117 protein-coding genes, 5 tRNA genes, 3 rRNA genes and 3 pseudogenes (2 of these 128 cut by a window edge) are annotated in these 109223 nt (G+C 51.6%); 54 read left to right on the top strand and 74 right to left on the bottom strand.

Annotation, left to right across the window (positions count from 1 at the left end; translation table 11 throughout):
- On the bottom strand, window positions 1-68 hold the 5' portion of the coding sequence (rodA, locus tag AKG35_RS09140; protein WP_011131075.1) for a rod shape-determining protein RodA. The gene continues 1216 nt to the left of window position 1, outside the view; only the first 68 of its 1284 coding nucleotides appear in the window; it begins with the start codon at window positions 66-68; its stop codon lies off the left edge, out of view.
- Window positions 69-70: 2 nt separating this feature from the next.
- Window positions 71-1147 (bottom strand): Mrp/NBP35 family ATP-binding protein, encoded by a 1077-nt coding sequence (locus tag AKG35_RS09135; protein WP_011131074.1) that lies wholly within the window; start codon window positions 1145-1147, stop codon window positions 71-73.
- 157 nt (window positions 1148-1304) lie between these two features.
- Here AKG35_RS09135 and hemF point away from each other — a divergent pair, with 157 nt between their 5' ends.
- On the top strand, window positions 1305-2354 hold the full coding sequence (hemF, locus tag AKG35_RS09130) for an oxygen-dependent coproporphyrinogen oxidase (protein ID WP_011131073.1): 1050 nt from the start codon (window positions 1305-1307) through the stop codon (window positions 2352-2354).
- Here the strand turns inward: hemF and AKG35_RS09125 are convergent.
- The 3 genes from AKG35_RS09125 to AKG35_RS13560 all read right to left on the bottom strand — a co-directional run bounded on the left by AKG35_RS09125 (window position 2281) and on the right by AKG35_RS13560 (window position 4160).
- Window positions 2281-3111: an N-acetylmuramoyl-L-alanine amidase gene (locus AKG35_RS09125; protein ID WP_236069585.1), complete on the bottom strand. Its 831-nt coding sequence runs from the start codon at window positions 3109-3111 to the stop codon at window positions 2281-2283. The genes hemF and AKG35_RS09125 overlap by 74 nt on opposite strands.
- A gap of 60 nt (window positions 3112-3171) precedes the next feature.
- Window positions 3172-3726: a cofactor assembly of complex C subunit B gene (locus AKG35_RS09120; protein ID WP_011131071.1), complete on the bottom strand. Its 555-nt coding sequence runs from the start codon at window positions 3724-3726 to the stop codon at window positions 3172-3174.
- Between the two features lie 173 nt (window positions 3727-3899).
- A complete protein-coding gene (locus tag AKG35_RS13560; protein ID WP_052646189.1) occupies window positions 3900-4160 on the bottom strand; it encodes a hypothetical protein in 261 nt (86 codons plus the stop codon).
- A 100-nt stretch (window positions 4161-4260) separates the two neighbouring features.
- Between AKG35_RS13560 and AKG35_RS09110 the strand changes: the two genes are divergently transcribed.
- Entirely contained in the window at window positions 4261-4905 is a 645-nt protein-coding gene (locus tag AKG35_RS09110) for a ribonuclease D (RefSeq protein ID WP_011131070.1), read from the top strand.
- 15 nt (window positions 4906-4920) lie between these two features.
- Here AKG35_RS09110 and AKG35_RS09105 read toward each other — a convergent pair whose 3' ends face one another.
- Window positions 4921-5190 (bottom strand): hypothetical protein, encoded by a 270-nt coding sequence (locus AKG35_RS09105; protein WP_011131069.1) that lies wholly within the window; start codon window positions 5188-5190, stop codon window positions 4921-4923.
- A gap of 40 nt (window positions 5191-5230) precedes the next feature.
- Complete coding sequence (locus tag AKG35_RS09100) at window positions 5231-6478, bottom strand: lipid-A-disaccharide synthase-related protein (protein WP_041385197.1); 1248 nt, start codon at window positions 6476-6478, stop codon at window positions 5231-5233.
- Window positions 6479-6532: 54 nt separating this feature from the next.
- Between AKG35_RS09100 and AKG35_RS09095 the strand changes: the two genes are divergently transcribed.
- A tRNA-Cys gene (locus AKG35_RS09095) sits at window positions 6533-6603 on the top strand.
- A 127-nt stretch (window positions 6604-6730) separates the two neighbouring features.
- Here the strand turns inward: AKG35_RS09095 and AKG35_RS09090 are convergent.
- Together AKG35_RS09090 and AKG35_RS13555 are read right to left on the bottom strand one after the other, a co-directional pair.
- Window positions 6731-6997 (bottom strand): hypothetical protein, encoded by a 267-nt coding sequence (locus AKG35_RS09090; protein ID WP_011131067.1) that lies wholly within the window; start codon window positions 6995-6997, stop codon window positions 6731-6733.
- Window positions 6998-7767: 770 nt separating this feature from the next.
- The gene (locus tag AKG35_RS13555) at window positions 7768-8100 is read right to left on the bottom strand and encodes a recombinase family protein (protein ID WP_011131066.1); all 333 of its coding nucleotides are present in this window, start codon (window positions 8098-8100) and stop codon (window positions 7768-7770) included.
- A 70-nt stretch (window positions 8101-8170) separates the two neighbouring features.
- Here AKG35_RS13555 and AKG35_RS13245 point away from each other — a divergent pair, with 70 nt between their 5' ends.
- The 5 genes from AKG35_RS13245 (at window position 8171) to AKG35_RS09065 (ending at window position 10312) form a co-directional block, all read left to right on the top strand.
- Complete coding sequence (locus AKG35_RS13245) at window positions 8171-8362, top strand: hypothetical protein (RefSeq protein ID WP_041384646.1); 192 nt, start codon at window positions 8171-8173, stop codon at window positions 8360-8362.
- Between the two features lie 155 nt (window positions 8363-8517).
- Window positions 8518-8679 (top strand): hypothetical protein, encoded by a 162-nt coding sequence (locus tag AKG35_RS13015; protein ID WP_155724717.1) that lies wholly within the window; start codon window positions 8518-8520, stop codon window positions 8677-8679.
- Window positions 8680-8946: a hypothetical protein gene (locus AKG35_RS09075; RefSeq protein WP_011131064.1), complete on the top strand. Its 267-nt coding sequence runs from the start codon at window positions 8680-8682 to the stop codon at window positions 8944-8946.
- A 283-nt stretch (window positions 8947-9229) separates the two neighbouring features.
- On the top strand, window positions 9230-9496 hold the full coding sequence (locus tag AKG35_RS09070; RefSeq protein ID WP_041384644.1) for a hypothetical protein: 267 nt from the start codon (window positions 9230-9232) through the stop codon (window positions 9494-9496).
- 198 nt (window positions 9497-9694) lie between these two features.
- Window positions 9695-10312 (top strand): tetratricopeptide repeat protein, encoded by a 618-nt coding sequence (locus AKG35_RS09065; protein ID WP_011131062.1) that lies wholly within the window; start codon window positions 9695-9697, stop codon window positions 10310-10312.
- Window positions 10313-10743: 431 nt separating this feature from the next.
- Here the strand turns inward: AKG35_RS09065 and AKG35_RS09060 are convergent, their stop codons facing one another.
- From AKG35_RS09060 to purM, 4 genes are all read right to left on the bottom strand, one after another.
- The gene (locus tag AKG35_RS09060; RefSeq protein WP_011131061.1) at window positions 10744-11238 is read right to left on the bottom strand and encodes a hypothetical protein; all 495 of its coding nucleotides are present in this window, start codon (window positions 11236-11238) and stop codon (window positions 10744-10746) included.
- A gap of 4 nt (window positions 11239-11242) precedes the next feature.
- Window positions 11243-11458, bottom strand: a complete 216-nt coding sequence (locus AKG35_RS12440; protein ID WP_071818087.1) for a hypothetical protein — start codon at window positions 11456-11458, stop codon at window positions 11243-11245.
- A gap of 142 nt (window positions 11459-11600) precedes the next feature.
- On the bottom strand, window positions 11601-12239 hold the full coding sequence (locus AKG35_RS09055) for a hypothetical protein (protein WP_011131059.1): 639 nt from the start codon (window positions 12237-12239) through the stop codon (window positions 11601-11603).
- A 170-nt stretch (window positions 12240-12409) separates the two neighbouring features.
- The gene (gene purM / locus AKG35_RS09050) at window positions 12410-13447 is read right to left on the bottom strand and encodes a phosphoribosylformylglycinamidine cyclo-ligase (protein ID WP_011131058.1); all 1038 of its coding nucleotides are present in this window, start codon (window positions 13445-13447) and stop codon (window positions 12410-12412) included.
- Between the two features lie 318 nt (window positions 13448-13765).
- Here purM and AKG35_RS09045 point away from each other — a divergent pair, with 318 nt between their 5' ends.
- Both AKG35_RS09045 and AKG35_RS09040 read left to right on the top strand, forming a co-directional pair.
- Entirely contained in the window at window positions 13766-14365 is a 600-nt protein-coding gene (locus tag AKG35_RS09045) for a septal ring lytic transglycosylase RlpA family protein (RefSeq protein ID WP_011131057.1), read from the top strand.
- Complete coding sequence (locus AKG35_RS09040) at window positions 14362-15912, top strand: bifunctional pantoate--beta-alanine ligase/(d)CMP kinase (RefSeq protein WP_071818086.1); 1551 nt, start codon at window positions 14362-14364, stop codon at window positions 15910-15912. Before AKG35_RS09045 ends, AKG35_RS09040 begins: the two co-directional genes overlap by 4 nt.
- Here the strand turns inward: AKG35_RS09040 and AKG35_RS09035 are convergent.
- The 3 genes from AKG35_RS09035 to AKG35_RS09025 form a co-directional block, all read right to left on the bottom strand.
- A complete protein-coding gene (locus tag AKG35_RS09035; RefSeq protein WP_011131055.1) occupies window positions 15896-16375 on the bottom strand; it encodes a low molecular weight protein-tyrosine-phosphatase in 480 nt (159 codons plus the stop codon). The genes AKG35_RS09040 and AKG35_RS09035 overlap by 17 nt on opposite strands.
- Window positions 16376-16576: 201 nt before the next feature.
- Window positions 16577-17350, bottom strand: a complete 774-nt coding sequence (locus AKG35_RS09030) for a phycoerythrobilin:ferredoxin oxidoreductase (RefSeq protein ID WP_011131054.1) — start codon at window positions 17348-17350, stop codon at window positions 16577-16579.
- The gene (locus AKG35_RS09025) at window positions 17347-18096 is read right to left on the bottom strand and encodes a 15,16-dihydrobiliverdin:ferredoxin oxidoreductase (RefSeq protein WP_011131053.1); all 750 of its coding nucleotides are present in this window, start codon (window positions 18094-18096) and stop codon (window positions 17347-17349) included. Before AKG35_RS09025 ends, AKG35_RS09030 begins: the two co-directional genes overlap by 4 nt.
- 97 nt (window positions 18097-18193) lie before the next feature.
- Here AKG35_RS09025 and AKG35_RS13670 point away from each other — a divergent pair, with 97 nt between their 5' ends.
- The gene (locus AKG35_RS13670; protein ID WP_268869573.1) at window positions 18194-18328 is read left to right on the top strand and encodes a hypothetical protein; all 135 of its coding nucleotides are present in this window, start codon (window positions 18194-18196) and stop codon (window positions 18326-18328) included.
- Here the strand turns inward: AKG35_RS13670 and AKG35_RS09020 are convergent.
- The 3 genes from AKG35_RS09020 to AKG35_RS13665 all read right to left on the bottom strand — a co-directional run bounded on the left by AKG35_RS09020 (window position 18325) and on the right by AKG35_RS13665 (window position 19690).
- The gene (locus AKG35_RS09020; protein WP_011131052.1) at window positions 18325-19044 is read right to left on the bottom strand and encodes a heme oxygenase (biliverdin-producing); all 720 of its coding nucleotides are present in this window, start codon (window positions 19042-19044) and stop codon (window positions 18325-18327) included. The genes AKG35_RS13670 and AKG35_RS09020 overlap by 4 nt on opposite strands.
- 112 nt (window positions 19045-19156) lie before the next feature.
- Window positions 19157-19363, bottom strand: coding sequence for a hypothetical protein (locus AKG35_RS09015; RefSeq protein ID WP_041384640.1), 207 nt, complete (start codon window positions 19361-19363; stop codon window positions 19157-19159).
- A gap of 192 nt (window positions 19364-19555) precedes the next feature.
- Window positions 19556-19690 carry a hypothetical protein gene (locus AKG35_RS13665; protein WP_268869572.1) on the bottom strand — a complete coding sequence of 45 codons (135 nt, stop codon included), beginning with the start codon at window positions 19688-19690 and terminating at the stop codon, window positions 19556-19558.
- A 152-nt stretch (window positions 19691-19842) separates the two neighbouring features.
- Between AKG35_RS13665 and AKG35_RS09005 the strand changes: the two genes are divergently transcribed.
- The 3 genes from AKG35_RS09005 (at window position 19843) to AKG35_RS08995 (ending at window position 21717) form a co-directional block, all read left to right on the top strand.
- Entirely contained in the window at window positions 19843-20388 is a 546-nt protein-coding gene (locus AKG35_RS09005; protein WP_011131050.1) for a bleomycin hydrolase, read from the top strand.
- 56 nt (window positions 20389-20444) lie between these two features.
- Window positions 20445-20912: a bleomycin hydrolase gene (locus AKG35_RS09000; RefSeq protein WP_011131049.1), complete on the top strand. Its 468-nt coding sequence runs from the start codon at window positions 20445-20447 to the stop codon at window positions 20910-20912.
- Window positions 20913-21081: 169 nt separating this feature from the next.
- Complete coding sequence (locus AKG35_RS08995) at window positions 21082-21717, top strand: HEAT repeat domain-containing protein (protein WP_011131048.1); 636 nt, start codon at window positions 21082-21084, stop codon at window positions 21715-21717.
- Between the two features lie 3 nt (window positions 21718-21720).
- Here the strand turns inward: AKG35_RS08995 and AKG35_RS08990 are convergent, their stop codons facing one another.
- Complete coding sequence (locus AKG35_RS08990; protein WP_011131047.1) at window positions 21721-22641, bottom strand: HEAT repeat domain-containing protein; 921 nt, start codon at window positions 22639-22641, stop codon at window positions 21721-21723.
- A gap of 1781 nt (window positions 22642-24422) precedes the next feature.
- Between AKG35_RS08990 and AKG35_RS08985 the strand changes: the two genes are divergently transcribed.
- The gene (locus tag AKG35_RS08985) at window positions 24423-25772 is read left to right on the top strand and encodes a HEAT repeat domain-containing protein (RefSeq protein WP_011131046.1); all 1350 of its coding nucleotides are present in this window, start codon (window positions 24423-24425) and stop codon (window positions 25770-25772) included.
- 319 nt (window positions 25773-26091) lie between these two features.
- Here AKG35_RS08985 and AKG35_RS08980 read toward each other — a convergent pair whose 3' ends face one another.
- Genes AKG35_RS08980 through AKG35_RS08970 form a run of 3 tightly spaced genes read right to left on the bottom strand, consistent with a single transcriptional unit; the run spans window position 26092 to window position 27435 of the window.
- Window positions 26092-26706 carry a chromophore lyase CpcT/CpeT gene (locus tag AKG35_RS08980; RefSeq protein WP_041384638.1) on the bottom strand — a complete coding sequence of 205 codons (615 nt, stop codon included), beginning with the start codon at window positions 26704-26706 and terminating at the stop codon, window positions 26092-26094.
- A gap of 17 nt (window positions 26707-26723) precedes the next feature.
- A complete protein-coding gene (locus tag AKG35_RS08975) occupies window positions 26724-27257 on the bottom strand; it encodes a phycobiliprotein lyase (protein ID WP_011131044.1) in 534 nt (177 codons plus the stop codon).
- Window positions 27247-27435, bottom strand: a complete 189-nt coding sequence (locus AKG35_RS08970) for a hypothetical protein (protein WP_041384636.1) — start codon at window positions 27433-27435, stop codon at window positions 27247-27249. Before AKG35_RS08970 ends, AKG35_RS08975 begins: the two co-directional genes overlap by 11 nt.
- 527 nt (window positions 27436-27962) lie before the next feature.
- On the opposite strand from AKG35_RS08970, the gene AKG35_RS08960 reads away from it, so the two are divergent.
- On the top strand, window positions 27963-28433 hold the full coding sequence (locus AKG35_RS08960; RefSeq protein ID WP_011131042.1) for a hypothetical protein: 471 nt from the start codon (window positions 27963-27965) through the stop codon (window positions 28431-28433).
- Between the two features lie 8 nt (window positions 28434-28441).
- On the opposite strand, the gene AKG35_RS08955 is transcribed toward AKG35_RS08960, so the two are convergent.
- The 11 genes from AKG35_RS08955 to psbB form a co-directional block, all read right to left on the bottom strand.
- On the bottom strand, window positions 28442-28696 hold the full coding sequence (locus tag AKG35_RS08955; protein WP_011131041.1) for a hypothetical protein: 255 nt from the start codon (window positions 28694-28696) through the stop codon (window positions 28442-28444).
- A 10-nt stretch (window positions 28697-28706) separates the two neighbouring features.
- Window positions 28707-28779, bottom strand: a tRNA-Phe gene (locus AKG35_RS08950).
- Window positions 28780-29479: 700 nt separating this feature from the next.
- Entirely contained in the window at window positions 29480-30142 is a 663-nt protein-coding gene (locus AKG35_RS08940) for a ComF family protein (protein ID WP_011131040.1), read from the bottom strand.
- An 81-nt stretch (window positions 30143-30223) separates the two neighbouring features.
- Window positions 30224-30499 (bottom strand): DUF2470 domain-containing protein, encoded by a 276-nt coding sequence (locus tag AKG35_RS08935; protein WP_011131039.1) that lies wholly within the window; start codon window positions 30497-30499, stop codon window positions 30224-30226.
- A 189-nt stretch (window positions 30500-30688) separates the two neighbouring features.
- Window positions 30689-31972 carry an FGGY-family carbohydrate kinase gene (locus tag AKG35_RS08930; protein WP_011131038.1) on the bottom strand — a complete coding sequence of 428 codons (1284 nt, stop codon included), beginning with the start codon at window positions 31970-31972 and terminating at the stop codon, window positions 30689-30691.
- 7 nt (window positions 31973-31979) lie between these two features.
- Complete coding sequence (gene metK / locus AKG35_RS08925; RefSeq protein WP_011131037.1) at window positions 31980-33239, bottom strand: methionine adenosyltransferase; 1260 nt, start codon at window positions 33237-33239, stop codon at window positions 31980-31982.
- A gap of 43 nt (window positions 33240-33282) precedes the next feature.
- Window positions 33283-34059: an HAD family hydrolase gene (locus tag AKG35_RS08920; protein ID WP_011131036.1), complete on the bottom strand. Its 777-nt coding sequence runs from the start codon at window positions 34057-34059 to the stop codon at window positions 33283-33285.
- Window positions 34060-34075: 16 nt separating this feature from the next.
- On the bottom strand, window positions 34076-35179 hold the full coding sequence (locus AKG35_RS08915; RefSeq protein WP_011131035.1) for a 30S ribosomal protein S1: 1104 nt from the start codon (window positions 35177-35179) through the stop codon (window positions 34076-34078).
- 101 nt (window positions 35180-35280) lie between these two features.
- Window positions 35281-35757 (bottom strand): transcriptional regulator NrdR, encoded by a 477-nt coding sequence (gene nrdR / locus AKG35_RS08910; RefSeq protein ID WP_011131034.1) that lies wholly within the window; start codon window positions 35755-35757, stop codon window positions 35281-35283.
- A gap of 212 nt (window positions 35758-35969) precedes the next feature.
- Window positions 35970-36077: a photosystem II reaction center protein T gene (locus AKG35_RS08905; protein ID WP_011131033.1), complete on the bottom strand. Its 108-nt coding sequence runs from the start codon at window positions 36075-36077 to the stop codon at window positions 35970-35972.
- 51 nt (window positions 36078-36128) lie between these two features.
- Complete coding sequence (psbB, locus tag AKG35_RS08900) at window positions 36129-37661, bottom strand: photosystem II chlorophyll-binding protein CP47 (RefSeq protein WP_011131032.1); 1533 nt, start codon at window positions 37659-37661, stop codon at window positions 36129-36131.
- Window positions 37662-37912: 251 nt separating this feature from the next.
- Here psbB and AKG35_RS08895 point away from each other — a divergent pair, with 251 nt between their 5' ends.
- On the top strand, window positions 37913-38275 hold the full coding sequence (locus tag AKG35_RS08895) for a 2Fe-2S iron-sulfur cluster-binding protein (RefSeq protein WP_041384630.1): 363 nt from the start codon (window positions 37913-37915) through the stop codon (window positions 38273-38275).
- A gap of 155 nt (window positions 38276-38430) precedes the next feature.
- Entirely contained in the window at window positions 38431-38535 is a 105-nt protein-coding gene (gene psbM, locus AKG35_RS12435) for a photosystem II reaction center protein PsbM (protein WP_011131030.1), read from the top strand.
- A gap of 86 nt (window positions 38536-38621) precedes the next feature.
- Here the strand turns inward: psbM and AKG35_RS13660 are convergent, their stop codons facing one another.
- Window positions 38622-38750: a hypothetical protein gene (locus AKG35_RS13660; RefSeq protein WP_268869571.1), complete on the bottom strand. Its 129-nt coding sequence runs from the start codon at window positions 38748-38750 to the stop codon at window positions 38622-38624.
- Between the two features lie 311 nt (window positions 38751-39061).
- Between AKG35_RS13660 and AKG35_RS08890 the strand changes: the two genes are divergently transcribed.
- The 4 genes from AKG35_RS08890 (at window position 39062) to AKG35_RS08875 (ending at window position 42158) form a co-directional block, all read left to right on the top strand.
- A complete protein-coding gene (locus AKG35_RS08890) occupies window positions 39062-39517 on the top strand; it encodes an acyl-CoA thioesterase (protein ID WP_011131029.1) in 456 nt (151 codons plus the stop codon).
- A 90-nt stretch (window positions 39518-39607) separates the two neighbouring features.
- Window positions 39608-40666 carry a DNA processing protein DprA gene (locus tag AKG35_RS08885; protein ID WP_011131028.1) on the top strand — a complete coding sequence of 353 codons (1059 nt, stop codon included), beginning with the start codon at window positions 39608-39610 and terminating at the stop codon, window positions 40664-40666.
- Between the two features lie 9 nt (window positions 40667-40675).
- The gene (gene prmC / locus AKG35_RS08880) at window positions 40676-41596 is read left to right on the top strand and encodes a peptide chain release factor N(5)-glutamine methyltransferase (protein WP_011131027.1); all 921 of its coding nucleotides are present in this window, start codon (window positions 40676-40678) and stop codon (window positions 41594-41596) included.
- Window positions 41568-42158 carry an L-threonylcarbamoyladenylate synthase gene (locus AKG35_RS08875; RefSeq protein ID WP_011131026.1) on the top strand — a complete coding sequence of 197 codons (591 nt, stop codon included), beginning with the start codon at window positions 41568-41570 and terminating at the stop codon, window positions 42156-42158. Before prmC ends, AKG35_RS08875 begins: the two co-directional genes overlap by 29 nt.
- A gap of 2048 nt (window positions 42159-44206) precedes the next feature.
- On the opposite strand, the gene AKG35_RS08860 is transcribed toward AKG35_RS08875, so the two are convergent.
- Window positions 44207-44503, bottom strand: coding sequence for a hypothetical protein (locus AKG35_RS08860; RefSeq protein WP_011131024.1), 297 nt, complete (start codon window positions 44501-44503; stop codon window positions 44207-44209).
- Between the two features lie 482 nt (window positions 44504-44985).
- Here AKG35_RS08860 and AKG35_RS13350 point away from each other — a divergent pair, with 482 nt between their 5' ends.
- Window positions 44986-45159: a hypothetical protein gene (locus AKG35_RS13350; RefSeq protein WP_011131023.1), complete on the top strand. Its 174-nt coding sequence runs from the start codon at window positions 44986-44988 to the stop codon at window positions 45157-45159.
- Window positions 45160-45282: 123 nt separating this feature from the next.
- Here AKG35_RS13350 and AKG35_RS08855 read toward each other — a convergent pair.
- From AKG35_RS08855 to ctpZ, 7 genes are all read right to left on the bottom strand, one after another.
- Window positions 45283-45354: transfer RNA gene (locus AKG35_RS08855), tRNA-Thr, on the bottom strand.
- Window positions 45345-45632, bottom strand: coding sequence for a response regulator transcription factor (locus tag AKG35_RS12430; RefSeq protein ID WP_011131022.1), 288 nt, complete (start codon window positions 45630-45632; stop codon window positions 45345-45347). The genes AKG35_RS08855 and AKG35_RS12430 overlap by 10 nt, the downstream gene beginning before the upstream one ends.
- Before the next feature lie 44 nt (window positions 45633-45676).
- Window positions 45677-46033: a cell division topological specificity factor MinE gene (minE, locus tag AKG35_RS08850; protein ID WP_011131021.1), complete on the bottom strand. Its 357-nt coding sequence runs from the start codon at window positions 46031-46033 to the stop codon at window positions 45677-45679.
- A 4-nt stretch (window positions 46034-46037) separates the two neighbouring features.
- Window positions 46038-46853, bottom strand: coding sequence for a septum site-determining protein MinD (gene minD, locus AKG35_RS08845; protein WP_011131020.1), 816 nt, complete (start codon window positions 46851-46853; stop codon window positions 46038-46040).
- A 153-nt stretch (window positions 46854-47006) separates the two neighbouring features.
- A complete protein-coding gene (minC, locus tag AKG35_RS08840) occupies window positions 47007-47684 on the bottom strand; it encodes a septum site-determining protein MinC (protein WP_011131019.1) in 678 nt (225 codons plus the stop codon).
- A 35-nt stretch (window positions 47685-47719) separates the two neighbouring features.
- Complete coding sequence (locus AKG35_RS08835) at window positions 47720-48961, bottom strand: HD domain-containing protein (RefSeq protein ID WP_011131018.1); 1242 nt, start codon at window positions 48959-48961, stop codon at window positions 47720-47722.
- The gene (gene ctpZ / locus AKG35_RS08830; RefSeq protein WP_011131017.1) at window positions 48958-50298 is read right to left on the bottom strand and encodes a carboxyl-terminal processing protease CtpZ; all 1341 of its coding nucleotides are present in this window, start codon (window positions 50296-50298) and stop codon (window positions 48958-48960) included. The genes AKG35_RS08835 and ctpZ overlap by 4 nt, the downstream gene beginning before the upstream one ends.
- 59 nt (window positions 50299-50357) lie before the next feature.
- Here ctpZ and petB point away from each other — a divergent pair, with 59 nt between their 5' ends.
- The gene (petB, locus tag AKG35_RS08825; protein WP_011131016.1) at window positions 50358-51014 is read left to right on the top strand and encodes a cytochrome b6; all 657 of its coding nucleotides are present in this window, start codon (window positions 50358-50360) and stop codon (window positions 51012-51014) included.
- A 90-nt stretch (window positions 51015-51104) separates the two neighbouring features.
- Window positions 51105-51587, top strand: coding sequence for a cytochrome b6-f complex subunit IV (gene petD / locus AKG35_RS08820; protein WP_011131015.1), 483 nt, complete (start codon window positions 51105-51107; stop codon window positions 51585-51587).
- A 40-nt stretch (window positions 51588-51627) separates the two neighbouring features.
- Here the strand turns inward: petD and AKG35_RS08815 are convergent, their stop codons facing one another.
- Window positions 51628-53115, bottom strand: a complete 1488-nt coding sequence (locus tag AKG35_RS08815) for a glycoside hydrolase 100 family protein (protein ID WP_011131014.1) — start codon at window positions 53113-53115, stop codon at window positions 51628-51630.
- A 694-nt stretch (window positions 53116-53809) separates the two neighbouring features.
- Here AKG35_RS08815 and AKG35_RS08810 point away from each other — a divergent pair.
- The 8 genes from AKG35_RS08810 to AKG35_RS08770 all read left to right on the top strand — a co-directional run bounded on the left by AKG35_RS08810 (window position 53810) and on the right by AKG35_RS08770 (window position 61002).
- A 16S ribosomal RNA gene (locus AKG35_RS08810) occupies window positions 53810-55294 on the top strand.
- Window positions 55295-55476: 182 nt separating this feature from the next.
- Window positions 55477-55550 (top strand) — tRNA-Ile (locus AKG35_RS08805).
- Window positions 55551-55559: 9 nt separating this feature from the next.
- Window positions 55560-55632, top strand: a tRNA-Ala gene (locus AKG35_RS08800).
- 491 nt (window positions 55633-56123) lie between these two features.
- Window positions 56124-59000 (top strand): 23S ribosomal RNA (locus AKG35_RS08790).
- Between the two features lie 107 nt (window positions 59001-59107).
- Window positions 59108-59224: ribosomal RNA gene (gene rrf / locus AKG35_RS08785) — 5S ribosomal RNA — on the top strand.
- The 16S, 23S and 5S rRNA genes sit together here with 2 tRNA genes alongside, the layout of an rRNA operon.
- Before the next feature lie 178 nt (window positions 59225-59402).
- Window positions 59403-60347: a YihY/virulence factor BrkB family protein gene (locus AKG35_RS08780; RefSeq protein WP_011131013.1), complete on the top strand. Its 945-nt coding sequence runs from the start codon at window positions 59403-59405 to the stop codon at window positions 60345-60347.
- A gap of 60 nt (window positions 60348-60407) precedes the next feature.
- Window positions 60408-60644 carry a hypothetical protein gene (locus tag AKG35_RS08775; RefSeq protein WP_011131012.1) on the top strand — a complete coding sequence of 79 codons (237 nt, stop codon included), beginning with the start codon at window positions 60408-60410 and terminating at the stop codon, window positions 60642-60644.
- Window position 60645: 1 nt separating this feature from the next.
- On the top strand, window positions 60646-61002 hold the full coding sequence (locus AKG35_RS08770) for a hypothetical protein (protein WP_011131011.1): 357 nt from the start codon (window positions 60646-60648) through the stop codon (window positions 61000-61002).
- A 105-nt stretch (window positions 61003-61107) separates the two neighbouring features.
- On the opposite strand, the gene AKG35_RS08765 is transcribed toward AKG35_RS08770, so the two are convergent.
- The 9 genes from AKG35_RS08765 to AKG35_RS08720 form a co-directional block, all read right to left on the bottom strand.
- Window positions 61108-61467: a DUF2834 domain-containing protein gene (locus tag AKG35_RS08765; RefSeq protein WP_011131010.1), complete on the bottom strand. Its 360-nt coding sequence runs from the start codon at window positions 61465-61467 to the stop codon at window positions 61108-61110.
- A 564-nt stretch (window positions 61468-62031) separates the two neighbouring features.
- Entirely contained in the window at window positions 62032-62268 is a 237-nt protein-coding gene (locus AKG35_RS13235) for a hypothetical protein (protein WP_041384620.1), read from the bottom strand.
- Window positions 62269-62738: 470 nt separating this feature from the next.
- Window positions 62739-63071 (bottom strand): exodeoxyribonuclease VII small subunit, encoded by a 333-nt coding sequence (xseB, locus tag AKG35_RS08750; RefSeq protein WP_011131009.1) that lies wholly within the window; start codon window positions 63069-63071, stop codon window positions 62739-62741.
- Complete coding sequence (xseA, locus tag AKG35_RS08745; RefSeq protein ID WP_011131008.1) at window positions 63068-64225, bottom strand: exodeoxyribonuclease VII large subunit; 1158 nt, start codon at window positions 64223-64225, stop codon at window positions 63068-63070. Before xseA ends, xseB begins: the two co-directional genes overlap by 4 nt.
- Window positions 64215-64400: a hypothetical protein gene (locus AKG35_RS13345; protein WP_041384619.1), complete on the bottom strand. Its 186-nt coding sequence runs from the start codon at window positions 64398-64400 to the stop codon at window positions 64215-64217. Before AKG35_RS13345 ends, xseA begins: the two co-directional genes overlap by 11 nt.
- A 116-nt stretch (window positions 64401-64516) precedes the next feature.
- Window positions 64517-64663: a high light inducible protein gene (locus AKG35_RS08735; protein WP_041385192.1), complete on the bottom strand. Its 147-nt coding sequence runs from the start codon at window positions 64661-64663 to the stop codon at window positions 64517-64519.
- Window positions 64664-64768: 105 nt separating this feature from the next.
- A complete protein-coding gene (gene hrpB, locus AKG35_RS08730; protein ID WP_041384618.1) occupies window positions 64769-67330 on the bottom strand; it encodes an ATP-dependent helicase HrpB in 2562 nt (853 codons plus the stop codon).
- A gap of 212 nt (window positions 67331-67542) precedes the next feature.
- Window positions 67543-67926, bottom strand: coding sequence for a hypothetical protein (locus tag AKG35_RS08725; protein ID WP_011131005.1), 384 nt, complete (start codon window positions 67924-67926; stop codon window positions 67543-67545).
- Between the two features lie 56 nt (window positions 67927-67982).
- Window positions 67983-68258, bottom strand: coding sequence for a DUF2973 domain-containing protein (locus AKG35_RS08720; protein ID WP_011131004.1), 276 nt, complete (start codon window positions 68256-68258; stop codon window positions 67983-67985).
- 330 nt (window positions 68259-68588) lie between these two features.
- Here AKG35_RS08720 and AKG35_RS08715 point away from each other — a divergent pair, with 330 nt between their 5' ends.
- Entirely contained in the window at window positions 68589-69776 is a 1188-nt protein-coding gene (locus AKG35_RS08715) for a trypsin-like peptidase domain-containing protein (protein ID WP_011131003.1), read from the top strand.
- Between the two features lie 125 nt (window positions 69777-69901).
- On the opposite strand, the gene AKG35_RS12425 is transcribed toward AKG35_RS08715, so the two are convergent.
- Together AKG35_RS12425 and AKG35_RS08710 are read right to left on the bottom strand one after the other, a co-directional pair.
- Window positions 69902-70090 carry a hypothetical protein gene (locus AKG35_RS12425; protein ID WP_071818085.1) on the bottom strand — a complete coding sequence of 63 codons (189 nt, stop codon included), beginning with the start codon at window positions 70088-70090 and terminating at the stop codon, window positions 69902-69904.
- A gap of 116 nt (window positions 70091-70206) precedes the next feature.
- On the bottom strand, window positions 70207-71931 hold the full coding sequence (locus tag AKG35_RS08710; RefSeq protein WP_011131002.1) for an ABC transporter ATP-binding protein: 1725 nt from the start codon (window positions 71929-71931) through the stop codon (window positions 70207-70209).
- 79 nt (window positions 71932-72010) lie between these two features.
- Between AKG35_RS08710 and AKG35_RS08705 the strand changes: the two genes are divergently transcribed.
- Entirely contained in the window at window positions 72011-72205 is a 195-nt protein-coding gene (locus AKG35_RS08705; RefSeq protein WP_011131001.1) for a hypothetical protein, read from the top strand.
- Here the strand turns inward: AKG35_RS08705 and AKG35_RS08700 are convergent.
- On the bottom strand, window positions 72183-72413 hold the full coding sequence (locus AKG35_RS08700; RefSeq protein WP_011131000.1) for a hypothetical protein: 231 nt from the start codon (window positions 72411-72413) through the stop codon (window positions 72183-72185). The genes AKG35_RS08705 and AKG35_RS08700 overlap by 23 nt on opposite strands.
- Before the next feature lie 61 nt (window positions 72414-72474).
- Window positions 72475-72852 (bottom strand): hypothetical protein, encoded by a 378-nt coding sequence (locus AKG35_RS08695; RefSeq protein WP_011130999.1) that lies wholly within the window; start codon window positions 72850-72852, stop codon window positions 72475-72477.
- 208 nt (window positions 72853-73060) lie between these two features.
- Here AKG35_RS08695 and AKG35_RS08690 point away from each other — a divergent pair, with 208 nt between their 5' ends.
- Window positions 73061-73360: a ribbon-helix-helix domain-containing protein gene (locus tag AKG35_RS08690; RefSeq protein WP_011130998.1), complete on the top strand. Its 300-nt coding sequence runs from the start codon at window positions 73061-73063 to the stop codon at window positions 73358-73360.
- Between the two features lie 42 nt (window positions 73361-73402).
- On the opposite strand, the gene AKG35_RS08685 is transcribed toward AKG35_RS08690, so the two are convergent.
- The 6 genes from AKG35_RS08685 to AKG35_RS08660 all read right to left on the bottom strand — a co-directional run bounded on the left by AKG35_RS08685 (window position 73403) and on the right by AKG35_RS08660 (window position 81451).
- Window positions 73403-74542 (bottom strand): anhydro-N-acetylmuramic acid kinase, encoded by a 1140-nt coding sequence (locus AKG35_RS08685; protein ID WP_011130997.1) that lies wholly within the window; start codon window positions 74540-74542, stop codon window positions 73403-73405.
- A 5-nt stretch (window positions 74543-74547) separates the two neighbouring features.
- Window positions 74548-75252 (bottom strand): potassium channel family protein, encoded by a 705-nt coding sequence (locus tag AKG35_RS08680; RefSeq protein WP_011130996.1) that lies wholly within the window; start codon window positions 75250-75252, stop codon window positions 74548-74550.
- 24 nt (window positions 75253-75276) lie between these two features.
- Window positions 75277-76680 (bottom strand): TrkH family potassium uptake protein, encoded by a 1404-nt coding sequence (locus AKG35_RS08675; RefSeq protein ID WP_011130995.1) that lies wholly within the window; start codon window positions 76678-76680, stop codon window positions 75277-75279.
- Between the two features lie 105 nt (window positions 76681-76785).
- Window positions 76786-78606, bottom strand: a complete 1821-nt coding sequence (locus AKG35_RS08670) for an SLC13 family permease (RefSeq protein ID WP_011130994.1) — start codon at window positions 78604-78606, stop codon at window positions 76786-76788.
- Between the two features lie 2 nt (window positions 78607-78608).
- Window positions 78609-80285, bottom strand: coding sequence for a GTPase HflX (gene hflX, locus AKG35_RS08665; protein WP_011130993.1), 1677 nt, complete (start codon window positions 80283-80285; stop codon window positions 78609-78611).
- Window positions 80282-81451 (bottom strand): NAD(P)/FAD-dependent oxidoreductase, encoded by a 1170-nt coding sequence (locus AKG35_RS08660; RefSeq protein WP_011130992.1) that lies wholly within the window; start codon window positions 81449-81451, stop codon window positions 80282-80284. The genes hflX and AKG35_RS08660 overlap by 4 nt, the downstream gene beginning before the upstream one ends.
- A gap of 72 nt (window positions 81452-81523) precedes the next feature.
- Between AKG35_RS08660 and AKG35_RS08655 the strand changes: the two genes are divergently transcribed.
- Together AKG35_RS08655 and AKG35_RS08650 are read left to right on the top strand one after the other, a co-directional pair.
- Entirely contained in the window at window positions 81524-82324 is an 801-nt protein-coding gene (locus AKG35_RS08655) for a phosphoadenylyl-sulfate reductase (RefSeq protein WP_011130991.1), read from the top strand.
- On the top strand, window positions 82282-83037 hold the full coding sequence (locus tag AKG35_RS08650; RefSeq protein WP_011130990.1) for a type III pantothenate kinase: 756 nt from the start codon (window positions 82282-82284) through the stop codon (window positions 83035-83037). Before AKG35_RS08655 ends, AKG35_RS08650 begins: the two co-directional genes overlap by 43 nt.
- Here AKG35_RS08650 and bcp read toward each other — a convergent pair.
- Window positions 83015-83482: a thioredoxin-dependent thiol peroxidase gene (gene bcp, locus AKG35_RS08645; protein ID WP_011130989.1), complete on the bottom strand. Its 468-nt coding sequence runs from the start codon at window positions 83480-83482 to the stop codon at window positions 83015-83017. The two genes, AKG35_RS08650 and bcp, sit on opposite strands and share 23 nt — an antisense overlap.
- 2 nt (window positions 83483-83484) lie before the next feature.
- On the opposite strand from bcp, the gene AKG35_RS08640 reads away from it, so the two are divergent.
- The 3 genes from AKG35_RS08640 to AKG35_RS08630 all read left to right on the top strand — a co-directional run bounded on the left by AKG35_RS08640 (window position 83485) and on the right by AKG35_RS08630 (window position 85546).
- Window positions 83485-84138, top strand: a complete 654-nt coding sequence (locus AKG35_RS08640) for a 4'-phosphopantetheinyl transferase family protein (protein ID WP_011130988.1) — start codon at window positions 83485-83487, stop codon at window positions 84136-84138.
- A gap of 29 nt (window positions 84139-84167) precedes the next feature.
- On the top strand, window positions 84168-84662 hold the full coding sequence (locus tag AKG35_RS08635; protein WP_236069584.1) for a thymidylate synthase: 495 nt from the start codon (window positions 84168-84170) through the stop codon (window positions 84660-84662).
- A 176-nt stretch (window positions 84663-84838) separates the two neighbouring features.
- Window positions 84839-85546, top strand: a complete 708-nt coding sequence (locus tag AKG35_RS08630) for a hypothetical protein (protein ID WP_011130986.1) — start codon at window positions 84839-84841, stop codon at window positions 85544-85546.
- An 83-nt stretch (window positions 85547-85629) separates the two neighbouring features.
- On the opposite strand, the gene AKG35_RS08625 is transcribed toward AKG35_RS08630, so the two are convergent.
- On the bottom strand, window positions 85630-87837 hold the full coding sequence (locus AKG35_RS08625; protein WP_011130985.1) for an AAA family ATPase: 2208 nt from the start codon (window positions 87835-87837) through the stop codon (window positions 85630-85632).
- Window positions 87838-87888: 51 nt separating this feature from the next.
- Here AKG35_RS08625 and AKG35_RS08620 point away from each other — a divergent pair, with 51 nt between their 5' ends.
- From AKG35_RS08620 to AKG35_RS08610, 3 genes are read left to right on the top strand one after another with little or no spacing between them, the layout of a single operon-like run.
- Window positions 87889-89016: an efflux RND transporter periplasmic adaptor subunit gene (locus AKG35_RS08620; protein WP_011130984.1), complete on the top strand. Its 1128-nt coding sequence runs from the start codon at window positions 87889-87891 to the stop codon at window positions 89014-89016.
- A 9-nt stretch (window positions 89017-89025) separates the two neighbouring features.
- The gene (locus AKG35_RS08615) at window positions 89026-92463 is read left to right on the top strand and encodes an efflux RND transporter permease subunit (RefSeq protein WP_011130983.1); all 3438 of its coding nucleotides are present in this window, start codon (window positions 89026-89028) and stop codon (window positions 92461-92463) included.
- A gap of 4 nt (window positions 92464-92467) precedes the next feature.
- Window positions 92468-92752, top strand: a complete 285-nt coding sequence (locus AKG35_RS08610; RefSeq protein WP_041384615.1) for a hypothetical protein — start codon at window positions 92468-92470, stop codon at window positions 92750-92752.
- Between the two features lie 2 nt (window positions 92753-92754).
- Here the strand turns inward: AKG35_RS08610 and AKG35_RS08605 are convergent, their stop codons facing one another.
- On the bottom strand, window positions 92755-94413 hold the full coding sequence (locus AKG35_RS08605; RefSeq protein ID WP_041385190.1) for an alpha-D-glucose phosphate-specific phosphoglucomutase: 1659 nt from the start codon (window positions 94411-94413) through the stop codon (window positions 92755-92757).
- A 113-nt stretch (window positions 94414-94526) separates the two neighbouring features.
- Between AKG35_RS08605 and AKG35_RS08600 the strand changes: the two genes are divergently transcribed.
- Window positions 94527-94901 carry a hypothetical protein gene (locus AKG35_RS08600; RefSeq protein ID WP_011130980.1) on the top strand — a complete coding sequence of 125 codons (375 nt, stop codon included), beginning with the start codon at window positions 94527-94529 and terminating at the stop codon, window positions 94899-94901.
- Between the two features lie 161 nt (window positions 94902-95062).
- Here the strand turns inward: AKG35_RS08600 and AKG35_RS08595 are convergent, their stop codons facing one another.
- Window positions 95063-95470: a hypothetical protein gene (locus AKG35_RS08595; protein ID WP_011130979.1), complete on the bottom strand. Its 408-nt coding sequence runs from the start codon at window positions 95468-95470 to the stop codon at window positions 95063-95065.
- 124 nt (window positions 95471-95594) lie between these two features.
- Between AKG35_RS08595 and AKG35_RS08590 the strand changes: the two are divergent.
- Window positions 95595-96080, top strand: a pseudogene (locus tag AKG35_RS08590) (hypothetical protein); the annotation flags it as partial.
- Between the two features lie 231 nt (window positions 96081-96311).
- On the opposite strand, the gene AKG35_RS08585 reads toward AKG35_RS08590, so the two are convergent.
- Window positions 96312-96590: a Nif11-like leader peptide family natural product precursor gene (locus tag AKG35_RS08585; protein ID WP_080502882.1), complete on the bottom strand. Its 279-nt coding sequence runs from the start codon at window positions 96588-96590 to the stop codon at window positions 96312-96314.
- Between the two features lie 60 nt (window positions 96591-96650).
- Between AKG35_RS08585 and AKG35_RS08580 the strand changes: the two are divergent.
- Window positions 96651-96932, top strand: a pseudogene (locus tag AKG35_RS08580) (DNA-3-methyladenine glycosylase); the annotation flags it as partial.
- A 67-nt stretch (window positions 96933-96999) separates the two neighbouring features.
- On the opposite strand, the gene AKG35_RS08575 reads toward AKG35_RS08580, so the two are convergent.
- The 3 genes from AKG35_RS08575 to AKG35_RS08570 form a co-directional block, all read right to left on the bottom strand.
- Window positions 97000-97221 (bottom strand): hypothetical protein, encoded by a 222-nt coding sequence (locus tag AKG35_RS08575; protein ID WP_041384614.1) that lies wholly within the window; start codon window positions 97219-97221, stop codon window positions 97000-97002.
- Window positions 97222-97322: 101 nt separating this feature from the next.
- Window positions 97323-97499 (bottom strand): hypothetical protein, encoded by a 177-nt coding sequence (locus AKG35_RS13340; RefSeq protein ID WP_011824978.1) that lies wholly within the window; start codon window positions 97497-97499, stop codon window positions 97323-97325.
- Window positions 97500-97515: 16 nt separating this feature from the next.
- Window positions 97516-98613, bottom strand: a complete 1098-nt coding sequence (locus AKG35_RS08570) for a DUF4912 domain-containing protein (RefSeq protein ID WP_011130975.1) — start codon at window positions 98611-98613, stop codon at window positions 97516-97518.
- A 300-nt stretch (window positions 98614-98913) separates the two neighbouring features.
- Between AKG35_RS08570 and AKG35_RS13010 the strand changes: the two genes are divergently transcribed.
- Entirely contained in the window at window positions 98914-99057 is a 144-nt protein-coding gene (locus AKG35_RS13010) for a hypothetical protein (RefSeq protein WP_157859870.1), read from the top strand.
- Between the two features lie 67 nt (window positions 99058-99124).
- On the opposite strand, the gene sufR is transcribed toward AKG35_RS13010, so the two are convergent.
- On the bottom strand, window positions 99125-99772 hold the full coding sequence (gene sufR, locus AKG35_RS08565; RefSeq protein WP_011130974.1) for an iron-sulfur cluster biosynthesis transcriptional regulator SufR: 648 nt from the start codon (window positions 99770-99772) through the stop codon (window positions 99125-99127).
- A 374-nt stretch (window positions 99773-100146) separates the two neighbouring features.
- On the opposite strand from sufR, the gene sufB reads away from it, so the two are divergent.
- Genes sufB through AKG35_RS08540 form a run of 4 tightly spaced genes read left to right on the top strand, consistent with a single transcriptional unit; the run spans window position 100147 to window position 104989 of the window.
- Complete coding sequence (gene sufB / locus AKG35_RS08555; protein WP_011130973.1) at window positions 100147-101589, top strand: Fe-S cluster assembly protein SufB; 1443 nt, start codon at window positions 100147-100149, stop codon at window positions 101587-101589.
- A 49-nt stretch (window positions 101590-101638) separates the two neighbouring features.
- Window positions 101639-102427: a Fe-S cluster assembly ATPase SufC gene (gene sufC, locus AKG35_RS08550; protein WP_011130972.1), complete on the top strand. Its 789-nt coding sequence runs from the start codon at window positions 101639-101641 to the stop codon at window positions 102425-102427.
- Complete coding sequence (locus AKG35_RS08545) at window positions 102427-103677, top strand: SufB/SufD family protein (protein WP_011130971.1); 1251 nt, start codon at window positions 102427-102429, stop codon at window positions 103675-103677. Before sufC ends, AKG35_RS08545 begins: the two co-directional genes overlap by 1 nt.
- Before the next feature lie 7 nt (window positions 103678-103684).
- Window positions 103685-104989 (top strand): SufS family cysteine desulfurase, encoded by a 1305-nt coding sequence (locus AKG35_RS08540; RefSeq protein ID WP_011130970.1) that lies wholly within the window; start codon window positions 103685-103687, stop codon window positions 104987-104989.
- Here the strand turns inward: AKG35_RS08540 and AKG35_RS08535 are convergent.
- Window positions 104986-106944 carry a S9 family peptidase gene (locus AKG35_RS08535; RefSeq protein ID WP_011130969.1) on the bottom strand — a complete coding sequence of 653 codons (1959 nt, stop codon included), beginning with the start codon at window positions 106942-106944 and terminating at the stop codon, window positions 104986-104988. The genes AKG35_RS08540 and AKG35_RS08535 overlap by 4 nt on opposite strands.
- A gap of 66 nt (window positions 106945-107010) precedes the next feature.
- On the opposite strand from AKG35_RS08535, the gene def reads away from it, so the two are divergent.
- Together def and AKG35_RS08525 are read left to right on the top strand one after the other, a co-directional pair.
- Window positions 107011-107616, top strand: a complete 606-nt coding sequence (def, locus tag AKG35_RS08530) for a peptide deformylase (RefSeq protein WP_011130968.1) — start codon at window positions 107011-107013, stop codon at window positions 107614-107616.
- A 267-nt stretch (window positions 107617-107883) separates the two neighbouring features.
- The gene (locus AKG35_RS08525) at window positions 107884-108597 is read left to right on the top strand and encodes a DUF3747 domain-containing protein (protein WP_011130967.1); all 714 of its coding nucleotides are present in this window, start codon (window positions 107884-107886) and stop codon (window positions 108595-108597) included.
- 518 nt (window positions 108598-109115) lie between these two features.
- On the opposite strand, the pseudogene AKG35_RS08515 reads toward AKG35_RS08525, so the two are convergent.
- A pseudogene (locus AKG35_RS08515) lies at window positions 109116-109223 on the bottom strand (YifB family Mg chelatase-like AAA ATPase); it runs 1452 nt beyond the window's last position.

Here is a 109223-nt window from a genome sequence, read left to right as displayed (position 1 = left end):
CTACGTAGATGCCCCTTAGAACGGAAGGACTTGCCACCATTGCGTCGCCGCCTCTGGCTTGAAAGCATGGTCAGCTGGCCTTGGAGGCGCAATCCAGAACTTGTTTGGCTAATTGCTTGAAGGCTTTGGCACTCACTGATTCGGGTCGGCTATGAACGATGGGGCTACCTTCATTACCCCCCTCTTGCACAGGCATTTCCATAGGGATTTGTGCCAGCAGAGGGACATTGTTTTCCATCGCCAGCTGCTCTCCCCCTCCAGAGCCGAATAGGGCGTAACGACGCTCTGGTTGATCGGGAGGTACGAAGGCGGTCATGTTTTCGACCACGCCGAGCACGTTGATGCCCATTTGCTTGAACATTGCCAGTCCTCGGCGAGCATCCTGCAGTGAAACTTTCTGGGGGGTGGTGACAATCACCACCCCCGCAATGGGAACTGCCTGCGCTAGTGACAACTGTGCATCGCCAGTGCCTGGAGGTAGATCGACCACCAAAACATCTCGCTCCCCCCAGTAGGCCTGATACAGGAATTGGCGGATAATCCCGTTCAGCATCGGGCCGCGCCAGATCACTGGTTGGTTCTCCTCGATTAGCAGACCCATCGACACCATGGCTATCCCATGACTTTCGATCGGGATGATGCATTGCTCAGCACCGTTGCCGCTCACCTCAGGCGTGCGATCAGCGACTCCAAGCATGGTTGGAGTATTTGGTCCATAGATATCGGCATCGAGCAGTCCCACGCTTAGGCCCTCCTGGGCTAGTGCGCAGGCCAGATTGACGGCCACGGTGCTTTTGCCAACACCCCCTTTACCACTGCTTACGGCGACAATCTGCTGAACCCCTTGGATGGCCTGGGGCTCGGCAGATTGTCCATGGCCAGCCTGGCCTATAGGCCCCTGGCTGGCAGTCTCCCCAATTTCAATCTGCACCTCACTGATGCCGTTGAGCTCTAGTAAGGCTTGTCGAGCTTCTTGTGCCAATCGATCCCTTTGGCTTTGGGCAAATCCAGGCAAGGTGAGGCGGATGACGGCGCGAGGAGGAATGACACGGACTTGGTCAATCCAGCCCATTTCCAGAGCCGAGCGGCCGCTGCCTGAATCCTTGACTTGATCAAGCGCATTGTGTGCCTGCTCGGCCGTGGCCATGCCTTTCCTTCAGGTGAGAGGATCCTATGTGTGGACTCTCGTGACAGTTCTCAAGGGCGATATCTGAAAAGACACAAAAACAGAGCTGTCTTGGCACAAAATACAACGCAATTCTATTACTGTTGTCTGCATTGTTCCTACTTTAATTGGCAAGCTTATGGGCGCTTCTGAGAATCTTGGCCAAGGTCCTCCTCCTCCTCACTCGCGCAAACGTGCACGTGAATTGGTACTCGGCTTGCAAGATGAGATCTGTAATGAACTGGAGAGTCTGGATGGTGGCCAATCTTTTAGAACTGACAGTTGGGAGCGGCCTGAAGGGGGTGGTGGGCGATCCAAGGTGATGCGTGAGGGCCGAGTTTTCGAGCAGGGCGGCGTTAATTTCTCTGAGGTGCACGGCGAGGAGTTGCCTCCGTCGATTTTGAATCAGCGGCCTGAGGCAAAGGGGCATCCCTGGTTTGCTACCGGCACTTCGATGGTGCTACACCCGCGCAATCCCTATGTACCTACGATCCACCTGAATTACCGCTATTTCGAGGCGGGGCCGGTTTGGTGGTTTGGTGGTGGCGCTGACCTCACGCCGTTTTATCCCTACCTGGAAGATGCCCGCCATTTCCATCGCGTTCACAAGCAGGCTTGTGACACGGTTGGACCTGAGCTCCATAAGGTCTTTAAACCTTGGTGTGACGAATATTTCTATCTGAAGCACCGTGGTGAGACACGTGGAGTGGGTGGAATTTTTTACGACTATCAGGATGGATCTGGAGTGCTTTACAAAGGTCAAAACTCTGAGGGGCCCGCTGCACAGGTCTCACGGGAGTTAGGGCCTCATCCGAAGAGCTGGGAACAGTTGTTTGAGCTGGCCAAGGCTTGTGGGAAGGCTTTCTTGCCGGCTTATGTGCCGATTGTGGAGAAACGTCAGGAGCAGGCCTATGGCGATCGAGAACGTCAATTCCAGTTGTATCGCCGTGGGCGATATGCGGAGTTCAATCTGGTCTGGGATCGGGGCACGATTTTCGGATTGCAAACCAATGGTCGAACTGAGTCGATCTTGATGTCTTTGCCACCACTGGCTCGTTGGGAGTATGGATATGTCGCACCAGCTGATTCAAGGGAGGCTTTGCTCACTGATTTGTTTACTCGACCTCAGAATTGGTTTGAGGATGCGACGTTGGAGGAGCGTTGTCGACCACACCAGGCGGTGGATTAGAAGACGTCTTCCCACGTACTCCCAGCATCAAAGCATCGGTGACTTTTAGGGCGATGGCTTGAATGGTTGCTTCTCTGGTTTTGGGGTTGCGGAGATTTGCCTCCAGACTCCCTTCCAGCATTCCGATCTCAAGGATGCTGATCCCTCGTCTTGGTCCACCAAGGCCTCCCCGAAAGAATCTGGGAAATCGACCGAAGCTCTGAGCAAGACTTTCATCCACTCGGTTGAGGTTGCGATTGAGGGCTGGGATCAGTCCAGATCCATATCCATGCGGGCTGTATGCATCGAAGTGAATCTCTAGGATGTAGTCGCCTTGCTTGGAAAGGCGGCGGGCTACTGACCAGTTGGTACGTGGATCGCTCGCTTTAGCAATTGAGAGTGCTCCTGGGTCGTAGCCGATGATATTGAGCCCTTTTTGCTTACTGAGGGCAACGACTGCATCGCGTACTTTCCGGTTCCAAAAGAGTTCATCCCGCATGCGGGGATCCATCGGTGCTTCTCCCCTTTGATCAACTGCAGCACCTGGGGTTCCTGAGCCATGCATCCCCTGTGAGTCTGCATGTCCTGCCATGACAACAATCTTTAAAGAGGGAGACACAGGTTGGCGACCTACCCAATTGCCCCTTAAGCGCGTGCGGGGACCGGTGTTTAGTTCTGCAATCGGTGATTGAGACGGTGCTGTTCTTGAAGGAGATTCAATAGGTGGCGGAGATGGTGCTTCTGCGGAAGTGGCCGGGCAAAGCAAGCTGATCCCCAAGCTGAAAGCTTTGCTCAGAACCAATAGGCTCCTGCCTTTCCCGCTGAGATTTGAAATCACTCAGATTGGAGAGGATAGAAGAGAGCCATCGCTAGCCAGCTCAAGGGGCTGGGAGAGTTCCAATTCCATGGCAATCAGTTCGTCGCGATGGGCCCTCAGCCGCAGGGTGCTGCCTTCGTCGTCGCTGGCGCTGATCAAGCGAAGTTCAACGGCTTCAATGCGGTTGGCGCGATTGCTGTAGACCAATCCTGCGAGTGGGCCCAGACCAATAAGCAGAATTGGCCACCAGTCCAGGAGGGGATAAAGCTGGCGGACAACCAGTCCAAGGCAGCCTGAACCAACGGCAGCGTATAGGGATAACAGGATTGCCAGCGATTGGCTGGAGGCAACGCTTCCACTGAAGCGAAGGACTTGTCTATCAGCATCGCCACTATCTTGCTTCCAGCCTCGTTCCTCCAGCCAGTGGATCATTCCATTGAGGACCTCTAGTGGGGGACGCGGTGAGTGAACATCTACAACCGTGGTTCGGTCTTTACTTGCTGCCCGCAGAAAGAACACCAGGCCGATGGCCAGTAGCACTGTGAGTAGCAGGGTCGAGGAGAAGACCGCCGGCATCGCGTTCGTGCATGGGTGCTGATGTACCCATCTGTTCTAGGTCTTTACGATGCCATGGCAGGGCTCTATCAGTCGCTTTGCATCAGCCTTTGCTGTAGCGAGGAGCTGAAGCATGCGATTCGGTCGGATCAGGTTTTGGGCAGCGTTGCTTGGTGTTGCTGTATGAGCCTTGCTTAGCTCTTTAGAAAATTCAGGGCTTTTTGCAGCATGCCTTTCGAAAGCCGATGACGTGGCAGCCTCAGGGCTAGTTGATGCAAGATTCTTGCTTGATAGTTGACTGTTTTGAGCAAGGAGATCAGCAACCTGTAGGCGGTTGTTCCCAGATCGAGAAACTGTTGCGGTGGTTGAAAAAATCTTGCTTGATATCGGCCAGGCAGTTCAGCGAGGGCATGCGTCGGATGCTCAAGGCGAGCGAGTGACCATGCCTGATTCAACCCAGTCTCGCCACCGTTTTCAAATCAGCAAAATGAGCAAGCCGGCGCTGTGGCCCTTCAGAGTGGTGAGGATCTGTCCTGGCCCTGCGCCATTTGCTTAATGGCCGACTTTTCTCAAGCTCCTGCAAGTTTTGTCGTTTTCGATGGGGATCTCGACTCAGACTGGGCGAATCGATATCTCAGAGCATCTGCGATTGCGGTAGACACTGAGGCCATGGGACTGATTCATGGCCGTGACCGCCTCTGTCTCGTGCAGATTTGTGACCCTGCCGACAATGTGGCATGCGTGCGGATTGGTTTGGGTCAGACGTCTGCCCCTCGCTTGCAGAAGCTCATGGAGGCCCCTTCTGTTGAAAAGGTGTTCCACTTTGCTCGCTTTGATGTGGCCGCACTTGCTAGCGGATTGGGCATCTACGTTTTGCCCATTTTCTGTACGAAGGTGGCCAGTCGCCTTGCACGAACCTATAGCCCTCGCCATGGGTTGAAGGAGGTGGTGATGGAGTTGGTTGGAGTTGAACTGGATAAGCAGGCCCAGAGCAGTGATTGGGGACGGGTTGAGGAACTCAGCGATGTTCAGTTGGCCTATGCAGCAAACGATGCTCGATATCTGCTTCCGGCTAGGCAACGTCTAGAAATGATGTTGCGACGTGAGGGGCGCTGGGAGATTGCGCAGCGTTGTTTCAGTTGTATTCCTGTGATCGCGGAACTGGATCGTTTGCGATTTACCCAGATCTTTGAACATTGACGAGTGTCGTGGGCTTTAGTCCTCAACCATGAAGTTCTCTTCACTGGCCACAGCTTCCAGAAGGCGGTCGAGTTGGGAACCTGAGGTGTTTTCTCCTTCTGTTGGGCGTGAGCGAGCCGCCTCAAGTAGACGTTCGGCAATGGCCTTGCGGCCTTCAAGATCCCTAACCTCCTCTCGACTTGCTGTCAGTTCAACCTTTCTTCGGGCCGAGGCAAGGCTAATGCTGAGGCAGCTGGCCAGTTCGGCGTAGATTTTCACTAAGGCATGGTCCTGCATGGCCGCCATGGCAGTGGTGCTGCAAGCGTTCAGTATCCGCTATGGCGTGTCAAACAGAGCGTTGTCTAGGTGCTCTCCTATCCCCTAATAAAAGCTGTGAGATCAGTGCTGCGAGTGCAGCACTGCCGCCAGCTGTTCCCATTCGTCTGTTGCCAATCCTTCCTAATCGTTGTCGAAGGGAGTCGTCTTTTAACAGTCTCTGAAGCCTGTCTGCCAGTTCTTCTTTGCTTTGACAGGGCAGTACGGCTCCTCCTAAGAGGCGACTTTGCCGTATGGCGAATTGTCGTTTGAATTGTGGTCCTGGTCCAGGCATCGATAAGGCCGGAATGCCTAGACCTACAAGTTGTTCTGTGGCGGTTCCAGCGGTGACAAGGCCCACTTCGGTCCAGGCCGCCCAGCGGTTGAATTGACCAGGCCCGAGTAGCAAGAGCTGTGTACCTTTGACCCAGCAGGCCTTGGCTCCCAGGGTGTCGATGGGGGGGGTGGATGGTAGGTATCCATCGGTTCTGAGAATCGCTTCGAGCTGGTTGAGGCTGGGTTGGGAGCCAAAGGCTACAAGTACTGCTAGAGGTAAATCGCTATCGAGCTGGCCTAGGCCTTCAAGGAGTCGCTTGAAATTCGTGCCTGCTTCGGGCATTCGACTGCCACAGAGCAATAACAGTCGCCGGCATCGGTTTAGAGCGGCAGGACTTGATTCGACCTTGAATCCATCCATCATTGGGTTCCCAGGCGCCGTTGCGGCTACCCCGTGGCGTCGTAGTCCTCTGGCGGTGAGATGATCACGAACGGCAACCACTCGGCATCGCGAAGATCGCATTAGGGCCCATTCCCAGGGATCCCATTCACTGCCTTTGAGGCGGTGGTAGTGGTCGCTCAAGGCCCGGCCTGGTCCACTTCTCCAGGTGTAATCACTTTTCGGTGTGCCGATGAAGCCATAGGTTCCACCACTGCTCCATGCCATGAGCAGTGGCAACAGGTCTCCTACTGCCAGAATGGCTTTGCCAGCTTTGGCTGAGCGGCGCACACATCGCCACTGTCGCCAGCTGAGCAGAGTGAGTCCGGCGGCAAGATCAGCAATCAGGCCCCGCAAGCTTTGATTGCTGAAGCCACCACTTGGCAAGGGCGCTGAAGGGCTCAGGCGCTTAAGCCATCCAGCGGCTAAGGCATGTTCAAAAGCTTGTCCTATCCCTACGAGGGGAAGCACTTCAATGGGCAGATTCGGACATTTGCGATGTAGTGCCTCCAACACCCGTAGTGCAATCAGATCCTCGCCATGCCCGTTGCAAATCACGAGCAGAGAGCTAGCAGAGTGGCTGATACGATCCGCTGCAGGGAATTGAGTCTCCCTGGCGGCGGCATGGCCAAGTGGTAAGGCAGAGGATTGCAAATCCTTTATCCCCAGTTCGAATCTGGGTGCCGCCTTCGACAATGTCCTCCAAACAAGTCGCAGTAACTGGCGTGTTCTCGTCTTAGTTCTCTGCAAAAGCGGAAGGGGAGCGGAAGGGGAGTTGGGCTACTTCTCAATCAGCGTTGTCACGATTCCATGAACTTAACGAATGAGATTAGCCTTGAAGAAACCGGAGCCAAGCCCAAACCATTTTTTCTTGTCTCGTAGGAAAGTAATCGCGAGTTCAAAGTCCATCAAGCCTTCATCCTCAATGACTTCTTTAGAGAGTCTTCCTTCGCTCTGTTTGGCGTAGTTCTCATAAATTTCGTCCTTGCGGGATCCAAGAAAATCAACTATTTCTTGAAGAACATGATCTCGCCATACCTCTTTGCTCTCTTCGCTTAAAACTTGCTCATGAGCGTCTTTCATATGAGGGCAATCAACCAGCTTTACTTAAGCTAACATCGCTCATGATCTTATTTACTCAATGGGCAGGAAATAAGAGCAAATATGGAAATGGTTGAAGTACAACTGCCATTTCAACAGCGTAGGAGGAGGCTATTCTGGGTGTTCTTTGCTCTGCCGCCTTTTTTGAAGCTTGTTGATCTCTCATGATAGAGGCCATTGAATAGTTTTGATCTCTTAATTAGAAATGAGCTCTATTTTTATTCTTGCTCAACATATAAAGGGTTGAGGATTTTTATGTGTTTGGGGTTCTTCGTAGGTTCCTCCTTTGGATCCAACCAGTTTGCCGCCATCCTGAGACCATTGGCTGTCGTGGTTCTTGCTTGAGGTGAAGACCAGAGAAGGGCAACGATGAGGCCAAGTAAGACTGTTTTCATTAATGGAAGATTAACCTCTCAATGATCAGGGCGACAAATGCTCCTCTTAGGAAGGAAATCCAGAGCAACCCATAGTCAGACACCCCCAGCTTTTTTTTTTCACGTTCAATAGATCTTTTGTGAGCTTCGATCAGGTTCATGCGGCTAATGCTTCCCTTTTCATGATAATCCTGAGGATTGTTGAGAGTGCAAGACCTATTTGTTTTCTGATGGATCGACAAGAGCAACCTTCATCCCTCAACCACAGCGCCAAACTCTTCTTTGCAGCATTTCTCTTAGATCGTCCTCCAAATTTTCCTCCTGTTTTCAAGCGGTGCTAAATGTGTTCAATTGTTTTTTCACTGGTCAGCGAAGGCTCTACTGCAGCAAGACCAGAAAAAATCCAAGAAGGACTGGCATCAATTCACCTATTGCTCTTGAGTTGATCAGACCATCCGCTGTTCTGATATGGATGCCTTTCTTCTGAAGATCTTGTAGCCTTGCAATCGCTTCCACTTGGTTTCTTTCTAGTCGGTTCAACTTCACGACTACCAATTCATCACCTTCATCGATTGCTGCCAAAGCAATTTGCAGTTGTGGTCTGCCCACTTCTTTCAGCCTAGTGCTGATGGCCTGGTGAAAGTTAAGACAGCAGTCTGCTTCATTTAATGCCACAGCTTGATGATCGGCGGTCTGACATGAAGTGCTCACTGGGGGCCTTTGCCTAAGCGCTTGAATGTCAATCAAAGGGATCGGCTTGACCCTAAGGCTCTTTATCTTTATGGGTGAGAGAACCTGTCGCGGTGCAAGAGACAGCCTTCAACGCGGGTTCAGCTCTCTTGTCACCAATGAAGTGGTCATGAGCATTGAGGTAAAAAAACTTGGCGAGTTGATTGTCGTTTCTTCTTTTGTGGGCCTGCTTGCTTTTTGGAGGGTCAGAACATTGGCTCATGGGGCGATTGTTGCCATATGAGGGGATTGGACATACAGGTGGAGGGTGATGAGCTCTTGATGAGCCTGAACAGACCTTGCGAGTCCTGCCGTCCTCAAGCGAAGGGTCTGCAGAGCAGGGCACAAGTAATCCAAAGAGGTGGGGCTATAGGATATTGATTCCTTCAGCTTCATCCAGTGGCAGAGAAAAAATCAGTGGCAGAAAAAAAAGGACAGGAGTTAGCGACTGTCTCCGTTTATTTGAATACAGGCATAGTTGCAGGTATTTTTGCGGTTGGATTCCTCGTTTCAGCAGTTCTGTTTGCTGCTATCACCTTGATTGCAAGGGCGGTTGTATAAGTGAAACGAGCGACAATTAAAGAGAGAGTTATAGAGGTTGTTGATTTTGTGACAACCGAATCACCCTATCGCTCAGCAACACAGGTATGGATCAATGACTATGTGTCTTTTCAGCTGGGCTCATCGCCAGATCAATTTTTAAAGGAAGGAGATGAGTTGCTAAGCATGTCTATTTATTGGAATACAGGAATAGGGGCAATTATCTTTAGCCTTGGTTTTGTCGTTACAACACTCTTGATTGCAGGTGTGTCTTTGATTGCATGGTGATCTGAAGGGGGTAGAGCTCGATCCATGATCTTTGTTTATTCCTGCAAAGCATCAGGCCCTTCCTGGGTTCTCGTTGGGATTGGTGAGCTGCCCACTTCCACCTGATCAGTCTGGACCAAGCAATCCAATTTCAGCAAGGTAAATTCAACGCTGTTGTGGAGTGAATGAAGTGCTGCTTGGACTATTGATTTGGTCTTGCTCTACCATCCTGGCGCTCTTTTGGAAGACCTAAAGCTGCTTGGAGCTTGAACAGCCTAGTGTTTGTTTAATCATCACTGATTCAATGGCAAAGGACAACGGCAAGGGCAAGAAATCCAAGAAGTCCAAGAAATGTGCGAGCTCCTCCGGTAGTAGGCGGATCCTTTGGTATGCATTTGGGGCTGGAGGTTTAGCCGCAAGGTGGATAGCGGCATTTGCTCTTTTGGCAATTGCGATCAAGTTGTATCCGCTTAAGCAGGAAGCAAAGTTTTTTAATGCCTGTATTGAAGAGACAAGGAACAGTGGTACGAGCGTCTCTGCAGCAGTTCGTTTCTGCAATGGTGGCACCTGAGGGAGGGGTCGCTTTGTTTGCTGAAGCTTGGATTTCGCCAGGCTTGAAATTGCTTATCAGTCTGAGGTCGTAGATGCCCGAAAATTAGTCTCGGGTTTAAGAACGTCGGTTGAGGGTGTCCTTTTTAATCTTGATGCCAAAAAACTGCTGCCCTCTTGGGAGAGGGGCACCTTTTGTCTAGGCTGAGTCAATAGGAGAATGACCTCGATGCCACGCCATACTGCTGCCATTGCCGTAGGTGTTGCCACAGCTGCTGTCACTGCTGTTGGCTTGTCGTTCTTTCGGGTAGGGAAACCCCTGCTGATTGTTTCTACGGCTGTTGCTGGAGTTGCCGGGGTGGCGGTCTCAGCAAGAAGAGAGGGGGAAGAGAATGATGTAAATGCTTTTATTAAAAGCGGCAATGCTAAATATGGGATTGGTGATTATCAAGGATCAATTGAAGATTTTAGCAAGGCATTAATCATTGACCCTCAGTATGCTCTTGCATATTATAATCGTGGTAATGCGAAGGATGAAATAGAGGATTATAAAGGTGCGATTGATGATTATAGCAAGGCTCTGGAAATTGACGCCAATCATGCTATTGCGTACAACAATCGCGGTGTTGCAAATAGGAAATCTGGTGACAATCGAGCGGCAATTGCTGATTACAATAAGGCGCTAGAAATTGATTCTAAACTTGCGGTTGCTTACCTAAATCGTGGAATTTCAAAAGAGAATGATGGCAACCTAACAGGTGCTTGTGCTGATTGGAGAGAGGCATCCGCATTGGGTGATGAAATAGCTGCTAAGTGGGTGAAAGAGTCATGCCGATAGAATGGGTTCTGGCTGTCTGCACCATGCAGTTTGGGAGTAAGCTTGGTTCACTTTTTAGCTGATCAATCTTGAAGCTTTCCAGGTCTCTGCTTGGCCAAGCTGCATGGATGCTCTTGCCTCACTTTTTCTTGTAAAATGAAGTTGTTAATTCAGGATTCGTGCAGATTGAATTAACCCGTTTTAGAGGCTTAATGACTTTCTGCTCACTGAGGTTCTGCTGACCTATCTTAAGCGCTTCTTTTACTGCTTAGAAAGGAGCATTGCTGTTTTCTGACTGTTAAGGGGGCCAATCTTTCCCTTCGCTAAAGCTAGAACGAGCCGGATTTGGCCCTGGGTCTTCTTGTGGTGCGAAGATTAGACAAGCTTGTAGGTAGGTTCGCTAGCCAGTTATAAGGATCCTCGCCTTGAAGTTGCCCGCTCTTGTTGGTCTCTCACAGTTGGGCTTCTCCGGTAAGGATCTCTCCACTCATGGCCCGTGCTCTGCAGCGGAGTTGTTTCAAAGAAAGCTCACAATCACCCTTTACCGGCCAGGCTTGAGGCAGTCCTTCTGCAATCCCTCGCCCATCAAACTTGCTTTCTGCCACGCTGCTCACCGTGGCTGTCCATCTTTTCTTGTTCAGGGTGCAGCTGCCTGATAGACAGCGTAATGGGATGGTCTGATCCGGTGCGTTGGCGACAAAGGTGAGATGCCGACTGGACCCGTGTTCTACGCCTCGGCCGATGAAGCGTACCCCAGTCACTGTCGCGGTCTTGCGATCCATCTGAACAACCTGGCAAGTCTGCAGAGAGCCGCTTCCCAATCTGTATTTACATTTGCTAGCAATCCTTTCAAAGCGACCAATAGCTTGGAGTGGATCGGCGATCGAACTTGTTCCGGCAACCATGGACAGGCTGATCAGTAAGAGGGGAACAATCGGAGAGCGCATCTAGTTAATAGTCGCTATCAGCGACACACATTCCCAGACAACGTATGCCATTGATTGCGGTTCGCCGACAGTGGTTGCAAAGGACATCCCCATCCTCTGGGGTGTCATCTGCTTTTGCCTCCTTTCCCCTTAGAGGTTTTCTGGAGTGAAATGGATCGGATGATTTGCCGGTTCTCGTCATGGCCGCGAGGATGGCGATTTGATTCGATTTTGTGATCATGCCCCTTCAGATGGGAGCGCTGGTAAAACAGGAGTGTGCCAAGCATCTCAACCTAGACGTTGCAATTTCTATAGTCTTTTGATTAGCTCGGTTGGCAGTACTTAGCCAGTGACGGCAATCCATTTGGAGTAATGAACCCCTATTAGGCGCTGGTTGAGCTGGGAAGATTTGGATCAGGTGTCACCACGACCGGAAGAGTGGTTGCAGTAGAGCGGATGGGGACCACCTTGACGGGTGCCTCTGGAGCAATGTCGGAGTCCAGTTCCTTCAGCTCGCAGGCTGCCAAAGCTTCTTGAAGCAGTGAATCAAAAGTTGCTCCAGGCAAGCGGTGGCGTGAGATCTCGAGGAAAGTGCGAGGCAGAGATTCAGCGGCCGCACTGCGTAGGGCTGGATTGCTGAGACGATGTTCTTGCTCACCTTGGATGGCTCGGATGAAGCGACGAGTCACATCTCGTTTGGTGGATGCCTTGATGAAGGTGTCGCTATCACCGAAACCGTTGTGTGCTTCGCGTTCGAGATCGCTGATGCGACGCTCCAGGCTTTCAAGAACTTCCTCAGCTTCTTTGCAGATGTGTACCAGTTGCCCGTCAGAGAGATTGGGGAGGTCTGCCACATAAACCTTGCCGTGGTCCCTCAGGGCTAAAAAGGTTGGCCTAGGACCCTGACCTTGACGATGGGGGGCGTTGCGATCGTCGTAATCACTATTGATTTGCCGTCTTGGAGGTACAGGTCCTGCTGAGCTACGGCGACGCGTGATGCGCTGGGGGCTATCAAAGGGCATTGGATTTAAGTTAGATCTAACGACGCTGTTGCCGAAATATTCTCTCGGCGTGCATAGGTAAATATTACTTGAGGACGTGCCTGAAAATCGGCTCGAGAATAGGCTCGTACAAGTCCGATGTAATTAGTTAGAGAGATCTTGCGACTCAAGAGCCCTTGCGATGCAATGCTTTAGCTGGGTAGCCCTCGTAATCTCTCCCCGGTTGAGGGAGAGGCAGTTTCGACTTGACCAATAGGCCAAGCTTGGAGAGCTTGTTCGTTGCAAACCTGCAGGACATCACTTACTACTTCCTCTGCGACCACTAGGCAGAAACCCACTCCAAGATTGAATGTGTGCCAGAGGTCATGCTCTGGAATCTGGCCAGCATCTTGGAGCCATTGAAAAAGTTCTGGTCTGGTCCAGCTGCTTGGATCTATAACGGTAACTAAGTCTTTTGGGCAACATCTGGGAAGATTCTCTGGTAGGCCTCCACCGGTGATATGTGCCATGCCGTGGAGTGGAACTTTTGCTTCTAGGAGGTTTTTTACCAGCTGGCCGTAAAGGGTGGTAGGGGTTAGCAGGGTCTCGATTAGAGGTTTGTTGTCGCATCCGAAGAGAGTGTTCTTATTGGCCTCAGTAAGGGCCAGCACTTTGCGCACCAAACTGAACCCGTTGCTATGAACGCCACTGCTGGCCACACCGATAATCTGATCTCCAGGCTTGATCTTGCGACCGTCAATCATCTCGTCTTCTTCTACCACTGCTACGCAAAAGCCGGCTAGGTCGTAGCAACCTGGGTCGTAAAACCCAGGCATCTCGGCGGTTTCTCCGCCAAGGAGGGCGCAGCCGCTGCGGCGACATCCCTCTGCAATTCCCTCCACAACTTGTGCCATGGCCTCTGGACTGAGGGCTCCGGTGGCGATGTAGTCGAGGAAAAAGAGGGGTTCAGCGCCACTGGTGATGACGTCGTTGACACACATTCCAACCAGGTCCAGCCCTACTCCGTAGTGAGCTTGATGTTGCTGCGCTAGTTCGAGCTTGGTGCCGACCCCATCAGTTCCTGCGACAAGCAGAGGCTTGTTTAGCCCTGCGGGGAGGCGCATCAAGCCTCCAAACCCTCCCAGACCACCGATGACCTCTGGGCGGTGGGTGGCTTCGACGCTAGATCTGATCCGCTCGATGAATGCCCTACCTGCTTGGACGTCAACGCCCGCGGTCTTGTAGTCCATGGTTTCGACTGGCCCTTTCTAGATCCTCCCCTGCCGCCCTCTATTCAGCCAATGTCACGATTGTCCTGTCTTGCATTAGCGGGGCCTCTAGATGGCATCAGTTCGACTGATCATGGTGGCATGGCTCTGAGCCTTGCAAGTCCAGTGGGGATCTGTTATTTAGCTGGTTAAAGTTGCATCAATCTGACGAGGAGGTGCTGTTCGAGCTCTCCTAAAGAGAGGATGTAATTCGTACGGTTCTGGGAACTTTGGTTGGTTTAAGGACGTCTTCCTGCTGGGGATGATTTTTTCTCCTCATTCAAGTGTCGTCTGCTAGTAATGAAATTTTCCGTTTCGCTTCTTGTTCTTGCTGGTGTTTGCTCCAGCAGTGCTGCACTTTTACCAGCCTTTGCCCTTGATCTTGATCTCGACAAAAAGGTCACCAGGGAACAGGTCAAGAAAGCTCTGCTTGAACGAATCTCGCTTTTTGCGACTCCTTTGTCTGCCAATCAAGCCAGCTCAGATCAAGGCAGTGCTGAAGTCGCTACTGGTTTAACTGTTGATTCAGTTGTTGAGACACCACCAGCGTTGGCAATCGTTCCGGTTGCCAAGCTAAACAGACCTGTCAAGCCAACTCCCACTGTTGTTCAAGTGAGCACTGGTGAAGCAAGCTGGTACGGCCCGGGCTTCTTCGGAAACCGAACTGCAAGTGGTGAAGTTTTCAGGCCAGGCACAATGACAGCTGCTCATCGCAGCTTGCCTTTTGGTACCAAGGTAAGGGTGACCAACCTTTGGAATGATCGTTCTGCTGTTGTGACAATCAACGATCGCGGCCCTTTTATCGCTCATCGCGTCATCGATCTTGCTCATGGTGCTGCCCATGAGCTTGGTTTGATATCGAGTGGTATTGCCCAAGTGCGTCTTGAGGTGCTGCGCTGAGTTTTTCTGTTCTCAGTTCAACGGCTGAGTTGCATCAATGGCGTAAGCATCAGCAGTCTTCGGTTCATTTCGTACCCACCATGGGCGCTTTGCACCGCGGTCATGGCCAGCTGATCAAGTCAGTTCATGGATTTGGCAGGCTTCAACCAGCCGCTGTGTTGGTGAGTGTTTTCGTGAATCCTTTGCAGTTTGGCCCTGCCGAGGATTTCGATAGTTATCCTCGTGATCTTGAGGCCGATTGTGAGTTGGCATCAAGATCAGGTGCTTCTGCACTCTGGGCTCCTTCAGTTGATCAGGTTTTTCCTGGGGGGGCTTCTTCCCACTTCAGGATTCAGGTTCCTTCTCATCTTCAGGCACATTTGTGTGGGGCGAGTAGGCCTGGTCACTTTGATGGTGTGGTCACGGTGGTGGCTCGCCTTTTGGCTCTAGTTCGGCCAGAGGTGCTTGTGCTTGGTGAAAAGGATTGGCAGCAATTGGTGATCCTGCGCCATTTGGTTGCCCAGTTGGGTTTGCCGGTGCGGGTGCATGGGATAGCCACTGTGCGCGATGACGATGGCTTGGCTTGTAGTTCCCGTAATCGTTACCTCATGACTCAACAGCGCCAGCAGGCGTTGGCCTTGCCTCAGCTACTTGCTCGAGCTGCTCGGGAGTCTCAGGATGGACGAGCAGTTGATCTTGCAGGGCTCCGGTGCGCATGGGAGCAACTTGGCTTGGAGGTTGAGTATGTAGAAAAGGTAGATGCCTTTAACCTGCAGCCTTTGCATGCTGGCCGCAAGCTTTGCCTTCTGGCGGCGGCTGTGCGTTGCGGGGAGACTCGTCTCATCGATCACACTTTTCTGATGTCTCGTCAGCCAATTGTTGCTATAGATGGGCCTGCCGGTGCTGGTAAAAGCACCGTGACAAGAGCCTTTGCTGAACGGCTTGGCCTGCTCTACCTCGATACGGGGGCCATGTATCGGGCGGTCACTTGGTTGACTCAACAACATGATGTTGATCCGCACGACCCTGTAGCAGTCAAAACCATCCTTGAGAATCTTGAGCTTGAGCTTGAGCCATCTCAATCAGGAGCACAGACGGTTCGGATCAATGGTCATGACGTAACAGAGGCGATCAGATCGCCGGAAGTGACGTCCTCGGTTTCAGTGGTTGCTGCTCACGGCTGTGTTCGTAAGGCTTTGACGGCTCAGCAACAGAGGATGGGTGTACGAGGCGGTTTGGTTGCTGAAGGACGGGATATTGGTACGGCCGTTTTCCCAGATGCAGAGTTGAAGGTGTTCCTCACCGCCAGCCCGGCTGAACGTGCCAGGCGTCGTGCTCTGGACCTGGACAATCGTGGTTTCCCGGTTCCTGATCTGGCTGAGTTGGAAACACAAATCGAGGAACGTGATCGAATGGATAGCACCCGCGAAGTTGCTCCTTTACGCCAAGCTGAAGATGCCACTGAGTTGATCAGTGACGGCATGACGATTGAGGAGGTGATTGAGACTTTGATCGATCTGTTTCGAGTGCAGGTTCCCGAGGAGGTTTGGCCTACAGCTGGGCGCTGAGTTCAATGAGCAGGCCTTCACAGGCGTCTTCAAGCAGATCGAGTACTTTCTCGAAGCCTGCATCTCCTCCGTAATAAGGGTCTGGCACCTCTTCAAGTGATGTTTTGGTGGCATAACTGAGCATGGGCTCGATCCTGGCAGTTGCCATAGGGCCGACTTCAGTAGCGAGGCTCTGAACAGTTGCCAAATTATCTGCGTCCATGGTGAGGATTAGATCAAAAGTCTGTAGATCCTCCAGGGTGATCTGTCGCGCTCGGCTGGGTAGAAGGATCCCTCGCTGCTCGGCAGCACTACGCATGCGCGAATCCGCTGGCCTGCCAACGTGCCATCCACCGGTGCCGGCGGAATCCACCACGAAGTGCTGTTCTATGCCTTGGCTTTTTAGTTGATGCAGGAAAACCCCTTCTGCAGCGGGGGAGCGACAGATGTTGCCGAGGCAAACGAACAGCAGCCGATGATTCATTCAGACTCCAAGCGTTGCAGGCTGAGCGTGAATCGCTTGGCATACCACGGAGGCATCTTTGATTGCATTTGCAAGGGGCTTTAAGTCTATTGATGGCTTGCCTTGGCTCAGGTTTGTTGAGTTGAAATCAACAATGCACAAAAGAATTTCGTTTTTCAATGAGTTCATTTGAGACTTTGTAGGGTCTTGATCAGAGCGTTCTTAGAGGTCAAAAAGAACGTTATGGATATAAGACTCGGTCCATTGGTGACCATGGAAGCGAGCCAACATGGCTCTTGCTGGATCCTTTTTCGCTCTGTAGCTCAAGTATCGTTTCTGACCTTCCAGCAGCTTGAAGGCACGTTGAGGGGAGACCTCCTCTGCCATTTCGACAAGATCTAAGTAAAGGTTTAAGTAGTCTTTAAATGCTGGCATGATGACTTCATCTATCAGTTGGTTCCCTTCAATGCTTAGGGGTAGGCGAGTCCAGAGAAATCCTGGTGAAAAGTAAGGTTTAGCTTCTTCTGGTATCGGCCCTCCCTCAGGGAGGTGAACTCTCCAGTGTTCAAAGATTGGCATCAGTCGTTCCCAGACTTGTTTGGTATGGCGTTCGTCACTTGTGATTGCTGGCTGTAAGTCCAGTGCTAAAAGGTGCCCAGATGGAAGTGTTACTAAGTCTGCACCGAAGAAGGGAAGATCGAAGGTGTGATAAGGGTTTATCACGAAATTCAAGACCGAGGCAGAACGGCCGGCCTCCACGCACGCGGCTCGCACCTGTCTGAACTTTTTGGTTCTGCAAGCCCAGGTGCATGTTGTCACCCTGATGGGTTGAGATTTGGAGCCTGTTTTCCCTTCTCTTTGCAGGAACTCTGGAGCTACTGGGTATGGCTCAGGCTTCAGTGGTATGAAAGCGTTGATGGCATGGCTGAGGAACGGCGCCCATCGCCATTCGGGCATCTTGACTGGATCAAGGCTGCTTAGGCGTGAGGGTTTCATCGAGGTAGGTCATCGTCTGCGTCTGCCGGCGGAGATGAATCCGCTTTAGTGCTGGCAGGAAATAGGAATTCGTGTAGGAAGCGATCAGACCATGCCTTGCCGAAATGACTCGTAAACAGGCCGTGGGCTGGATCCCGCTCAGCGCTGTAAATGTCATACGCGATCTGTAGTTGTTTGACTTCGGCCGCCGGTATTAGGGAGGCCTTATCGCTGTTTTGTTGGTGAAGCTCCCAGTAACAGTGCAGGAAAGCGTTGAACGCTTCAGGTAAGGAGTTGGTTGCTTTTTCGGCGCCGCCTCTGCAGAAAAGTAACCAGGGGGAGAAGTATTGATTGGGATCGAACAATCGCATCGTCTCCTCTCCACTCAGTTCAGGGAAACGATTTTGGAGGGTTTTGAGTCCCTGGAAGTGGCGCTCTAAGTAGGACTGATCTTGAATGAGGGGTTGGAAGTCAAGGATCGCTACTAGCTTTTGTCTCTTCCCAAACCACAACAAGTCCAATCCCATCAATGGCTGATCAATGTTGTAGTTCGGATAAGCCACTGAGTTGAGGACCTGAAGGCTTTCCCCTGCATCGAGTCGCGAGACCCTCCAGCGACGGAACCCTGGTACCTGCCAGAGCCAACTTCGAATCCAGCTGTTTTTTTTCTCGTTTCGACATTCCCTAAGACCATCAGGAACTGCTGCAGTTTCTCCGCCTTGTATTCGGATGCTGGAGTGCAGTTTCTCAAGTAATGGGTCAAACATCTAAATGTGATCCCTCACTTCTTTGGGCTGAGTTGAAGATTTTCTCAAGATCAGTGGTTTGATGCTTCATGGCATGTTTGATGAATAGGCCAATCACATGCCCAGATCGTTCGATCTCAAGAGTGGACTGATAGAGACTGGTGATCGCAAGCATTTCATCCTCAGCCAGGTTGAAAGTGTTGAACAGTTGAAGGTGTTAATTCTCCGCCAACCTCTTGCTTTTTCCTCTTAGGCCACCGCATCCTCAGTGCTGCCGCCTCGTTGGCGGCTCGTGAGGAATCCAAACAGGACCTTTCCAATTGCAGCCACTAGGTTGCCTTCCAACTCCTTGAACATGGCCATATTGCAGTGAAAGGCCATATTTGCCTCCTCGACCATGCGTTCGGCGGTTTGCTGATTGATCGGCAGGCTGTCAAGGGTGGCGCTGTATAGAGTCTTGAACGCTTTGGTGTCTTCAATGTCATTAAAGATATAAAAACGCACGCCGTCATTGCCCCCTAGCTTCATGGCCTTCTGGGCAATGGTCTTGAGAATCTGACCGCCTGAAAGGTCCCCAAGATAGCGGGTGTAGTGATGAGCCACTAGTAACTCAGGCGACTCCTGCGCCAACTTATGAATACGGGCCACATACTCCTGAGCCGCCAGCGTCGCCTTGGCCAGATTGCGCCAGTCGCTGCCGAAATAAAAAATCAAATCTTGTTCTAAGGCCTCGCAGCGATTGAGCTCGGGGAAGCCAATAGGTGCCACCACCGGATGCTTTTGCTCACGCAGCTTGCCGATTTCTGCTTCCAGTGCGGAGTAGACGAAATAGAGATCAGCCACCAGCATGCGATAACTGGACTGATCAACCACCCCTTTAAGGAAACAGCTCACGAAACCAGTGTTCTCGGCCATCGTGTGGGCGGCCTTGGTGCCTTCTCTTAGTTGGCTCGCAAGGGCTACCGCCAAGGTGCTTGAAGTCGAATGTCTTGATTGACCCTAGGAGGCTAAATGGCAGTTTTAGGAAGACCTTAAAAGAAGGATTCGTACTTGAACAGGATGCAACGGCAATGAGGCTGGATTAATTCTGATCACGCTGTGCGACGAGCTCAGTGAGAATCAAGTCGATTCGCTGCAACTCGGTATGTTCGGCTAATGAGGCGTCGATCTTTTTTTGAGGCATCCTTAGCTTTTGCCCAATCGAGATGATTTCATTTCGTAATCGCTTGCGATAGGCGTTTAGATCCCCAATGGTTTCCTGTAGCTCTTCTCGTGTGGCTTCAGGCATTGGTTTTAATCACTCATCTTTAAGCCTACACTTGAATATTTAATCATCATTTCAAGCAAGAGAACCCCTTTAGAGGAGTTCAACATCGAGCCTTTCGAGCAATGATCAACGCAACTCAATGAAGCCTTGCATGGCTTGCTTCTACTCTTGATGGCTTGGAGTCTGTTGGAGTGCTGAAGCCCAAAAGTTTGATCAAGCAGTGTGTCTTGGTTGCGTGGATGCTTCAGTGACGAACCGTTGCGTGATTGCTTGCTGATTGGCTGGGTTTCGGTATAGAGGCTTACGATTGCGTTCGTCTTCAGCCCAATCAAGGGGGGCAAAACCCATTAGCGCAAAGGTCTTGCCGCTTTAATGCAGGCTTCTTAAGGCGTCACCCGCATTAAGAGGTTTATCTGCAAGTGGTAATGTCCATCTAGCTTTTGGAGTCTTCCCTTAATGGTTCAGAAGCTCCCTAACCCCCAGTCCTGTCCGGCTTGCCAATGCTTGACGCATTCTCTCGCGCTGTAGTTGGTGCTGATGCCAAAGGGGCTTGCCTCGGCAGTGCCGATTTGGCTTCTCTTCGTCAGCACGTTGCGGATGCCAACATTCGAATCGATGCAACCAATGCAATCGCGCAACACATTTCTTGTATTGCAGCGGATGCAGTGAGCGGCATGGTTTGCGAGAACACAGGCATGACTCAGCCTGGCGGTAACTGCTATCCCACTCGCCGCATGGCTGCTTGCTTGCGCGATGGAGAGATCATCCTCCGCTATGTCAGTTACGCCCTCTTGGCAGGTGATGCATCTGTTCTGGATGATCGTTGCCTCAATGGTCTCAAAGAGACCTACGACGCTCTGGGGGTGCCTATTAAGAACGCAGTTCGTGCTGTTGAGATCATGAAGGCCGCTACTGTCGCTATCATTACGAATACAAATTCTGGTCCCTCTGCTTTCCAGGGCATCTCTGGTAAGGGTTCTGACTGCCAGGGCATTGCTGCAGAAGCTGCTTCCTATTTTGATCGTGTGATCAGCTCCCTTAGCTGAATCATTCGCAATCTTCTTCAAGTTAATTATCACACTTCCCTAAAAGGAATCACACGATGAAATCTGCTGTCACAACAGTGATCACTGCAGCAGATGCAGCAGGTCGTTTCCCTGATATCAGTGACCTTAAAGCTGTCAAGGTATCCTTCGATCGTGCGGCTGCCCGCATGGAAGCTGCTGAGAAGCTTGCTTCTGGCATAGATAATGTGACTGCTGATGCACTTAAAGCTGTTTACAGCGATGGTAAGTATGACCTTGCAACTAGGGACAAGTGTGCAAGAGACATCAACCATTACTTGCGCCTGATTAACTATTGCTTGATAGCAGGTAGCACTGGCCCCCTTGATGAGTGGGGTATTGCCGGTGTTCGAGAAGTTTTTCGCACACTCGGTATCCCTACTTCTGCCTACATCGAGGCCTTTAGCTACATCCGTGAGCGTGTATGTGTTCCTCGTGATATGGATCAGCAAGCTGCCAACGAGTTTAAGGACCTTCTTAACTACCTGATTAATGCTCTCTCCTGAACCTCAATGCCTTTAGGCGGCTACCTCTGAAGGTCTGCGCAGCTTGTTTTTTAGCTTGGCTGGCCTTGTCTGTAATAGCATTGGGAATCTATTTGATTTAAAGATCTCCACCAAGCTCTTCTGAATTACTCTTATCGCTAGTGACTTGAGATGTGCTAAGCCTGCATACATGAGCAAGGATGAAAACTGTAAGCCTGATCTTGAGGATTTATTTGATGACTTTGCTCATCCAAATCCACAAATCAAAGAAGAAGCTTATTTGAAAATGTCTCGCCACTGGCCTGAGGAGTCAATGCCTAGACTGCTGGCCAATCTGGATCAGACTGATATTGAACTTAGAAGAGCATCTGTAAAAGCTCTTGGTGTATTTGGCGGACGCTCCTTGCTCCCTTTGGCGCAGATATTTCATGCCAGTGAGAATAGAATAGTTCGCACAAGTTGTCTCAAGGCTTTTGTGCAAGTGGCAGCTAAGTTCCCTGGTGAAGCCTTCCCAAAAGAGGCCATGGAGGTTGTCGAATTGGCTCTACAGGATGATATCCCTGAGTTGATCCTTACAGTGGTTCCGCTTTTATCTCTTCTCGGCAAGCAGGGGCTTCCGCTTCTGCTACAGAGTTGCAAAAGTAAGAATATCTTGCTGGCTGCTATTGCAGTAACTGCTCTTGGGGAAGTTGATGATCCTGCAGTTGAAGCTTGCTTGAAAGAGCTTCAGGCGGACGATTTAATTGATGATTTGTTGGGAGGGAGCGTGATTGATGCTCTCAATACATTTGAGCAACGTAATGCAGGCAAGCCCAGCACTCAATAATGACTAGCTTTCATCATTATGTTTCTTTAGATCTTCGTGCGAAAGCTGATCAATTGCGAGCTGCAAAACCTTATTGACGCTTTCATCTTGTTCTGCAGACTTTCTTGTAAGCAGTTTATTGAGTGTTTCCGTTGCCTTCAGTTTCATTAGAGATAAGGCTGCATTCTTTCGGACTTGAGGGTGTAAATCATCGAGCCTGGCCAATAACATTGGCTGTGCCCAGGATGGTTCGTGTAGCTTGCCAAGCAATATGGTTGCTTCAGCACGCACATCGCTGGCAGGGTCAACTAAAGCTTCTAGGAGAAGCTCTCGAGCATCTGTATCACCCAAGGCTTGTATTTGTTCCCCCAGGCCGGCGATGGCTGCCGCTCTAATTTCTGCATGGTCGGATTGGGCTGCATTGCGAAGAGCATCAGGTGCTTGAGCTCCCACAAAGGCCAGCCCCCAGCTAGCGAATCCACATTGCATTGCTGTGCTGTTGGGATTGATGAGGACCTCTAGCAGGAGCTCTACTGCATCGGCACCAAAAATCGCCATAGCTCCTGCCGCTGATCCCTGAACGACAGGGTCTGGATCGTTGAGAAGGGCTTCGAGGAGATTTGGCAAGGTACTCGGATCGCCAACTAGTTTGAGGGTCTTTGCGGCGGCGCGCCTAACCGTGGCACTGGAATGCTTGTGTAGGGCCACACAAAGTGCTGGCACCGCGGCCTTGCCTACGACGCCGAGACTTTCTGCAAACGTACGTCGAAGCAATCCTCGATGATCGCCAAGACCAGACACCATGCGCTGAATTTGCTCTGCATCGGCTTTCGGCGTGTCTCCACGTCTGAGCATGGCCTTTAATTCATCGGCCAGTTCAGCGGCTTCGTCTTCATTCAGCAACGACTCGTCAGTATTGATGCTGAAGGGGTGGTCCTGTGTCAATGTTGTCGACTTGAGAATGCATGCATTATCGATGTGAGCAAGGTAATGACTAGAGTCGAGAGATCAACGGATCCACTGTTTTAACGGTTAAGGCCCTTATGCAAGCCTGCCTGATAGAAGGCTAAGGGGATAACAATGAGACCATGATGCTATTTGTGAATTGTGCAGGATTTTGGCTGTAATTAGAAATTGTGCCTTCATTCTTTTGGAATTGCACTAGTAAGGATCCTGACCGAAGGTTTTGCTGCGTTTTTTAGCCTTGAAGTTAGTTAAACCCTTTGCCATCCTGATTGCCTTTGGAAGGTTAGCTGTTATAAATTTGTTTAAGGGATGGTCAGAGTTCTTGCGATAGTTATTGGACCTTGAAAGGATCCTGCGATTGTGCTTGCTTTGCTTGATAAGCAGTTAAGTTTGTGCATGCCTGAGATTGTAGACTCCAACAGCTTGATAATTACCATTAGCTAGAACAGCTTCAGGATGATGATAGAAGCTAAAAGGCTTTTTAATTTCATTGATCTGAAGCCATTAGAGTTCCCCCTTTTGGGATGATTGACTTGTCGATATAATAGTGTTCAGTAAAGCGACGATAAGCTGTTCAGTGAAGCTTGATTTTTTAGAATTAAAATTGATTCTTGAGGCACTCCAGCCCCCTTGTTGGGTGGTTGAAAGTTGGCCTTGTTTTTAAGGCTATTACCAATGCTTGCGCAAGTCTCGACTCCTTCCCAGATTGTATGTCAGTCAATGTACTAAGAGTTTTAGCCCTGCGCTCTATTTCCATAGAATGTAATCCTTTGCTTATTCCCACAGCTTTTCTACCTCAAAACATGTTTTATTGTTGATCAATATGACTCATGTGGATGAATCAAAAGCTACAGATTGTAGTATGGAAGTAGAAATAGCTTCTTTCGTTGAGGTTGAGCGACGTGAACTGTTCGTAAGTGAGCTCAATTGGGCGGGCAATAGCGCGGCATTCTCATTAAGTTAATGATGGTAGATTTCTTTGCCGACAAGTAATGGATGAGCCATGATACTTTGCGGTTTAAGTTGGCACATAGATTTCATGCAGCTATGGCTTTGAGCCTAATGTTTTGCTCTTTAGCTGATGCTTCTTTTAGGGGCTATTTGTGGAGTCCTGGCCATTCTTTGTTGTTTTCTAATTTGCTGCATTAGTTGCAAGAGATAGAAGTAAACTTGTCTGGTTGAATCAGTCAATCATTATTGAAGCTATCGTTCTATTGGGAACAGAAGCTCCTGTCCCTGAACAGCTGGTAATATCAACTCATGAATTCACCTATGCATTGTATTATGATTTTTTCACCTCTTTAATGAATGCATCTTCGCTCGAAGCATGTATCACATTGTGGCTGCTGAAATCTGGCTAGTGTTTTCTATGTTGAATTGGGGCGGACATTTCGATTCTCCTCAGTCATAAAGAGTCATTCCGTAGTCAACACTGAGGCTATTTGCTATGGGAGAGAATGATTGATTGAGAGGTTTTTGAGGGTCTTGGCAAGATGACAAGGATCAATTTAGTGATTAGATATTTCAGTGAATGCTGCCTCTATTGAATCTCAAATTCATGATCAGTCAGTAGCGATACTTTTCTATTCCAGCTTCTTCCAGTAGGCATGCCTCTAACTTGAGATCAGTACCTTTCGCAAAACAGTAGAGTTCACGATTGCCTAATATTTCTTAAAAGATGACTCAGATAGGAATGTAGTGTTCCAGAGTAATGACTTGGCTAACCTTTCTGCCTTGCTCCTCGTTCATATTCTGATCTAGTGAAAGAGCTGAAGAGCCCATTCGATCATCTTCCATCTCTCAGCCAGCAAGAGGCACTCAAGATTCTTTGTACGCCTATCAATAAGTTGGAGTTGGACAGTGATTACTACAAGGCAGCCTTTCACCTAAGCAAATTCCCTGGACCCTTGACAGAAGAGGCCTTGTTGCGCCTGGTTGAGTCAGAGTCGTCTGAATTGCCTGTTGTGATTGCCCGTAAAAAGGCCGTTGAGGGCTTGGCTCGTCTTCGTTGTACCGCTGCAATTCCTGCCATTGGTCGCTGCCTTACAAGCACTGATCCAAATTTGGTTGAGATTTCTGCTTGGGCCCTTCAAGAGTTGGATTGTCAGGACCCTGATCTACATCAAGTCATGCTGTCTTTGCTAGATGATCCCAAGCAGCATCGGCGCGTGTTGATTCAGAGCCTGGCTTGTCTTGGGGTGGTTTCAGCGGCATCAAGAATTGAGTCTTTGCAGGATGATGCCACGCCTGGTGTTCGTGGTGCTGCTCTTGCTGCAGTGTTTAGGCTTTGCGGCAAAAAAGATCGACTGATGGAGCTGGAGTTGCATCTGGCCCTTCCTGTTCAGATGGATCGACATCTTGCAATTCAGGATGTTATCGATGCAGGTGAATTTGATTTACTTAAGGCTACTTTAAGGGCACCTGTATCTCCGACCTTTCGCATGCGGGCCTTGAATGCTCTTTGGCCTGAAAAGTTGGTAAAGAAGAATGGACTTGATTTGCTGGTTATTTTGGATGGGCTGATGCTTGATGACCCAGATGATCTTGATCTGGTGCATCATTATGATGAATCCCCTAAAGATGCCTTCCTGATTGAGGAACTATTCGGGACTGATTTTAGTCGCTGTTATCTTGCTGTTCAGACCTTGCGTAGTCGCAATCCAACAGAGCTTTGGCCTTTGTTATTGAAATGCTGGGAACGAGCAAAGAAGGATTATGGTTCGCTCTATTTCTTTATGCTTCTTTTTAGATCTATGACCGATTGGCCGGAAACAGCACAACAGAAAATTCAGGATTTCTGCTTCTCTGCACTTGATCGGCGTTGGCCTGATTTTATTAAATTCAAGCCAGCTTCCATCCTTACGCTGATGCAATATAGCCCCGAGATTGGTTGTTCCTATTTGTCTCAATGGCTGAACCCAGAGAAGTCTCCTTACTGGGCCTGTCGATATGCAGCATTATTGGCTATTGAGCCTTTGCTTCATGTAGAAGAATGGGGCACATTGGTAGAGAATGTGGTTAGAAGTAAGGAGGACCCACATCGCTTTGTTCGAGCTAAGGTTAATAGTCTTGAGATGAATCGTATCGGGGCTTCTCATCCTGTAAGTTAAGGGTATTCTTCTTTGTTGCTGATTCCCCTTGCTCGTGAATCTTGGATAGCAGTATTGATTATAGATTTAGTGCTTTATTTATTATTATTTTACTGGTTAACTATCAAGATATTGAGCCTATTAATTTCTTCATGCTTTTATCTCGAAGTGTTCGAGAGGACCTGGCTTTTGCAAGGTAAAAACGGCAATGGCTTAGTGGGCCTGGAAAGCAGGATGTGAGTTCATGGGACAGTTAATAGATGTATTGAACTGTCATGGGATTTCTCCCTCCTGTTATTTCATTCTTGCGACACATCAATTGTTTCTTTGATGTGTTAATTCAGTGTGAGGAAGAGCGCAACCAGCTTTCGTTAAGATGATCGCCTAGATTGACAATACGTTGGAAGTGAAGTGGACCGTGCTTTGAGCCCCAGAGCTGTTCATGTGTTTTTGGGTCAAATCCGCGATCTCGACTAATCCAAATTTTTTCATCAAACTCCACCTCGCTGACCAGATAAGTCATGGTGTTGTTGCGAGGAACTAGGCAGTTGTTACCAGGTTCAACTTGTCCTTGATATTGGTTTGGTTTTACTTCCTTGAAGTGCATAGAGCAGCCCCGTCGCGGAAGGAGCGTATCAGCGCATAGGTGATTGAGAAGGTCAGGGTAAAAACCTGCGCCAGCCAAGCGCTTAGGCTCTTGCAAACTATAATTCTCCAATATGAATGCTTCTTTGTTCGCTAGTAATTTATGCACGCCTTGACGATAAGGACGCCATGGATCATAATCGTAACTTTGCTCTGAATAATATCCAGGCCCCTTAAATACATCCCATAATAGTGGCCTAAAGTAGATATTGATTCTGGCAAAGTGGATTGGATCTTTCTGAGCTTGCTCCTTGTTGCTGTAGTGAGCAGCTAATGTTTTGGCGAAACGCAGTAATGAACTCTGACGCATCTTTTTTTGTTGATCCTTTAGTTTTTTAGCCTGCGTACTTCCGAGGCAAAAGATGTTTGCAGGACGCCTGAGCCTTCTGATGTTCGTAGAACTGATGATCGGCACCGAATGTGTTTGGAAACAAACCAGATTCTCTCCTCAGCAATAGATTGACCATATTTGGTTATCAGCAGGAAAGTCCCGTCTGATAGGAATTCATAATTTGAGACAGCTTTTTCAGCTTCTGCATAGCCCCTACTTCTTAAGATCACCCCTTTCTCATGGGTTTTTGGGATAGGTATTAAAAGGCATGAGCCCGATGTGACCTCTGACTTTACATTTGGCTCCCAGTCACTTTCAGCTTGCCATTCCATTTTGAACGGCGATACGGGCATGCTGTTGTGACTTGTCGTGGACTTGAGGAGTTGGATAACTTCCGGATCTTCGCTATTGACCTTTTGGATGCGAATCTCGCTTAGTACTTCCTCAAATTGTTGGAAGGCTAGTGAATGGCTACTTCGCATTGACCGCCATGTACCTTCACATTGAGCAACGAACTGCTCAATGTTCATCAAGAGATTCGTTTGAGTCTTCGTTTTGACCACTTGGCTGATTGCCACTGGCTTTTTGAATCATGCGTACCATGGAGTCAACCATCATCGACATTGCCATGGGAATTTCTTTCCCTGAGGGGGTTAGGGCAGATTGATCACCCGGTTGTTCACTTGAAGGGGGGCGAAACAGAGGCATGGGGAAAGTCGGTGATGGAAAGTTCAGTTTGTCGCCCTGTCGACAGCTCAATGGTTTGCAGGGAAATCATCTCCCTTTGGCCATGATAAACAAGCAAGAGGTGTCTTCCTGTGAGCTGGAAGCCAAAATCTTTAATTGTTTTCAGTTTGCATGGCTTCATGATTTTTTTGGCTTGGATATAAGGTCATCAACCTATAGATTCATCCTTGTCAGTCGCTAGCAGGCGAGAGAAGAAGAGCAATCAGGAGCCGCTTAGGTATAAATACTTGCGGGCCGTCTTGCTCGCTTTCTCTGCCCGGCCATTGACCCAGGCGATTGCCCTAACTCAAACAAGCTCTATCTAATCTCTGGAAAATTACGCCACCATTCAATCGCTTCTTGCTTCATCTGCTCAATCTTGTCTTGGTCTCGCAGTAGAAATTGGAGAAGAGTGATGAAACAAACTTTGCCTCGTTGAAGCTTCTGAGATGGACAGGCAGCGTGGCACCGATACCATCGGCAAGATTCTTTCTGGGAGGAAATAACTGATGACGGTCAGTGAAAACAAGGCCTCTTTTGAAAAGTTGCTTAGTAAGCAACTGCATGGTTTTAGTCAGTTGAGTGAGGCCTTAATTTTGAGGCTGATTCAGCTTGAAGAAAGGGTCGCGACACTTGAGAGTAGTCAATGTTTGAAAGATGATGGCTGCCATGAAGCCACTAAGAAGCTCCTTGTTGATAGTGAGGAGCGCGTGAGGCACCTTCAGGGGCTTTTAGACGTTGATCCAGGCCGATGTACCTCGTTCAACCTCGCTTACGCGATTTCATCAGAAGGGCAGACCCTTCAAGAGGTTAAGCCTGAGAATAGTGAATCAGACCAAACCTTTAATTTGAAGACAGAAGATTTCCAGGCAGAGGGGAATGTTGATCAGTGCCTTGAGAATGGAGATGGGGCTTCTGACGATGATGTTGGTGATACTCAATGCGTGGAGGATGCGCAAACAAATCTGCTTTTAGCCTGATCTATATTTTAGATCAGATCAAGAAGTCGGATGCGAAATTGAGCCACTTCTTTGGCAATGGATGGAGATCCCAATAGGAATGGGTGGTCTTTGATCGTGTCTAGGACTAGATTTAGTTTAGTCTCCTGACTAAGCTTATTTCCCTCTTTTTTAGACTGATAGTTCTTCCAGGCCTCATCAAATATCATCGCAAAATTGTCTGCATTATTGAACAGGCGGTCGCTCTTTTCGTTGGACGGAGAGAAAGACACGGCAATGGGCATCTTAAATTGATGCCAGGACCCAGATTTGAACTGGGGACACGGCGATTTTCAGTCGCCTGCTCTACCAACTGAGCTATCCCGGCTAGTCGCCTTCGCGACCTCGGAATCTTAAATCACTGGGTGAGGCAAAGCCTTGCCAGGGTGGTGATGAAATCATTGCCTTAGGCCGCTGGGTCAGCAACCTTGCTGTGGCGCAAACCCAATCGCGTCTTGGCGGCGATGATCATGATGCTTCAGGGGGCAGTCCAAAGCTCATCAGTAGATCAGCAGTGGCGTTGTCGTTCCTGCGTTGATGGTGAGCTTGTTTTTTGCCATCAAAGCCTTCTGCCTGATCGATCGCTCTAGTCTTTGCGGTGATGAGCTGCGCACTGTGATTCAGGCGTTTTAGCTCGCAGTTCTTTCCATCTTCGATTAGTAGAAAACCGACTCACACCCTCCCTTCTATGACTTGATGCTCGGGGGCTGGGGGCAGTCTGTTGGACAAAGCGCTATCAGCCTGCGTGTTTCCTCCTGGTTGGCCCATCTGGCTAGAGGAATTCTCATGCTTACTCAGGCTGCCGGTTTGGCTCGGTGTCTTGTTCGAGCAGTTGATCTTGTCGCTCTGTTGGCTTTCTGCATTCCCTGCCCTATGCGCTTTTCAATTGAAGGTAAAGGCCATGCATGCCCTGTTGGTATCTATGACGGCGTTTGCTCTTTTGACTCGTGGCCTAATTCTTGACCATGCATCTTTTCGGCTAAAGCTAAACATTGCCTCTGGACTGACAGTCGCCCTGTTGGCCAGACTCACCCATTGCGAATGGTTTTGGGGTTGTATTTGCTCTTTTGTTTTGGGGTTTTTGCCAGGCAGATCGCACCACCTACAGTAATGCCAAGATTCTGCAAGCAATTTCTGGCTGCCAGAGCTGTGGCACCAGTGGTGAGGATGTCATCAACAATCCAAACCCGATGAAAGGACCAGTCAGTTGCGTTGTTGCTAAGGCCTGGCACCGCTTCGAATGAATGAATTTGATTTCGCTGGCGTAGCTCTCTGTCGAGATGGTGTTGTCCCACGGTTGCATGGCGGCGGCGTAAGAGGCCATGGCAGGGACGGCATAAGCCACTGGCCAGAAGTTGGGGTACAGGATTTGCTCGGCTTAGGCTTTTCCAGCTCGGAATCGGGACCAGCACAGCGTTGATGGGGACGAGCGGGGTCAGCAGTTTTGCTAAGGCGTGGATGGCTGAGAGCTTCCGATTGCGACGCAGATTCAACAACAGCCGGCGGAGATGACCTTCGTACCAACCCAGCGCACGCCAGTTCAGGGGACTGAAGCCTCTTAAGCCATCGGCTGGTAGATCGAGTTTCATGCAACAGTTCAGGCAAGGCTTGGAACACTCGGCATCTGAGGTAATCGCTGCCCGGCAGATGGGGCACTGGGGTTGCATGAGCAGGGCATGACCTGCTCGCATCAGGGATGAAAGCAATGCAGTTCAGCTTCTGAAGCAAGGATTCCTCTCGTTCTTTTGGCAGGGTTCCCTTATGAGGCAATATCAGCCAGATGATTTCGGCATGGCTTTCAGCATGGCCACCAGAGTGTGATGGGCATCTTCACTATCGTTGAGAGTGTGGTCGAACTTGATCTCTAAGGCATCCCCATCCACTTCAAGTTCCATCTTTTCTGAGGTAATTAAAATCATCTTGGCTGTTTGGGGGTCTTTAATTCCTCCGTAGTAACGCGCATAATTCATAACAGCTTCTGCATGGTCGCCATTCATGTGGCGACAGATGCGTGCACTGACATCAGGGGTGAGGGGATCGGAGCTCATCAGCAGTGATGTTGGAAATTTTGAGACTAGAGATTGGAGAGCCTGAAGTGAGCTCTTCCCACTAGGAGTTAGTCAAAGCGCTGATCAAGAAGGAAGTCTCTCTAGTTCCATCACATTGAAGCTCATTGAACTTATCTTCATGACAACCAGTCCAGTCAAAATGTGGTTATGCCATTTGGTTAGCACCATTCAGAGCTGGTGATCCGCTTCTTGCTTGGTACTAACCAAGTTGTGTTGAGGAGAGATCGCTTGCAAGGCCAGACGGGCGACTCCGGCAGCTGGTGGATTGGTGCAAGTCTTGACGGGTATGCCAAGGATCCGTTCTCTTAATCGACGCCATTGGGGATTGCGGGCACCCCCTCCCAGGCTGATCACTTGCTTGGGAGGGGGTGCGCCAAGTTCTTTGAGACGTTGCCAGCCTTGCAATTCGATGTGTGCGAGGCCTTCTAGCAGGCCATGGAGGTACAGGGAATCGCTCACAGGTCGTGGAGTTAGCTGTGGTTCGAGTGTGGGGTCGTCAATTGGGAAGCGTTCGCCGGGGCCGGGAAGAGGGCGCAGCATTAGACCACTGTTGAACTCTGGATTGATCTGGCGGCTTAACTCTTTGAGCTGAGTATCACTGAACAGTTGTCGAAGGACGCTGCCCCCGGCATTGGAGGCTCCGCCGCAGAGCCATCGTCCGCCAACGCGATGGTTGGTGATGCCAGCACCACGGATTGGACCTTCCGTAAAACGTTTCAGCACAAGAGTGCTGCCCAGCACGGTAATGCCGTCGTCGGGACCTGCATTGGCAGTTAAAACAGCAGCATTGGCGTCGGTGGTACCTGCTACTACGAGGAGTTGTTTCGGTAGGCCAAGGCTTTGGGACTGCTCAGGTGCCACCGTACCCAGAACTTTGCCGCTGCTTACGATCTCAGGAAGTGCTGCCCGCCAGGCTGTCTCGGCAAAGCTGGTAGGCCAGGCCTGATCAATCAAATTCCAGCCCAAGCGCAGGTTGTTGCCTTCTTCTCCCCAGCACCAATTGTCTAGCAACCAGCCGCTGATCCAGTCCGCTTGATGGCGAAGCAGAACAGAGGGGCCATGTGTGCTGATGAGTCGTAGAGCTCTTGCCAGGCTGCTGCTCACACTTGAGGCTGGTTCTTCATGGGATACAAGGGAGATGAGTGATGGCCTTTGTTCCGGGCAGCTCAGGTGATATGGCAGCGCTGTGTCGAGTGGTTTGCCAGAGCGGTCGCAGGCCAGCAGTGTTCCTGATGTGCCATCGATAGCGACTGCACCCAGGTTTTGTCGCAGGCTGCTAGGTAAAGCACGAATCAGCTCTGTGCAGCAGGTTTTCCAGTCTTCAGGACTCTCAAGCCCTTTTGGATAGTCCGTTTTGCTTGTGTGGATCAGCTTGCCGTGCTCGTTGAGCACGGCAAGCCGTACGCCGCTGGTGCCAAGGTCGATGCCGAGCGCCAGGGACGAGTTAGGCATGGGGTTTCTAGAGGCTGCTTCCCTGTTTTTGTTGTTGGGCCTCTGCTTGAAGCAGAGTGGAGGCCTTGTCAGTAACGTCTTCCCAGGGAAGCTTTAGATCAGGGCGGCCGAAGTGGCCATAGGCAGCAGTGTCTTGGTAGAACCGTCCTCCGCGTTGCTGAGGCAGCTGACGCAGCTTGAATTGTTCGATGATGGCACCAGGTCGCAGGTCAAAATGGTCTTGCACCAAGGCTGTGAGTTCGTCATTCGTGACTTTTCCGGTGCCAAAAGATTCCACTAGGATCGATACGGGTTTAGCCACGCCAATGGCATAGCTGAGTTGCACCTCTGCACGTTGAGCGAGGCCTGCTGCTACAAGACACTTGGCCACAAATCGTGCGGCGTAGGCAGCAGAGCGGTCCACTTTGGTTGGGTCTTTGCCGGAAAAGGCTCCACCACCATGGCGGGCATAGCCGCCGTAGGTATCTACGATGATCTTCCGGCCAGTAAGGCCAGCATCCCCCTGGGGGCCTCCCACCACAAACTTACCGGTTGGATTGACTAAAAAGCGGGTCGCCTCACGATTGGGTTTGAGGGGGAGGTCAGCAGTCGCTGGTTCTACGACATGGGTCCAGAGGTCTTGAGTGATCCGCTCACGGATTCCATTCTCATCTGAGATGCCCTCTACCTCCGAGGTGTGTTGAGTGGAGATCAAAATCGTGTCGATCGCGACAGGACGGTCGTTTTCGTAGACCACACTGACTTGGGTTTTCCCATCAGGTAGCAAGTAGCTCAGAGACCCGTCATGACGGACTGCAGCGAGTTGACGGGCAAGGCGATGGGCGAGGCTGATGGGTAGGGGCATCAGCTCAGGGGTCTCGTCGCAGGCGTAGCCAAACATGATCCCTTGGTCTCCTGCTCCCACCTTGTCAAGAGGATCACCTGAATGGTCGTCGGCTTCATTAACCCCTTGGGCGATGTCTGGTGATTGTTGATCCAGGGCAACGAGCACGGCGCAACTCGTGGCATCAAACCCACCTGCACGAGCACCGCTATAACCAATCTCGCGGATTACGTTCCTAACAAGATGGATGAAATCAACCTGGGCGTTTGAGGTCACTTCGCCTGTAATGAGGCAGAGCCCTGTGTTGACAACTGTTTCACAGGCAACTCGGCTGCTGGGGTCTTGAGCGAGTAGGGCGTCTAGAACGGCATCACTCACTTGATCACAGATCTTGTCGGGATGCCCTTCTGTGACGGACTCAGAGGTGAAGACGTAACGGCTCATGGAGAACTGAAGTTATGCGTAATTTTAGGGTCTGCCTTGACGGCTACTTGACGGCTAGATCATTCCAGTGGTGGATGAGGTGGTGGTAGTTCGTCAGTGTTGGGGGTTGATTCCAGCCGGCCATGTAACCAAGGCTGAGACCTATACCAGCCTGTCGAGCCATCTGTAAATCGGAATCGGCATCACCAATCAAGGCGCACTGGGCGGGGGCTAATCCCATTAACTGGCAGAGTCTTTTGACGGCATTTGGATTGGGCTTAGCTGGTCGATGCTCAGCGCTCCAGAGCTCGGTCACCGTGTCATGAAGATTGTTTTGGTTCAGGAACGTCTCAATCCCTGAGGCGCTGTCATTGCTAATCACGGCGCAGGTCACCCCTTGTTGTCGCAGCGCTTGCAAGACCGTAAGGGCACCTGGTAGCAGAGTCCTTTTTGTTACTAGGCAGGGCACTTCATTCTCAAGAGCATCCACAGCTGCGAACACTTCATTGGCCAGAGCAAGAGCCTGTGGCCAGCCTTCTCCGAGCAGACAGAACACCGTTGCTGTGGAGATTAAGTTGTGATGCCTTGACGCTACGGCGATCGTTCCGCCTGGATCGAGTCCTTCAGCGTTGAGGCCATAGGCAGCAGAGAGAAGCTCCTCAATTTTGCAAACCACACTTTCGCTGGCATTCCCTCCGTGAAACCGACGAATGGCTTGTTCGATTCTTCCCTTTGCCAGAGTGAGCAGATGGGGTTCGCTATGGCAAAGGGTGCCATCCTTGTCGAACAGCACCCCTTGGATCTTGCCGATGGGCGTCCCCCTCAGCAATAGTTGAGGCATGGGCTAGCTATCAGGATTAGTCGAGGGGGACAACTTCTGGATCTTCGCCTTCCTCGGCCTGCTCGAGCAGCATTTGCTTGTAGCGGGCGGCCATTTCTTCAGCTTTGTCAAAGACCTTTTGTGGATCGGTGAGCATGTCTCCGGGTTCGGGCTCAAGGGCCTTGGTAGATAGTGAAATTCGACCTCTCTCCGCATCGAGATCGATGATCATGACCTTCATCTGATCATTCACGTTAAGAACCGAGTGGGGGGTCTCGATATGCTCGTGACTAATTTCGGAGATGTGAAGTAGGCCACTCACGCCACCGATGTCGATGAAGGCTCCGTAGGGCTTGATGCCGCGAACGGCGCCGATGACGACTTCGCCAACCTCAAGGCGATTCATCTTCCTTTCAACCAGAGCACGGCGATGGCTCAGTACCAAGCGATTGCGTTCTTCGTCGACTTCGAGGAATTTCAAAGGTAGGAAGTCCGCGACAAGCTCTTCCTTTGGCTTGCGGGTGCTGATGTGTGATCCGGGGATGAACCCTCTCAGGCCTTCCACCCTGACCAGGGCACCCCCGCGATTGGTCGCAAACACTTCGGAGTAAATGGTGGCATCTTCCTTTTGCAGCTGCCTTACCCGTTCCCATGCACGTTGGTATTCGATGCGGCGGATTGAAAGGGAAAGTTGTCCGTCTTCGTTCTCCTCACTCATGATGAAGAACTCGCGGATCTCTCCTGGAAGTAAGACGTCGCTGAGTCCTTCAACCCGATTGATTGACACTTCCTGAAGGGGCATGAAGGCTGCTGTCTTGGCCCCGATGTCGATCATTGCGCCCTTTGATTCAAGGGCAAATACCGTGCCGTTGACAATGTCACCTGGCTTGAAGTTGTAGTCGTACTTGCTCAGTAGTGATGCAAATTCATCGAGGGTGAATCCAGCTCCACTCAGGTCGTTTTTGGCTGCTCGGCTGCTTGGGTCATCGGCTGTTGGGACATCCTCTGGAATGCTCAGGTCTTCTTCAGCCAAGGCTTGCTTGGCAGCTTCGGCTGTTTCAGAAGTGGTATTGATTACCTGCTCGCTGCTAGTGCTATCAGCAGCAGAGTCCTGAACTTGTTCAGTAGGGGTCGCAGACATTGTTGGATGGCGGTCTGCCCTATGGCAGTGCGCAAGGAAATCCGAGTGGCCCGCCGACCTTTCGGAATTAATTGATCACTCTACAGATTGACTTCTTATTCTCAGCGAACGGCTGCGAGCTGTTCCTTGTTGGCATGAATGCCTTCAAGTGCTGCTACGAAATCATTAACTCCACGGAAATCACGATATACCGACGCAAAGCGTACGTAAGCGACCTCGCTCATTTCCGATAGTTGGTCCAAAACCATTTCGCCGATTTCAGCACTATTCACTTCACGCCCACTTCTTTGCTGAAGTTGCAGTTCAAGCTCGTTCACCATTGACTCAAGTCTGTCTTGCTCGAGACCGGTTTTTTGACAGGCAAGCGTAAGGCCATTAAGGATTTTACTGCGATTGAAAGTCTCCCTATTGCCATTACGCTTCAAAACTGTGATTGGAACAGTTTCGACGCGTTCGTAGGTAGTGAAGCGAAAGTCGCAATGTAAGCATTCACGGCGCCTTCTTACACTTCGCCCGGCATCAGCAGCGCGGGATTCAAGTACCCGACTATCAGTGTTTTGGCAGGAGGGGCATTGCATGCCCGTAAGACTCCAATCTTAGAGAACTAAGTCTAGACAGTAATTCGAGCCTTGAGAAGGACCTGTTGAACTGCATTCTCAGGCTTTAGTGCTGTAAATCCTTTGCGAGACAATAAGACTGCATGATTATTTGGATCAACGAGATTGGAGGAAGAAGTGCTTAAAGACAAAAAAAAGCCCCGCCGAAGCGGGGCTTTAAAGAGATTGGCGTTTTATTTGCCACTGTCTTTGCCGATTTTCGGCGGATCACGGAATGCAACCGCGAAGAACAGAGTGGCAACCACCAGGGTCATTAAGAGGGTGTAAGCAAAAGCATCCATTGAGAGTCTCCGTAAGGTCGATCAGCTGAAGGTGTAGTTCCTGTGGAAGGCTTAAGTTTGCCCTGGAACGCGACGAGTAGAAGAGTCGCCCAACTTTTGGAAAACACCGAATTCAACTTGGTCGCCGAGGTCAGGATCGATACCGGCAAACACATCGCGGTACAAGGTCCTAGCTGCATGCCACCAGTGGCCGAATAGGAACAAGAGCGCAAAGTTGACGTGAGCAAAGGTGAACCAGCCTCGAGGTGAGCTTCGGAAAACACCGTCCGAAGCATAGGTCTCGCGGTCGAAAGTAAAGGCTTCACCAAGTTGAGCCTTGCGAGCCAGACGCTTCACATCAGCGGTATCAGTGAAGGTTTTCCCATCCATGGAACCGCCATAGATGGTTGCCGTTACGCCTTGCTGCTCAAAGGAATTCTTTGCTTCAGCACGGCGGAAGGGGATGTCAGCACGCACGACGCCATTCTGATCTTCGAGTAACACAGGGAAGTTCTCGAAGAAATTCGGGATGCGACGGACCTGCAGATCATTGCCTGCCTTGTCTTTGAACGTGATGTGGCCGAGCCAGCCAGTAGCAAGACCGTCGCCATTCACCATGGCACCAACCCTAAATAGACCACCCTTTGCAGGGCTGTTACCTACGTAGTCGTAGAAGGCAAGCTTCTCAGGGATAGCGGCATATGCCGCCTCTTGAGTAGCGCCTTCATCCATGGCTGACTGGACACGACGGTTGATTTCAGTTCTGTAGAAATTTTGGTCCCACTGATAACGGGTAGGTCCAAACAGTTCAACAGGTGTGGCTGCAGATCCATACCACATCGTTCCTGAAACGATGAAGGCAATTGCGCAAACAGCAGCACAACCACTGGCTAAGACTGTTTCGATATTGCCCATGCGAAGGGCTTTGTAAAGCCTTTCAGGTGGGCGGTTGAGCATTTGGAAATGGCCACCAAGGAATCCAAAGATTCCTGCAGCAATGTGGTTCGCCACAATGCCGCCTGGGCTGAAGGGGTTGAATCCTGCAGCACCCCATTCGGGCGCGACATTCTCCATATGACCTGTTAGTCCATAGGAATCAGAGACCCACATCCCAGGACCATAAAGTCCAGATAGATGGAAGGCTCCAAAGCCGAAGCAAACAGCACCTGCAAGTGTCAGGTGGATGCCGAAGATTTTTGGAAGGTCTAAAGCAGGTTCTTGAGTACGTGGATCTAGCCAAAGATCAAGATCCCAGTAGGTCCAGTGCCAGATTGCGGCCAGCATTAACAGGCCACTGAAGATGATGTGAGCGGCAGCAACACCTTCGAAGCTCCAGAGGCCTGGATCAACACCGGTTTCACCGGTGATGCTCCAGCCCCCCCAGCTGCCAGTAATTCCGCAGCGGGTCATGAACGGCATGACATACATGCCTTGCCGCCACATGGGGTTGAGGACGGGATCCGAAGGATCGAAGATGGCTAATTCGTAGAGGGCCATGGAGCCGGCCCAGCCGGCTAACAGGGCTGTGTGCATGAGGTGCACGGCCAGAAGTCGGCCGGGGTCGTTGATGACGACCGTGTGCACCCGATACCAGGGCAATCCCATGGGTCAGGTTCGGGGGAACGAAACGAAGCTGCTAATGCAGCCAGACCCGCAGATCGTAAGACGTGCACCATTAAGTGTGGAGAAGGTTGTCGCTAGCTGCAACGTGCAGTGATACATGAATAGCTCTTAAAAGAGTGGGTTTGGAGGGCTATCGATTTCCTCAGGCTGAGGTTTTGCTGATATTCAGGCTTGGTTACAAACTGCAATGCCGCGCTTGAGACAAAATGGGTTGTCTTTTGCGTTCCAGATCCATGCCCATCATTCGCTTTGTCCGGGAAGGCAAAGATGTTGAGTGCAAGCAAGGCGAAAATCTCAGGGAGGTTGCCTTGCGCGAGGGGATGGAGCTCTATGGGCTGAAAGGAAAGTTGGGGAACTGTGGAGGTTGTGGTCAGTGCATTACTTGTTTTGTTGGAATTGAGGGGGAAAGCAAAGTTGGTGCGCTTTCACCACGAACTGAGGTTGAGGAAATCAAGCTCAAGCGCCGCCCTGAGAATTGGCGCCTTGCTTGTCAGACCATTGTTATGTCGTCAGTGATCGTCGTGACTCGACCACAGGAAGCCCTGCTTAATGCCAAGAGTCGACTTGAGGCGGCGCGTGCGCAAAAGCTGTCTTAATAGACCATCAAACCCCTCGAATCAGAGGGGTTTGATGGTGTGATCTCAGCTGGTTTTGAAAGGGCGTGGGCTGCTACGCCCGGTGACGAGGCTTGAGCAGATTGCAGTTTGGGTAGCTTGCGGGTGATACTTTCCCGGAGTAATCCTCTGCGGCCATGCCTGTAAACAACTTCGGCTTCCTAGCCACCCTTCTGTTCGTAGCGGTTCCGATGTTGTTTCTGATTGGTCTTTACATCCAGACCAACAGCAACAAAAGCTGATCAACTTCTTGCTGGTTTGAAGGCCATCCGCTTGCCAGTCTCAACTGCGTTCTTGGTCCTGGTCAATCAGGACTAAAGCGGTTTCATCAACTCAGGTGAAGTTGCTCACCGGAACTCCCAACCAGCGTGTCGAGGTCCCAAAGGCCCTTGATCAGTTCTTGTTGGCGACTCTCCCAAGCAATTGAAACTAGATCTGGGTTCTCTTCAACCGCCATCTTGGCCCCCCTCGCTTTGATTCATCCTTGCTTGATGGGTGTACCCAATGCGTTGGGGCTGATTCTCATTAACTTGCCAATGTCTCGGCGGGGAAGGGGTTACAACTCTTTTGGTGGGGTTCCACGATCTAGCTGGACAGCTTTCAGGAATCCAGACTTAGCCGACAGATATCAGCTGTTGTGAACTTGGGAAGGTCAGTTCGGGTAGAGCATTTTCAGCATTGCTCCCAGCTAGTTCTTGGTCAGTAGGTTCTTTTGCAAGCTTTACCAGGCTTTGCAGCAGCCTATGCCGAGTGAGTTAGGAGTTCAGCATGCTGATGAAGAGTGAGAAGACTCAGCCTTGGAAGCTGCGTAGGCGGGTGTTACCGCAGCACACAGATCACGCTGGGGTGATGTGGCATGGAGCCTATGTGGCATGGCTGGAGGAGGCTCGAGTGGAGGCTTTGGCGCAGGTAGGTTTGCCCTATGCGCGCATCTCCGCAGCCGGATTGGAGATGCCTGTGGTGCGTCTTGAGATTCACTATCGTCGTGCGCTTCGCCATGGTGAGCTGGTAGAGCTGGAGAGTTGGTCTCTGCCCTGCGATGGGGTGCGATGGCCCTGGTTCACAGTTTTTGCATCGGAGGCAGGGGATCGGGTCGCTGATGCTCAGGTGGATCTTGTGCTGCTCAATGTCATGGGCTCGAGGCGGCGGGTGCTACGTCAACCCCCAGAGCCTCTTGCGAGTGCTTTACGGCAACTACAACAGGGGGCCGAACCTCGCCTGTAAGATAATTAGTTCATATGTACTATTCCGCTGGTGGAATCTCGGCATTGGTGGTGGCTTTGGAGCCGCTGTCCAGGGATTGGAGCTGCTCGAATGGGGGACCTCGAGGCGCTAGGCCAGGCTCACGAGGTCAGTCTGGCTGAGCTATGGACTTGGCCTGAGGAAAGGTTGCGCAAGGTGCTCTCCTGGCCGACAGCCTTGTTCAAAGACTTGAGCCTCCACCGCAGCAAGTGGGGAACTTGTCCAAGTGTCGACGTGCCGGAGGATGTCTTGTTGCCTGTGGATGTGCTTTGGCCGGAAGGGTTTCGTGCCTTGAAGCGCCCTCCTTTGGCGCTTTTTTGGCAGGGCCGGCAGGAGCTTTTGGGATGCCTTGGGGCCCGTAGGGCGGTTGCAATTGTTGGCACACGACGGCCTTCGAACCATGGTTTGCGTGTGGCGGAAGCATTGGGTCGTGCTTTGGCACTAGCGGGTTGGCCTGTGATTAGTGGCCTTGCAGAAGGGATTGATGCGGCTGCCCATCGCGGCTGTTTGGAAGGCGGTGGTGCGCCTATGGGCGTGCCGGGCACACCGTTGCATAAGGTCTATCCCCGGCAGAATGAGGGCCTTCAAGCTCTGGTAGCGGCTCAAGGGCTGCTAGTCACAGAGCAGCCCCGGGAGACTTTGGTCAAGCGCGGTTGTTTTGCGGCCCGTAATCGCCTATTGGTGGCCTTGGCAAAGGCTGTGGTCGTCGTCGAGTGCCCCGAGAGAAGTGGAGCCTTGATTACAGCGCGGCGGGCAATAGAGCAGCAATGTCAGCTGTTGGTCGTGCCCGGAGATGCAAGGCGATGGTCGGCTCTCGGTAGCAATGCTTTGTTGTTGGATCAGGCTTCCCCTTTGCTAAGCCCTGAAGCTCTTGTAAAACAACTTGGTGCTGGTCCGCTGGCGGTTCATTCTCCTTCGGTTGCTGTTGATTTGTCTGGTTCTCGCTCTAGCGCACCAGCCGGCCAGCATGGCAATACAGCACTGTTAAAGGCCATTGGCGATGGGGCGTCCCTGGAGGATTTGATGACCTGTCTGAATCTGTCTTCGGCGCGATTGACAGAACAATTGCTTCAGTTGGAGCTGCAGGGGGTTTTGGTGGCAGAGCCTGGGTTGTATTGGCGTTTGGCCTAGCCTGTTTCGATGGCATTGCTGGAGATTTCCGCAGCAGAGCTATTGGCCTGGCGTCGTTTGCAGTTGGCTGAAGGAGGCCGTGCTGTTGATTTTGACTGGTTGCTTGATTTGGGTGGAGGTTTGCGCTGGAGCGATCTTCAGCAGCTTTATCTCGACCCACGCCGTTCAGTGCTGCTTGAGCGATCTCTTGATCAGCTCGAAATGATCTGGAAGCAACATCTTGATCATCACATTCCTCTTCAGCATTTGATCGGTTACTGCCCTTGGAGGGATTTTGAGCTGGAGGTCAGTGCGGTGGCATTGATTCCCCGACAAGAGACGGAGCTGTTGGTGGATTTTGCTTTGCAAGCATTGGTTCGGAAACCTTTTGGTCGCTGGGCCGATTTGGGGACAGGGTCAGGAGCACTAGCTGTGGCGTTGGCTCGCGCTCTCCCTGTTTGGCGAGGACATGCAGTGGATTGCAGCATCGAGGCCTTGGCTTTGGCGAAACGGAACTTGCAAAGGCTTGCGCCCCATGCCTTATGGCAGCTGCATCAGGGCAGTTGGTGGGAGCCTTTGCGGCCTTGGTGGGGAGAGTTCAGCTTGGTACTGGTCAATCCTCCCTACATCCCAGAAGTTGTAATGGCTCAACTTGAACCCGTGGTCCGTGATCATGAGCCGCATTTGGCTCTATACGGGGGAGCCGATGGGTTGGTGGCCACTCGTCAAATCATTGCTGGTGCCATGCAGGCCTTAGAGCCTGGTGGTTGGCTGTTCTTGGAACACCACCATGACCAGAGCGATGCCGTGCTGGCTTTGATGCGTCAGCAGGGTTTGGAGAATGTGGACTACAAGTCAGATTTACTGGGGGTAAGGCGCTTTGCCATTGCTCGGCATCCTGATTATCAAGACTCTTTGAACCATGGCAGTTCTGCCCTCGGCTGTTCTTGACGCCAGTGCCTTGGCATCCAGATTGCATGCTGGTTCAGCGGCATTGTTGCCCACAGACACCTTGCCAGCTTTGGCGGCCGCTCCTGTTCACGCTGCACAGTTGTGGACCATCAAGCAGAGGTCGGCCGACAAACCTCTGATCCTGATGGGAGCGACTCCTGAAGAGTTACTTGCGCATGTTTTGCCGCTTGCTTTGGAGGATGTCTGGTCGATGGCCAGGCGCTATTGGCCAGGGGCCCTCACCTTGGTTGTACCGGCTTCGGGTGTGCTTGTTGAGGCTCTTAATCCTGGAGCTTTCACGCTTGGGTTGCGAGTACCGGATTGTGGAATGCTGAGGACCTTGCTGAAGCAGAGCGGGCCACTAGCTACCACGAGCGCGAATTTGTCTGGATCTGCACCCACTTTCTCGGCAGATGCTGCTCATACTTGTTTCCCAGGATTGCCATTGTTGGGGCCATTGCCATGGCCGACGCCTTCTGGTTTGGCCAGCACGGTGGTGGCTTGGCAAGGGGCCGGGCGTTGGCATGAGTTACGACGTGGTGCAGTGGTGCTTGAGCTTTGAATGAGTCTTCTGATCAAGAGAGCCTGACGATTCAAATGGTCGAACCGAACTTGTTAAGAGGTGCATTGCAGAGACCACTTGAGTGATCTCTGAAACTCGTCTCCAACGCGGTGATTTGTTGAGGTTGTTGCTTTTAAAGAGAAGAGCTGTTGTTGATTGGTGGTAAAGCTTTTGCTGCTCTGCGGCCTAGTCACGAATCCCTATTCGTATCAGCCAGTTGAGTTCATCTAGCTCCTGCTTGAATTCGTCGATGTTTTTTTCACAAGTCTGGCGAAGCCTATCGAGTTGAAGATATTTTGTGCTATCTGTCTCTACATTATTCATTTGAGCTGTCAGGCTGTAAAAAGCTTTCCAGCACTCTTTTAAGACATTGTTGAGCTCACAGCCTCTATCGAACTCTGATTGAGAGAGTTTTGTGAGCTTCACCCAACACCTTGATGTGCTTTTTAAAGATAGAAATACCAGAGCCGAAGTGCCAAGACCTTAACAATAGATGCGCTTTTGGGACGTTTTGATATTTTTGTTTGAGTATTAGGCGAATTGCTGTGTATTAGATGGGCGAATGGGTTGGTAAAAAATAGCCCTGTTGAATTTGCGTTGCGTCTGCAAGTCATGCTATGTGGCCTAGGTGCTGCAGCAAGAGGTGACAGTTGCCGATTGATTTGTCTGGGGATAGTTGCATTTGCTCTTTTGTGAGACTTATGGACTGCTAATTGGAAGATTGATGATGGTGATTTGATCAATATTGTCACTCTTCCCCAGCACTTGCATTGTTTCGATCAAACAGATAGTGACCATTTGAATTTTGGTGCTAGCCGTTATTTTTTTTGCAAAGGCCAAAGTTTAGAAAAACTACAGAAAATCTTGCTTGCAGCTGTTTTCAAGAGAAATTTCCCTGTTGAGGAGTCTCCTAAACAGCTAAAAACTTTACTACTTCGTGTTTGATGTCAAGTCCAAATGCTTTCTTGTCTAAAACTAGATCGTCTTCATTTACCCTTAGCAGCATTGATGCCTAAGCGTGATTTTGTTCCTGTTATATATCCTGTTCGTAGTCTTAATGACTCGCTTTCATTATTGCCTTCTAGCAATTTCATCGTAGAAATTGCAAAGTCATGCTTGGTAATAAATTACAGAGTTTATTTTTCTTGCCGCATTATCAACCACTCCATCATCGCTTTGCATTGACAAGTATTTCAATCACTCTTTCTTCCGATTCTCGGCAATTATAGTTATATTGCTTTTCTTGAATTAATGTCTGATAAAGCTACCACGCTTAGAAAGTCAATCTTTAATGAGCGGTGTGAGTTTTTATCACTTCGACTCAGGACTTTAATGTCAGTTGACTGTGGTTCAGTCTTTTACGGCAAGCCTGCTGATGACTTTGAATTGTTTTCTAAATACTCGCCTCTTTTTCTTGATTCGTTACTGTTATGCTTGCAACCTTTAATTCAGAAAAATTTCAAGGATAGATTGCTTCCTGCTTATTTCTTTGGTCGAATTTATGGGCGTTAGCATGCTCTCCCCCCTCACTTTGATTTGAAGCCTAGCTCTGAAATAGGTGTTTCATGCTGCTTGTCAAAAGACTCTGAATGGTCTCTTGACTTTTATAAAAGCGATAAGATTGAATCCGTATTCCTAGAAATAGGAGATCTAGTTATTTACCATGGGCCCTCGCTTAAGCATGGCAGGGCTCCATATTCTGGCCGGGAATATATTGGAGCTTTCTTGTTTTATGTATTTGAAAATGGTCCATTGAAACATTTGAAATATGACACAAGGCCTTCTCTTGGCTGCCCTCTTCCGAGAAACTCTTAATCGCTTAAGATGCAACTAGTCTGCCTCTAAGAACTGCCCCACGCCATCCCATTGGTCATTTGTTTGTTTTGACCATCTTATTAGTCAGCCTAGTGGGGCAATAATTTCATGGAAATAACATTCATTAATCTGACTGGCTGTTGTTTCTGTGCTTGTTATTGAGATCTCATGCCCCTTAGGCTAAGTGATTGATTCGCTGTCAACCTTGCTTTAGTGGTTCGTTGCTAAACATCTTAATCTTTTGCCTCGACAAGTGCATCAGTTCTGCTTAGGCAATATGTGCTAACTGCAAACCATACGAGTTTCATCCTAAGTGTCTCTTCGTTGTCAAATTCGTCTTTCAAGTCAGAGTCTAAATATCCTGTCTCCTCTATGATCTCATGGATATCGGCTTCAAAATGCTCGTAAAGATAATCGAGTTCCCACACTTCTCTGAAGCCGTCAAATCCTGCAGATATGCCTCGATGGTTAATCTCTCTAATCTCCTGTGAATTGCAGAAGCGCTGGTCCAGGAATTCTATAAACCTCATTGCCTTGGCTCTTATTTTCGCAGGATCCTAGCAAGACCTTCCCTATTGGGCCTAAATACGATTGGTACCATCAATCCTTCATTACCTTTTGTTGTGTTTGCTTCCCACTTTTGATGCACCTTCCTCTCATCAAATGGGATTGAGAAATCTCTATTAGCAGTGGAGCTTTATTGTCCTTGGAGATTTTTGAGCGGCTATTTTGTATTTTGTTTGCTTTCATATTTTGCCATTGGATCTGATTCTCTGATCAAGGTTTCCTTGCGACTTTCTTGGTCGTTGCCCCCGTGTTCAGTGTTGTCGATGGTTCTGTTTGGTTGGTGGCATTTTTTTGAGCTTAGGGTTAGAACCTCTTTGTAAGCTTCAGATCCTTTGATCGCGGCGTCTAGAAATTAGACAGTTGTTTAAAGATGGTCACTATCAACTCTTCACAATGTTGTCAGTCACGTGAAAGTGGCTTTGATGCCTAAATTGTCTTCCTTCACATGCTCTGGCTGATCGGCTTGGTATTGCTTCTTCAGGCCAGCTTTCATTGGCTGTTAGAGCAGGTGACTGTGATTACTACACCGATTTTTGAATTACGGGGTCTGGGTTGGGTGCTGTTGTTGCTTGGAGCTTGGTTGCTCGCAGGGAAGGTGAAGGATCAGGCTGATGGTTGAGAGGTTTGAAGTGTTCTTTAAGACAGGACGTTCGACACGTGTGTCCAAAAGGAAGGGCTCTTGTGCTCCCTTGATCTTCTTGTTTGGCAGCTTGGCAGTTGGTTGACATTCATCTTTCTGAAATGCCGGCTAACGGATTTGAACCGATGGCCTTCGCTTTACAAAAGCGCTGCTCTACCACTGAGCTAAGCCGGCAATCCTGGAAGTGTAACGACGGAGGTGGCTGCTTCTGGCTGACAGTTGGCAATCAGCCACAAGGTGAGTTCGAGTCGGCTTTGACAGCCGGTTTTGGCGAGGGCATGGCTGATGTGACTTTCCACGGTTCGTGGACTAAGGATCAGTCTTTGTGCGATGGCTTTGTTGCTGAGACCCTCAAACAACAACGTCACCACGGATTGCTCCGCTGGGCTTAGTCGTTGCGATCCAGCTGATGGAGGCAATGGAAAAGAGTTTGATTGATTTTGTGGCTGCATAGCAGCAAAGCAATTTCTTTCAGGATTCCCCCCTCTTCTCCGCCCTATTCCATTGCTCCAGGAGTTGACACGGATTCTTGGCTGCTGACAGCCTCTTGGCTGCTGGCACCATTCTCTTGGCTACTGACAGCCTTGGCTTGGGAACGTTTGATCGGCAAGTTAGCCACTAAGGCCGTCATGCGATCTTCGGTTTCAAGGCTTACTTCGCCTTCCTCAAGGTCAATCTCCACGTACTTGGCAACGACCTCAAAGATTTCGCGCCGCATTTGATCGAGCAGTTCAGGGCTTAGATCGCTGCGGTCATGGGCAAGCACAAGCTGAAGGCGCTCCCTTGCCGTTTTGGCACTGGCTGGTTGGCGGCCCAGCAATTTGTCAAGAATGTCTCGCAGAGTGGTTGCCATTACTTCAAAAGATCTTGGTTTGCATCAAGCGCCACACCTTTTCGCGTAGTCCCAGTCCTTCCTTGGCCGGATCGATCAGAGGAACATCTTCCCCTTGAAGGCGACGCGCAATGTTGGAGTAGGCACGAGAGGCTGGAGAGTTGTTGGCACTGAGGGTGAGCGGCTCTCCGCGGTTGGTGCTCACAATCACCTGTTCGTCCTCTAGAACTAAACCAAGCAAGGGCAGCGCCAGGATGTCGGTCACATCGTCTGCGGCCAGCATCTCTTGATTGGCCATCATCTTTGGACGCACCCTGTTGAGCACCAGCTGAACAGGGCTTACGCCATGGGTGTTCAGTAAGCCGATGACACGGTCGGCATCGCGCACTGCTGAAACCTCAGGCGTTGTGATCACGATTGCTTCCTTGGCGGCAGCAACAGCATTTTTGAAGCCGTCTTCGATCCCCGCGGGGCAATCAATCAATACATAGTCGAATTGCTTGGCCAGCATCGCGGCAATGCGTTGCATGTCCTCAGGTTTGAGCCACTCGAGCATGCGGGGGTTCCCGGCGGGCAGAAGGGAGAGGTTTGGCTCCTGCTTGTGTTTCACCAGGGCCTGATCAAGCCTGCAGTTCTCTGAGAGCACTTCCTGGGCGGTGTAGACGATTCGGTTCTCCAGGCCCAGTAGTAGATCGAGGTTGCGCAAGCCGAAATCGGCATCCAACACAACGGTTTGAACTCCAAGCTTGGCAAGAGCGATACCCAGGTTGGCGGTGAGGGTGGTTTTGCCGACACCTCCTTTTCCGGAGCAGATCAGAATGGTGCGTGTCGTTGGCGCCACGGGCCATTGAAAAGTGCGGTCAGCTTAAGTGGCGTAGGCAATAGGCCCAAGAGAAATGGTCCAAGGTTTGCAATGGAACAAATGGGCTTTGTTCAACGGGGCATGAGCCGGAGGCTTAATCGTGATATGTGTTTGCCTTTTGAGGCTGAAGAATTAACCGTTGAATCTGTTAGCCCTAGCAGGCTCGATCATGATTGTGTCTCCTTCAAGTCGGGCCTCTTCTGCTAAGCCAGGTTGGGGTTGATCTTCAGGGCCTCGAGCAACTGCATCGGCAATACGCAGCTGAAGTGGTCTGAGTTGTAGGGCCACAATTTTTGCTTTGGTGTCGCCGTCCTGTCCTGCGTGAGCAATGCCGCGGAGTCGCCCCCAAACCATCACGTCGCCTCCAGCTGATATGCGTGCGCCGGGGTTGACATCCCCGAGTAGCAGCACGTCTCCTTCTGCGCTCAGATGGTCGCCTGATCGCAGAGTGCCTTGGTGGAAGAGCAGTTTTTGGGGCGTCTTGGGCTTGGGTTGTGTATCGCTAGAGCGTGTTTTGGAGCTGTTTCCCTGTGGAGAGGCCATATGCGTTGGATAACCCAGAGCAGCAGCGCTGACAAGGGTTTCTCGCAAGTTGGCGTGAATTCTGGTCAGCGTCACTCCTTCTTTGTTCAGCAGCTCCCTCAGCTGATGCAGGTCCCGGCAACCCAGTTGCCAGTCGCGGCAATCGAGTTCGATGGGCCCAGGATCAAGTTCATTGAGCATGGCCGGCAATGTTTCTCGCCAATGTGCTTCTCGGCACCAGGGGAGTTTGAGTCGTTGTGCCTCAGGCTCGCCCACCTCGATCTCCAAGACCCTTTTCAGATGAGGACGCTAGGCCAGTCCGTCTAGGTTGCCAGCGCAGCTTGAAGCTCCCCATGAATCTCTCGGGGATAAATCAACCATGAAGAGTCGGCTGGGGTAATCAAGCTGGCGACCAGAGGAGAGGCTTGCTCTAGAGCTCGCAATTGCCTTCCATCCCAAAGACGTAGCCCACCTTTGTAGGGGTGATACCCGCGCTGTTGCTGATGGCGTAATCCACAGCAGAGCGCTGGATCGAAGCCTTGGCGTTCAGCGAGTTGCCGCGCCAGAGTGAGGACCTCTAGCTGGTTGCTATGGCTTAGATGTTGTACTGCAAGGGCTTTCAGGAGGTGGCGATTGAGGAAGCGTTTGCAGAGTTCGGCTAGAGGTGCAGGTCCCTCGTCTTGCCAACGGAGGAGGTGATAGCCGGTGCGCAGGTCATCATTGGCCAGGAATGTGTCGAGGTCGAGTTGATTGAGGCTCCAGAGCCAGGTGGCCATGATCTTGTCGGCCCAAACATGAGCAGCTCCGAATTGGCGAGCGGTGCTCACCACCTGCTCAAGCAGCCAGTTGCAAACAACATTGAGACGGTGGTTGTAGACACTGCGGTACATCAGGTTGCGTACGACTAGGTAGTGCTCAACTGCCATGAGGCCTTTTGGATGAATGGCCATGGCTCCATCAGGCGCCAGGGTGAGGGCGGAGAGGATTCGCTCGAGGTCGAGCTGGCCGTAATGGGTTCCTGTGCTGTAGCTGTCTCGCAAGAGATAGTCGAGTCGGTCGCAGTCCAGTTGGCTACTAACCAGAGCCTTGATCACGCTGTGGGGTGAACTGCCCCGTTCAAGAAGATTGGCTACTCCATCTGCAGTGCCCGGGGCGTAGGCCTCAAGGGGCGCACGCACGGCGGGATGTTCTCTGACTAAACGCGCCGACCAGGTCTCATGGTCCAGACCAAATATTTCCTCTCCGGTATGGCTTAGGGGGGCATGGCCGAGGTCATGCAGTAGGGCAGCTCCATAGAGCAGCCCGCGATGTTCCTCTAGGCCTGAGTCGAACTGCAGCAACCTTTCCAGAGCAAGGCGTGCGAGATGGAACACACCAAGGGAATGGGTGAAGCGACTGGACTCAGCTCCATGAAAGGTGAGGAAGGCTGGCCCAAGCTGACGGATGCGGCGCAGCCGCTGGAATGGCGCCGCATCGATTAACTGCATCACCATGGCCTCTGCTGCATCGCTGGCATTGAGGGTGATGCCGCGATGGAGAGGGTCGTGATATGTGCGCAGACTCATGGATCATCACGATTCTGCTGAGTTTTGAATTCAACATCTTCAGCACTATCGAGCTGAAGATCTTCTTTGGTTTGTAACTGGGCATCCTGATCGCGGTCGAGTTGGGCCTCCATCCAGAGTTCAGCATCATGCAACCAACGGTCTTCTTCCCCGCCAGGATTGAGGGGTTCAGGAGGATCCAGAGTTCGATCCGGCTCGATGCCCTGGTTTTGAATGTCTCGGCCGCTTGGAGTCATGTATCCGGCTACCGTCACGGCCAGGCCACTGCCGTCGCTCAGGTTGGTGAGTGTTTGGATCAGACCCTTGCCAAACGTGCGGCTACCAAGCAGCTGTGAGCGGCTGTTGTCTTGCAGGGCACCAGCCAGAATTTCGCTCGCGCTGGCAGTCCCTCCGTTGACCAGTGTCACCATCGGACCGTCATAAAGGGTTTCAATTGCAGAAGGGATTGCTTCGTTAATGCGCTCTCGGTTGCGTGTCTCCACGATTGGGGAGCCACTCAGGAAGGCATCCGCTACTGCTAGTCCAGAGCTCACTAACCCACCGGAGTTATTGCGCAGATCGAGAACTAGGCCTTCAATCTCTTTTTCTGACAGTTCCTGAAGTGCTTCTTTGACCTGTTCGGGCACTCCTTCGCTGAACTGGGTGATGCGTAGGTAGCCCAGGGTGTGTTTAGCACTCCTCAGTCGGCGGGTTCGTACTGGCCTGAGATCCACACTGCGTCGCTCGAGGGTGAGTTCTTCGCTAGATCCATTTGGGGGTTGCAGCTTTACTACAACTTGTGAGCCCACTTCTCCCCGCAGCCTTGCAGCTGTGGCTTCGAGGCCAAGGGATTGTGGAGACTGGCCATCGACGCTGAGTAAGGCCGTGCCGCTTGTGACGCCTGCATCGGCCGCGGGGGACCCTTCAAGCGGAGCGATAACCACGACCTGGCCATCTTCAGCGCGGGCCCCCAGCTGTAGGCCGACGCCGTTGATCTCGCTGCCCAAATTGGCGGCTTTTATGGCGGTGTAGTCGTCTGGTCTCAATAGTCTTGTGTAGGGATCTTCAAGTGGAAGCAGCATCGCTTCGATGGCCTCATAGGCCTCGTCACTACGGTTGATTGTTTTCTCTAATGCCTGCTCTCTTAGCCTTCGCCAGTGCACCTCATCGAACTTGGCTGGGTCTAGATATCCCTGGTTAACGAGCCGCCAGCTTTCAACGACCAGTTGTTGGGCATCATTCAATGCCATGGCTGGAGCCGCCATCAGCAGCACGCCAAGACCCAGGCTCAGCCACGCAAGCCATAGGCGCCGCAGCGGATGTGATCTGGAGTTAGTAGTCGGCAACATTGGCTTCATGCCGGGTGCTGTCCATGCAGGACGTTAAGTAGACTCTCGCAATCCGGACCCTCATTTGCATGACGAACTCCTCACCTGTCTACGACTGGTTTCAGGAACGTCTTGAGATTCAGGCCATAGCTGACGATGTCAGCTCCAAGTACGTGCCTCCGCACGTCAATATTTTCTACTGCTTAGGCGGAATCACGCTGGTGTGCTTCCTGGTTCAGTTCGCGACAGGTTTCGCGATGACCTTTTACTACAAGCCCACTGTGACTGAGGCCTATAGCTCTGTGAGCTATCTGATGTCAGATGTCAGTTTCGGCTGGTTGATTCGTTCTGTGCATCGCTGGAGCGCCTCGATGATGGTGTTGATGCTGATCTTGCACGTCTTTCGCGTCTACCTCACTGGCGGCTTTAAGCGTCCGCGAGAGCTCACCTGGGTTACCGGTGTTGTGATGGCTGTGATCACCGTTTCTTTCGGGGTAACCGGCTATTCCCTCCCATGGGATCAAGTCGGGTACTGGGCTGTGAAGATCGTTTCAGGGGTGCCTGCTGCTATTCCCGTGGTTGGAGACTTTATGGTCGAATTGCTTCGCGGTGGCGAGAGCGTCGGGCAGTCCACCCTGACTCGTTTTTATAGCCTTCACACCTTTGTGCTGCCCTGGCTACTTGCAGTGTTCATGCTCATGCATTTCCTGATGATCAGGAAGCAGGGCATTTCAGGTCCGTTGTAAGCGTCAATCATTCAGATTCAAATCCCACTTCACGTTTTTATATTTCAGTTCAGCACCTACTTCATTCGCTAACTATTCGGCCAAAATCCCATGCACATTCTTAAGAAGCCCGATTTCTCTGATCCAAAATTGAGGGCGAAACTGGCCAAGGGCATGGGGCACAACTACTACGGGGAGCCTGCTTGGCCGAATGATCTCCTTTACATCTTCCCAGTCGTGATTCTGGGCACGTTTGCTTGCCTTGTTGGTCTCGCTGTTCTTGATCCCGCGATGTTGGGTGATAAAGCAGATCCCTTTGCAACGCCTCTAGAGATTCTTCCTGAGTGGTATCTCTATCCGGTGTTTCAGATTCTTCGGGTTGTTCCGAATAAGCTGCTTGGCATTGCTTTGCAAACCCTTGTTCCTCTCGGGTTGATGTTGATTCCCTTCATCGAAAGCGTTAATAAGTATCAGAATCCATTCCGTAGGCCAATTGCGATGGCCTTCTTTCTATTCGGAACTGTGATTACGATTTATCTCGGTATCGGTGCTTGTCTCCCCATCGACAAGTCGCTAACTCTGGGTTTGTTCTGAAAAGTTTTAAAAGTCAAGACTTGCTCTCATCAACCCGGCTTCATGCCGGGTTTTTTGTTGCGTTCACTTCGTGAGTTGGCAGCAGTTCATCGAGATCCAACCACAACACGTCGTCGGGGCAGACGCGTAGAAGGTGGTGGAGAAGTAGAAATCCCACCATGGTCCAGGTTTGGTAGGTCCTTGACTGCTGTCCTACCCAGGTGCCTGTTGGTCCATCAAAGTATTCGGCCCATTTTTGACGCGGCAGTTGGTTTAATTGGCTCCAGTAGCACTCCTCCAGCAGGGCGCGCATTTCACCCATCAGCAGCACGTCGGCCTCAGGATGACGCCGTTCATGTAACAAGATTGAGGCTCCGAAGAACCAGAGCAGGCTGGGCCAGTGTCCGCCGTTGTGATAGCTCCATGGCCAGTTTTTCGGGTCTGAACCTGTCTTGTTCTGCCATTCCGCCCCTTCCATGGGCGGATGGCAGATGCGCATGGGCATCTGAGCCATCAGATGCTGTCGGTTGTGAAGCACCAGTCGGAACAGAGCGCGCTGTTGTGGGGCGGTGAGCAGCCCAAACAGGCAGGCTAGGGAGTTTCCGAGACTGTAAAAACGAAAGTCAGGTCGTCCGGTGCGGATGTTGCCGATGAGATAGCCACCCCGGTTTTCAAGCCAGTCTTGAAGCCAGTCGGGAACGACCTGTGGCTGCACGTTGAACTCGTTTTGGTGCTGGTTGTCGCCGTATTGCTCTGTGGGCCTTCTCCGCAGCACCTGCATGGTCTTGCTGGTGACCCAGTAGTGCTTGAGCAGAAATTGACGTAGGTCATGCACCCATTGGCGGGTCAGTAAGAGACGTTGGTCGAGAAGCCGACTGACATGAGTTTTGCGACTCAGTTCCATCAGCTCGATGCAGCTGCGCAGGCAGGCATAGAGCAGGACTTCCACTTCAAGTGGTGCCCCCCAAACATCCATGGGGCGGTCAATCATGAATGAGCAATCCTGCACAAATAGAACTGGAGTGCCCTCGAAGGTGGGATGCAGCACGAGATCGAGCATCAGCTGCACCCCTCGTTGGACCTTTTGGTTGGTGCCGAAGTTTTTGTCACCGCTGCGTTTGACATAAAGCCAGCACAAAATGGGCCACCAAAGGCTTGCGTCCACAGAGGTGATCCTGCCGATTGAGCGCTGGCCATAATCAGCAATCAGTTCGCCTTGTTCCTCAACGAAGCTGGTGGGGAACACCCCGCGTGTCTGATAGGTGGTGCTTTGCAGATCTAGGCAAACGCTGAGAAATTGCTTCACCTCCTTGTAACGCTTTTGGGTGAGCAGGTAGATCATCACGGGCACGTTGTCGCGCAGGAAGACCTCGCCGTAATTGAGAGCTTTGTTATGGGGCTGATGCTCAAGAGCCGCCACGCTGCCGGCCACAGTGCCGCCGACTTCGATCAGCGTGCGTTCGAAATGCTCCTTGACCTGCTCCACCACCTGGTCTTCATTGGAGTTGGGACGAACCCTCTGGTTTTGCTGGTTTAAGCGTCCGGCCATGGACTGATATGCAATGCATTTGCCAAACGCTAGTGATGGCAGCCTTGACCAACAGTGGAAGCAACTATGGAGATGAGAGCGATTGAGAAAAGATTGCTAGAGGGGTATGAAATGGGCTATGTTTTTGGACTGCGCGAAGGGCTGAGCCCTGTAGCGCAGGCCACGCGATGCTGATGGCGAAAGCTTGAGGTTTCAGCGGGCGCTTACAAGATCCAGAGGAGCGATCCGCTGGTGTTGTAGGTTTTAGAAGCGATCGCAAGATCGCAGCGCCTGACACTCCTTACAAGGGAGTGGAGGAGCAGAACCTGGACAACTTAAGAGTTTAGGAACTGACGCTTTTGTCGCGTTTAGGCCCGATGAGCAGCGATCAAAAGCTGATCAAAGGGTTTGAGCAGATATGCGACGAGAGTGTGAGGTCCCGTCAAAAGAAATGAGTTGCAGAAACCTGTTACAGCATCAATTTTTGTTTTCACGGGCGAGGATTGATGTCAAAGGTGTGACAGGTGAAAGCAACGACCGGATCTGAGATCCTGGAAAGTCACAGAAGGAAGAGATTCTGAAGTGCACTCTTGTAATCCTTCTGTCAGAGGAAGGGGGCAACAACTGCTTGTCGTACGCCAGTGCGAATGAGTGGGTGAAGCAAATCAGACTGAGTGATGAGCCTGTAAGGGTTGATTGCGAGAGGGTTTGATCTACTACGGAGAGTTTGATCCTGGCTCAGGATGAACGCTGGCGGCGTGCTTAACACATGCAAGTCGAACGAACCTTCGGGTTAGTGGCGGACGGGTGAGTAACGCGTGGGAATCTGCCCTCAGGAGGGGGATAACGGTTGGAAACGGCCGCTAATACCCCATATGCCGAGAGGTGAAATGAATTTCGCCTGAGGATGAGCCCGCGTCTGATTAGCTAGTTGGTGAGGTAATGGCTCACCAAGGCATCGATCAGTAGCTGGTCTGAGAGGATGATCAGCCACACTGGGACTGAGACACGGCCCAGACTCCTACGGGAGGCAGCAGTGGGGAATTTTCCGCAATGGGCGCAAGCCTGACGGAGCAACGCCGCGTGAGGGATGAAGGCCTCTGGGCTGTAAACCTCTTTTCTCAAGGAAGAAGATCTGACGGTACTTGAGGAATAAGCCACGGCTAATTCCGTGCCAGCAGCCGCGGTAATACGGGAGTGGCAAGCGTTATCCGGAATTATTGGGCGTAAAGCGTCCGCAGGCGGCTTTTCAAGTCTGCTGTTAAAGCGTGGAGCTTAACTCCATCAAGGCAGTGGAAACTGATTGGCTTGAGTGTGGTAGGGGCAGAGGGAATTCCCGGTGTAGCGGTGAAATGCGTAGATATCGGGAAGAACACCAGTGGCGAAGGCGCTCTGCTGGGCCATAACTGACGCTCATGGACGAAAGCCAGGGGAGCGAAAGGGATTAGATACCCCTGTAGTCCTGGCCGTAAACGATGAACACTAGGTGTCGGGGGAATCGACCCCCTCGGTGTCGTAGCCAACGCGTTAAGTGTTCCGCCTGGGGAGTACGCACGCAAGTGTGAAACTCAAAGGAATTGACGGGGGCCCGCACAAGCGGTGGAGTATGTGGTTTAATTCGATGCAACGCGAAGAACCTTACCAGGGTTTGACATCCTGCGAACCTCTAAGAAATTAGAGGGTGCCTTTGGGAACGCAGTGACAGGTGGTGCATGGCTGTCGTCAGCTCGTGTCGTGAGATGTTGGGTTAAGTCCCGCAACGAGCGCAACCCACGTTTTTAGTTGCCAGCATTCAGTTGGGCACTCTAGAGAGACCGCCGGTGATAAACCGGAGGAAGGTGTGGATGACGTCAAGTCATCATGCCCCTTACATCCTGGGCTACACACGTACTACAATGCTACGGACAAAGGGCAGCGAACTCGCGAGGGCAAGCAAATCCCATAAACCGTGGCTCAGTTCAGATCGTAGGCTGCAACTCGCCTACGTGAAGAAGGAATCGCTAGTAATCGCAGGTCAGCATACTGCGGTGAATACGTTCCCGGGCCTTGTACACACCGCCCGTCACACCATGGAAGTTGGCCACGCCCGAAGTCGTTACTCCAACCCTTGTGGAGGAGGACGCCGAAGGTGGGGCTGATGACTGGGGTGAAGTCGTAACAAGGTAGCCGTACCGGAAGGTGCGGCTGGATCACCTCCTAACAGGGAGACAACAACTGATCGTGATGTCTGAGTTATTGATACTTAGGCCATGATCCTGTCACCTTAGGTCGATCGGTACCTCAAGTTGAGAATCAAAGAAAAGCTGAGTAATCAGCTTGGAGATTGATGATTGATTTTAGTTCCTAAACTTGTCTAGGTCACACCCCGCAAGGGTTACTCCTGGGCCATTAGCTCAGGTGGTTAGAGCGCACCCCTGATAAGGGTGAGGTCCCTGGTTCAAGTCCAGGATGGCCCATTCGGTGTTGGGGGTTTAGCTCAGTTGGTAGAGCGCCTGCTTTGCAAGCAGGATGTCAGCGGTTCGAGTCCGCTAACCTCCACTGACGAATCTTCTGACAACGAGCCAATGGTGAGAACCGTTGTGTGATGTGATTTAGAATTTAAGTTTGCTGGCAGACCCTAGCTTCTTATCATTCCAGGACTCAATCAATTGAGATGAGGTTGATAGGACGCTGGGCTCACTGTAATTCGCAAGAATTGCAGAGATGTTCAGCAGAACCTTGACAACTGCATAGGTAAGTCTGGAAAGAATAAAGCATCTCATGGATGCATGATTCTTGGGAATCAGCTGATGCAATCTGCGCGAGCAGAGAGCTGAGGTTGATCAACGAGAATGATGTTTGATTCTTGAGTCAAGAGCCGAGACTCTATAGCGTTCTTTCGATGTCATCGAGGCATCGAGAGTTTGATTGGTGATTCAAACCATCTTCAATGACAAACAATTCAGTTTAACTGGAGAAGTTTGAGATTGAAGCCAGGTAAATTGCTAAGAATACGTATTCAACTACGTGAAGCGTTATAGAGATTAATTGGTCAAGCTACAAAGGGCTCATGGTGGATACCTTGGCACACAGAGGCGATGAAGGACGTAGTTACCTGCGATAAGTCTCGGGGAGCTGGACACACGCTTTGATCCGGGAATTTCCGAATGGGGCAACCCCTAGTACGGCCAGCTGAATCCATAGGCTGGTGCGAGCCAACCCAGCGAACTGAAACATCTTAGTAGCTGGAGGAAAGGAAAGTAAAAACGACTCCCTAAGTAGCGGCGAGCGAACGGGGAAGAGCCTAAACCGATGGTTTCGACCATCGGGGTTGTGGGACAGCAATGTGTATCAGGGATGTTAGGAGAAGTGTTTGAATGGCACACCACAGAGGGTGAAAGTCCCGTAACCGAAAACTGAACTGAACTAGCTGTATCCCGAGTAGCACGGAGCACGTGAAATTCCGTGTGAATCCGCGAGGACCACCTCGTAAGGCTAAGTACTACTGTGTGACCGATAGCGCAACAGTACCGCGAGGGAAAGGTGAAAAGAACCCCGGGAGGGGAGTGAAATAGAACATGAAACCATGAGCCTACAAGCAATGGGAGCCCGACTAAATCGGGTGACCGTGTGCCTGTTGAAGAATGAGCCGGCGACTTATAGGCACTGGCAGGTTAAACCGGAAATGGTGGAGCCATAGCGAAAGCGAGTCTGAATAGGGCGATCGTCAGTGTTTATAGACCCGAACCCGGGTGATCTAACCATGGCCAGGATGAAGCTTGGGTGATACCAAGTGGAGGTCCGAACCGACTGATGTTGAAAAATCAGCGGATGAGCTGTGGTTAGGGGTGAAATGCCAATCGAACCCGGAGCTAGCTGGTTCTCCCCGAAATACGTTGAGGCGTAGCGTCTAGTGCTCCAGCAGGGGGGTAAAGCCACCATTTCGGTGCGGGCTGCGAGAGCGGTACCTAATCGAGATGAACTCTGAATACCCTGTGTGTAACTAGGCAGTCAGACTGTGGGGGATAAGCTCCATAGTCGAAAGGGAAACAGCCCAGACCGCCAGCTAAGGTCCCCAAATCAACACTAAGTGATAAAGGAGGTGGGATTGCCCAGACAACCAGGAGGTTTGCCTAGAAGCAGCCATCCTCAAAGGAGTGCGTAATAGCTCACTGGTCGAGCGATCCTGCGCCGAAAATGAACGGGGCTAAGTGTTGTACCGAAGCTGCGGATTTAACTTGTTAAATGGTAGGGGAGCGTTCTATGTGGGGCGAAGCGTTAGCGTAAGCGGGCGTGGACTGCATAGAAGTGAGAATGTCGGCTTGAGTAGCGAAAACATGGGTGAGAATCCCATGCCCCGAAACCCTAAGGGTTCCTCCGGCAGGCTCGTCCGCGGAGGGTTAGTCTGGACCTAAGGCGAGGCCGAAAGGCGTAGTCGATGGATAACAGGTCAACATTCCTGTACCGGTTATGTTTTGGGAAGGGGGACGGAGAAGGCTAGCCAAGCCAGATGTTGGTTACTGGTTTAAGCGTTCGAGGCGTTGAGGAGCGGCGAAAACGTTCTGAGCTAAGGCGTGAATACGAGCTGCTACGGCAGCGAAGTTGGTGATGTCATGCTTCCAAGAAAAGCCCTATACCCGTTAAGGCATAACTGCCAGTACCCGAAACCGACACAGGTAGGGTGGTAGAGAATACCGAGGGGCGCGAGATAACTCTCTCTAAGGAACTCGGCAAAATGGCCCCGTAACTTCGGGAGAAGGGGTGCCAGCGAGAGCTGGTCGCAGTGAAGAGGCCCAGGCGACTGTTTACCAAAAACACAGGTCTCCGCTAAGTCGCAAGACGATGTATGGGGGCTGACGCCTGCCCAGTGCCGGAAGGTTAAGGAAGCCGGTCAGCGTAAGCGAAGCTGGCGACTGAAGCCCCGGTGAACGGCGGCCGTAACTATAACGGTCCTAAGGTAGCGAAATTCCTTGTCGGGTAAGTTCCGACCCGCACGAAAGGCGTAACGATCTGGGCGCTGTCTCGGAGAGAGGCTCGGCGAAATAGAATTGTCTGTGAAGATGCGGACTACGTACACCCGGACAGAAAGACCCTATGAAGCTTTACTGTAGCTTGGTATTGTGCCCGGGCTCTGAATGCGCAGGATAGGTGGGAGACGTTGAAGTAGTGCTCGTGGGTGCTACTGAGTCAATGGTGAGATACCACTCTTTCAGAGCTAGGGTTCTAACGTTCACCCGTTATCCGGGGAGCGGACAGTATCAGGTGGGCAGTTTGACTGGGGCGGTCGCCTCCTAAAAGGTAACGGAGGCGCGCAAAGGTTCCCTCAGGCTGGTTGGAAATCAGTCGACGAGTGCAAAGGCAGAAGGGAGCTTGACTGTGAGACCTACAAGTCGAACAGGGACGAAAGTCGGCCTTAGTGATCCGACGGTTCTGAGTGGAAGGGCCGTCGCTCAACGGATAAAAGTTACTCTAGGGATAACAGGCTGATCTCCCCCAAGAGTTCACATCGACGGGGAGGTTTGGCACCTCGATGTCGGCTCATCGCAACCTGGGGCTGAAGTCGGTCCCAAGGGTTGGGCTGTTCGCCCATTAAAGCGGTACGCGAGCTGGGTTCAGAACGTCGTGAGACAGTTCGGTCCATATCCGGTGTACGCGCAGGAACATTGAGAGGATTTCTCCCTAGTACGAGAGGACCGGGAGGAACGCACCTCTGGTGTACCAGTTATCGTGCCAACGGTAAACGCTGGGTAGCCATGTGCGGAGTGGATAACCGCTGAAAGCATCTAAGTGGGAAGCCCACCTCAAGATGAGTGTTCCCATGGCATAAGCCAGTAAGGTCACGGGAAGAACACCCGTTGATAGGCTCTACGTGGAAGTCCAGTAATGGATGCAGCGGAGGAGTACTAATAGACCGAGGGCTTGACCATCCATTTGGTTCTTGCCCGAGAAACAAGTTTTATTCAATTCAGAGCATCATTCGCAAGGATGATGACCTATGCAGTTCTCAAGGTTCACTCCTTGGGAATGATTTTATCCTGGTGTTCATGGCGATGTGGAACCACTCCGATCCATCTCGAACTCGGTTGTGAAACGCATCAGCGGCGACGATATTTTAGGGGTAGCCCTCTGAGAAAATAGCTCAATGCCAGGTAAAACATTTCCACATGTAGATCATCAATCTTGCGAAAGAGTTGTTGATTTACCAAGAAAAAGCCACCCGCAGGGGTGGCTTTTTTGATGGCTAAGTCAGTGTGATTTTTAAAGAAGATAATCAAATAGACACCTGAGGTCTTTGATTGGCTGGCGCTAGCGTTATTAGCAGTAGATGAATGCCAAGCGTGGAGCTTCGTTGGAAACGTTGGGCTAGATGGTTGGTCGCAAGTTTGTGGCGGGCTTACCTTCGCTGGATACGTTGTGATTGTGTAGATCTTAGTGCTGCTTTTGCTTATTACACGTTGCAGTCATTTTTCCCAATTCTGTTGATCTCGCTGTCTGTGGCCTCTTGGTTTCTTGGCCGTCAGCATGGTCTTGATCAGCAAATTGTTGACTTTACTGCGCAGGTTCTCCCACCTTCTGTTGTTGGTTTGGTGGAATCAACATTGGTCAAACTTGTCAAACAAGGCTTTGGTGCAGGATTGCTCGGAGCTGTTTTTCTGATGGTGACTGCAGGTAACGCCTATTTAACTTTGCAGCGTGGTGCTGATCGTCTTTGGCGAGACCTGTTGCCCCTGCCTTCAACACCTGCACCATTTGTTGTTCAGCTAACCCGCTTCCTGCGTGCTCGAATTGAGGCTTTTGTGGTCGTGATCCTGGTCGGGCTGCTTGTTGTTGTTGATCAGATCAGCGTCAATCTACGCATTATCCCAGGTGCTGTTTGGGATGAGCTGATTCGCACGACACCATGGCTTGCCGCTTTGTTGTCTCGAGTGCCTGTGCTTCAGGTAGGTCAGTTCGTTGTGCCATTACTCGGTCTCTCTGGGATGGCGTTGTTGTTGCAGGCTTTGCTACCTAGTAGACGTGTCCCACTCAGGCCTCTTGTCCCTGGGTCTTTTTTGATTGGTACGCTTTTGACGATCCTCAACCTGGTTGTTAGCCGCAGCATTCTTTCGCTGGGCACGCGTTATCAGGCTTATGGCTTCATCGGTGGTGTTCTGGTGCTCACCTTTTGGGTTTGGATGGTCGGTGTGATCCTTTACTTTGGGCAGTGCTGGAGCGTGGTTCTTGCCAGTAGGAGTCGGCATCAATGGGGAGAACCGAACCCGCTAAAAAGCTGATTTCACAACGTCTTCAGTCAGCATAAAATTGATTTTTAATTGATTGTTGTGCCTTCTCTGATGCGAGCACGCTCTGCCCGGTTGCCGCCGGCCTTTGCAGGCATGGCTCTATTGAGTATGGCGATAGGTGCGGTTGTGCTGATTACAGGTCTTACTCTTTTGGCCGTGCCTGTAATGCTGCTGATCGGATTTGTGGTAGCCCTGGTTGCCGGAGTCTTTTTTGGAAGCTGGGCTTTGATCGAAGTCTTAGCAGCCTTGGAGTCTTGGATGGAGCGGGACGCCCGCTTCCAGCGTTGAAATGGCCAGGCCTTCTCCTCTGATTTGGTTGGCCCTTCTGCTGATCTTGCTGTTGCCCACTGCAGCCGGGCGGATTTTGCTTGATCTCGCTGGTGGGTTAATGCTGGTCGCTTTGGTCTTACCGTTTTTGCTGGCTGGCTTTGGTTGGTTGGGTTGGCGTGTTCTTCAGTCCCGCATGGTGACTTGTCAGGCTTGTGGATTGCGCACTTTTGGCAGCTCTGGTCAGTGTCCTGTCTGTGGTGCAGGGCTGTCTGATACTTCAGAGTTAGGTGATTTTAAAGATGATGGAGGGATTTCTACCCCTGCTAGTGCGGCCACAATTGATATTACGGCTGAAGATGCTGGTTCAGAGGGTTGATGATCTTTAGACACTAATCAGTGTGTTTATCCGCTCCTATTGAGGAGCGTGTTTTTGTATGATAAGAGGTTGAAAACATCAATTAGAGCTATCAACAGTGTATTTCTAGTTCTCAGCATGATTTGCCATTTCTTGTAGCCGACGTTCACGCAGGAAGAGAAATAATGGTGCGGCAAATGCAAAGGCAATTGTGATGCTACTTAAAAGCACGATCCACAGGTGTCGCATTTGAAGTCGTCGACTCTCTACAACGATCCAGATGGTTATAGCACTAGCACCTATGATCAGATCTCGGGATAAAGATTGAGCTGCAGGATTTGCATTCGATAGTGCTACAAATAAGCTGATATCAAAGTCTGGTCCGTATTGCTGCATAAAGTCGATGTTGGCTAGTGTAGGAAGGATCGCTCCAGTGATTGCTAGGATCAAGTAGACCCATTGCAGCAAACTATTTGGTGCTTTCATGCCACTCGTGATGTGATAGTTGCAACGCTAGTGAAGAAGCCATGTGAAATCACTGATTAGTTGTATATGTATGATTACTGGTCTGAGTGTCGCCAGTGCCTTCATAGAGGCGAACTGCGGTTCAATGCGCTGGGCCTGAAGAAAAAGTGGCAAAGTTTTGGAAATATCTTTTTCGCTTTGCTTGAGCAATGCCATAAGATAACCACTCATTACCTTAACGAATTGTGGCCATAATGTATGGCTTTGAAGTGGTTAGAGCTGCTTGTTGTTTTGGAGTTTCAATCATGTTAGGGTAGATGCTTTTTGTCAATTGTCTTTATGGAATTGAAGTTAGCACTTAGATCATATGGCCAGAGTTGAATTTTTGCTGAAAGATTCTCTTGGCCCATGATTTTTCAGCATAAACAGATGACTTTCAATGATTAAAGATGCCTGTTCTCCATAGCCAAGCTCAAAGCGAATGCTGCCTCATGATTATGTTTTTAAGTGGCGTTGTCAATCAAAGCAGAGATCAAATTTTTTTGATTTTCAGTCGTCGTTAACGAGAGGCATGAAGTTGTTTCTTTAAAGGCCTAAACTTGAAGGCTGGCTGATGATTGGTAAATCGATGAAGCAGGCAATTGCTGAGAGAACAGCAGAGATAATCAGCGATCGAGTGGCGAATGTTGTACGGCCACTATTCCTTTGTAAGTCGAAGGCCTTGTTATTTGGAAATAACGGTTGGCAACACCAACCTGCTACCAGTGCTACAAATGGCCAACTGATAAAGGTCAAGAGTATGTAGTTGAGAACCATGCCCATTGATTTGCTTCAGCTGAAACCATTGTAGCGATCCTTTAAAGGTGCTATTGATTTTTGTAATTTAAGAATTTTTGAGTGAAATAATTTTGAGCACGATTTTCTTGATAGGCGCAAACAGCATCATTGGAGTCATGGTCCCTAATACTTATCAAGGCATTTAGATTGTTTATGCTTTGAACAGCTGAGCAATCTTGCCAGGCAATAGGAGGCACGATTCTTTGGCAATTGCTAGAAGTTGGCTTCAGTAATTGTGGCTCGTATTGTTAATGACTCAGGTCTTGACTGATGGCCAAGTGCGTAACTGTTGCCCCCTCAAACTATTAATAGTAGTTTTTATTTCCGAATGATTCAGCACCTTCTCTGAGGACAGCCATCAGTAATTGCAGGCTAGTCAATTAGTCATTTATTTGGGCAAGTAGGCTTCAGAAAATTGGAGTTAAGACTGGTCTAAAGTGTAAACCTCTGCTGAATTATGTGTCTGAATTAGGTTTTAGGCTACTCGCATCGAGCTGCAGCACGCTTTGTTCGACGGTATTAAGCAGTGCTTCACAGCGCTCAAGGTAGACCTTCCCTTGTAAGTAGTGTCTTTGGAGCTCTTCTACAGGAACGCTGTCATTCTGTAATTGAGTAAGGAGTAAATCAAGCGCTTGAAGAGATTCTTCGTAGCTGAGTGATTTCGCATCTTGGCGCCATTCTTTCAGCATGCTATCTAGCGTTGATTGCGCAGTATTCATGGCGTGCTTTTGCTGTTTAGAGCCGGAATCTCTTGGTGTCTTCTCAGATGATGAAGTGGCTTTTATCATGTCGAGAGCCTTTGTTGATTAATTGCTTCTGCGGTGGTATTGATCTGGCCATCACTGAGCTGGATGGTCAAATTGTCCAGCACAGATACATTACCAACGCTTCGAAGAGTTTTACCTTGCTTGTTCTTCACGATGGCAAAACCGCGCATCAACCAGAGTTCTGGTGATAGAGCTTGGAGGAGCTGATGCTTCTGGCTTAAGTGAATGCGCTGAAGCTCTATCTGTTTCAGCGGTTGTTGACACTCCAACGCTTTACCTCGCATTACAAGCCGCTCACGTTCTTTGCGAATGAGCCAATTGCAATGGTCTTTAAGTCGATGACGGCGTTGCATCAGCACATTTTGAGCTGACTCCCGACTGGGCAACAGGGCCACCATCGCTGCGGTTGGAGTCGCGGCTCTATGGTCAGCAACCAGATCAGCCACTGTTTGGTCATCCTCATGCCCTAGTCCAGTCACCACCGGTATTGGGAAACTGGCCAGGTCACGGCATAGGTCTTCATCATCAAACACCATCAGGTCTTCACGACTGCCACCTCCTCTGGCCAGCACGATCGCTGCAATCCCCAGCTCATCATGTTGATTAGCCAGAGAACGTAAAACGGATTGGATTTGTTTTGCTACACCACCTTGGACTGGAATTGGAATGATCAGCAATTGAGTTAGAGGCCAGCGCTCTTTTGCTGTACGCAGCATGTCTGCCAGGGCGGAACTCGGCACGCTGGTCAAGATGGCTACAACCTCTGGATATTTTGGTAACGCTTTCTGTTTCGATTCGTCGATGAGGCCCTCTTTCAATAGCAGGGCTTTCACAATTTCGAACTGACGTAGCACCGTCGATAGGGACGGACGCAGGTCTATGACTTGCACGGCCAGGCTTGCTCGGGTTGCCCAGAAGTTGAGCTTGCCGACAACCGTTACCCCATCCCCTTCTGCAGGCCTGTAGGTGAGTTGCTGCAGCTTGGAAGCCCAAGCCACTGCCGTGATACTTGCGTTGCCGTCAGTCAGAGTTAGCCAGAGATGACCTTTTTTGATCTGTGGCTTGGAGACTGACGCTTCCACCAGAAATCGAGGTGCAAAGCCACGTTCCAGCAGAGTGCCAATAGCCGCGTTGAGATCGCGGACTGAATAGTTTGGAAGGGATTCAGCGGTCAAGGCGTCGGTAGGCCATGCCCCAGTAGAGGCAGATCACGACGCTAAGAGCAGCAACAGCTTGCCCCCAGGCATGATCCAGTTGGGTGGATGCGATTGTGAAAATCACCAGGGCGCTGCTCAGCAGCCTTGCGCCATCGCGTCGGTTGTTGACGAAGAGTAGGGGCAAGTTAATCACTTCAACGTTTCTCTACTCTGGCCCATCGTTATTGCAGGGTGCGCTTTACGCAAACTTTGTCGATTTACATTTATCACCTCATATGGCTGCTACTGCTTGAAGGGTTGCAATGACATTCAGCCAAGGCCCATCTGAGAGAGAATGCTTTGGCCGGTCAGAAGTTCGGTGCTGAGGCCGATGATGACGCCCATCATGGCTAGACGGCCGTTCCAGGTTTCTGCGAAGTTGACGAAGCCGAAACGGGGCTGAGGTTTGTCGGCCATTGGTGACTCCAAGATCTCATCAATGTAACAAAGCATGGAGATGGCTTGACCGTCTTGATGGCAATAGATTCGCATTTTTTAGGTAACTTTCCCCTTGTTTTCATCTCATCCGGCCATGTGCTTTTTGATGCTGGCTGTTGCTTGGGCTTCTCGCGGGTTCTCTGGCCAGGGATGCTTCGGGTAGCGACCGCGCATTTCGCGGCGCACATCCTGATAGCTATCACTCCAGAAGCCTGCTAGATCTCTTGTGAGCTGCAGAGTACGCCCTGCTGGAGAGAGCAGTTCAAGGGTCACGGGAAGCTTGCCATTGATCAGTTTTGGGCCGTCTTCGCAGCCAAACATTTCTTGAAGCTTCACCGATAATTTCACCTCTCCATCGCCATAGTTGAGAACAGCAGACCGACCAGAGGGAATGGTTAGTTGGCTTGGCAGCAGGATGTCTAGTCTCTGGCGCATCTCCCAGGGGAGCTCTCCCCAGAGAGCTTCTATTAGCCCTTTTTCACCCAGCTCATCCAAGCTATGGCAACCCAACAGCGGTTGGTTGAGCCATGAACTTGGCTGATGACCAAGGAATTTAAGGTCGCGAGGTGGCCAGGGGGTGCCTAGGTGGCGGTGGGCGAGTTCCATGCGTGCACGCAGTTGTTGGCTGCGACGGCCCCAGGGGAGTTGCCCTAGACCCTGATGGCATAAGACATCGAGCAGGATCTTGCGGCAGTGTTCGGGTTCTGGCTGTGGGAGGCGTTCCCTTTGGATTACTAGTTCGCCGATCTTCAACAGTCGCTCTGCTCGTATTCGCGAGCTTTTTTCATCCCAGCTCACTGATTCACTCCATTCCCCATCTGTCTGGCTCAGCGTCTCTACCCATTGCATCGAGAGGGGGATTGCGAGCTGGATGAGTGTGTTGGCCTGGCCAAGATCCACCCTTGCAACTGCTAGGGCAGGAGAAGATCTGAGAGGGTCATGCTGGCGGAGAATGGCGCCGCGTCCTTGTCGCAATCGATAGTGTCCGGCTTTCCCTGGTCGTTCCAAGGCCAACCATTCCGGGAAGGCTGTGGCAATTAGTTGTGCTGCCAGGGCATGTTCTGAGAGGTCTTTATTTGCTTGTTTGCTGTATTGATCGTCTTGTCTAATGGTCTTGAGTTGATCAAGCAGCCTTTGACTGAGACGGCGCATCTGTTGATGGGCTTCTCTGGCAGATCGATGAATGTCTCGCTGGTCCTGACGTAACCAATCCAGACGAGCCCTCAGGTCTGAGCCAACATGATGGCTGTTGAGGGGATCTCGATCACCCAGTAAAGCGGCTAGTTCGGCTCCCAGGGCTGCGCATCCCCATCCTTGGGCTTGGAGCAACAGGATCCCTAGCCTGGGGTGTATGCCTAGTTTGCATAGCTGGCGGCCTAGCGTTGTGATCCGTCCGTCATGGTTGAGGGCGTTCAGATTGATCAGTTGTTGCCTTCCCTTCTGCAACGTTGATTGAGGTGGGGGGTCGATCCATGGCAGGGTTTCCCCTAAGCCAGCGCCCCAGGCCGCTAGCTCAAGCACCACGGGCATGGGATCGGCAACAAGTATTTCTGGAGGTGCATGTTCGGGCTTGCGCAGTTGTTCTGCTAGCGACCAAAGTCGAACGCATTGGCCTGGACCTTGGCGTCCGGCTCGCCCTTGGCGTTGATTGGCGCTTGCCAGGCTGGAGGGCACTGTCTCAAGTCCTTCCATGCCAGTGTTGGGGTCAAAGCGACTTTGCCGACTCAGGCCGCTGTCGATGACCAGTCGAACCCCTTCGAGGGTGAGTGAGCTCTCCGCGATAGAACTTGCTAAGACGATCTTGCCTATCCAAGGCGATTCAGCCCTAAGCAATGCCCGCGCTTGCACATGCAGAGGCTGTTGCCCGTGAAGATAGGCAAGATTCCAATGCGTAAGACTTTCTTGAGCCGCCAGTAGTTCTTGGGTGCGTTTGATTTCACGTTGTCCAGGCAGGAACACCAGCACGGTGGGGCGTGAACTGGTGCGATCGCTTGCTTCGCTCAAAGGTAGGGCATGGGCCGTAATGGCCCGCATCACCTGATGGGGTAACGGTTCGTCTGGGCGGGGTGTCTGATGATGGGTCGCGACGGGGAAGGCTTTCCCCTCGCTCTGTAGAAGGGTTGCTTCTGGTAGGCGATCTTGTAATTCGCCAAGATTGAGCGTTGCAGACATGAGCAGAAGCCGTAGCTCTGGATGGAGCAGCGGTCGGGCTTCAAGCAAAAGGGCCAGGGCGAGGTCGCTGTCTCGCCGTCGTTCGTGAAATTCATCAAAGATCACGCAATCAATGCCGTTTAGGCTTGGATCACGCTGAAGGCGACGTAGAAACAAGCCGTCTGTAATGACCTCTAATTGAGTTCGTTTTGAGCGCAGCTGTTCATGTCTTATAGCGAAGCCCACGCGCTCTCCTAATGGCTCTTTCAAGCTTGCGGCTAGTCGCGAGGCTGCTGCTTTGACAGCTAATCGTCGTGGTTCCAGCATCCAGATTCTGCCTGGAAGAGGGGTGTGACCATCAAGGGCACCCAAAAGGGCAAGCGGCACTCTGGTGGTTTTCCCTGCCCCTGGTGGCGCTTGCAGCAGCACTGTGGCACTTGCAGTAAGGCTGTGGCAGAGCTGCGTTAGCAGCGAGTCGATCGGGAGATCTCCCAAGCTGCAAAGAAAGAGTTAGCTGATCAGATTGAGAAGAGCTAGCAGCATCAGACTGCTTAGGGCTCCTATCGCAAAGAGAAGCCTCACTAAAGGCGCCGTCGAAAGCTGCAGGCTACTCATGAAGAAAACCTTAAGAGCCGGAACTGTACTGGTCTAGCCCCTTGTCCTTGTTTGTAGCCCTGGTAGTTCGCAGGGCTTCACATCCTTCACAGTCAGCGCACGTGGCGGGTGCCGTCAACGGGGTGATAGTCCTCGCCTGTCAGTTCTTCGTAAACGATGGCTGGTAGCCCTGTTTCAAACATGGTTTGTAGTGCTTCCTTGAGAAAGGGATTCCATCCCCCGGTGCTTACCTCGCCGTGTCGGACCGTCCAATCCCATGTCCCCTGCAAGTCTCTAGGGATGCGTCCTTCTCGATCGCGTCGAGCTACCAGGTCAAGAGACTCGACCAATCCCACTTGGATCGGCTGTTTGCCGTAAGCAGGGGTGAGGCTTAGTTCAAGCCGAACGGGATCTTCTTTGACCAGCCGCAGTCGAAACCGCGGAGGCAACTTCACTGCTTTGATGACTGCAGCCACGATGCGCGTTCTTTGATCCACCAGGGCTTCCCCAATCGAGTCCAATCCAGTGCCAGCTTTGACACTGACTTTCTAATTTATTCAGCAGGAGTTTCTGTTGACTGGGGTGGCTCGTTGTCTCCTGAGAAACGAACTGTGAGGAGCTCTTCTTCTGTGAGGCGGCCTTCCTGGTCTAGTAATTCAGGGTGAACGGTCACCAAACCGGTGCGATCACCTTGTGAGTTCTTCCTAATTGGTTGGCTACGTATGGGTTGCTGGGCGGCGCCGAAACCCTTCCCCATCACGCGGAAGGCTTGCCACAGCAGGATCAGGAAGGCAGCGCCGTAAAGGATCGGGAACAAGGGGTTCTCCATGATGGCTTCATGGTTTGCGATAAAGGCGATTGGGTGGTCGCCACGTTGCGTTCATCATTGCTTGCCTTTGAATGATCGTGCTAATCACGAGGCTCTGGCAAAGCTCAGGCCTTTCAAACTTCACGAAACTCAGGCTAAGGGCTGATTAGCGCCCAGGATTTGTTGCAACAGTTCATTCAGTTTGGAGCTTGTTGAGCTGTTCCGTGGGGGAATGAAGCTTCATGAAGACGAGCTCAGGCGTATTTGGTCACAGCTCTGTCAAGGATTGACACTGTTGTTTGAGAGAGCTCTGTCTACGGTCAAAGTCATGAATTGATTGTCGTTTGGCCAATGTCTGCGTTAGTTGAGGAATCCTCCGCAGAGCTGCGGTTATCCAGCCAATCTTCTGGTTTGAGCAGGGTTTTCCGTGGTGGTCTTCTGCTTGGCACTGGATTGGTTTGTCTGCCTGTGTTGTCGGGTCTTTCCCCTCAACCGCTGCAGGCGGCATCAGCCGCGACAGCCTTATCCAAGCAGTCGTTTGTAGCGGATGCCGTGGCTCGCAGCGGCCCTGCTGTGGTGACTCTTGAGACGAGTCGGACGGTCCGTTCTATGGGCATGGCTGGTCTGCCTCAGGGGCTATTAGCCGACCCGCTGTTCCAACATTTCTTTGGTTTGCCTGGCAGAGTCGCTCCCCGCTCGCGGATAGAACGAGGGCAGGGAAGTGGTGTGATTTTTTCGGCGGAAGGATTGGTTCTCACCAATGCTCATGTCGTGGAGAAGACCGATCAGCTGATGGTGGGATTGCCAGATGGTCGAAGGGTGCCTGGGCGACTGGTTGGTCAGGACAAGATTACGGATCTGGCTGTAGTGCAGTTGGATGGCTCGGGGCCTTGGCCCACAGCCCCATTGGGAGACTCGGACCAGCTTCGGGTCGGGGATTGGGCCATAGCTGTTGGCAACCCCTTTGGCCTTGAAAATACGGTGACGTTGGGAATCGTCAGCAACCTCAACCGCAACGTCTCTCAGCTAGGGATCTCTGGCAAGCGGTTGGATTTAATTCAGACCGATGCTGCTATCAATCCAGGTAACTCAGGAGGACCGCTGTTGAATTCTGAGGGCAATGTGGTGGGTATCAATACACTCGTTCGCTCTGGACCAGGAGCTGGGCTGGGTTTTGCTATTCCTATTAATCGGGCTAGGACCATCGCCCAGCAGCTGGTGGAGCGAGGACGGGCCAGTCATCCGATGGTGGGTGTAGGTCTCTCGCCGGTGCCATCTGCTCGTTCTGGGGAAGCCAACTCTCCTGGTGCTGTGATTCGTTCCGTGGTGCCGGATGGGCCTGCAGCGCGTGCCGGGTTGAAGGTTGATGATGTGATCATTTCGGTGGAAGGGTTACCGATTGATGGGCCTGCTGAGGTCGTGAGCGCGATTGATCGTCATGGAGTTGGGCGACCAATCACTTTTGGATTAATCCGGGGCGACAGTCGGATTGAGTTGGCGGTTACACCAGTGGAGCTGACGGCGATGCAGGCGCCTTGACCCTGTTGTTATGTGCACTACTCCCGACTAGTCCAGTCTCAGGCTCTACAAAAGGATCTAAGACATGTTCAGCCCATGAGCGGGTAGTGATGCAATCTCATTTTGCGGCTGCGGCTAGAAGCTATTCATGCGTCAGTGTCTCGTAACTGCTCCACGCAACGGGTGATGCATTCACCGTCATCCAGCGAGCAGGTGGTGATGCATTCGAAGTAGGTCTCAACGGCATCCCAAGTTTGCTCGTGCTCATGGTTTGCGTAGCTAGTCGAGTTGGAGATATGAAGGTCTTCGGCACGTTGGGTAGGGACGCTTGTCATCAAGTACACATGGCTGTGAAGTTAGCTTATGCACATATTTGCTGTGCTCAAAGGAAAATGAGTCTTCCTGCCTAACCTTCTTTAAAGTTTTTTTGCCAAACGGATAGATTTTGGGTTTAAGCCGCGCCTTTTTTTCTGGCTTGACGCTTTCTTTGGCGATCGCGATTGGCTAAGCGCTTGACTTCTTTTTCTGCCAGGGCCAATGCTGCAGCGGCTGCGGCTTGTTCCTCTGATTTTTTTTCCTGGAAATAAGCGTAGTTGCCTCGGTAAAGAATCAGTTCGCCATCGCGTAATTCCACGATGCGATTGGCTACACGGGAAATGAAGTAGCGATCATGAGAGACCAGCAGGACGGCGCCTTCGTAAGCCTGCAGTGCGTCCTCCAGCATCTGTTTGGCAGGGATGTCGAGGTGGTTTGTTGGTTCGTCGAGTAACAGCAAATTGCAGGGTTTGACCAGCATTAGGGCTAGGGCTAAGCGAGCCTTTTCTCCACCACTGAGATTTTCGACGTTTTTGAAAACAGCATCATTACTCAAGCAGAAACTGCCGAGTAGAGAGCGCACCTGGGTTTGGGTCCAGTCCGGGACGGCTTCAAACATTGTGTCGATGACGGTTTTCTGCAGGTCCAGAGCTTCTGCTTGGTTCTGTTCGAAATAGCCAGCTATCACGTTGTGTTCTCCGAGGGAAGCCCTGCCGTCATCGGCAGCTTCCAAGCCCATGATCAGACGCAGCAGAGTGGATTTGCCTGCGCCGTTGGGGCCTATGAAAGCAATCCGATCGCCGGGTTCCACCTCCAGATGGGCGCCTAGGAAGAGAATCTTGTCTCCGTAGCTGTGGCTGAGGTCTTCGATCACAGCCACCTGTCGGCCGGATCGTGGAGCGTCTGGGAAGCGAAAGCTGGGGCCGCTGACACTCTTAACTGGAGCTTCGATTCGCTCTACTTTCTCGAGGAGTTTCTCTCGGCTTTTGGCTTGGGTGCTGCGCGTGGCACTTGCCCTGAATCGATCGACATAGGCCTGTTGGGCGGCGAGATCTTTCTGCTGGCGTTCAAACGCAGCTTGAGTTGCTTCCTCTTCGAGTGCCTTCTGTTCAAGATGTGCTGTGTAGTTACCGAGATAGGTGCGCGAAATGCCTCTCTCAGTAATCACGATTTGGGTACAGATCCGATCGAGGAACGTCCGGTCGTGGCTGATTACAACCATGGCGGCGGTCTGTTTGAGCAGATAGTCCTCCAACCACTGGATGGTGTCTACGTCCAGATGGTTTGTGGGCTCGTCGAGCAGGAGCAGATCAGGATCTTGAAGAAGGATCTTGCCGAGAGCAATTCGCATTTGCCATCCCCCGGAATAGTCCCCTACCCGTTTATCGGCCCCATCTGATGTGAAATGGAGTGTTGGCAGTAGTTTTTCGATTCGAGCCTCAAGCTCATAGCCGTGTAGGGCTTCAAAGCAATTCTGTAAACGGCTTAGGTCTTTGATCAGGCTGTCGAGAAAAACGCTGTCTTCTGCAGCCCGCTTTGTAGCCATGGCGGTTTCTACGAGTCGCTGTTGATGGACAACGGCAGCGGCCTCACCAAAGGCTTGAAAGAGCTCTTCTCGCACTGTGCGGCAGGGATCAACATCAAACTCTTGCTGTAAGTAGGCGATGCGTGGGTTCCCCTGGCGCACAATCTGGCCACTGCTGGCTTCTTCGAGTCCCGCGATTAATTTGAGCTGTGTGGATTTGCCAGCCCCATTGACACCTACCAGTCCGATTCGGTCTCCGGGCTTGATTTCCCAGGTGACATCCTTGAGGACTTCATGCGTGGGGTAGACCTTGTTGACGTGCTCAAGTCGCAGCACCGAGGGAAAGCAACCGCAAGAACATCATCCCGCTTCGTATACGGGCAGACTGGAGGATATCCATTCCGGATCACCGGCCATGGTGAAATTCGAACAAATTACGGCTGTTGTGCTTGCTGCTGGCCTAGCGATCCCTAGTTACTGGTTTTTTTGGAGTTTGGCAGGGGGTGGCGGTTACGACCGTCGAGGCATGCAAAACGTCAATCCCTCACAAGTAGAAGAAAGTCGCTCGCGTGAATTAGATCCTGGTCTTAAAGCCCCCCCCGAGCCTTGATGAGCCATTGCTTGGTGTCAGCGTCATCGAGGCTGGCCAAGTGCGCTTTTACTTCGTCAAGCGTGACAGGGAGTCCCATGCTGTGCCCTAGATCGCAGATTGCCTTCAAGGCTCCCTGAGGATCTTGGAGTGCCTGGCGAAATAGGGCTTTGGTGTGTTCGGGATCGTTCTGAATACGTTCGTAGAGCACTGCAGCGTTGCTGCTCATCAGGAGGGAAGTGTCTGTTGCAACTGTATTCAGCCTGAAGTGATTTGACCTGATTCTTGGTTCATGCTGCTTGCTCTATATCAACTTCTGTCATGCCTGTTGCTGATGCGTCTTTCATGCTGCGGGCATCCATGCAGAGGACTTTGCGCAGTTGGGCGAAATTTTTGGCCTGGGATTCGCGTCCGTCCTGAGCGGCGCCGTATTCCGCCCTTTGCAAGACTTGATGGAGATGTGTGAGCAGATAGCTGCTAATTACAGCTGATACCAGCACATCGCTATTCTCTTGGCTTCGGCTTAAACGCCGACCCTTGCTTGATTTGATACGGCTGTTTGGCTTGATAGGGCTGTTTTGCTTGACAGGGCTGTTGGATTGGCTAGGGCTGTTGGCCTGTTGAGGTGGATTGAAGCGAGTTGAAGTTGGAAGTGTGGGTTTGTCCATGGGGCAATCCTGATGTCTGGTTGTTAGTCGAATGAGGGGGGTACTTGAGCTTTAGGGCTGAAAAAGCATTGGGTATTTCGACGGGCCATGGAATTGTTGAACTGGGTCATCGGAATAGACCATTCCGAACTGTGGTCTCAGCATAGTGCTGGATACTATCCTTGCACACCTCTGTACACTTGTAAGTAAGACTTACTTTTTTAGGGTCGTGGCTACCCGTCAAACCTCATCCAGTGGGAAGCCCAAGTCTCCGAGAGTCCAGGTTGTGTTGCCTGAAGAGCTTTGTGTGCGCCTAACAGCTCTTGCCGAGCTTGAGTCCCGCACCGTTAGCAATATGGCCAAAGTGCTTATTCAGCAGGGTATTCAGCGTTACGAGCAGGAGCAGAGTTCGGTCGTTTCAGCCCCATCGTTAGCGAGTACAGAAGGCTTTCGATCGGCTCTTGAAGCTCAACAGCCCAGGCGTTTAAGAGGCGCTCCGCGCCGTCTCCGCCTCTATCGTCCCTCTTGAGTTTGGTGGTCTTCGTAGTTCTTCAATGAACTGCTTGGCGAATCAAGCTGGATCAGCTCTCACACCAAGAACTGCCGCACGCTTGGCCCCTGTTATGGCCGGAGCGTTGCCTGGATACTGGAGGCAATGCCACCAGGCAAGTAATGCAAAGGCAAGACCTTCTCGGGCTTCAGCGCTGAGGCCCAGCTCATCGCTATTGAGGAGTCGCATGCCACGGCAGCGTTGTCTTAGTTCGTTCATCAGCACAGGATTTCGGCTTCCTCCACCAGCAACAATGAGTTCCAGGGGGCGAACCAGATTTCTAAGGTGAAGATTGTCCAGATCCTGTGCCACAACGGCTGCGCTGAAAGCGGTCAATGTGGCGACACGATTGGCCCTCGACATCTTGGGGAGTTCCTTGAGGCGCTGCTCTAGATCGGCAAGCCCAAATTGCTCCCGGCCTGTTGATTTGGGAGGAGGGAGTTGGAAGAAGGTTTCCTTCAGCCAGCGTTCGATCGTGGTCGTATGCGGATGCCCACTGGCAGCGATGATTCCATCATGATCAAAGGCAAGCTTGCCTTTGCTGATCTGTTCAACAGCAAGATCTATCAGGCTGTTGGCTGGGCCGCAATCCCAGCCCATAACTGAAGCAAGGCGATCCGGACCGCTGCGGGGAGGAATCAGGGTGAGATTGGCAATTCCTCCAAGATTGAGCACCCCACGCCAGCCCCCTACTCGACCTAGCAGTGCGGCATCAGCCATAGGTACCAAAGGTGCTCCCTGGCCTCCTAGTGCCAGGTCTGCGGCTCGGAAGTCATGAACAACAGGGCGCTTGAGCAGTTCAGCCAGTAGAGGGGCTTGCAGGATTTGCCAGCTGGCGCCGCGATGATTCTTCTGAGGAGGACGATGCCAAACAGTCTGACCATGAGAACCCACGAGCTCAGCTTGTGCTCTGGGGTCACAGGCCAGAGCTGCTTGAGCATGAACCTCGGTGATGGACTCAGATAGCTCGAGCCATTCACAGCTATTGAGTTTGATGCCTTGTCCTGCGTTGACAACTGTTTGGCGAAGATCCTCGGGGTAGGGGATGCAGACAAGATTTAGTAGCGACCATTTTGGTTCAGATGGTGAACCGCTGAACTCAGCGAGTACTGCATCAACACCATCAGCACTGGTGCCGCTCATCAGCCCCAGTACGCGCATTGAAGTCAGGTTTTGGGAAGTTTCTTGAGGTCGTCAACCAATCCCATGACGACAAGCACATGCTCTTTTTCGAGCACATACGTTGCGGGAGGGTTGACGTGCAGTCCCTTGGTTGGGCCAGCTGCCAGAACGTTTACTAGGTAGTTCTTGCGTAGGTTGAGGTCTCGTAGGGAATGTCCAACAAACAGATCGGGAACTTTGATTTCTTCGATGCAGGTTTGGTCATCAAGTTCCAAGCGTTCCATCAGGTTGGGCCGCACTAATTCAAGACCTAGCCGCTCCCCCTGCATCCTCGAGGGGAATACCACCCGATCAGCGCCAACGCGCTTCAACATCTTTTCGTGTAGGTCACTGGTGGCTCGGGCAATCACCTGTTGCACTTTGCTGCCCTCGCTGTCCTTGGCAATCAGCGTGGTTGTGATGCTTGCTTCGATCGGTTCGCTGATGCCCACGACAACGGTTCCCATTTCGAGCACACCTGCTTCTCGCATCGATTCCTCGTCAGTGCAGTCCACAACTCTTGCTTCGATCGACGGCTCCAGTTGTCGTAGCTCTTCGATAGATCGTTCTGAACGGTCAACCGCCAGCACGTCTGCACCGTTTTGCATGAGTTCACGACAGACGGCGCTCCCGAAGCGCCCTACTCCCACTACCGCAAAGCCAAGCTGAGGGGTGTCTTGTTGGGGTGACCAGTTCCACCACTCTTTCATTGTGTTTTCTCAGCAAACCAAAGTTCAGACATAAAGATCTTCTCGCGGATAGCCGATGCGATTTTGACGGTGGAGCCGATCTTTGTTGACGGCTTCCCAGATTGCGCTGAGTAGAAGAAGGATGCCGAGTCGTCCGACAAACATGCCGACGATCAGCACGAGTTGTCCGAAATGACTCAAGTTCTGGGTGACGCCAACATCGAACCCCACAGTGGCAAAGGCTGAAATGCATGTGAATAACATCTCTAGAAAGGTGAAGGCTTGCTCTCCATTCAGGCTGCTGGACATACCCAGCAATAAGGCCATCACAAGCACGAAAAGCAGGGATGCCACTGTGATGCCGACGGCTTTCAAGACCACCTTGTCGGAAATCTGACGATTACGGATGACGACATCGTCCTGGCCACGCAGGGTTGAACGGGTGGCGGCCATTAAGGCGGCCAGGGTGGTTGTTTTGATGCCACCGCCAGTACCTCCGGGACTAGCTCCAATGAACATCAGTGCCATTAGCAGAAGTAGCCCTGAATCGGAAATGCTCTCGAGAGAGAGGTTCACGGTGGTAAAGCCAGCGGTTCTGGCACTGATAGAGCCGAATAGCGAGCTCATCAGTCGCTCAGACCAACCGATGCTTGAGAGGAAGTGGTCTTGGCTTAGTGATTCAGTGATCACTAGCCCCACGGTTCCGATCAGGATCAGGATCAGGGATGTGCGAATGACCAGACGGGTATGCAGACTGAGGTTGCGGCGTTGTAGCTGTTTGCGATTGCTCCAGAGATCGCTGGTAACTCTCCATCCCAGTCCACCGAGAACGATCAGGACGATGATCACGATATTGACTACCGCATTGCTGCGGTAGTGCTCCAGGCTGTCAGACCAGAGGCCGAAGCCGGCGTTGTTGTATGCAGAGATGCTGTGAAAAAGTGCAGCCCACAGTCGTTCTCCATGGTTGGTGATGTCATTGAAGCCAAAGATGTAGAGCACGATCGCGCCAATCAGGATCAGCACTGTTGCGGTGAGGGCAATGCCTCGAAAAGTCGTGCCTACGCCGCCAACCCCGAATTCATCGAGGGTTTTGCCTCGATCAAGCCTGCATCTCAGTTCAGTTCCGCGAACCACAAAACCTTGTAAGAAGGTGGTGATAGCCATCAGCCCAAGGCCACCTGCAAGGATCATCGCTGCAAGAACCCCCTGGCCGACGTTGGTTAGATCTTGGCCGATATCAATAATGCAAAGTCCAGTCACGGTCACTGCTGAGGTCGCCGTGAACAATGCTTCCCACAATCCCACCTTGGCGTTAGAGCAGACCGGAGTGGCGAGAATCAGAGTCCCAGCGATGATCACCAGCAAACCTGTGACCACAGTGAATTGAGGAACCGTTAGGCGACGGTACAAATCCTGAGTGCGATGGACGGCTTTAGGAAATGGCACCGATGGGTTTCCGCTTTATCGCGACGAGAGTCAAAGGTTGTCCTGAGGATTCTCCCCAGATGGATAGAACCAGATTCTGCAAATGCTGGCACAGTTCTGCTGTATTCAAGATCCGCCGAAATGCCAAAGGATCAGCCCAGGAACCATCACGGTCATCAGGGCTGTTAGGCCAGCTCCGTAACGGGTTACATCCAGAAATCGATAACGCCCAGGACCGAACACCATCAGGTTTGTCTGATGCCCCATTGGTGTCAGAAAAGACTGGCTTGCACCAAATAGCACGGTGAAGAGCAGTGCATTGGGTACAAGGTCTAGTCCAGGTGCGAGTTGGATGGCCACTGGGACAAGTAGTGCAACGGATGCGGCTGGGCTCATCACCTGGGTGAGGAGCGTGGTGACCAGAAAGATGACTAGTAAGGCTAAGTAATTGGACCAGTCATTCAGCAAGGTTTCAAAGCTGCTTGCCAGAGCATCTGCCAGGCCGGTTTTCTGCATTGCCACGCTGAAGCTGGAGAGCGACCCCAGCAGCAGAATCACATCGAGACGAATTGATCGCTGAAGTTCCCCTGGGCGAAGGCATCCTCCTGCCACCATCGCGACTGCAGCAAGGAGGACCGCTGCCACCAGTGGCAGGGCAGTCACTGTCGGCATGATCAGCATGGCCAAAGCAATGGCGATGGTCAGTGGTTTGCGGCGCACTGTGGGCAGGTCGTTTTCCAGCTGATCAAGGACCAGCAAATCATTGCTGGCTTGCAGGCCGCGAATGGAGTCCAGTGGGGCTTGCAGCAGTAAAACATCGCCTTCGCGTAGGACAGCTTGTCCAAGGCGCTCTTGCACTGTTTGCTGACCACGCCTGAGAGCAAGAACTGTGGCGTTGTGGCGTTGCCGAAATCGCAGTTCACGCAGACTTGCACCAGCCAAAGTTGAGCCCGCCGGTAGGAGGACTTCCACAGTTCTTTGCCCTTCGCCCAGGCTAGATGGGGACAGTGAGGACGGAGCGATCGACTCTCTTGTTGCTAGCTGTACGTTGTGTTCTTGTTGGAGACGAAGTAGGTCTGCGCGGGTGACCCTGAGAAGAAGTCGGTCGCCAGGTTCCAGTCTGCGATCAGCCAGGGGCGGTAGGAGTCGTTCTCGACCTCTTTGCAGTTCCAGCACGTCTACATCAAAACGACGTTGTAAACGACTGTTGTGTAGGGATTGTCCTACCAGTTGCGAGTTCTGAGGGATGGTGACCTCTGTGAAGTAACCGGTCTGGTCTTTGTTGTCTCCTAGTTCATCGCTGTTGCTGCCACGGTCTGGCAACAGGGCCTGAGGGGCAAGCATGAGATAGGTGGTTCCGGCGAGCCAGATCGGCACGCCGATGGCTGTGAAGCTAAACAGTTCTAGAGATCCATTGCCCAGTTGCTCGCTGATGTCACTGACCAGCAAATTCACTGAACTCCCCAGCAGTGTGAGTGTGCTCCCGAAAAGCGCTGCGAATGATAGTGGCAGCAGGACCTTAGACGGAGAGATACGGCGTCGATGACACCAGGCTTCGATGACAGGTAGCAACGAGGCGACGACGGGTGTGTTTGGGAGGACACTCGAAATGGGAGCGACCACTAGGCCTAACAAGGCAATCAACCGGCGTGGGCTGCGAATGCGCTCGGATGCGATCAGTTCGCGCACGCGATCCAGGGCACCACTGCGGAATAAGGCTGCAGAGACGGCGAACAGGCCCATTAGCGTAATCAGGGCAGGCCTGCCAAATCCAGCCAGGGCTTGTTGGGGAGTTAGAACACCTGTGGCCATCAGCATTGCCATGCTCAGCAGGCCAGTGAGTTCAGGTGCAAGGGCACCGCTGATGAAGAGCACCACCGCCAGCAACAACACCGCCAGGGTGATGAGGGCTTGGGGGTTTTGAATAGCGGTGCTCAGCACAGCCATAGTTAGGTATTTACAGAATGCAGAGGGGCCGATTCTGCTCTGTGACCCCAGAATTGGTCCTTCAGCCAGTGTTTGAGTCCTTGCAGCCCGGCACCTGAGGCCGCGGAGAGATAAATCACCTTCGGGTCGATGCTGCGGATTGTCTCAAGTGCACTGCTATCACAGCGATCAATTTGATTGGCTATCACCTGCCGGATTGATTCTGAGCCAAGGGAATTAAGCAACTGATGCACTGTGTCCAGTTGGGCTTGCCAGTCTGTGTCTGACAAGTCCACAACCACTAGGAGGAGATCGGCTTCAAGAGTTTCCTCCAGAGTGGCCCGAAAGGCTTCCACTAATGGCGCTGGCAGTTCACGGATGAAGCCCACAGTGTCTGTGATAAGAAGCTCAAGGGGTTTTCCACCTGTCTGAGGAATCAACAATCGTCGGGTGGTTGGATCCAAGGTTGCAAACAGTTTGTTCTCTGCCAGCACTTTGTTGTGCTCGTTTCGACTGCAGAGAGCATTGAGTAGGGATGATTTCCCCGCATTGGTATAACCCACGAGTGCAACCCTTGGTAGACCTTCCCTGCGGTTTCGTAGTCGGGCGCGATGGTTTTGCAGTTGCCGTACCTCACGTAACAAGTGCTCGATGCGTCGTGTAATCGCACGCCGGTCTTTCTCGAGTTGGGTCTCGCCGGGCCCGCGTGTGCCGATGCCACCTCCCTGACGGGATAGGCTGCGACCTCGCCCCATTAGCCTTGGCATGCGATAGCGAAGTTGGGCTAGTTCCACTTGAAGGCGGCCTGCTGCACTAGAGGCGCGCTGGGCAAAGATGTCTAGGATTAATTCACTGCGATCCATGACAGGGCAGTCGAGATAGCGCTCCAGATTCCTGACTTGAACAGGATTGAGCTCACGGTCTGTGATCACTAGAGAAGCGCTATGACGCCGAACTTCCAAGGCGGTCTCTTGTAGTTTCCCCTTGCCCCAGAGGGTCTGAGGATTAGGCGCCCCCTGCTTTTGTCGCACAACTGCTACAGGATGCCCCCCTGCACTGCGTACCAACCCCTCGAGCTCAGCAAGGTCGCGTTCGCTGCGGCTTTGCTCTGGTCCCGTAAGGGTCAGTAGTAGGACCCGTTCCCTACTGTCCTTTGACGGTAGGGGGGTGACTTCTGGCTTGACGGTTGATCCTTGGCTGTGTTGGCAGAGCTCGCTTAGTCCGTTGGCTTCGATCAAGCTCCATCCCGAGATCTCCTTTGGATCTGGTTGCCAGAGGGCCGCAATCCTGCGACCTCCTCGATCTGATGTGGGGGCAAAACGTAGCCAGGAGTTCGGTGCTAGATCGAGTGCCACGATTGCATCATGTTGTTCTGGCCTGAGGTTGTTTCGCTGAAGCGTTAGAGAGCAGCTGATTAAGCGCCATCCAGCGCTCTTGCGACGGGGTGATTCAGGAAGATGGGCGAGAAGTTGGCCGGATCCATCGAGAGGACCGACCCAAAGAAGGCGGCACAATCCACGGCTATCCAGCACTAAATGGAGTGGTTGGCATAGCTCAATCACCTTTTCAGCTAGCCGTTCTAGAGTTAGCTGATCGGCGCCTTCCCTTTCGGGATGCCGGCGGTGGCTGAGGCGTTCTAATTGTCTTTGTTGTGAAGGGCGTAGTCCCTTGGTGCGGCCAGCGAGGTGGGCTTGTTTCAATGTCCGAGCAGCCAGGCCCCGCCTGAGCGCAGGCCTAGAGACAATCCAGGTAGTTTTGTTAGATAGGCACCCCGGCGAATTTGGAAAGCCAGAGGACCTGCGAGTGTGAAACCCATGCCGGTGATGGAGGCTTCTCCTACTCCCAGGCTGAGCATTTCGCCAAAATCCTTAAATTCAAAAGGTTGGAGAGGACTGCTTGTTCGTAGTGCCATCACGTTTCGAGCCGCGAGCTCCCCTTGTTGAAGTGCGACCTGGGCTGTGGGCGGCCAGGAGTGATCTTTGTTGTAAGTGGCATCGCCAAGGCCAAGCACATCACTGAGTCCGATCACTTGTAGGCACGAATCGATAGGCAGTCTTGCTTCGGTAAGGACAAAGTCGGGGCTGAGTGCTGGTATGACTGGTCTTGTGCCGGCTGTCCAAACAAGACCACTGTGAGTTATTGCTGAACTTATGGCAGGTTCTTTTTGTTTGCTTAGGAGTTCAACCTGGTCTGTTGAGATGGCTCGAACTTGCGTGAGCAAATGAACGTGAACACCACGTTCGCTGAGGGCTCGCTCGGCTTGTTCTTGGTTGAAGGCTTTCGCACTGGGCAGAACCCTTTCGCCAAGCTCAATGAGGTGGAGTTGAGCAGCACCTTCAAGGAGATCTGCCAGCTTGCAGGCCAGTTCCACGCCAGTTGGCCCCGCTCCAACAATCACAAGGTCCTGACGAGGATTTCTACGCAATTGAAGTTCTTTAATTCGTTGTCGCAGCACGTCAACGTCGTTTAGATGGTGAAACATCAGGGCGTGTTTACGGACCCCGGGAATGTCGAAATCTGTTGGAGTTGAGCCAGTGCTGAGTACTAGTTGTGCGTAGTTGAGCTTGAGCCCTGAGCTGGTGGTTACCGTTTTTGCTTTGGTGTCGATGCTGTCAACCCGGTCTTCGAGAAGGGCAATACCGCGTTGACTGAGTAGAGAGTGATAAGGAGGTGCGACTTCCCAAGCCTGAAGCTCTCCACTCAAGAGTTCGTAAAGCAAGGGGAGAAAGACGAACCGCTGGCGCGGTTCAATCAACACAATGGGGGGGCGAGGTTGGCAGTGGCTGAGAGCGAGCGCGGTAGTTAGCCCTGCAAATCCGCCTCCGACAACCACCACGGCATTGGCGTTTGACGGGTTGGGGATCATGCGCGATGAGCCTGGGATGGTTCTCGAACCTTAAACACTCTGTTGTGAACGGCGACATTGGAGAATGGGGAGATGACTGATGGCTCCATTGATACGGTTTCCACTGCCACGTCTACTGCGGCAGGCCAATCTCCGAGTGTGCAGGTTGCCTCGACTCTCGAGATGCCTCTGGAGGATGCACGGATACACCTTGCCAATCTTTCTGCCCAGAAGCGTCTTGAGTGGGCACTGAAACAGTTTGGTCAAGGCTTTGTTCTGACAACGAGCTTCGGCATTCAATCAGCTGTTCTGCTGCACATGCTCCATGGTCTTGATGGTGGTTCGGTGGTCCCTGTGGTCTGGGTGGATACGGGCTATCTACCAGCAGAGACCTATTTCTATGCGGATCAGCTCACGCGTCAGCTTGGGTTGGATTTAAAGGTGGTTCAAAGCACAATGTCTCCCGCTCGGATGGAGGCTATCTATGGCCGGCTCTGGGAGACAGGTTCGGTGAAGGATCTGGAGACATATCACCGTATTCGCAAGGTGGAGCCCCTCGAGCAGGCTCTGGATGATCTCCGTGTGCATTGCTGGGCCAGTGGGGTGCGCAGTGATCAGACCGACTATCGGCGCTCAATGGCTTTTTTGGACCTGATTCGTGATCGCCTTTCATTGAGGCCTTTACTCGACTGGACTCCCAAGGAGGTTTTCTATTACATGCAGGAGCATCAGTTGCCGCAGCATCCTCTGTTTGAAAAGGGTTACTCCACGGTCGGCGATTGGCATTCCAGTGCTCCCGATGGGGGGGGGGCTTCTGGACGGGAGACACGCTTTGGAGGTCTTAAGCAGGAATGCGGCCTTCACCTCCCAGGTGTGTTGGGCGAAGGCATCTAAAGGTGGAGGTTGTTAGGCATTGCCTCTTGATTGGCAACAGTCGCTGGCATTGGGCCGAGTATCAGGCTGATGAATGGCAGTTTTGCCATAGCGTTCCCAATCCGCTCAAGCTTCAAACGCTTGAGGCTCCTCTTTTGGCATGGGCTGCTGTTGGTCCGATCCCTGCGGGAGTTGCCTTGGATCCGAACCGGCGCTTGGGGTTGGGGGATGTGCCCTTAACCCGAATGCCTGTATGGCTCGGCATTGATCGAGCTTTGGCGGCCTGGGGTGCGTTGAGAAGAGCTCACACCAGCGGGATGTCGTCTTCAGGCCTGCTTGTGGCCGATGCAGGCACAGTGTTGAGCTTGACGCGAGTGACGGCCGCTGGTGATTTCGCTGGTGGACAGTTGGTGCCGGGTTTACGTCTGCAGCTACGTGCCATGGAGCAGGGGACCCAAGGTCTGATTGATCCAGGCATTGGCTCAGTTAGTGCTGAACCATTTCCTTTCGCCACGGCCGAGGCCATGCGTCGGGGCAGCCTCCAGGCACTGCTTGGCACTCTTCTAGAGGCTCAGCGTGAGGCTGCACTACCGCTTTGGTTATGTGGAGGTGATGCCTCGGTTCTTCAGGAAGCACTCAGTCAGAGGGGTCTTGATGTGGTGCATCATCCGAATCTTGTCTTGGAGGGGATGGTTGACGTGCACGATCGGATTAGTCGAGCCCCAAGTCTTTGAGGATTTGATCGGCCATCGTTGCGGCTTTCACCTTTAGATAAATCAGTTCCAGATTGCCCTTTGGATCTACGACAAAGCTATGGCGCATCATGCCCATGTATTCGCGTCCCATAAATTTTTTGAGCCCATAGCTTTCGTAGGAGCTGGCCACTGGGCAGGGTTCCGCGTCGCTAAGAAGGGTGAAAGGAATCTGATACTTTTTGATGAATTTGGTGTGGGATGTAGCACCGTCTTTGCTGATACCAAGCACCTTGATGTCATTGGCCTCGAAGCGTTCCCATTGGTCGCGGAAATTGCAGGCTTCCTTCGTGCACCCAGGGGTGTCGTCCTTCGGATAGAAGTAGATCACAACTCGTTGACCTCTTAGTGATGCCAGCTGAACGAGGGTGCCGTCCTGATTGGGGAGATTGAAATCAGGTGCTGGATCACCAATCTTCAGGGTCATTGATGCCGCTTCCACTCAATAGCCGAAGCGTACTGGCGTTGTGGTTATTTCCGATGCAGGCCCCTTTGATGCCTATCAGTCCGGAGGAGGAGCAATGGGCTGGGCGATTGTCTGCGCGGAGATCAAGGCAGTTCAGACAGTCTCGTGGCTATGTACGTGATGCCCTCGCTGACCTGTGGCAAGTGTCTGCACTTGAGATTCCATTGCAGGCACCTCCAGGCAAGCCTCCAGAGCTGGCAAATGGCTGGGGATACATCAGCTTCAGTCACTGCCAAGATGCATTGCTGGTGGGTTGGTCGCCGCAACGGGTCGGGGTGGATTTGGAGCGTAGTGACCGTCCTATTGCTGCTGAGTTGCTTGCACGTCGTTATTTCTGTGCTGACGATCAGTCAGCTCTCTGCCATTTGAGGGGTGCAGCTTTGCGGGATGCCGTGCTTGAGCAATGGCTAAGTAAAGAAGCAGCGATTAAATGGCAGCGGGGCAGCCTGGCGGCGGATCTGATTCATTGGCGTTGTGGGGTCGACTCTGTGTTTGCTGTTCATGAGGTATTGGGGCATCAGGTCGATGTGCATCGAATTCATCACAATCTTTGGAGCATGGCGGTGGTGAGTGATTTCAGTGCGATGTCTAATGCACCAATGCTCTGCTTAGTTTGAGGGTCATTGTTGAGACGCTCATGCTCGGCATGCTGAGCTCACAGAAAGCCCCATCGCTTGTAGCCGCAGCCCTTTTGGCAGTGATGGGTTTGTTGGGGATGCATCAGGAGCAGGCGCTCATGGTTTCTGGAACTTGGTCGAGTGGTGAAGATGTGACGTCTCGTTTAGCGGAACGGGAGGCCACTCTCAACCTGCGCAGCGAGGCCGAAGCGTTGTTGTTGTCTTTCACCCGAGCTCAGATGACACGTTTCTATTGGGGTGAGTTTGCCTCGTCGTTGGATGAGCTGGGCCTGACTGTCGGAGAACCTCTCATCGCACATGTGCAACGATCAAAAAACCTCACCATGTTGTGGCTGGCTCCTCAACATGGTGAGGAAGCCTATTTATCCATTGTTCGTCGTGACAGCAGCGGGACTAGGCTCGAGAGACTTCATTGCAGAGGCAATGTTTCCAGATTGAAGCAACCCTTTTTGGGTCGATGCCCAGATGGATGGAGTGCATTTTTGCCTTTAAAAAACATTTGAATATTGCGACATCAACTTGATTAGGCCTCTTGATTATTGGGGCACGATGAGATTCGCGATCTTTCAGCCTTGGTGCAAGACCAGTTTGATTACGGCCTGAAGTGCTGCCAAAAGTTTGATTTTGAGAAAGGGCAACACGATGTGTTGGCGAATCGATCTTGAGCAGCTAGTTTAAATTGGATACTTATTCTCAATCGTCCGTGTTCAATCGTCTTGCTGCCGGCTTGCTTGCCGCTACTTCTTTGTCGGTCCTAGCCATCCCTGCGCAGGCAGGTACCAATTCACCCGTTCGCTGGAATTCCGGTGGTGCTGTTTGGACCACGTCCTCCAACGACTTTGAAACTTTCTTAAGCACTGGTGAGACTAATCTTGATCGGGCTCTTGATCAAGGAATTGACCGTTCAGGTTGGTCTGCTGATGAAATTCAGCAGGGCATGACCAAAACTTATGACGTCGACGTGATTGACGTGACTCGTTTCCTCTACTCAGATGATGGGGTTGTCTTCCTTAAGAATCAGACCAAGAGCTACTTCCCTTACTGGAAAATGACCGATACGGCTGTGCAGGGCCTTCGTGCAGCCATCATTGCTGATTCTGCTGATGGCAGCATCTCTTCACAGGGGATTATGGCAAACCTGCCTGTTGCTTTCCGTCTTGCCGACACCTGTAGCACTTATGACGGCAGCCAGAATGTTTGTGCAGATGGCAAGTGCCAGGGCGACGCTCAGTGCACCTCACTGTTGTCTTGGTACGTATTTCTTCCTGCTTGTGTGCAGGCCAATCAGCTTGCTCCCAGATGGATTTATGGCGGCAAGACAACAGGTCAGACTTCTTCTAACGATTTGTCGTCCTACAGCTCGTCTCCCATTCGTGGTCTTTGGTGATCCGTTTTTGATCACAACTCTCAAGCCCTGGCATCGCCGGGGCTTTTTTTATTGCTGTTGGTCTTCCCGATGGCTTGGCAGTGTTAGTGGAGTCTGCGGCTGCCGATGATGCGTTGATGGATCAGGCGTTGGGGTAGTTGTTGTCCTCGCGTGCGCTTGAGTATGAGCTTTAGGTTTTCCAGAACCTCTAACGATGCATTGGTCGCTACTAGGTCTCGGTAGGGTCGCCCTTCGCTGAGCCAGCGATGCTCAAGGCCCTCATCCACCTGCAATGTCAGGAGTTCCTCCCATCTCTCCCAGGTCAGCTGCCAGCCGCACTCCTTAAGGTTTTGTGCAAGGAGGGAATCGAGGCGCTGGCTTTCAAGCCAGATCTTTTCGCGAGTGATGAGTGGTGCTAGCAGGTTTCTCTCCGCGGGATTGGCTCCTTTGCTCTCTAGTAATTGCATTAGGGCCTCGGCCGGCCCGATGTCTGCATGGCTGATCAGGAGCCTTAGACCGGTTTCATTGGTGCATCGCTGGCTGATCAGACTCCAAAGTTTCTTCTGTTCTGTTCCTGCAATGTCTTGGCTGGAGAGACGTCCCCCAATCCATTCGAACTGATGTTCTGCTGGTAAGTCTTGGAGTGCATCGCTGCCTCCATCGATCAGTTCAGGGCGGATGATTGGGTCGAGCAGATCGAGCTGAGCTATTAGGCGCGCCTGATCCTGCGCTGTTGCGCAGAGGATTGTGACACCGCCTTCAGGCACTGCTTGAAGCGGATCGAGTGCCCAGAGCAAGGAGCGTCCGCCGATCATCAGAACTCGATGGTGGCGTTGGCAAGTCACTCCAGACCAGAGGCGTTCGCGCAGGTGGTTTAGGCGTTCTCCATCTTGGCGGAGCTGGCGTTGCACCCATCTCTCTAGTTCAGGGGTTTCTGGACCACTGCTAACGAGCAATGGGTTCTCCTGAGCTGATTCGCTTGCTGCGGCGAGCTGTGCTGCCCTTCGTTCCAGCATGAGCAGGCGCCGGTGCCCTTCCCAGCCTGTTTGGCTCGGTTGCCAGAAGACTTCTCCTTGCAGGGAGGTGGGTAGGTATTGCTGTGAAACCCAGTGTTCCGCAAAAGCATGGGGGTAGCGGTAGCCGACACCATCTCCAAATGCTGCTCCGTCACGATGGGAATCGCGGAGATGGCTGGGGACGTCTTGATGCTGGGCCTCCCGCACCGTGCGTAGGGCTTCGAAGAAACCCAGCACACTGTTGCTTTTTTCGGCGCAGGCCAAGTAAAGGGTGGCTTGTGCCAGGGGGTAGAGACCCTCCGGTAGGCCGATTCGCTCGAAGGCTGCAGCACAGGCTTCTACAACCACGATCGCCTGGGGATCAGCGAGGCCAATGTCCTCTCCAGCGGCAATGAGCATGCGTCTGAAGATGAAGCGTGGGTTTTCACCAGCCTCCACCATGCGCGCTAGCCAGAACAGAGCTGCATCGGCATCTGAGCCTCGTAGGGATTTGATGAAGGCACTAATGGTGTCGAAATGGGCATCCCCATGCTTGTCGTAGAGAACTGCCCGCTCCTGAATTGATTCTTCAGCGATGGCAAGGTTGATATGGATTGAGCCCTGTTCATTGGGACGGCTGCTCTCCACAGCGAGTTCGAGAGCATTGAGCAGACTGCGAGCATCGCCGTTGGCGACATTGACGAGATGGTTTGCAGCTGCTGTGCTGAGCATCACCTGACGATCGCCATAGCCCCGCTCGCAATCTTGAAGAGCGTGTTTCAGGAGGCGATGAAGATCTGCATTCTCGAGGGCCTGTAGTCGGAACAGCCGGGAGCGGCTTACCAGCGCTTTGTTGACTTCGAAATAGGGGTTTTCCGTGGTGGCACCGATCAGTGTCACGGTGCCGTTCTCTACCCAGGGCAGCAGGGCATCTTGTTGGGCACTGTTAAAGCGGTGTACTTCGTCGATGAACAGAATGGTGCGTAAGCCATGTCGCTCTAGTCGCTGCTTGGCTGCATCTACTTCTTGGCGAAGTTCTTTAACCCCTGCCAGAACAGCATTGAGGCTGCTGAAGTTGGCACGGGTGTGGCCAGCGATAATCCTGGCCAGGGTGGTTTTACCAACACCTGGAGGACCATGTAGCAGCAAGTTGCCTACACGATCGGCAGCAATGGCTCGGCGTAGGAGACGTCCTTCCGCCAGGATCGAACCCTGGCCAACAAATTCCTCCAGGGTTCTAGGGCGCAGGCGATCAGCTAGTGGTGCATGGCGCTTTAGCTCCTGATCTCCCTGATATGTGAACAGATTTTGATCCAATGAGCTCTGGCACTGGTAGACAATTCTTGCGCTAGGGGGTGACTTGTTGTTGTGAGCTGGAAACTTTCCATAATCAGGCTGTTGAACAAGTCGTTAGTGCCGAATCAGCAGCGCGCTCTTGTCGTTTTTACGGTGTTGTTACTTTGCGCCTGTGGTAAGGCGAAAATACCTTTCTCGCCGATTACCGTCAGCCAGACTCCTGTAACGACGGCTCAATTCACGGACGATATCGATACGGTGAGCACCTTGGAGGCTAAGGAGGAGGTGCATCTTGCTGCACAAGCTTCTGGTCGAATTATTGAGTTAAAGATTGATCAGGGTGATCAGGTTCAGCCTGGTCAGATGTTGGTTGTGCTCGATCAAGCTCAGATCCGTGCGGAATTGGCAGATTTCAAAGCTCAGGAGCAGAAGAACAAACTCAATTGGCAGCGATATGAATTTTTGGTCCCTCAAGGAGCTGCTTCGGCATTGGATCGAGATGAATACAAGGCCCAGTACATCGCCTCTCGAGAAAAGGTAAAAGCCACAGAAGCAACGCTTGCATATAGCAATTTGCGTTCTCCAATTTCAGGGATTGTGGCTGATGTTGATGTCAAGGTTGGAGATGTTATCCGTTCTGGTGATCCATTCACTAAATTGATCAGAAATAACAGGCTTTTTGCTCGAGTTGAGGTGCCTGCCACATTCTCTGATCGGATCAAGATTGGCTTGCCTGTCTTTCTCAACAAGACTGGATCGTCAGATGTGATGGCGACTGGTGAAATTAATTCTGTGGGCCCGACTGTAAATAGAACTACCCAGGGCTTACTAGTGAAGGCAGCCTTTGAGAATGCTAATGGATCGCTGCGAAATGGCCAGCGCTTGCGAACGCGGGTTCAATTGGATACTAGAGAGGAGTTGTCTGTTCCGTTTGCTGCGGTAACACAAACTTCCGGCCAGAGCTTTGTTTATCGAGTGGGAAGTTTCCAAGAGCTTGAAGATTTTTCTGGCAATATTTCTCTTGATAAACTTCGTAAGTTACCCCCCTCCACACGTTTTGCTTTGCAGACCCCTGTGACGTTGGGAAAATTACAGAAGCAGCGCTATGCAGTTACAAAAGGGCTCAAGCTTGGCGAGCAGGTGATCACAACAAATCTTTTGAAGTTGAGACATGGTATGCCTATTTCTGTTAAAAATTGAGGCGAATAGATGTCAGCATCAAATAGCTTTATTACTCGACCTGTTTTAGCAACTGTTTGCAGTTTGTTGATTGTCATTGCGGGACTGATATCGATCCCTATTTTGCCAGTTGAAATGCTTCCGGATATAGCTCCGCCAACAGTAAAAGTAAATTCAATTTACACCGGTGCCGATGCTGAATCGGTTGAACAGGGTGTGACCAGTGTGCTGGAGCAGCAGATTAATGGTGTGGAGAATATGGACTATTTAACTTCCTCAAGCTCGGCTGATGGGGTTAGCTCGATTGCTGTTGCGTTCGAAAGTGGTAGTAATAGCGACATTAATCAAGTTAATGTTCAGAACAGGGTTGCGCTGGCAGAGCCACAGTTGCCGGAAGCAGTGCGCAAGGCAGGGGTGAGTGTTAACAAGGCTTCCAATTCCATCTTGCTTCTTTATAATTTTGTTAGCGAAGATCCAAGCAATATTGAATATAGTGTAGAAACGATTAGTGGGCTGCTAGATCTGGGCCTAACGGACGAAGTTAAGCGGGTTAAGGGAGTCGGTGAAGTGACCTACTTTGGTAACCGTAAGGTTGCTTTTAGGCTTTGGCTGGACAATGAAAAGCTTGAGGTTTTTGGCCTGACTTCAGCGGATGTAATGGGGGCGATTGAAAGCCAGAACCGTTTGGTTCCTGCTGGGAATGTAGGAGGTGAACCATCTGCAGAAGGCCAGATATTTACTTTTCCTGTGCAATTAAATGGCCGCCTTGTGAGCATTGGAGACTTTGAAAATATGGTCGTTAGGACTACAGAGGATGGCGGATTAGTGAGGTTCAGCGATGTCGGTCATGTTGTGCTTGGTGGTGAAAGCTATTCCAACAGCGCTACAGATTTGCAGGGAGTACCTTCTGTGAGTATGGCTGTTTATCAATTGAGTGGCAGTAATGCTCTAGAGGTATCCAATGGAGTCAAAGATGTTCTCGAAGAATTTACCGCCAAAATGCCTGTCGGCATGAAGATTGAAAAAATCTATGATAATACAGACTTTATTAATGCATCAATTAATGGAGTGACCAATTCACTTAGAGATGCGATCATTTTGGTGGTTCTTATTCTGTTTGTATTTTTACAGAATTGGAAAGCTACTTTGGTGCCTGGTATTGCCATCCCTGTTGCACTTCTAGGCACATTCTCTCTGGTTTTATGGTTTGGCTTCTCGCTCAACCAGCTTACTTTATTTGGATTGGTTCTCGCTACAGGGTTAGTGGTTGATGATGCAATCACAGTGATTGAAGATACCTCAACCAAGCAGTCATTAGGGATGACTGCTTTGGAAGCTGCGAAGTCAACAATGGATGAGCTTTTCTCTGCAGTTATTGCTACATCCTTGGTTCTTTTCTCAGTATTTTTGCCAGTGTTATTTTTTCCTGGCGCTACGGGTTCGATCTACAAGCAGTTTGCAGCAACGATTATTTTCGCTATCGCGATTTCTACCTTTAATGCTTTAACTTTTTCCCCCATGCTTTCTGCCTTGCTTTTGGGCCGGGAAGGCACAGCTCCGGGCCGCAATGCATATGCAATTTCTGGTGCAGTCATTGGGTTTATATACGGACTATTAGTTGTTGGCGGTGGTGCGGCGCTGGCCTTGATCCTTACAGCAATGGCTGCAATTCTTGGCTTTGTGCTGTCTCGCTTGACTGGCCGTTCGTTGAGGCTGCCATTCTCTGTTGCAGGGGCTGTGATTGGTCTTTTCATCGCAGGAGTTTCAAGTCCCTTGCCAGTCGTTTTATTCGCTGGGCTTGGCTTGACCTTGGGTTGGTATACACCATGGATTTTTAGTCATTTCAATCGCATTTATTCCGTCTTTGAGCTGCGCTATGCCGATCTGCTCGAGTGGGTTCTTGGCCGCCGTTCTCTTGTGATGGGAATTCTTGCGGTAGGGGTTCTGCTGACCGGTGTTGCTTTTACTGCGATTCCAAGTGGATTTGTTCCTATTGAAGATCAGGGCTATGCCATCGGCGTGTTGCAGGCCCCAGAAGGCGTGTCGACTCAGGTCACCGAGAAGATTAATCAGCAAGTTGCTGAGATATTGCGCAGCGAATCCGATATCACTTCAGCAGCAATTTTTAGTGGAGCAAGTTTTGATGGCAATAGCCCTAATAAAGGATTATTTTTTATTGGGATGCGTAATTGGGATGAGAGGAAAAATCGTGATCAATCCGCCGATGCAATTGTTGGACGGCTCAACCAGAAGTTCTTTGGGGCTATTGATGGCGCGAGGATTTTTGTTGTAGAGCCACCTGCGATTCCTGGATACGGCATTGGCAGTGGATTTGAGTTCCAATTACTTGACAAGAGTGGAGGTGCTTATGGCTTAAACAACTTCTTTGCCTCAGCTGGTCAAATTATTCAGCAGGCGAAAGCAAATCCAATGTTGAGCAGTGTAAGGACTTTATTCTCGCCTGAATCTCCGCAGCTACGAGTTGAGGTCGATAGGGACATTATGGCCTCTCTTGATGTTGACTTCAGCTCTGCAATGCGTGTGTTTAGCGCTAATTTTGCAGGCGCCTATGTTAATGATACCTTCCAGGAAGGTAAGGTTCGTCGTGTTTATGTTCAGGCCGATGAATTGGGTCGGTCTGCACCTGAAAAGCTATCTTCAATTTACGTTAAGAATCGGGTGGGTGAGCAGATTCAGCTCTCGGAATTTTTAACAGTTGAACCTTCTGTTGGGCCAAGTGTGATCTCTCACTTTAACCTTTACAGATCGATAAAAATAGAAGGATCACCTGCTGCTGGTAAGAGCTCGGGGCAGGCAATTAATGGTATGAAGGAGCTTTTTGCAGCTCAGAATCTTAAGAGCCTCGGATTTGATTGGACAGGGATATCTCGAGAGGAAGTAAAAGCTGGTGCACTAGCTGTTGTGATTTTTGCATTGGGAATTTTGGTGGTTTATCTCGTGCTTGCAGCTCAATACGAGAGTTATACAGACCCTCTGATTATTTTAATGACAGTTCCTACTGCAATGCTTGGAGCCTTGTTTTTTCTGGCATTGCGTGGAGAGGTTCTCAACATTTATGCACAGGTTGGCCTTGTGATGTTGATTGGTCTAGCTGCTAAAAATGGGATCTTGATTGTTGATTTGGCTAATCAACGCATGGCTGAGGGAGTTTCGGCCCTTGAAGCAGCAAGGCAGGCAGCCAAGTCGAGACTTAGGCCCATCATTATGACTGCTATTTCGTCTCTTTTTGGCTTTATGCCGTTGGTCTTGGCTAGCGGAGCAGGAGCCCGCAGCCAAGCTTCTCTTGGCACGGTTGTATTCGGTGGCCTTTTGGTTGCTACTTTCCTTTCGCTGTTTGTTGTGCCTGTCTTTTACGTCGCTGTTAAAGCTCTTGTAGGAACCTTTAGTGATACGGAACAAGGCAACACCAATTTACTTAATTCGGGAGACCCCTTTGGGCAGGGATAAACCAATGAACCGCTCTCGCTCAATAAGAAATAAGGCCTTCAGCGGTACAAGGGTATTGATAGCGCTGCTGGTGGGGTTCTTGCTCGGAGGTTTTGTTGCCCTCTTTTTGCGTACGGTGATCTCAAACACTCCTGTAGACATTAACAGTCAGAGGCTGAACCTTTTTTTCATCATGGTCACGCTATCTGGAGCGCTTGGAGCAGTGGTCATTGAAAGCATGCGCCAGCTGCAACAAAGCAGCACCGAGGCGGAGTATCACCGCCGCCCACGGGAGTGGTGGCTGCGCTGAGATCAAGTGATCACCGTTGGTCGTTGCATCCCAGTGCGCTTTTGAATTTCGGCAAGCGCATCGATGCCATTGATGAGATCGGCTAGAGCATGCTGGGGATCTTGATTTAAGTTGCCATGACTAGGTTCGTAGCATTCTAGATAAACGCGCAATGTGGCACCTTTGGTGCCGGTGCCCGAGAGTCGAACCACGACTCTGCTGCCGTCTTCCAGCAGGATGCGTAGACCCTGAGATTGTGTCTCTGAGCCATCCACAGGATCGCTATAACTAAAATTGTCTGCCTGGCTCACTTGGCGCCCGGCGAATGGTTGACCGATTAGTCGAGGAAGCATGCTCTCCAACCGGTTGTAAAGACCATGAGCATTTTCACTAGCAATCGCCTCGTAGTCGTGACGGGAGTAGTAATGGCGTCCAAAACGACTCCAATGCTGTGTCATCACATCAGCGACGCTGCAGCGTCGCTCTGCCAGGATCTGTAGCCAGAAGAGCACTGCCCATAGTCCATCCTTCTCACGCACGTGGTTGCTGCCAGTGCCGAAGCTTTCTTCACCACAGAGGGTGATTCGACCTGCATCAAGCAGGTTGCCGAAAAACTTCCACCCGGTGGGAGTTTCAAAACAGTCGATATTGAGTTGTTTGGCTACAACATCCACTGCGGCGCTAGTGGGCATGGAGCGGGCCACACCAGCAAGCCCATCGGCATAGGCCGGTGCAACGTTGGCATTAGCAGCCAGGATTGCAAGGCTGTCACTTGGGTTAACGAAGCAACCTCTGCCCAGGATCATGTTGCGGTCGCCATCACCATCGCAGGCGGCACCGAAGCTGTAGGCCTTGCCATTGAGGAGGAGGTCTGCTAGTTCAGCGGCGTAGGTGAGGTTGGGATCTGGGTGGCCTCCACCAAAATCCTCAAGCGGGACTCCGTTGCGCACAGTGCCAGTTGGGGCACCGAGAAGTCCTTCCAGTAGCCGTTTTGCATAGGGACCAGTGACAGCATGCATGGCATCAAACACGACTGGGAAGTCGGTTTTGATGAGGTCCTTGATGCGCCCGAAGTCGAACAACTTCTGCATCAGCTCTACATAGTCTTCAACGCCGTCGATCACGTCTACGGTCATGCCACCGATGGCATGGTGGCCGGGGGTTTCAAGTGGGATTACGTCTGCATCGACAAGGCTGTATTTCTCTAAAGCTTGGCTACATGCGTAGATCGCGTTTGTGAGTGATTCGGCTGCTGGGCCACCATTGGCACCGTTGACTTTGACGCCGAAGTCGCCATCTGGACCGCCTTGGTTGTGGCTCGCGGAAAGGATGATTCCTCCGATGGCCTTATTGGCACGGATGAGATGGGATGCTGCCGGCGTGGAGAGAATGCCATTTGTGGTGGTGATCACTCGGCTTAGGCCATGAGCAGCACCCATACGCAGGATCACATCAATGGCGCGGTGATTGCCGTAGCGACCATCCCCCCCCAAGATCAGAGTCCCTCCCTCAACGCCAGGTAGGGTTTGGAAGATTGCTTCAATGAAGCTCTCCAGGTAATTGGTTTGTTCGAATTGCTTGCTGCTTTTGCGTAGGCCGGAGGTCCCTGGCTTTTGGTCGTTGAAGGGTGTGTTCAGATGTACCTGGCGCTGTGTGGGTCCCGTCTGGGCCGAGCTGGTCATCAGAGACGAAGGCAGTTCTTCATCGAACCTAATCAAACGCAATCATCGATCCTGTTTTGGCCCCCTCCAGTTCTCGCGGCTAGTGTTCGCAAAGATCATTGAGAGGATCTGAGGTGCAGCTCAGTTGTTGGGGAATGGGCGGCCAAGCCTATGGGCTGGCTTTCGCTGGTGCCATGCTGTTTTTAACAACTCCGTCGATGGCGTTTAAAGGAATTCGTCAGATCCCTTATCCGCAAGCCGAACAGGTCACGCGTACAGCTGCTGAGGCTGTGATTGTGAGGTCCGGCAGTGAAAGTTGCTTGCGCGGTAAGCTAACAAATGCCCTACTCGATCTCACCATGAGCTGCAGCGCAACAGGTCGGTCGTCCTCATTGTGCAAATTGGCGGCTCAAGTTTCCTCTCAAGAAGGAGAGTTTAGTCTTGCTCAGATGACAACGACAGCAGAGACCTTGTTGGATTTACTCGACACTGATTCTGTCCAACCTTGATTGTTGAGCCTATTGATTACTTCAGGGTCATGAATGGGAGCCATTTCCTGGATGTTCAGGATTTGAGGTTGCTCTTACACACCCTGAAACAGGCCAGCAGAACAGCATTTCATTGAGGGCCTAGGTGATCAAGATGATCTCCACATCAATTGCTTGCTGGTTCAGCTTTGTTGGGGGACTAGACCACCTTGTTGGGAAGGCTTAGGTGCTGTTTGTTTTGCTGGATTGATGCAAATGATGGAGAGTCGTTTAGCGGGCTGATCGATAGCATCCCTGCGTTGGAAGCTGTTTTTAGGGACTTTGTTGACCACCTGAAGCAAACCCCAGACCACATCCTTGCAAGAAGATGGCAAACGGGGGTGGTCTAGTAAAGGATCGATCAATTCTCGGGTGGTGCTGCAGGCTTCCGCATCATTGTCTCGAGAGCAGGCATAGGCCTGAAGCTGGATGCTGCGCAGCTCCTCTCTGGTTGGGAACGGAATGTATTCCACCTCGCTGCGTGCAGCAGGTGCAGACATGGCAACCAGGCTGAGTATGGCCAAGGCAGGATGGATTTTGATCGGGCTCATGTGGGCATTCTGCCCTGGATGAGTTGATTGTGGCTCAGGCTTTCCGATCGGTGCATGGGTTGTTGTCTGGATCTTGCAAGATTATTTGTAGATAAATTAATCTTTTGCTCCCAAATCTTCTGCCCATTCGAATGCGATTGCCACCAAAGACCACAGACGAGTGCTGAATACTTTGCGCTACATCCACGCCAATCCCAAAGCAGCTGGAGTGCGAAAGGGTTTCTATGATCCCTATTCCAACTACGGGCACTACGGCAGGTTGGCGTGTGATGGCATCAGCGAATGGCACCCCAGTTTCCTGCAACTGGCATCAAGCCTGAAGGGATGCTCCAGGCGATATGAGCGGTTTTGCCAGAAGTATCGCCATCACTCCAAGGGAGGGGCTAAGTGCCATTGGGGCTCAAGGATGCTGAAGCGATTGCTTCAGAGCGCTAGGAGCAACAGAAGCAAGAAGAAACGGGTCTCACCAGGTCAACAGCAACTCCCATTTGCATTTGATGTTCGGCTCAATCAAATTCCAGAGGAGTGGCATCAAGTTGCGGTGAGATTTAGAAGGGCAAATGGCATCCGTGATGGTGATAGGGAGCGAAGTATTTGGCAGTTGCGTTGAGGGGATATGAATAGATGTAGGACTAAAGAAAGCTGAGGCTTTGTTTGCTCTGCCTTGTATTTTTTGTGGATGGATTAGGCGACTAGATGGGTGAAAGCTATGACTATTTTGTTGTCAGTGGTGCCAGGTATCGGAGGCTGATTTGTTGGCTTATTGGCGAGATTGAAGAAGTAAAAAGCCCCTGCGGTGGCAGGGGCTTTGATGAGTAAACTTACGATTTAATTAATTATTTTATCCATGACTCGGATAATGACATGATGTTGACTGCCTGTTGTCGCACTCACAAATTCCGCAGCCGCCAGCCGATTGGGCCCCGCCAGCGACGCTTTCAAGCTCTTCTTCAGAAATCTCTGATTGAGCGTTCTTCAAGTCATCAGCAGAGATGCTAAAGCCAGCGTCTTTCGCAATCACAAGAACTGCGTCTGAATCAGCAGCTGCTTTCAGCTTCTCCTGCAGGCTGGTGTCTGCTTTGACTTTTTCGAGGAACGCTTTGAGTTGCTCTTCTGACATCTGAAAGAAGGGAATAGATAATTCAATTGTCTCTTCTGCAAGCAGCATTGTCAGCCTTGGTTGAAGAAGGTTGTTGCTTCAGCCACTCCCATAGCCAGCCAGCTCATCGCCAAGGATTTCCCCGCTCTACCCAAGACCTTCTTCTGCCTTCCTGCCGAGATGGTGGGACCTGAATTGGTGGGCTGCCGTTTGGTCAAACGCCAAGCAGATGGACGTTTGCTCTGGGGCGTGATTGTAGAAACGGAGGCGTATTCACAGGATGAGCCTGCCTGCCACGGCTACCGGCACCGCTCACCGCAAAACGAAACCCTGTTTGGAGAGCCTGCGCGGTTTTATGTGTATGCCATCCCTTCCGCTCTCTTGTTGACTAATTGAGGCAGCCCCACTACCGCAGCTAATTCGCTTCCTCTCAACTCCTTTCAACCCCGCTTCCGCATTTTTCAAGTTGCCGCTCCAGCTTGTGGCGAATTCGTGTGGTGATCCCCAGCTCCGCACCGCGCCAGTGATCATCAAGAAGACTGCGGTATCGTGCACCATCGCGATGGTTGATAACCACCTGGATCCTTTCAGGTAAGGGCAGTTCCGTAGGGGCATTGCCCTGTACAGATCCAACTTTGCTGCAACTCTGCACACCCTAGAAGTACAGGGAGCATCCACTTCCAGGCTTGCTTGCACACCTTTTGACCTCAACCAGCCGCTAATAGGGTTCCACCTTGACTTCGCCCCAGTTTGTTAATGGGGCATTTCTGCAGTGCGCAGCATGGCGACGAACCAGATAGTGGACACCATCAGCGTCATGAGGACTCCTGCACCGACACCAAGACGGGCCATGCTGAGGGGTACAACGAGAGGGAGGATGATCGCCCCAGCGAGGGGAGTGATGGCGACAAACCTACGCAACGTCGTCATGATCTGGGGAGCTCATTTAAAACCATTCTGCGACTGCCTGGTCTTCTGGGTTTGTGTTATCGGTGGGTGTTCTCCGTTGGAAGTTCAAGGTGATATTGCGTTTCTGCTCACCGTCGGCCGCAGTCGCCTCAATCGCATACACCTGCTCTCCGTCGCGGAAGGGAACTTGGATTCGGAAGGTTCCATCATTGGAGAGAGGAATGTCTTCGCCGCCGATGGTTAGGCGGGCAGAAGGATCTGTTGCGCCGTAGATCATCAGCTCAGCGTCGGCAATAAGCCAGAAGGTTTTTGGGCGTGGTGGTACTCCACCCAGTCCGGACTCATTACGCCCACTGGCCCAAAGGCCGATGCCTGAATCGTTCAGACCACGTTGATCGCTATCCAAGCCGTTGTGTTCTTGGAAGACTTCCGAACCGACCCTGCTGCTGCGGAAGTGTTGTGTGGCGCTCTGATAGAGCCGCTCGTGTAGCCCGCTATCGATTGAGTCGCCAATGGGATCATCCTCTAGCTCTGGTGCTTGTGTAGCGGTGGGTGCAGGACTGCTTGTGATGCCCTCAAGGCTGAAGGGAACAAACTGATCGAGGATTTGCTCGCTGGGGTGGAGTGTTGGGACTTTGGCTATAGAGGAAAAGGCCAGGGACATCCAGAGAGTACCGACGCGATAGCCGAGTTCAACTCGATAGTCCCTATCAGGCATTGGAACAGGTAGGTACCATTCGTTGCTGTGGCTGTCTACAGAGACTTCCTGGAGTGTGTGGGGATGTGCTTTGTCGTCATCGATGCCGGTTACGTCGGTTAAGCGTAGGCAGAGCCGGTTGGCCCCTTTCGATAGGGCTCGCTTGCGATCAGTTTCGGAGATTTCCCAGAAGACATAAGCCCATTGAGGATCTCGGGGTAGGAAAACCACTCGAGTATCGGACTTGAGTCTGGATGGGGAGTTGAGTTCACCGTCTAGCCCCAGTCGTTTGCTTTCTTCTTTTTCCTGACGAACAGTAATAGCGTTGAGCAATTGTTCCTTGGTCTTGCGGCTGTAAAGGGTTACGCCCAAATCGCTGGCTACTTGGCGGAGCTGACGGATGGTGAGACGTGCCATAGAAGATAAGGCTTGGGTCACGTCTAAAAACACTCCGTTTTTGTTTGGGATCACATTCTGTGGGCAATTGGTCGTTTACGGGTGGTTAGAGCTCTGGTGGTCAGCATCTACTGACCGCACTGGGATCTGCAGGTGACGCTCAATTGAGTGCACCTACAAAGCAACAACTCAGCCTTTCCTCTTCTCCGTGAATGGAAGCTTCTGTTGATTTGTTCTCGAGTTGGGATGGATCAGAGCTCCACACTGCTAAATGCATCTTTGCTATGCATCTGATTAAGGGGGCGGGAACGCCCCCTTAATCAGATGCATAGGTATTTGTGAGTGCATCCAGGGCAAGGACTCCGCTGGTCTGCCTCCACGGGATTGGTAGCAGATATGACCTGGGGCACTGCCGATGGCAGTGGTCTAAACCTCGATCAGGAAGGCAAAGGTCCAGCTTGCAGGTTTTTGCTGTCGCGGATTTGATTGAGCCTGGCTTGGATCTGCCCAAGGGACTTCCAGGCTGAGAGGATGCACCTACTACGTCTCCTGATCAGTCATGACCTTGAGTTGGCTTGATTTGGAAGCCGCAGCAATTGCCGTATTCCAGACGCCAGTTCACTCGATCAATCAAGCAGTCGGGGAATGTTTGTCTCATGAGCAGTAATTCCTGCTCGCAAACCGATGGATGCTCCTCTGCAATTCTTTGCAGGGAACAGTGAAAGTCTTTGATGAACCAGCCAACACCATCTGGAGCTGGCTGCCATTCCGTTTCATAGCCCTCTTGGCGACGTAATTCCACCAGTTTCTCAAGGCGATCCTGGATTGACCCTGAGCCGAGCTGATGGCGGTAGAGGTTGGCTTTTTTGAGTGCTTGTTGACTTAGTAGTGACGTAAATGTCTCGGGAGACAGGGCGGCTTTCATGGACTCCATCAGGCCGAGGGCGAAATTCTCACTGCCATCAGGGAAGTGATGATGTCCCTGCTCTGTCAATTGCCAGAGGTTCGAGGGACGCCCTGGGCCTGTGGGAGTTGGGCTGGCCTCGACCAGACCATCGTCTTCGAGGCTGCGTAGATGGCGTCGCATTGCTTGGACTGAGATGCCCAACGAAGCAGCCAGGTTTGCCGCACTCCTCTCACCCTGCCGCAATAGCAGAGTTAGGGTTGCTTCGCGGGTAGGTGCCTGCGCCTCTGTGGTCATGGATAGTCAGTGCTCCTATAACCATGCCACGCAGAAACAGAAGGTGGCGGCATAGGTTGCCTTAGATCAGGTTCAACGCAGGGTTCAAGCCGCAATCCTATGGACACAATCTGGTTGCGTCTTGAACATTGCTTCACCAAGCGGCCAGTCACCTCAAGGCCTTTTGCCTTAGGCTTCTGGAAACGAAACCAATAGGTTTCGTTTCTTCTGAGAGCCTTCAACGGCTTCTTGTTTATTCATGTCTTCGTGCCTACGTTGATCGGCCCATCCTCCTTCTCGATGTCATGCCAGATGCGGTCCTCCATATTTCACAAGCAAAGGCCTTTGTCTAGAGGGTTTCAAAACCTTCACTCCCTTCTGATCGGCTATCAATTATGACCAGCCAAAGCCACGTTGGGCAGCTTGTTTCAGAGCCTTATAAGTATGGGTTCGTAACTGACATCGAAACTGAAAAGATCCCTAAGGGTCTTGATGAAGATGTGGTTCGCTTGATTTCGGAGAAGAAAAATGAGCCGCAATTCCTGCTTGATTTTCGGATCAGGGCCTATCGACACTGGCTTAAATTGCAGACGCCTGATTGGGCAGGCCTTGGTTATCCACCGATAGATTATCAAGATATTGTTTATTACGCGGCCCCTAAACAGAAGGAGAAAAAAAATAGCCTTGAAGAGGTTGATCCGACTTTGTTGGAAACTTTTGATAAGCTTGGTATCCCACTTAGTGAACAAAAGCGCTTGTCAAATGTGGCTGTTGATGCAGTATTTGACAGCGTTTCGATTGCAACCACCTATAAAGAAAAGCTTGCCGAGCATGGAGTGGTCTTTTGTTCGATTACTGATGCTGTGAATGAGCATCCAGAATTGGTTCGCAGATACCTTGGTACAGTTGTGCCTTCGAATGATAATTATTTTGCAGCGTTGAACTCAGCTGTGTTCAGCGATGGCTCTTTTGTTTTTATTCCTAGGGGTGTGGAATGCCCGATGGAATTATCTTCTTATTTTCGTATTAATTCGGGCGATATTGGACAATTTGAGCGGACTTTGATTGTTGCAGAAGAGGGGGCATCTGTGAGCTATCTTGAGGGTTGTACAGCTCCGATGTTTGATACCAATACACTCCATGCTGCTGTTGTGGAGTTGGTGGCACTTGATGATGCTTCGATCAAGTATTCCACGGTGCAAAACTGGTATGCTGGTGATGAGAATGGTGTTGGAGGTATTTACAACTTTGTCACCAAGCGGGGGCATTGCTGTGGCGCGCGCAGTAAAATTAGCTGGTCACAAGTAGAAACAGGCTCAGCGATTACTTGGAAGTATCCAAGTTGCATCTTGCAAGGTGCTGATTCCGTAGGTGAGTTTTATTCGGTTGCTCTCACAAATCATCGTCAGCAGGCAGATACTGGCACAAAAATGATCCATCTAGGGCCTCGTACTCGCTCTACAATTGTGAGCAAGGGCATCAGCGCAGGCCATTCGGCGAACAGCTATCGCGGTCTGGTGCAGATGGGTCCAAAGGCTGTCAATGCGAAGAATTACAGCCAGTGCGATTCCATGTTGATTGGTGACCAGGCTGGAGCCAACACCTATCCTTATATACGCAGTCAGCAGCCTGATGCCAGTATTGAGCACGAGGCCAGTACCTGCAGAATCTCAGAAGATCAGCTTTTTTATCTTCAGAGCCGGGGCATAGATTTTGAAGCTGCAATTTCGATGATTGTTAGTGGATTTTGTCGAGATGTTTTTAGTCAGTTGCCAATGGAGTTTGCTGCTGAGGCTGATAAGCTATTGGCTCTTAAATTGGAGGGTTCGGTTGGATAATGAATTGCTGCGTTGGCTTACCCTCTCCTAATTCTTTTCGTTTCTTATAGTGATTTCTCTCGATGCTCCAGTACTGATAGAGATACGCGACTTGTCTGCTTGCGTTGATGATCAGCCTATTCTTAATGGAGTAAATCTCACCATCCGTGCAGGCGAGATTCATGCCTTGATGGGTCGTAATGGTAGCGGTAAAAGCACTTTGTCTAAGGTCTTGGCAGGGCATCCTGCTTACAAAGTCACCGAGGGCAGTGTTCTTTATCGCGGTGAGGATTTACTCCCTCTTGAGCCAGATGAGCGCTCTCGAATTGGGCTCTTTCTCGGTTTTCAGTACCCGGTTGAGATTCCTGGAGTGAGTAATCTTGAGTTCCTGCGGGTATCCACGAATGCCCGTCGCCTAGAACAAGGCATGGAGGAATTGGATACCTTTGCGTTCGAAGACTTTGTGCGTGAGCGTCTCGGTTTGGTGCAGATGGACCCAGCTTTTCTAGACCGTTCGGTGAATGAGGGCTTCAGTGGTGGAGAGAAGAAGCGCAATGAGATTTTGCAAATGGCGTTACTAGAACCTCTTGTAGCAATTCTCGATGAGACTGATTCCGGTTTGGATATCGATGCTTTGCGCATCGTTGCTGGGGGTGTCAATCAACTCGCAAATGTTGACAATGCCACTCTCTTGATTACTCATTATCAGCGTCTACTTGATCTCATCCAACCCGACTATGTGCATGTGATGGCCGCGGGGAGGATTGTGCGCTCCGGTGACAAGGCGCTGGCACTTGAGTTGGAGCAACGAGGTTATGAATGGGTGGATCGTGAATTGGATGCACTGGAGATGACCTGATGGTGGAAGCCCCCATCAAGAACTCCTCAGCTCTCGATGACTGGTGTGAGCGGCTCTTGCACAGTCTTGAAGCCCCATCAGGTCCGATGGCTGCCTGCCAGGCTCAGTCGCGCAATCACCTTGAAACCCTCTCTGCTCCTCATCGTCGACAGGAGGCATGGCGTTTTTGTGATCTTGCACCCATCGCTGAACTTGAGCCTCGACAGATTTGCTCTCTAGGTGAGCCATCGGCTCCTGGTGTTTCTGATCAGGTGACACGTCTGGTCTTAGGGACGGGGCAGGATCCTTTCGCTGGAGTGACTCTCCCGAAGGGCCTGTCGCCGCTTAGCGATGCGGAACTCAAGCATTCTCTCGGGCACACTTTGAACCTGGCGACATCCAAAGGCCAATGGCCTGTGGCGTTGAATCAGGCCATCGCTTCACAAGTCATTGGCTTGAGGGTTCGCGGGATAGTGGATAGCCCTCTTGAATTGGTGTGTGATGCCGGCGTCGATCGGGGTGTTTTTGCCGTGCGGGTGCTCTTGCTCCTTGAGGAAAAGGCCAAGCTTGAGTTGCTACAAGTTCAGCTGAGTTCAGGTGCCAATCTCACCAGCGTTTTGGTGGAAGCTCACTTGCAAAGTGAGGCCAAGTTTCATCATGGCCTTCTAGCTTTCGGCCATCCTCAAGCTGCATTATTGGCTCATCTTGCTGTTGAGCAGGAACCAAGCAGTGATGTTTCCCTGGTGAGTGTCTGTCAAGGTTGGGGTGTGATTCGTCATGAGCCCCAATTGATTCAGTTGAATGGTGGTGCCAAGAGTCAATTGCGGGCCCTTCAACTGGTGCAGGCTAATCAGCTTGCTGATACTCATTCCTGTGTGCGTTTTAATGGCCCGGAAGGAACCTTGGATCAACTTCACAAGGTAGTTGCAGCCGGTCATGGCCGCAGTGTTTTTAACGGGGTGGTGCAGGTGCCTCGTGAGGGGCAGCGTACCGATGCCGCGCAGCTAAGTCGTAGCTTGTTGCTCTCAGATCGGGCCCGAATTGACACCAAGCCTGAGTTGGAAATTGTTGCTGACGATGTGAAATGCGCTCATGGGGCCACAGTGAGTCGGCTTCAGCCGGAGGCACTTTTTTATCTTCAAAGTCGCGGAATTTCACCTGATCAAGCCGCACAGCTTTTACTGCGTGCGTTTTGTGATGAGGTGATTTGCATGCTCCCATCTACTGCAAAGGCCTGGCGGCCTTTGGCTCGATTGTTGGATGGGGTTTGAGTCGATCATGACCTCTTCCGTTAGTTCAGAGCAGAGCATGCCGTTGGAAATGGCAGCTGTAGAAACTTCAGCGAACCTGGCAGAGCTCACGCGAGCGGATTTCCCGCTACTAGGCCAGACCGCCTGCTTAGGTCAGCCCTTGATTTACATGGACCATGCGGCGACAAGTCAGAAGCCACGGCAGGTGCTGGATGCATTACAGCATTACTACGACCATGACAACGCCAATGTGCACCGTGGTGCCCATCAGTTGAGTGTTCGGGCTACTGAGGATTTTGAACGAGCACGTCAGAAGGTGGCTGATTTCATCGCTGCCTCAAGCGCGCGGGAAATCGTTTTCACAAGGAATGCGAGTGAGGCGATCAACCTGGTGGCTCGCACTTGGGGAGATGCCAACCTGCATGAAGGTGACGAGGTGCTGCTCACCTTGATGGAGCATCACAGCAACATTGTTCCTTGGCAGATGCTTGCAAAGCGAACAGGTTGCGTACTGCGCTTTGTCGACCTCACCGATTGCGGGGAGCTTGATTTAAACGATCTTCGGCACAAGCTCTCCGAGCGGACTCGTTTGATCAGCCTGGCTCATTTGAGCAATGTGCTGGGCTGTTTTAACCCGATCTCTGAGGTCACTGCAGAGGCTCATCGCTTTGGTGCTCTTGTGTTGCTGGATGCTTGCCAGAGCTTGCCACATATGCCTGTTGATGTTTCTCGGCTTGGATGTGACTTTCTCGTGGGTTCTTCCCACAAATTATGCGGTCCTACCGGGATGGGTTTTCTTTGGGCTCGAGAGGAGTTACTTGATGCCATGCCGCCTTTCCTCGGAGGTGGCGAAATGATTCAGGACGTTTATCTCGACCACAGCAGCTGGGCTGATCTGCCCTACAAGTTTGAAGCAGGTACCCCTGCTATTGGGGAAGCGATTGGTATGGGCGTTGCTCTCGACTACCTGAACCAGGTTGGCTTAGATCGTATTCACGCTTGGGAGCAGCAGCTCACGCTGCAATTGTTTGATCGCCTCCAAGCCATTGATGGGTTGACGATTCTGGGCCCAACTCCTCAGCAGGAGCCTGATCGGGCGGTCTTGGCGGCTTTCACGGTGGATGGCTTGCATCCCAATGATGTTGGTGCCCTGCTTGATTCAGCAGGGATCTGTATTCGTAGTGGCCACCACTGCACCCAGCCTTTGCATCGTCACTATGGGATCCCTGGATCAGCTCGTGCCAGCTTGAGCTTCACCAACACACCAGAAGAAGTCGATCGTTTTGCTGAGGAATTGGTTGCGACGATTGGCTTCTTAAGAGAGCACAGCTAGAGCTTTAGGTGGCGGCGGAAGAATTGCTCAGTTGCTTCTAAGACTTTGATCTTGACAGCACTGTCGCGAAAGCCGTGGCCTTCCTGCTCAAAAATGTGCAGTTCAACGGGTATGCCATTTTCTTTTAAGGCATTGGCCATCCGTTCTGTTTGATCTGGAGGAACCACTTTGTCTTGAAGTCCCTGAAAGAAGATCACTGGGCATTGGATCTTGTTGGCATGCAGGAGAGGTGAGCGGTTTTCGTAAAGTTGTCTCTGGTCGGGCCAACGGCCTACTAGGTGATCGAGGTATCGAGCTTCAAATCGATGGGTGTCCTCTGCCATGGCGGTGAGATCACTCACTGCATAACGGCAGGCAGCAGCGCGAAAGACCTCGGTGAAGCAAAGGCAGGCCAGGGTGGTAAATCCACCGGCACTGCCTCCTTCAATGGCGATTTGTGTTGAGTTTGCCTTGTTGCATTTCACTAGTGCCAGTGCGGCTTCGGCGCAATCCGTTACATCTGTCTCGCCCCAGCCTCCCCGGAGGCGTTCGCGGTATGCACGGCCAAATCCAGTGGAGCCGCCATAGTTCACATCCACCACTCCCCAGCCTCTGGATGTCCAGAACTGAATGCTGAGGCTTAGACCGCGGTTGGCCATGCTGGTAGGGCCGCTATGGCTTTTGACAAGCAGTGGTGCAGGGCCTTTGCTGCCATTGATTGGCGGGTAATACCAGGCATGGGTTGGCTGCCCATGGCAGCCTTCAAACCAGAAAGGCTCCGCAACGCTGATCGCATCAGCATTCAGTAAAGGCTCACTGGCTGGGGTGTGCTTCCAGCTGCCACAGTTGAGGTTGAGCTCTAGTAGCCCAGGGCTCGTGGTGGCATTGCTAGCAATGGCTACGGCTCGACCGTCCTGTGCCTGCAGACCATTTAGATCATCAAAAGGTTGGTTGATGGTGCTGATCTGTCCATCATCGGCCAAGCGGCTCAGCCTCCAAGAACCTTGGTCACAGATGGCGGTCAGAATTTGCTCTCCATCCCATGCGCTGCTGCTCATGCCATAAACCCACTGCGGCATGCCGGTTTCGGCTGAAAGCGGCCAGGGGCGTCGCCAAGTGGGTTGGACAGTGGGGTCAGTCGTCAGCTTTGCCACCATCAGATTCCACCAGCCGCTGCTGTCTTCGCTGACAACCAGCTCTCCATTGGGTAGCCAAAGGGGCTGGAAGACGGATGTTTGTTTCTGATCAAGTGGTCTGCTACCAGCTAGACAAGCCGAGCTTTTGATCAAACCCGCAGGGTCGAGGCTGGCCCACCAGAGTTGGCTTGCCTCCCAGGGCATGGCCGGTTGTTGCCATTCCACCCAGGCCAGTTGATCTCCATTGGGGCTGAGGATCGCGTAACCAGCAAAATCAGCAGGGCGATGCAACACCGTGGCAGCCTGGTTCTCATGGTTGAGGGAGAAGGTCACCAGCCAGTCCCGCTTGTCTGCTTCCATGATTCCGAGCCAGCGTTGTCGTGGGAGGTCAATCAGACCATCAGCAAGTTGGGCATCGTTTGGTTTTGAGAGGCGAAGCGGCGGCTTGAGCGGAGATAATGCCTTCTTACCTTTTGTGGCCTGGTTGAGGCCCTGCCAGTGCTGGAACCAGAGGCAGCCATCGGCATCATCGATCCAGGCCATCAGTAGCTGGTTGTCTTTGCAGGCTGTTGCTAGAACCCCTCCTCCGTAATCGTGAATACGACTACGCAGGTTGGCTGGGGCAGGTGTCAGCTCTTGGGGGGGGTGGTCAGATTGACCCCAGGGACGGATAAGGGCAGTGGTGCGACCATGCTCCTGAGGACGTTGCTCCAGCCAAAGCACCCAGTCATCAATCAGGCGCGGTTCTTTGAGGGTGGGTGTTTGTCCGAGAGTGCGTTTGGCAGAAAGAGGTTGAGTGGCTTGCTTCGGGTTTCGCTGGTGATGGCTTGTGTTTTCCATGGCGGTTTGGGGTCTGATGTGCGGTGGAGTTGCCTAAACTCAATCAACTGATGCTGAGACTTTTCTTTGGCTCGAAGCTTCGCTCAGCTGGCACGTACGGCCGAAAAAACCAAGGGGTCTGTTGCAGTCCCGAAGGAGCCGCTTGATCATCCGCCTCTTCAAATTCACACTTTGGGCAATGGGGTTTTGCGGCAATCCACTCGTCGGATTGGCAAGGTTGATGAATCTGTGAGGGACTTGGTGAGGGACATGCTTCGCAGCATGTACGCAGCTAAGGGGATTGGTTTGGCTGCCCCGCAGGTGGGAATTCATAAACAGCTCTTGGTCCTTGACCTTGATCTGGAAACCCCTACAACCCCGCCAGTGGTGTTGATTAATCCCGAGATCATTAGCTCCAGTGCAACTGTTGAAACCTATGAGGAAGGCTGTCTGAGCATCCCAGGCGTTTATCTCAATGTGGTGCGGCCTAGTGAGATCGTGCTCAGTTTTCGCGATGAGATGGGACGACCACGCAAAATGAAGGCCGACGGCCTGATGGCTCGCTGCATCCAGCACGAGATGGATCACCTTGAAGGTGTCCTTTTTGTAGACAGGGTCACCGATGAGAATGAGCTCAGCCTTGAGTTAAAGGAGCATGGCTTCAAGCGGGCTGATGTTCGTCCGCTGGTTTGAATGCTTTGGCTGAAGCCTTTGAGGATGTTTTCCTTGACGGTTTCTTGTGTGTTTGGCGTCGCGCTTTGATTGGTTCTTTCTTTGCCTTGCTTTGAAGCGCTTGAAATCCATCTCTTGTGGCTTTAGCGACTGGCAAGCTTCTGCTGGTTGCAGCTTCAGGCATGGTGGATTCACTGTTGGTCATGATTCGACTCAACAAACCGGCCTGAGGGGGCAGCCGATTGCTCTGCAGACTTTTACGATTCGATCAGAATCTTGCAGGCCTTGATGGCTCGTTATTTCCCCTCTGCAGTTGCTCTGGTCCTGGTAGGTGCGACGGGCCTGGCTGGATGGTCGTCATCTGTTCAGGCTCAGGGATCTCTCTTTACAGCAGCCCCTGTTGAGCAGAGCCGATTCATTTTGGTGGGTGCCCCGATTGGGAAGGGTGAGAGGTCGCAGTTGAATATCTACGAACAACGCAGTAGCAAACGAGCCTGTTTTGCAGTCGATGGAAGCTTGCCGGCTGTTGTTGATCCTTTGCTTGCGAGATTTGATTTCACCGGGATTTGCAATCGATACATTGACGGCAATGGGTATTCGTTGCGGATAGGGGGCGATGACCTAGGAACTCACTATCGCTTGAGTGTGGTAAGGACTGATGGGGATATGCATTTGCTAGCCATCCCCACTAGGGATACCTCTAGCCCAGCCCTGATCGTGGCCAGGGCTGGTGGTGCAGGGGTTTCTAGCAGTGATTTCCTTAAGTTGAACTTCGAGCCTGGTTGGCAATTGATGCGTCGCCAATATGGGCAACGTACGCTTGGCCATCTGTATGTGTTCAGCGAAACTTGGCCTGGAAGTTCAGATGAAGGCGTCACGGTAGAGGAAGTCGTAGTTGAGGAAGTCGTTGAGGAGGTAGATGTTGAGGAAATAGTTGTTGAGGAGGCAACTGTTGAAGAAATAACCCCTGATACCTCAACTGTTGAATATCTTGATCGATAAGTAGATTCAGCTTGTTACTCTGCCTGGCTAAAAATTTGTTGCTTGCTCAATGAACTAGGCCATTGTTGGAGAGAATTGGCGAAGTTAACTTGTCGGCGCTGTTTTAGAGGTAAGCATCTAAGAGCATGGTCTTTACTGGCCTAAAGAGTGCCTTTCGTCACAAAGCTTCTGTAGAGAATGATATTCGTAAGAATCAGAAATATGCTGGCCAAAGTGCATTTCATTGGCGTGAGTTTTGGTAGGTTAAGTAATTTTCTTAGAGTTGCTTGGGCAGTGTGGTTGCCTGTTGAAATTACTCGCATCCTGATTGGCTGTTATGAAGTAACTAAAATCAGTTCAACAGTCTCTTCGCTATGGTGCACATTGTTAATGACTTGTGTGAATAAATGGTTGTTTGCCTATGGGCTTGAATACAGCTTGAATGATCTTGGCGAAGCTTAATGATCAACTCCGTCTGATTCGATTTTAGCGTTGTAGGAATAAGCTTGAGACGGATGCTTGCCTCAAGGCGAAGGGGATTAGCTGGCGAAATCTTCTTTGGCATCTCCACAATCAAAACTACGGAAACACATTGTTTCCACTATCGCATTTTTATTGACTTTGTCTTGATCATGAAGATCTGCCAG

The sequence above is a fragment of the Prochlorococcus marinus str. MIT 9313 genome (genome assembly GCF_000011485.1).
GTDB classification, from domain to species: Bacteria; Cyanobacteriota; Cyanobacteriia; order PCC-6307; family Cyanobiaceae; genus Prochlorococcus; species Prochlorococcus marinus_D.
Note: the sequence above shows the minus strand (reverse complement) of the source record. Positions and strands in the feature narration are given on the sequence as shown.

What these genes read in the sequence shown, in the direction of transcription:
- AKG35_RS09135 (WP_011131074.1), bottom strand. Translation starts at nt 1,147, where the DNA reads ATGGCCACGGCCGAGCAGGCACACAATGCGCTTGATCAAGTCAAGGAT.
- hemF (WP_011131073.1), top strand. Translation starts at nt 1,305, where the DNA reads ATGGGCGCTTCTGAGAATCTTGGCCAAGGTCCTCCTCCTCCTCACTCG.
- AKG35_RS09120 (WP_011131071.1), bottom strand. Translation starts at nt 3,726, where the DNA reads ATGCCGGCGGTCTTCTCCTCGACCCTGCTACTCACAGTGCTACTGGCC.
- AKG35_RS09110 (WP_011131070.1), top strand. Translation starts at nt 4,261, where the DNA reads ATGGCCGACTTTTCTCAAGCTCCTGCAAGTTTTGTCGTTTTCGATGGG.
- AKG35_RS09105 (WP_011131069.1), bottom strand. Translation starts at nt 5,190, where the DNA reads ATGGCGGCCATGCAGGACCATGCCTTAGTGAAAATCTACGCCGAACTG.
- AKG35_RS09090 (WP_011131067.1), bottom strand. Translation starts at nt 6,997, where the DNA reads ATGAAAGACGCTCATGAGCAAGTTTTAAGCGAAGAGAGCAAAGAGGTA.
- AKG35_RS13245 (WP_041384646.1), top strand. Translation starts at nt 8,171, where the DNA reads ATGGGTGAGAGAACCTGTCGCGGTGCAAGAGACAGCCTTCAACGCGGG.
- AKG35_RS09070 (WP_041384644.1), top strand. Translation starts at nt 9,230, where the DNA reads ATGGCAAAGGACAACGGCAAGGGCAAGAAATCCAAGAAGTCCAAGAAA.
- AKG35_RS09065 (WP_011131062.1), top strand. Translation starts at nt 9,695, where the DNA reads ATGACCTCGATGCCACGCCATACTGCTGCCATTGCCGTAGGTGTTGCC.
- AKG35_RS09060 (WP_011131061.1), bottom strand. Translation starts at nt 11,238, where the DNA reads ATGCGCTCTCCGATTGTTCCCCTCTTACTGATCAGCCTGTCCATGGTT.
- AKG35_RS12440 (WP_071818087.1), bottom strand. Translation starts at nt 11,458, where the DNA reads ATGATCACAAAATCGAATCAAATCGCCATCCTCGCGGCCATGACGAGA.
- AKG35_RS09055 (WP_011131059.1), bottom strand. Translation starts at nt 12,239, where the DNA reads ATGCCCTTTGATAGCCCCCAGCGCATCACGCGTCGCCGTAGCTCAGCA.
- purM (WP_011131058.1), bottom strand. Translation starts at nt 13,447, where the DNA reads ATGGACTACAAGACCGCGGGCGTTGACGTCCAAGCAGGTAGGGCATTC.
- AKG35_RS09045 (WP_011131057.1), top strand. Translation starts at nt 13,766, where the DNA reads ATGAAATTTTCCGTTTCGCTTCTTGTTCTTGCTGGTGTTTGCTCCAGC.
- AKG35_RS09035 (WP_011131055.1), bottom strand. Translation starts at nt 16,375, where the DNA reads ATGAATCATCGGCTGCTGTTCGTTTGCCTCGGCAACATCTGTCGCTCC.
- AKG35_RS09030 (WP_011131054.1), bottom strand. Translation starts at nt 17,350, where the DNA reads ATGAAACCCTCACGCCTAAGCAGCCTTGATCCAGTCAAGATGCCCGAA.
- AKG35_RS09025 (WP_011131053.1), bottom strand. Translation starts at nt 18,096, where the DNA reads ATGTTTGACCCATTACTTGAGAAACTGCACTCCAGCATCCGAATACAA.
- AKG35_RS13670 (WP_268869573.1), top strand. Translation starts at nt 18,194, where the DNA reads ATGCCCAGATCGTTCGATCTCAAGAGTGGACTGATAGAGACTGGTGAT.
- AKG35_RS09015 (WP_041384640.1), bottom strand. Translation starts at nt 19,363, where the DNA reads ATGCCTGAAGCCACACGAGAAGAGCTACAGGAAACCATTGGGGATCTA.
- AKG35_RS13665 (WP_268869572.1), bottom strand. Translation starts at nt 19,690, where the DNA reads ATGGGTTTTGCCCCCCTTGATTGGGCTGAAGACGAACGCAATCGTAAG.
- AKG35_RS09005 (WP_011131050.1), top strand. Translation starts at nt 19,843, where the DNA reads ATGCTTGACGCATTCTCTCGCGCTGTAGTTGGTGCTGATGCCAAAGGG.
- AKG35_RS09000 (WP_011131049.1), top strand. Translation starts at nt 20,445, where the DNA reads ATGAAATCTGCTGTCACAACAGTGATCACTGCAGCAGATGCAGCAGGT.
- AKG35_RS08995 (WP_011131048.1), top strand. Translation starts at nt 21,082, where the DNA reads ATGAGCAAGGATGAAAACTGTAAGCCTGATCTTGAGGATTTATTTGAT.
- AKG35_RS08980 (WP_041384638.1), bottom strand. Translation starts at nt 26,706, where the DNA reads ATGCGTCAGAGTTCATTACTGCGTTTCGCCAAAACATTAGCTGCTCAC.
- AKG35_RS08975 (WP_011131044.1), bottom strand. Translation starts at nt 27,257, where the DNA reads ATGAACATTGAGCAGTTCGTTGCTCAATGTGAAGGTACATGGCGGTCA.
- AKG35_RS08970 (WP_041384636.1), bottom strand. Translation starts at nt 27,435, where the DNA reads ATGCCTCTGTTTCGCCCCCCTTCAAGTGAACAACCGGGTGATCAATCT.
- AKG35_RS08960 (WP_011131042.1), top strand. Translation starts at nt 27,963, where the DNA reads ATGACGGTCAGTGAAAACAAGGCCTCTTTTGAAAAGTTGCTTAGTAAG.
- AKG35_RS08955 (WP_011131041.1), bottom strand. Translation starts at nt 28,696, where the DNA reads ATGCCCATTGCCGTGTCTTTCTCTCCGTCCAACGAAAAGAGCGACCGC.
- AKG35_RS08940 (WP_011131040.1), bottom strand. Translation starts at nt 30,142, where the DNA reads ATGCGAGCAGGTCATGCCCTGCTCATGCAACCCCAGTGCCCCATCTGC.
- AKG35_RS08935 (WP_011131039.1), bottom strand. Translation starts at nt 30,499, where the DNA reads ATGAGCTCCGATCCCCTCACCCCTGATGTCAGTGCACGCATCTGTCGC.
- AKG35_RS08930 (WP_011131038.1), bottom strand. Translation starts at nt 31,972, where the DNA reads ATGCCTAACTCGTCCCTGGCGCTCGGCATCGACCTTGGCACCAGCGGC.
- metK (WP_011131037.1), bottom strand. Translation starts at nt 33,239, where the DNA reads ATGAGCCGTTACGTCTTCACCTCTGAGTCCGTCACAGAAGGGCATCCC.
- AKG35_RS08920 (WP_011131036.1), bottom strand. Translation starts at nt 34,059, where the DNA reads ATGCCTCAACTATTGCTGAGGGGGACGCCCATCGGCAAGATCCAAGGG.
- AKG35_RS08915 (WP_011131035.1), bottom strand. Translation starts at nt 35,179, where the DNA reads ATGTCTGCGACCCCTACTGAACAAGTTCAGGACTCTGCTGCTGATAGC.
- nrdR (WP_011131034.1), bottom strand. Translation starts at nt 35,757, where the DNA reads ATGCAATGCCCCTCCTGCCAAAACACTGATAGTCGGGTACTTGAATCC.
- AKG35_RS08905 (WP_011131033.1), bottom strand. Translation starts at nt 36,077, where the DNA reads ATGGATGCTTTTGCTTACACCCTCTTAATGACCCTGGTGGTTGCCACT.
- psbB (WP_011131032.1), bottom strand. Translation starts at nt 37,661, where the DNA reads ATGGGATTGCCCTGGTATCGGGTGCACACGGTCGTCATCAACGACCCC.
- AKG35_RS08895 (WP_041384630.1), top strand. Translation starts at nt 37,913, where the DNA reads ATGCCCATCATTCGCTTTGTCCGGGAAGGCAAAGATGTTGAGTGCAAG.
- psbM (WP_011131030.1), top strand. Translation starts at nt 38,431, where the DNA reads ATGCCTGTAAACAACTTCGGCTTCCTAGCCACCCTTCTGTTCGTAGCG.
- AKG35_RS13660 (WP_268869571.1), bottom strand. Translation starts at nt 38,750, where the DNA reads ATGGCGGTTGAAGAGAACCCAGATCTAGTTTCAATTGCTTGGGAGAGT.
- AKG35_RS08890 (WP_011131029.1), top strand. Translation starts at nt 39,062, where the DNA reads ATGCTGATGAAGAGTGAGAAGACTCAGCCTTGGAAGCTGCGTAGGCGG.
- AKG35_RS08885 (WP_011131028.1), top strand. Translation starts at nt 39,608, where the DNA reads ATGGGGGACCTCGAGGCGCTAGGCCAGGCTCACGAGGTCAGTCTGGCT.
- prmC (WP_011131027.1), top strand. Translation starts at nt 40,676, where the DNA reads ATGGCATTGCTGGAGATTTCCGCAGCAGAGCTATTGGCCTGGCGTCGT.
- AKG35_RS08875 (WP_011131026.1), top strand. Translation starts at nt 41,568, where the DNA reads ATGGCAGTTCTGCCCTCGGCTGTTCTTGACGCCAGTGCCTTGGCATCC.
- AKG35_RS08860 (WP_011131024.1), bottom strand. Translation starts at nt 44,503, where the DNA reads ATGAGGTTTATAGAATTCCTGGACCAGCGCTTCTGCAATTCACAGGAG.
- AKG35_RS13350 (WP_011131023.1), top strand. Translation starts at nt 44,986, where the DNA reads ATGCTCTGGCTGATCGGCTTGGTATTGCTTCTTCAGGCCAGCTTTCAT.
- AKG35_RS12430 (WP_011131022.1), bottom strand. Translation starts at nt 45,632, where the DNA reads ATGCAGCCACAAAATCAATCAAACTCTTTTCCATTGCCTCCATCAGCT.
- minE (WP_011131021.1), bottom strand. Translation starts at nt 46,033, where the DNA reads ATGGCAACCACTCTGCGAGACATTCTTGACAAATTGCTGGGCCGCCAA.
- AKG35_RS08835 (WP_011131018.1), bottom strand. Translation starts at nt 48,961, where the DNA reads ATGAGTCTGCGCACATATCACGACCCTCTCCATCGCGGCATCACCCTC.
- ctpZ (WP_011131017.1), bottom strand. Translation starts at nt 50,298, where the DNA reads ATGAAGCCAATGTTGCCGACTACTAACTCCAGATCACATCCGCTGCGG.
- petB (WP_011131016.1), top strand. Translation starts at nt 50,358, where the DNA reads ATGACGAACTCCTCACCTGTCTACGACTGGTTTCAGGAACGTCTTGAG.
- petD (WP_011131015.1), top strand. Translation starts at nt 51,105, where the DNA reads ATGCACATTCTTAAGAAGCCCGATTTCTCTGATCCAAAATTGAGGGCG.
- AKG35_RS08815 (WP_011131014.1), bottom strand. Translation starts at nt 53,115, where the DNA reads ATGGCCGGACGCTTAAACCAGCAAAACCAGAGGGTTCGTCCCAACTCC.
- AKG35_RS08780 (WP_011131013.1), top strand. Translation starts at nt 59,403, where the DNA reads ATGCCAAGCGTGGAGCTTCGTTGGAAACGTTGGGCTAGATGGTTGGTC.
- AKG35_RS08775 (WP_011131012.1), top strand. Translation starts at nt 60,408, where the DNA reads ATGCGAGCACGCTCTGCCCGGTTGCCGCCGGCCTTTGCAGGCATGGCT.
- AKG35_RS08770 (WP_011131011.1), top strand. Translation starts at nt 60,646, where the DNA reads ATGGCCAGGCCTTCTCCTCTGATTTGGTTGGCCCTTCTGCTGATCTTG.
- AKG35_RS08765 (WP_011131010.1), bottom strand. Translation starts at nt 61,467, where the DNA reads ATGAAAGCACCAAATAGTTTGCTGCAATGGGTCTACTTGATCCTAGCA.
- AKG35_RS13235 (WP_041384620.1), bottom strand. Translation starts at nt 62,268, where the DNA reads ATGGGCATGGTTCTCAACTACATACTCTTGACCTTTATCAGTTGGCCA.
- xseB (WP_011131009.1), bottom strand. Translation starts at nt 63,071, where the DNA reads ATGATAAAAGCCACTTCATCATCTGAGAAGACACCAAGAGATTCCGGC.
- AKG35_RS08735 (WP_041385192.1), bottom strand. Translation starts at nt 64,663, where the DNA reads ATGGCCGACAAACCTCAGCCCCGTTTCGGCTTCGTCAACTTCGCAGAA.
- AKG35_RS08720 (WP_011131004.1), bottom strand. Translation starts at nt 68,258, where the DNA reads ATGGAGAACCCCTTGTTCCCGATCCTTTACGGCGCTGCCTTCCTGATC.
- AKG35_RS08715 (WP_011131003.1), top strand. Translation starts at nt 68,589, where the DNA reads ATGTCTGCGTTAGTTGAGGAATCCTCCGCAGAGCTGCGGTTATCCAGC.
- AKG35_RS12425 (WP_071818085.1), bottom strand. Translation starts at nt 70,090, where the DNA reads ATGACAAGCGTCCCTACCCAACGTGCCGAAGACCTTCATATCTCCAAC.
- AKG35_RS08705 (WP_011131001.1), top strand. Translation starts at nt 72,011, where the DNA reads ATGGTGAAATTCGAACAAATTACGGCTGTTGTGCTTGCTGCTGGCCTA.
- AKG35_RS08700 (WP_011131000.1), bottom strand. Translation starts at nt 72,413, where the DNA reads ATGAGCAGCAACGCTGCAGTGCTCTACGAACGTATTCAGAACGATCCC.
- AKG35_RS08695 (WP_011130999.1), bottom strand. Translation starts at nt 72,852, where the DNA reads ATGGACAAACCCACACTTCCAACTTCAACTCGCTTCAATCCACCTCAA.
- AKG35_RS08685 (WP_011130997.1), bottom strand. Translation starts at nt 74,542, where the DNA reads ATGCGCGTACTGGGGCTGATGAGCGGCACCAGTGCTGATGGTGTTGAT.
- AKG35_RS08680 (WP_011130996.1), bottom strand. Translation starts at nt 75,252, where the DNA reads ATGAAAGAGTGGTGGAACTGGTCACCCCAACAAGACACCCCTCAGCTT.
- AKG35_RS08670 (WP_011130994.1), bottom strand. Translation starts at nt 78,606, where the DNA reads ATGGCTGTGCTGAGCACCGCTATTCAAAACCCCCAAGCCCTCATCACC.
- AKG35_RS08660 (WP_011130992.1), bottom strand. Translation starts at nt 81,451, where the DNA reads ATGATCCCCAACCCGTCAAACGCCAATGCCGTGGTGGTTGTCGGAGGC.
- AKG35_RS08655 (WP_011130991.1), top strand. Translation starts at nt 81,524, where the DNA reads ATGACTGATGGCTCCATTGATACGGTTTCCACTGCCACGTCTACTGCG.
- AKG35_RS08650 (WP_011130990.1), top strand. Translation starts at nt 82,282, where the DNA reads ATGCGGCCTTCACCTCCCAGGTGTGTTGGGCGAAGGCATCTAAAGGTG.
- bcp (WP_011130989.1), bottom strand. Translation starts at nt 83,482, where the DNA reads ATGACCCTGAAGATTGGTGATCCAGCACCTGATTTCAATCTCCCCAAT.
- AKG35_RS08640 (WP_011130988.1), top strand. Translation starts at nt 83,485, where the DNA reads ATGCCGCTTCCACTCAATAGCCGAAGCGTACTGGCGTTGTGGTTATTT.
- AKG35_RS08635 (WP_236069584.1), top strand. Translation starts at nt 84,168, where the DNA reads ATGCTGAGCTCACAGAAAGCCCCATCGCTTGTAGCCGCAGCCCTTTTG.
- AKG35_RS08615 (WP_011130983.1), top strand. Translation starts at nt 89,026, where the DNA reads ATGTCAGCATCAAATAGCTTTATTACTCGACCTGTTTTAGCAACTGTT.
- AKG35_RS08610 (WP_041384615.1), top strand. Translation starts at nt 92,468, where the DNA reads ATGAACCGCTCTCGCTCAATAAGAAATAAGGCCTTCAGCGGTACAAGG.
- AKG35_RS08605 (WP_041385190.1), bottom strand. Translation starts at nt 94,413, where the DNA reads ATGACCAGCTCGGCCCAGACGGGACCCACACAGCGCCAGGTACATCTG.
- AKG35_RS08595 (WP_011130979.1), bottom strand. Translation starts at nt 95,470, where the DNA reads ATGAGCCCGATCAAAATCCATCCTGCCTTGGCCATACTCAGCCTGGTT.
- AKG35_RS08585 (WP_080502882.1), bottom strand. Translation starts at nt 96,590, where the DNA reads ATGTCAGAAGAGCAACTCAAAGCGTTCCTCGAAAAAGTCAAAGCAGAC.
- AKG35_RS13340 (WP_011824978.1), bottom strand. Translation starts at nt 97,499, where the DNA reads ATGACGACGTTGCGTAGGTTTGTCGCCATCACTCCCCTCGCTGGGGCG.
- sufR (WP_011130974.1), bottom strand. Translation starts at nt 99,772, where the DNA reads ATGACCACAGAGGCGCAGGCACCTACCCGCGAAGCAACCCTAACTCTG.
- sufB (WP_011130973.1), top strand. Translation starts at nt 100,147, where the DNA reads ATGACCAGCCAAAGCCACGTTGGGCAGCTTGTTTCAGAGCCTTATAAG.
- AKG35_RS08545 (WP_011130971.1), top strand. Translation starts at nt 102,427, where the DNA reads ATGGTGGAAGCCCCCATCAAGAACTCCTCAGCTCTCGATGACTGGTGT.
- AKG35_RS08540 (WP_011130970.1), top strand. Translation starts at nt 103,685, where the DNA reads ATGACCTCTTCCGTTAGTTCAGAGCAGAGCATGCCGTTGGAAATGGCA.
- AKG35_RS08535 (WP_011130969.1), bottom strand. Translation starts at nt 106,944, where the DNA reads ATGGAAAACACAAGCCATCACCAGCGAAACCCGAAGCAAGCCACTCAA.
- AKG35_RS08525 (WP_011130967.1), top strand. Translation starts at nt 107,884, where the DNA reads ATGGCTCGTTATTTCCCCTCTGCAGTTGCTCTGGTCCTGGTAGGTGCG.